This window comes from Mesoflavibacter zeaxanthinifaciens DSM 18436 (genome assembly GCF_000422365.1).
GTDB classification, from domain to species: domain Bacteria; phylum Bacteroidota; class Bacteroidia; order Flavobacteriales; family Flavobacteriaceae; genus Mesoflavibacter; species Mesoflavibacter zeaxanthinifaciens.
The window spans coordinates 115,344-196,536 of sequence record NZ_AULQ01000008.1 but is presented as its reverse complement, the minus strand read 5'-3'; the positions used below and the strand labels follow the sequence as shown (position 1 = coordinate 196,536).

Genomic DNA, 81,193 nt, shown 5'->3' with positions numbered 1-81,193 from the left:
GAGACTTTATTAAAATCACTCTTACAAACTAAAGTAAAGCCAAAAACTAAAATTAAAAAAAGTTTATTCATATGAGTTTTCTAATTGCACACAACACTTATATATACGCAATAATACTAAATATAAAATAAATATTCAATCAATAAGCTGTTTTATTTGTCAACGGTTTAATATTCAATAATTAAAAGAATTTTACTAGTTACGTAATTTGTATATTTTTTGAAAAATAATTTACTGCTTTTGAATATTGTATATATAAATTACGCAATATTTGAATTTAGATAAATATTCTTTTTATATACGAGAAGACAATCATAAAAATGTAATTTGGATTTAGTTTATTAACTGAAAATTATTAAAAGTTAATTTAAAAAAAATGTTAATGTTTTAAGTAAATTAGATACCTTTTAATTTTTAATTCTTTTTTAAACATTAGCTATGAATATTAAAGCATATACATTCGAAAAATCAAGTTGTGTTTATAGATCTATCACATATCCAATCAATCTTTCTAATTCAATAGTATTTTAATTAATTCCATATAGACATATACAGTAGAGTTGTTTTTTATTATTAATAATAATATTACTATTTTTACTCCATATTAAGTATAACTGACGGACATACTTCTGTACACGATTTTACTAAAAAAGACATAAAAGAAGGTGTTTTTGAGTTTAAAATACAACTCATAACCCGAAGGTCACAGGTTCGAGTCCTGTTCCCGCTACTAAGTCTTTAGACTAATAAAATCAACGGTTTGTGTCCTCACAAACCGTTTTTTTATGCTTAATTTTCAGCAGTTAATTGAAAGTGAATACAGAAGTGCATACGATTTGACTATGAAACAACAATATTCTGAACCAAAAATTTACTTAGGAAACAACGACCTATCAAAACGATGGTACGTGTATTTTTCCTACAGAAATCCTGAAACAGGAAAGCTAACTAGACAAACGCCAATATATGGCGATGCAAACACCTATAAAACGAAAGAAGAACGTTTAGCAGTTCTAACTATTTATAGGCGTGTTTTATTAAAACTTTTAAAGCAAGGTTATAGTCCATATGAAGATAATACAGAACTGCATACAAGACTGAATACAACAACCAAAAACGAACCAAAACCGCAACTAGAAAAACCAAATAGGTTAACTAGAGTAGATAAAAATAGTGATGTTGGTTCTAATACTGTAAATGCTGGTGTTTTGGAAGAGGTGAAGCCTGTTGAAAAGGATAATACACAACCAAATTTAACCAAAGCTAACCAAGACGTAACCAAAACTGCTTCGGGTACAGCAACCGAAGGAAACCAGATAAAAGAGGCGTCTAATTCAACACCAAAAAAAGAAGTTGAAGATAATAAAGGCAAAACTTTAATTGACGATGCATTTAACCTAGATGATAGGATAAAACAAAAGTCGTTAAGAGTTACTAGTTATAGAACATATTCAAGTCACATAAAACGATTTAAAGACTGGTTACGTAAAGAACAAAAACATTTAAAGTATATTGAACAGGTAGATAAATCTGTTGTGATTAAATATTTAAACAAGGTGCTTTTAAACTCATCAGCTAGAAATAGAAATAATTATAAAGCAAGTATTAGTAGTTTTTATTCAACGTTAGTCGATAATGATGTTTTAAAGACTAATGAGATTGTTTCGATAAAAAAGCTTAAAACTAATTCAGTAAGAAACAAAACTTACACAGAAGAGCAACAAAAAGAAATTTTTGATTATTTAGAAGAAGCTGATCCAACATTACTTTTATTTATAAAATTTGTGTCGTATAACTTTTTAAGACCTATAGAAGTTTGCCGATTGAAAATTGGAGATATTAATTTAAAGAACAAAACAATTTCTTTTAAAGCAAAAAATAAGCCTTTAAAAACTAAAATTATTCCATCAATACTTATTGATGAATTACCAGATTTAAGTCAATTTAATGAGGATGAATTTCTTTTTAATTATAAAAAATTAGGTGGTTATTGGAATGCATCAGAGGATACTAAAAGAGGTAAATATAGCCTTCGTTTTAAAACAGTGGTAAAAGATAAGTTTAATTTAGGGAAAGAATATGGTTTATATAGTTTTAGACATACATTTATAACTAAATTATACAGAGCATTAAAAGAAAACTCATCACCGCATGAAGCAAAAAGTCAGCTAATGCAAATTACTGGTCATACCTCTATGACTGCATTAGAATCTTATCTTCGTGATATTGATGTTGAATTGCCTAATGATTATTCAGATTTATTAAAAAGCTAATGGAACAGGATTTAAGTAAAATATATCATAAATTAAACTTAGGTTTAATATGTTGTTCAATAGGATATGTACCTCAACGCTTTGTCAATTTTATAAATAAAGAAGGTGATGTTTTTTTTCAGAACTTAGTTAACAAAATCATTATTATTGATAAAAAGGGTTATGACAAAGAACCTACAATGACCGAGCTTTTTATGCTAATGGGTAAATCATCTTTGTTAAGTCAAAATATATTTGATTTAAATAATTTAAAACAACAGCATAACAAAGATAATTTTAAGTACATATTAGAAAAATATACAGATTCTCTAAATGCAGTAATTTATATAGCTGAGTATTATTTTAATAATATTGATAATGATATACCAGAAACAAATAATACAATTAAAGCTTCCTTTAAAAATCAATATCATTATTTAATTAAACATAAAGAGGAATTTGATTCTAAATTTAGTCTTTACAATTTTCCGCCAATTAATATAAATTCTTGGTTAAACCAAAAAAGATTAAATGACTTAAAGGGGACTTTTCCAAATTCAAAAATTCCAGAATTAAAAGTAGAAGACTTTAACAGAAAAGAGCAGGCTTCAATTAAAGAGAAAAGAGAAGAAATTAAAAAGTCAAAGTCGCAACTAAAGAAAGAAAAATTACAAATCATAAAAGAAAAAGCTAATCAAGAAGCTGAAAGTTATATACTAAAACGTGTTTTTAATTTAGATATATAATTGCTGTTGATTATTGTTGATTTTTGTTGATTTTTAAATTGTATTACCTGCTTCAAACTTAATTATATTGATAAGTGTTTGGCAATGTGTATTTTCTGTGGTTTTGTAATATTTTCTTTTTATTTATTTTTTTTGCATAAGCAGAATTTGCATAGTTTTATGCCAACCAAAAGTAGTTTAATCGTTAATTAATCAATATGCAAAACCACAACTTATCACTTAATAGTTGTAGCCTACTCAATAATATATTTGATATATAACATTCTATTTTTTTGAATCCTTACGGAATACCGTAATGATTTACTGTAAATAATTAATAAACTTGTTGAAGCTAATTTTATGATATAGATATCTAACTATCTATTGGTATAAAATGAGTAATATTTAATAAGTTTTAATAAATAAAATAGTCTGAATATGCCGAATGAGACTTTAAAGCGGAGTAAGTAAAATTTGTAATTATTAAATAAAAAACTACTAAAATCATAATAATTTTAATGTTTATCAGAGCTTATTATTTCTTTAATTTAGATCTAGTGATTCCACAGCAATGTTAATATTCATCAATAGTTATAAGCACTAGATTAAACTAAAAGATAATAAATACTTAAATATTGTATTGTTTTGTAGCTAAGAATGATAATTAAAGAAAGAAAAAAATACAATTCATATAAGAAAAACTAATCAAGAAGTTGAAAAATTATATGTTAAAACGTGCTTTGACACTGGGGATTATAATGTTAAATATTGCTTTTTACTGTAAATCATAGAAAAATAGATTTAATTTGATTTTTAACTTTTGAAGATTTTTTTAGCTTTATTATTGATAAAAGTAAACTTAATGAAAATTATAATTTTATAATAGTAAACGATACAATTCAAAATATTATAAGGTTATTTGTATTTAGTGATAGCTTTTAAAATTAATTTTATTAATGAACACAAGAACTATTTCAGTAGGCCAACGCATCACAACTAGAGGTGAAGATTTTTTAATTACAAATATTATCAATAATTCTGATGGCAGTCAATTATTGGATGTCGAAGGCATAAGTGAATTGGTTAAAGGAAAACGTTTCGCTTTCGATACTAAAATAGATAGCGAAATAAAACCTGTTGACCCAAACGATACACAGTTTATTGCCGATACCGAAAGCGGTTATCGTAAAACCAAATTGTACATAGAAACCCATATTCGTAATTCTACCATTTATTCAGATAAAATTGCTATTGCGACGAAGGCAGCCTTTAACGTATCAGAATATCAATTAACACCAACATTAACGGCATTACAATTACCGAGACCTCGTTTATTAATTGCCGATGGTGTAGGATTGGGTAAAACTATAGAAGTGGGAATCTTTATCTCTGAAATGATAAAAAGAGGAAAAGGGAAGCGTATTATGGTTTTAGCTTTAAAATCTATTTTAGGCCAGTTCCAACAGGAATTATGGAACCGTTTTGCTATCCCTTTAGTTCGATTGGATAGCGAGGGTATTGCTAAAATAAAAACACAATTACCGGCAAACAAAAATCCGTTTGATTACTATGATAAGACTATTGTATCTATTGACACACTTAAAAACAATGCTAAATTCAGGCACTATATAGAAAAATCACAATGGGATATTATTGTAATAGATGAATGCCATACCGTAGCCAACAATCAAAGTCAGCGCGGAGATTTAGCACAATTTCTAGCAAAGCAATGTGAGTCTTTGATTCTTACATCAGCCACTCCTCATAATGGAAAAAAGGAAAGCTTTGCAAACCTAATTAATATGATTGAGCCTACGGCTATCCCAAAAAGTGGCAATTACACAAACGATGACGTAAAACCATATTATGTAAGACGTTTTAAAAATGACATTACCGAAGATGCTGTAAGAGCCAATTTTCAAGATCGAGAAATCATTCGTTTAGAAACTGATTTATCATCTGAAGAACTCGCATTTTTACGCTACCAGCAAACCTTAAAAATTCAAGGATTAGGGGCGTTGAGAAAAGGAAAATCCAAAGACGATTTATTGTTTTCTATCATGATTTTCAAATCATTCATGTCATCACCATTTGCTGCTCTTACATCTATAAATAATAGAATTTCTAGAGTCAAAGGCCTAAATCTAAAAACAGATAAATTTGAGGATAGCCTCGAGGTTTTAGAAGAATTAAAAACCTATTTGGAAGACATTCTAAAATCAAAACAAGATAGTAAGTATAAAAAGTTCAAAAAGACCTTGATGGAACTGGGTTGGTCTGGAAAAAAGAAAGATGATAGATACGTGGTTTTTGCCGAACGTATTGCAACACTTGAGTATTTAAAAGAAAAACTAATCAGAGATTTTGGTTTGAAGGAAGAAGCCATTCAATCGTTTAGTGGTTCAGATTCGGATATCGAACAACAACACAAAATTGAAGACTTCGGTAAGGCAGATAGCAAGGTTAGAATTTTGCTTTGTTCCGATGCTGGGTCACAAGGGGTCAATTTACATTACTACTGTAATCGCATGTTTAATTACGATATTCCTTGGTCGTTGATTACCTTGGAACAGCGTAATGGACGCATCGATAGATATGGTCAAAAGAAAACTCCATACATCTATTATCTAGTGGGTAAAACAGATGAAGAAGCCTTAAGAACAGATTTGCATATTATTGATAATCTAACTCGAAAGGAAGAAGAAAAGCATAAAACGTTAGGTGATATTGGTTCCATCATGCAACTCTACAACGCCAATGAAGAAGAGAAAAAGGTTTTTGAGGCTATTGAAAAGCAAGATGAAGACTTTTTAGATGAACTAGAAAATTTCGATTACGGTGCTGCATTTATCAGTGAAGACGATACAACTGCCGCAACCATAACCGATAACCCCTACGAAAAACAACTAACCATTTACAATAACGACTTTAGCTATTACACAGCATTGTTCACACAGTTAAGTGGCGACCAACTCATACAGTCTGGTGATTTCACCTTTCATACAGAAGATGAATATTTAGAGTTAAATAACACTAAAGAACTAAATAAAATTCTGTACGATTTACCACCAGAATCGAAGCCGAAAGTCAACGAGCTGTTTAAACTGACGACCGATAAGGATTTAGTGCAACAAGCTATTGAAAACGCTCGTAAAAAAACAAATGAATGGGCAGAGTTTCAAATGTTGTACGACTTGCATCCCGCTATTAAATATTACATGACCAAGTTAGAAGCCAGTGTCCCTAAAAACGAAGCATTGGCGGCTAAATTAAGCACCAAACTACCTCAAAATAGCGCATGGTATATTTTGCAAGGTCAAGTGTCTAATAATTTGGGACAACCTGTTATTTCAGACTTTTTTGTAGTGGGAGTATCAGAAGGTAAAGTCATCAATTGTTTATCTATTGTGGAGTTTCTAGAAACCTATAAGTTGCATGAAGAATTATATGATGAACAAATCACTACTGAAGAATTAGAAAATCTTCATAAAAGTCTACCTATTGCCATAGACTTTGCGCAGCATAAACACATGAGCAAGCTACAATCACAATTGTCTCAAAAAATGTTTTTAGAATTGGTCGATTTTGAAACCAAATTAGAGAAATGGAAATCGGCCTCTTTAAAACAACTCGAAGTAAAATTTGAAAATACAGCCGATACCAATTTTATGAAAAATAAAAAGGAAAAAGAATTGGACGAAATCAACACCATAGTTGCAGATTCAAGTCAATACATCAAAAACGTATTGGCACTAGACCAAGAAGCATATATTAAAGTAATGGCAGTATTTTTTAATGCATAAGTATGATTAAGTTTATAGATAACATAGGCGATTTTTTCGCTACCAATTATTTCGATGAGGACTTTGTTAAAAAAGTACATGCCAAATCGGGCTATAGTGCCGAAGACCAAAAAGAACTGCAAAAACGCATCAGTCCTTTAAAGGATAAATACTTTAAATACAAGCAATCCATTATTGAAGGGCGTTTACGTACCAAAGATAAAATTTACGAAACCCATCAATTCCATACGCTATTATTAAACGCTTTGGGATATGATGGCAATAACCATCAATACAACGAACCCTTTCATTTTAGCGAAACTGAAGTGTTACCAGTACGTCATAAACTCTATCGTGGTGATAAGTTACACATGATGGTCATGGAAATGCAACCACTCATTAAAGAAGGTGATGAAGAACCGGATGGACTCTTTGAACAGCGTTATAATATTGAAGAGGAAGAACTGCAATCCAAAGAACAACGCTACCACAGAGCGCAATGGAGCAGAATTTTTAAGGTAGATGAAGACCTTAAAATATCACCCGTTATCATCAATAAGGCGATTTCACAACTATGTTTATTAGACCAAAAAGAACGTCCGCAGTACATTTTACTTTTAGCAGGAAATGTGGTGTTTTTAATTGATGTTGAAAAATGGTTTAGAGGCTCATACTTGTATTTCGATATTGAAGAATTCTTTTCAGAAGCGACGGTAACGCGTCCGTATTATTCATTATTCTATTTACTGTTATCCAAAGAGATGCTATCGCCAGAAAGCGACATGGTGCTCATGGACCAATTAGAGGAAGATAGCCATAAAAGCGCCTACGAGGTTACCAAAGATTTAAAAGAAGGGATTATTCATGCGGTAGAAGCCTTGGCTAATGAAGCCTTGTATTATCGCAAAAAAGTACTTTCGCAAGAGTTTGATGAGACAGATGATAACTTCGAAGCCCAAGTAAAAGACGACTGTTTAAGCATTGTCTATCGTTTATTATTTGTGTTTTATGCCGAATCGAGAGCCGATTTAGACATTCTACCTATTTCAGATAGTGTCTACCAAAAAGGCTATTCGCTAGAAATGTTACGCGATTTAGAGCAAACCCAACTCATTACAGACCATAGTTTAAACGGCTATTTCTTTCACGATTCCTTACAGCAATTGTTCCAATTGATGGGTAGTGGCTATCGTGAAAACGAAAACGGCAGCAACAAAAGTTTCAGAATCCGTCATATCGATTCGCCATTATTTGATGATGATAAACTCAACCAATTAAAAGGCGTTAAGTTTAGAAATTATGTGTGGCAAGATGTTATCTGTCAATTATCGCTTTCGCGTAAGCAAAAAGGAAAAGCACGTGGTCGTATTTCCTATGCCAATTTAGGCATCAACCAATTGGGTTCTGTGTATGAAAGCTTACTAGCATTCCGTGGGTTTTATGCAGAACAAGATTATATAGAAGTTCATCCAAAGAATAAACCGAACGAAGGTACTTTGTTGGTACCACGAAAACGTCGTGACGACTTTGACGATGCTGAGGTGTTAAAAGACAAAAACAACAAAGAAGTCGTTATCCCTAAAGGGCAGTTTGTGTATCGTTTAAGTGGTCGCGACCGTCAAAAATCGGCATCCTATTACACACCAGAAGTCTTAACGCAATGCACCGTAAAATACACGCTGAAATCTATTTTAGAAAAAGTAGAAACGGGCGAAATGAAAGCCTTGGAGTTATTAGAACTCAAATTGCTGGAACCTGCTATGGGTGCAGCAGCGTTTCATAATGAACTGATTAACCAATTGGCAGAAGCTTATTTAAGCTACCGCCAAAAGGAACTCAAACAAAAAATATCGCCTGAAAAGTTCCGTGAAGAACTACAAAAAGTAAAAGCCTACATCGCTACCAACAATACCTATGGGGTCGATTTAAATCCAACAGCGATTGAGTTAGGAAAGCTCTCTTTATGGCTAAACGTCATCCATAAAGATATGGAAACCCCATTCTTTGGCTACCGTTTGGGTGTGGGTAATGCCGTAGTGGGTGCTTGGTTAAAAGTCTATAAAAAGAAAGACATTATTGTAGAGTTTCCAAAAACAGGAACCACCAGACAACGTAATACGCCTATTAAAAAAGAATGGTGGGACAAAGCACCAAAGCACCTGCATTTTAAACCTAAAGACGCCCTACAACGTAAGGACGATGAAATTTATCACTTCCTGCTACCCGACAAAAATATGGTGCCGTCTGCTGGAATTAAATTGTTGAAAAACGAGTTTGATGCCGAAGCAACACACATACGCGACTGGAAAAAAGACTTCTGCCAACCCATAGATAGTCAAGAGTTTTTACGCTTACAAAAACTCTCAAAAGCCATAGATTTCTTGCTAGAAGAACACTACCACTTCCAGGCACGTATTAATGCGCAAACCAAGACCAAAGGCGGCTTTTTTGGCGCTTATGAAGATGAAGAACAAGGGCAATTAGGTTTACGCTCTTACGATGAAAAAGAACAACTCGCGGCCCAACGTAACAATACCAATGCACCCTATTACAAGCTAAAACTCATTATGGACTATTGGTGTGCCTTATGGTTTTGGGATATGCGTGACGCCAAAGAGCTGCCAACACGCCAACAATGGTATGATGATATTGAAAAAATTATAAACATAGATTTAAGCTTATTAGAAGATGATGAGCTAGAAGTTGAAGAAGACCTTTTACCAAAACCAAGTTTACGACAAGCCAGCCTGTTTGAAGAACCCAACAAACAATACACCCTAAAAAGCTACCGTAAAGATAAAAGTGTTGCCTTAAAAAAACTAGGCGAAGCCCTACAAAGCAATCCTGACTCATTATTTAAAAACGAGCGCAGCAAGATTGTAAACCAACTGGCAGACCAATACAAGTTTTTTCATAACCAATTGGAGTTTATAGAGGTGTTTAAAGAACGTGGTGGTTTTGATGTGGCTGTGGGGAACCCACCTTGGTTGAAAGTTACGTTTGAAGAAAAAAGCATTATTTCTGAAGTTTATCCTGAAGTATTGATTAGGAAGACCTCTGCGAATAGCGTGAAAAAAATCAGAAATAATTTTATGCAAGATAATTGGTTAAGTAGAATATATTATGAAGAATTAATTGAAACAGAATCTATAGGAAACATAATGAGTAGTCATCAGCTTTTTCCATATTTAAAAGCTCAACAATCTAATCTTTATAAGTGTATTTTATCAAATTCATTAGAGATTATTTCAGAAAATGGTTATCTAGGAATGCTTCATCCAGAAAGTATTTATGATGATCCAAATGGAAATCCAATGAGAAGGTATATTTATCCTAGACTTAATTATCATTTTCAGTTCGTAAATACCTTAAAATTATTTGCTGATATTTTACATTGGGTAACTTATGGTATTAATATTTATGGAGCTAAAAAGGAAAACATTAATTTTTATTCAATAAATAATCTTTATCATCCACTAACGATTGACCCAACTTTTATTGGAGGCAAAAACACTAGATGCGAAGGACTAAAAATAAAAGATACTATTAATGGAGGTTACAAATGGAATATAAGTCCACATCAAGATAGGTTACTGGTAATTAATGAAGAAAGTTTAAAAACTCTTTCATCCTTTAACGGAAATCAATCAGAGTGGAGTTCAGGTAAGCTTTTATCTATTCACTCAATTAAATTATTTTCGACTATCTCAAAATTCGGAAATTTAAAATGTAAGGTTAATGATTTAAACGTCAAAACTAGTATGTGTTTTGATGAAAATCAAGCGCAACAAAATGGCACCATTTCAAGGAAAACAGTTGTAGGTAATATTGATGAATATAAGTTCATTTTGAATGGTCCACATTTTTACACATCTAATTTGTTTTATAAAACCCCAAGAGAAAATTGCATAAAACCATTAGATTATGATACAGTTTTTCCTAGCGATATAAATGAAAACTTTTGTAGTAGAACTAATTATATACCTTCTATAGAAATTGAAAGTTTCAGGTTGCAAAATATGGCATTTGGAGAAGCTTTAATTGATAGCTTTAAAATAGTTTTTAGTCGAAGATTAAGTCTTTCAGGAGAACGCACATTACAATCTAGCATTGCTCCACCAAAGGTATCTCATGTCAATAGTGTTATTTCATTGACATTCAAAAATGAAAATGAAATGCTGTTGTGCTCAAGTTTATTTAGTTCTCTACCCTATGATTTTTACATTAAATCTTTAGGACGGGGTGATTTGTACGATTTTATTTTAAAAGAAATTCCACTTCCTGATAAGTTTAATTCTAACCAACTTATTAATCGTAATCTTATTTTAAATTCTCTAAATAATCATTACGCCTCACTTTGGGAGCGTAATTTTCAAGAAGGTTTTAGACAAGATACTTGGAGTAAAACAGATAATCGTTTAAAACCTTTTAACACCTTAACCAAAGAATGGCAATGGGCAACACCCTTACGCAATTGGTTTGAGCGCAGGCAAGCGTTGGTGGAGATAGATGTAATTACAGCTATGGCATTAGGTTTAACGCTAGAAGAGTTAATACTTATTTACAACGTGCAATTCCCCGTACTACAACAAAACGAAGACGACACTTGGTACGATACCAAAGGTAATATTGTATTTACCTGCTCTAAAGGTTTAACAGGCGTTGGTGTAGATAGACCAGTTTGGAATACCATTAAAGACCTAAAGGCAGGAGATACCTACGAGCATACCATAGAAAAAAGTGAGTTATATAAAGGCAAAAAAGTAACCTACCACGCCCCTTTTGATAAATGCGACCGTGTAGAAGATTATAAGATAGCTTGGGCGCATTTTGAGGAGGTGTTTAAAAATAAAGAATAAAAATTATGGCAGCAGAAATAACTTATGACATTGCAGGACAAAACAATTTTTTAAGACAAGCAGAATATAGAACTCATATTCCTGGTTTTTTAAAAAAATTTGAAGCCCAATTTCAATTAGCAGAAACAGTTGAAATTGTTTTTGAAGATGATATAAATCCAGATCCAAAAAAACTTTCAAATCCTCAACCTATTGTTTCGGAGGGAGGAAAAGAAGTTACAGTAAAGTATAAAACATTTCGTCATTTTGATGGTAAAAATGGTTTAGATAAACCAGATGAAGTTAGTTTCTTTAGAGGGTTTCGTTATTATTTTGAAAACACAGTTATTAAAGAAGATAATGAGAGGTTTGAGAGATTGAATAATAATCAAGAGGAAGAATAATGTTTGATACTTGTTATTCCGAACGACGTAGAAGGAGGAATCTCATCCTGTCAGTTCGAGTGATTTTGAGAAGAGCAACGGAACAAAATTGTATCGAGAACTTTAATTCCTAAAGAGGGTAAATAAATGGGTGAATAAAGACTTGATTGTATATTGAGAAAGTTTCTAAATGAGATAAACAAAGTAATTAAATGAAAAACTATTTATTCAATAAATCAGAAGGAGAGATTGAATCACATTTAAAGCGTCTGTGGCGGTGTGATGTCTTAAAAATGATTGGTACTTATCAACACTCTGCATCACCACGGGAAAAGGAGTTTGGCTATATTACAAATCTCTATATAAACGATAGAACCATCTTTTATCCGAAAAATCAGCATAAAAGAACCGTAGCCATTCGTGTTCAAAAATCAGATAACCTTGTAGAAGGTAATTATTATAGTGTTTCAGCTAAGGTGGCGCCTAAAGAATTAAGGGAGCAACTAAAAAATCCTTATCTACTCTTATGGGACGATTCTCAACCTATTATTCCTAATGAAAATTTTTTAAGTCCACCTGAGTTTATAGAAGATTGGTTTCAAAAAACTGGCTCTAGTCCAAAGGATGCTGCTACAATAGCTTCTCAACTAAAACTCAATTCACTAGAGCTTTATACCCAAACAGAGCGTTTTATATTCGAGCTTATTCAAAATGCCGATGATATGCCAGCGTCAGAAAAGGGTGTTCAAGTAGAACTTCATCTGCTTAATAATTTTCTTCTTTTTAGGCATAATGGAAAGTTTTTTGAAAGAGAAGATGTTAAGGCCATAGCTGATGCTGCTCAAAGTAATAAATCAGAAAATGTTAGACAAACTGGTTATAAAGGAATAGGATTTAAGTCTGTATTTACGGATTCAAGTTGTGTTTATATTCGCTCTGGTAGTTACTCCTTTAAATTTGATAAGAATGCTCACATTTACTCTAACTTTTGGAGTTTATATAGTAGGGAGTTGAGATTATTAGAGAATTCCCCAAGAGAACTCGCCCAATTCAAACTAGATTATGAGCATAACAAACATAAGTACAATAACATAGATAATATACCTTGGCAGATTAAACCAATATGGGTAAAACGTAAAGAAATCCCTGAAGAACTGTTTTTTTCAGAGTTTAGCAAACACGCTGAGGTAAATATTGCACTCGATATAGGTGAGAATACAATTAAAGCCAAAAACTATGCTGTTATGATCGAGAACATCTTGAGTAAGCCAAAATTTATTCTTTTTCTCAGGAATACAACAAAATTTGATTATTACAAATTAAATGAAAATGAGCTAGCTAAACAGCAGACTATTGAGTTAAAAGAGCAAAATAATCTTATTGATATTTTACATAATGAGGAGCATTTTGCTACATTTTCCAAAATTTATTTTGACATAAAAATAAACAATGAGGAGTTTAAAAATGCTGGTTTTGATATTGAGAAATATGAAGAAAAGCCTGGTTTAAATAAATTTAAAGATGAATTTGGTGAGATTAAAAGCATTCCTGAAAAGCTAGGCTCTTTAAGTAGTACAAGAATAACTTTTGCGTCTCAAATAAAAGATGATGACATTGTTAAACTTGAAAAAAGTCAATCAATTCTTTACAATTATCTTCCTACTTCTGACCAAAGGTTTGGTTTTCCTTTTCTTATCAATGCTGATTTTATAACTAACACATCAAGAGAATTTATATTGAAGGAAAACAAATGGAATCATTATTTAATGTTCCATATTGGAAAAAAATGTATCGAATGTATCGCTAAATTAGTTACCGATTCAAATTCAACTAACAAAACTCCAATTAAAAAATATATTAATTCTTACCTCCGTCTGCTTCCAGATAGATTATTAAATGATAAAGATGAGGAGCTAGGAGACATAAATAAGGCTTTCAACCGAGGTATTTATAAATCTTTAGATACTGTTGCTTTTATTGTTACTTATAAAAATTGTCTTGAAATAAGGAGTAATATAATTATTGATGAAAGTGGTCTTTCTGAAATAATTTCATCAGATTTCTTTATTGTCTTTACGAATACTCCAAAAAAACTGCCACATAATGATATTGATAAGACAAATTTAACGAGAGCTTATTTAGAGATAGAGAGATTTAAAGAAAAAGATTTAATCAACATTCTTTCAGATAAAGACAAACAACATGAGTTTTCTAAACAAGTCAAAACACTCAACCCTCAAAGATATGATGCTTTAATTTGTTGGTTGGATAAGTTGATTCATAATAATGATATTGAACAAAGCTGGCTACTTAACTTTCCTTTTATTCGTTCTGGAAACAAGGTTGTTAATTTATCGGAATGTTTAAACAATGCTAACTATATTTTTAGAACAAAAAAGACAAGTGAGGTAGAATCAATTTTAGAAAAAATAGGCTTTGAAATTTCCGAATTTCATATCGATAATGATAATTTTAGGCATATTGAAAAAATATTGTTGAGTACGGAGTCCTATCTACAATCAGACCAAAAGTTGTATGCTCACATCTCTAAAAATGGCAATTTTAAGGCTTTAACATCAATTGAAAAGGCTAAAATAATTCAGTTTTTCAAAGAACTTCATGAGGTTGACAAAGCCCGTTACGGAAACTTGCCACTTTTTAAGTCGCATGATTCAAATAAAGAATTAAAGCCCTTATCTTACTTAATTTCAAACCAGATAAAAAATATTCCAAAATGGTTACAGCATTTAGTGATTGACCCGGAAGAAGAGAAAGAATTATATGAAGTTTTTCAGAAATTGTTGATTAAAACTAATGATTGGTTAGAAAAAATATATTGTAATGAGGTGTTATTTAAATCTGTAGCCGAACAATTAGATCCTGAAGACTTATCAGACTTCTATGCACATTTGGTCTTATTAGAGAAGGAGTTTCCAGAAGATAAAAAACTAACTTTTAATAACATCCCATGGCTTTATTGTGCTAAAGAAAAAATATTTAAACTTCCATCTGAAGTATATGCTCCAGATAATTTTTCAAAATTAAGTATTGAAGATTATCAACATGTTTCCAAGGTAATTATGGAAATTTCCGAAGAAGATTTGACTTGTTATGATGCCCTACAAATTTTAAAGCCCTTTAAACTGGGATGTAAAAAGGATTTAATTAATACTATTTATAAAACAGAAGGGGTCTTTAAGTTGGATGAAATGAAATCATTTTTAAATTGGGTTGAGGAAAAAGATTTTTTTGAAGTTTTCGAAATAGAAAAAGATGGTGAAAAGTATAAATTGAAAAAGTCAAAGGGTACACGAAACTACTATACATCCAAAGATGATTTAAAATCTTTAATAGAAAAATCAGAGCTTACTGAAAAATTAAAACTTTTACCAAGTGAACTATATAATCAAGAAAGAATTAAAATAGGATTATTAGATGGCTAATTTATATACATACCTTATTAAAAATGGTCTGAATACTATTGAGTTGACACCCTATATATATTCTCAGAGTGATAATGATATTAAATTGGAGTATTTAAAGAGTTTAAAGAGAATAGATTTAAAATCAACTCAGCGATACAATCAAGATTCATTTGAATTCAAAAATTTCGATATGCTTCAAAGTCTTAGCAATATTGATCAAAGTGATTCGGAAAATGAAGATAAAATTCACGAAATTTTAAATGACGGAATATATATTGATGACATTCCATTAGCAAAAAAAAATATTTCAGATAATGTGTTTTTTGAATTTAAATCAAAAGATGAATCCGCCAAGGACGAGAAGTACGAATTAAAATTATCTAAAATCCTTCCGAATTATAAAGATCAGACAGAAGCTCTAACAAATGTTATTGAGAATTTTGAGCCATCAATAAAACCATTTTTACAATCAAAAGTTTTTAAAGCTAGGAAGCAACCTCGTAATCAAATTTTAAAAGAGATTCATGAAATAGAGGAAAAAGTCTTAACTCCTTATCAAATTTTCTTTTTATTGCTTCACAAAAAAGCAAACCCTAATGTTAAGGTTTTTAAAGAAAAGTTAAAACTTTCTACTTATTTTGAAAAATTTGGAGAAACAGAAGTTTATAGAAATAACGTAATCGAGTTTATAGAAATTTTGATGCATTATAATTTCTCTAGTGTTAGTCTTTTATTTAATGGAATTAGCATCAAGAATTTTATATATGATGATAATTTCAGTCTAAAATATGAGCAATTACCAAAATTCGTTAATGATTGGATTGAGTGTGACTTAGATAAAAAAGAGGAGAAATTAAATTTTCTTTATAAACTTGGGTTAAACAATTTAGAATCTAATATCATAAAATTAAGAAAAGGGTTAATTGAAAATGACAAAGAGTTGTTTGAAAAGGGAAAGGTTAACCTTGATAATGATACACTTCTAATTAACACAACTGTGTGGATTTCAGAAGTTCAAAAAAATGCAAAGTCTGAAATTGATAAGGAGTTCTTAAAGGATACCTATGAAAAGATAGAAGTAGCATATAAAAATTTGGTTAGCGAATTAGAGAATTATGAAAAAAAGAAATTAATAGCTATAAAAAACCCTTGGTCAAATGCAGAATTTCAAAGGAATAGGATTAGAAATTTAGTTATAGCTCTAGATAAGTGTAAAGATAAAATTCAATATTTACAGGATAAATTATTTATACCAATGTTATTTTCTCTAAATGACACTGGATATCACTTTAAAAAACCAGAATCTTTTAATTTTCATCTCTATAACAAAGAACAGTGGAATAAATTTGAGCAAGATGTCTTTAATTTTATAATTGAAAAAGACGAGTTGGTAATTGATGATGTCTTGCCATTGGGGTTTTCCTCTTTCATAAACATTAAAAACCATACGGTTAAAACAGAGGTAAATTCGAATGAATTGTTCGAAAATTCTAAACGTTTAGATGAAATTTTACCTTTCTTTCAGGATTGGCCTAAAATTGAAGAAGTCACGATTCGAATTTATGATGAAGATACATTACCAGTGTCATTATTGTATAATAATGAGAAAATTAAATCAATAGATAATATTAATGAGATTAAAGAAGGAGATGTATATTACACCTGTTTTAAGGATAAACACTCCATCCTTACGTCTTTAAAAAAGATATTAGATGATGATGACTATAATTCACTTTTTACTTTTTTAAACGATAGCAATTCTAATATTGCAGATGATGAGTCAGATAACAATGTAGAATTTTCAGTGGAAGAATCGGCTGCATTAAAAAGACTATTTGGTAATGACATACCAAAAGTTTTTTTTAAAGATTTAAACTTGGCTGCCTGTGTGTCTGCTTTAGTGCTACTTAACAAAAAAGGATATATTGTTTCAGAAGCTGAAAAAAACTTAAAAGACACTCACCAATATGCACAATTAGAGCCTGTTTATATGGCAGGTAGTAATATTGCGCTCAAAATAATGTGCAGATCTGCAAAAACGGGTTTATTGCATTTGCGTGCAAGTTCTTGGGATAGATTAGATAAGAACGATATTAAATTGTTTGTTAAAACAGGAAAAAATGATAGTCAATTTTACCTATTTGATGACAAGCAGGCAGTGCTAAATATTAGCGAAACCAATTATCAAGTATTTAGAGTAGATGCTGAGTCATTAGTAAGTAATACTGATGCAATCCTTGACGGTAAATTTGAAAAGGAAAGAATATGGTTGATTCTTAAAATGAAAGATAAAGAGGAGTACAAATCTATTTTTGGGGCTATTAGGGATGTTGAAAATGATCCTGATTTTGATAATATAAAAACATAATTGATTAATCGTGATTATTCCAAATAACAAACATATTCAGTTTTACAAGCATCAAATTAAAGCTCAAGAAGATAAATGGAAAGAGTATGCTAATACGGAAATGCATATTTTAATTCAAGAAAAAAAAATATTTTATGGTGAGATTTGGGGAGTTCAAAATAATCAAGGAAATGTAATTCTTCGGTTTAAATCTGGTCAAGTACCTAGAATGAAAGAAATGTATTTTCTAGGTGTTTTTGGAGCTAAAGCTCCAGACAACTTAATGGACATTAAATTAACTTATGAAAAGTTTAGATCATCTAAAGAGCACGGCTATTACACTGGGATTAACACCGAGATTTCAACCGTAAATTATTGGAAAGTTGAAAATGGATGGTCGTATATTATTATTTCTGGTTTTGATTTAGCATTAATTACCAAAATAGATAATGTAGCATTGAAACATAATAAACACCCAAAAATTGTTATTGCAAAAAAAGATCCTCCTATTGATTATTTATTAAACCTTAAAGAGTTTGTCGTTAAGCATCCTAAAAACAGCATTTTAAAACTAAATTTAGAAGTTAATGAAGACCATTGGAATCCTATCAACATTGATAACAGTGCTGAAATAACCAAAAAAATTATTCGTCTTATCGATTCCAACAATGTGACTGTTATTCAAGGTCCTCCTGGAACGGGTAAGTCTTATTTAGCTGCAGAAATATGTGATCATTATAATAAAAATGGAGATTCTGTTTGTGTAACAGCTTTAACAAATAAGGCTTTAATAGAAGTTATATTAAAAGATGGATTAATCAGAGCATTAAAACAAGGAATAGTTTATAAAACAAACTTAACATCCGACGAAAATAAACGGATACCTAATCTTAAAAATGCCGACGAATTATCACCAAAACAGGGCGAGTTATTACTAGCAACCTACTATAAATTATCTCAACATCAAGTTCGTTTGATAAGTGAAAGTAAGCGATTTGATTTATTGATAATTGAAGAGGCATCACAGGCATTTTTAGCAACTATTGCAATGTTCAGTGACATTGCTACTAAAGTTCTAATTATTGGAGATCATAAGCAAATAACTCCCATAGTATTAAATCAAGACCAGGCACTTGAAATTTTTCCAAAAATTGATGGGATTATTAATGGCTTGCTAACCTATTCATTTAACAACAATGACGTGTCTTATCGACTCACAAAAACAAGAAGATTAACTTCATCAGCGGCAAAATTAACAGGATTGTTTTACAATAATAGCTTGAAAAGCATTTCTGATATTGATGGAAAAACAAATTTTAAATCTAAATTCCGAAATCTATTTCATCCGAATGGAGGCATAACAATAGCTAAACTTCCTGACTCAAAAAACGGATTTTCTGATAAAGATATTTATGAATTTATAGCAATTATTACAACTGATATTTTGAAAAATAATAATAAGCAAATAGCTGTTTTATCACCATACATTGATACAGAGTCATCAATTTACGAAGCATACAGCTCCATGAGTCACAACTTTAAAAATATTACAATTAGCACAATTCAAAAGATACAAGGGTTAACCTCAGATTTTACTATTGTATATTTACCATTAAGGGGTCATGATTTACAGGATAACCTATTTAACGTTGCCACAAGTCGAGCAAAACAAGGGACCTTGATTATAACATATAATAACATAACTTTTTCTAAAAGGGCTTCCATTGAAACAATGACATTTATCAATAGTTGTAAAGATGTAAGTAAAGAGTTTTTAATAGAATTAATAAAATAAATGCTACCACTACAACAAGCTTACGAAGTAAAGCAATCCATAATAGAATATTTAAAAGCAACATTTAGCTTTAAAGAAAAAGTTGTGTCTGATGCTTTCTATAACTTTATAGAGCATCCAAAAGAAGGCATTTTCAAAGGGCCTTATGTGTCCTTAAAATTACCTTTTGTTACCTATACAGATGATGAGGAGGTACCACTAGAAATAAAACCAAATTTCCCACCTTATAAACATCAGTTTGAAGCGTTTAAACGATTGCATACCAAAAATGGTCATAAACCAGAACCTACCTTATTAACTACAGGTACAGGTTCGGGTAAAACAGAATCGTTCCTATTTCCAATTTTAGACTATTGCTATAAACACAAAAATGAAAGCGGTATAAAAGTCATTATTTTATACCCAATGAATGCCTTGGCGACAGACCAAGCCAAACGTTTAGCCGAAACCATTTTTAATGATGATAAGCTTAAAGGTAACATAACAGCGGGGTTATTTATTGGTGAAGGAAAAAACAAAAGCAAGTTCCCAACGACCATGGGAGAAACCCATGTTATTGAAAACAGAGACCACATCATTAGTAATCCACCAGATATTTTACTCACCAACTTTAAAATGTTAGATTATGGTTTAATGCGTCATAATTATAACAAGCTATGGTTACATAACTTTAACAACCCAGAACTACTGCGTTTTTTAGTGTTGGATGAACTACATACCTATGACGGAGCACAAGGAACAGATGTAGCAAATTTGATTCGTAGGTTAAAATTAAAGTTGGATATTCCTGAAAATCATTTATGTCCAGTTGGTACCTCTGCCACCATAGGAAAAGGTGAAGATTCGGTTAAATTACTCACACAATATGCATCTGACGTTTTTGGAGAAACCTTTCCACCAGAATCTGTAATTATAGAACATCGCTTGTCCTCTGAAGAATTTTACACACTTCCAGACGATAAATTAGATACCTTTTTACCAAGATTAGTCGGTATTCAACAAAGCAGATTAGGAATAAATGAAGAGTATCATGAGTACATAAAGCGCCAAAAGAAGTTATGGCAGATTCCTGAAACAATTTCGGCGTATCAACTAGCTTCTGAATTAAAGAAATTAAAGATTGTTAAAGAAATAAGTACACTTTGCAGTGAAGGTATTGTATCTATAAATCAACTCATTAATAAGTTAGATGATAGTAACGCTAATTTTAAAAATATCATTGAATACGATGCTGAACATGACTACTATCCAAAAGAAGAAGTCATCACATCCATTTTAGCATTAATCGCAGAAGCAAAAGCAGACGAAAAAGAACGGTTCCCGTTTTTATTCCTTCAGATTCAAATATGGATTCGTGAATTAAGCGGTGTGTTAAGAGTCTTTTCAGAACAACCAAAGTTTACTTGGCGTGATAAGATAGTAGGAAAAAATGAAGCACAAGCATTACCACCGTATTTCTGTCGTGAATGTGGAGCAAGCGGATGGTTAGCAAATAAGCAAGACAACCGCAACCAATTTGAGTTAGACCCATTAGAGGTTTACACGCAATATTTTGATAATCACAAAAACGTTTATTTTGTAAACTATAATACACCAGCACATTATAAAATAGAGGAATATGAACCTACTGCGGCCATAACACCCTATGTACATGAGGTAGATTTAAAATTTCATGATACACCGTCTGATAGAAGAATCAATCTATTAGCTTACAGAAAAGTTAGGGACAATAAAGGCTTACACACCTGTCCAGAGTGTAACGCTAATAACGATATGAGTATAATAGGTACGCGTATCGCAACTTTAAATTCTATTACAACCAGTCAAATACTCGCTTCAAATTTAGATGAGCGTGGCGAAAAATATCGTAAAGTATTAGCATTCACCAATGGTGTTCAGGATGCAGCACACCAAGCAGGATTTATAGAATCTAGAAATTATAGATTTACTTTTAGAGCATCTTTGCAAAAAGTCATTAATGAAATCAATGAACCAACAGACCTAATTACCTTAAAAGAAAAATTTATTGCGTATTGGAAAACCCATTCAGACCCCACAGAGAAAAACCATTTAGAAGCCTATTTCTATCGTTTTTTTCCGGCAGACAGAATTGGAGAAGCTAGAGTTGAAGATTTTAGAAACTTAACCACAAACTCATTTTCCAAAACCTTTGAAAAAGAATTCGATACCCGTGTATTTTGGGAAATAATTTCAGAGTTTGGGTATAATGCAGGCATTGGTAGAACATTAGAAAAAACAAGCTCGTCAGCACCTAGTTTTAATCATGAAAAATTTGAGACCATATTTTCAAAAATGGAATCATGGTTAAATGTTAATATGTTAGAGCGCATGACGAAAGATGATTTTTTAAAATTTATAAATGGTTGCTTACACCGTATGCGTATTCGTGGGGCTGTAAATCATGATTATTTAGTAAAATTTAGAACAAGAGATCTTAAAATATGGGATTTAAATTGGATGCGAGATGGTAGACATTATTTAAGCAGACGTTATCATCCACGAACACGTATACCTAAATTGGTAGTGAATTATCCTGATAATAGAGGGATTATTGATAGCACACATGCTAGAACAACCAATTGGTTTCATGCCTATTTTAAAAAATCCTTTCAATTTGTACCCGACAATACAGCGGTTATTAACGAGTTCTATCAAAAATTATTTGAGCTGTTGTTGGAAGCCGAAATTCTAAATAGTGAAACGGCAAAGGATGGAGAGAATTTTGCCATAAACCCTGAAAAAATTATTATAAGTAACAAAGTAGCCACTTACAGTTGTAATGAGTGCACATCAACCCTAAATGTTGCTAACAATGATGAGTTATTAGAAGGAACTGCTTGCATAAATTATAGATGTCCTGGCAAGTATACCAAATCAAACAACAACACCTTCAATTATTATAACCTAATATATAATAGAGAGCATTCCCCAAGAATTTATGCATCAGAACATACGGGAGTACTGGATAGGAAAGTTAGGGAAAAAACAGAGTACGATTTTAAAGAAAGACCAAACTACAATTCTTTAAACACACTAGTAGCGACTTCAACTTTAGAAATGGGTATTGATGTAGGGTCATTAAATGCAGCAATTAATACAAGTATTCCACCGTTACCATCAAATTTTTTACAACGAATAGGGCGTGCAGGACGTTCTTCAGGCACGGCATTAATTACAAATTTTTCGCAAAACAAGGCGCATGATTTGTTTTACTATGAAGAACCTAATGAAATGATGGAAGGTGATATAAATACACCGGGGTGCTTTTTAAATGCTAAAGACATTTTGTTTAGGCATTTTACAGCGTATTGTTTTGATAGTTGGACCAAGGAAGATCCTGAAAGACATCAAATACCTGCTTTAATTAAACAATTAAACTTACTAGAGGCAGGTAAATTAAGTAGCAAAGGTTTTTTTATAAATCAATTATTAGGATTTGTTTTAGATAATCAAAAACAATTAATTGAAGCCTTTAAAACTGCTTATGATGGTCAAATAGACATGACTATTATGGATGATATTAAAATAGCCATTCAACAAGGTGTTTTTCAGAATAAATTAGTGAGAGTCTTCGAGGATTTAAAAAACGAATGTTTTTTCATCATTCAAAAAGTAGCTGATATTGATGATTATATCAAGGAAAAAGAATTAGGAGAAACCGATGACGAGCATAAAGAATTAACACGTGAAAAAAGGGCACTTTGGCAGTTAAAAAAAGGGATTGAAACCAGACAAGTTATTGAACATCTTACAAATGTGGGGGTGTTACCTAATTACGCATTCCCTGAAACTGGTGTTACCTTAAACGCGCATGTTTATGGTTTTAAACCAGAAGGTGCTGAACAAGAACCTGAAAACAAATCATTTGAAATAGTACGTTCCGCTGCTTCTGCATTGAAAGAGTTTGCGCCTGATAATTATTTCTATAGTCAAGGCAATAGATTAGAAATTTCGGGTTTAAACACCTACGACTGGAGTGGAGAAAAATCGAGTTTAGTCGCAATGCGCTTTTGTTCTAATTGCGACCATCTTGAAGAAGACTTGAAGGCAGAAAAAGGACTATGCCCTAAATGTGGTAATGAATCTTGGAACTCGGCATCTAACAAACATATGTTTGCCAGATTACAGACCGTAAAATCGGTAAATTCTAGAAATAAATCGACACTTAATGATGCTAAAGACGAAAGAGAGCAACAGCACTACACCGTTTCTACGCACTTCAAATTCAACCCCAAAACCATTGAAGGTACCTGGGGAATGGTAAAAATTCCATTTGGTATTGAATATGTTAAAGATGTTCAATTAACAAAGGTAAATTTAGGAACAGGGGTATTAAATTCAAGTCACATAACAATCAATCAATTTGAAAATGTAGCTCGTCATGGCTTTGTAACTTGCAAGCATTGTGGTAAGTCAACCTCAAAACCAAATTTAGTTTTAAACAGTACCGATAAAAAATTTCATTACGGTTTCTGCAAACATAAAGAAGAAGATTATAATGGTGTTCCCAATGATGTTTTCGAAGAAGTCTTTTTATTTAGAAGCATTAAAACAGAGGCTATAAAAATACTCTTACCTGTTCAAGAGTTTTTAAACGAGGCGACACAGCAAATGTTTAAAGCAGGTTTGCAATTGGGGCTAAAAAAATATTATAAAGGTAATCCAGATCACGTAGCATTCGACTTTTATTCAGAGTATAATCAAGCTAATCAAAGGTTTGATAGGTATTTGGTGGCCTATGACACCATCCCTGGAGGAACAGGTTATCTACAAAAATTATTTAACCCAAAAGAATTTACAGATTTATTAAATGAAGCCTATAAGGCAATTAAAGAATGTTCCTGTAAAGACCAAGGTAAAGACGGTTGTTATAGATGTATTTTAACGTATTCAAACCAATATATAAGAGAGGATTTAAGCAGGGAAAGAGCAGAACAGATATTTAAAAATATTGTAGACCAATCCAAGGATTGGGAACCAATTAATCAAGGTATTTCCTCTCTAACAAAAACAGGGATGATTGAAGAAAGTGAATTGGAATCTAAATTTATTTATGCTTTAAAGAATTATACTGTAAAATATTCTGATAAGAACTTTTTGTTTGGTGAGGTCAAAGAAAATGGAATCCAAACCTATCGCTTAAAATTACCCATAGATGGAGGTAATATAACTTATGCTATCAGACCGCAAATAAATTTAGGAGAAAAAGATGGAGTTTCAGTAAGCACCAGAACTGATTTCTTAATAAAGTGTATCCAAATTGAAAGAGATGGTCAGGTAGTTAATGACATCGACACTTTATTAGCTTTTAAAGATGTTGCTATTTATTTAGATGGATACACATATCATGCTTCTGATAAACACATGCGTTTTTATGAAGACATTGTAATTAGAGATTCTATAGCTGAAACACCTAATATAATACCATGGTCGATAAGCTGGACAGATGTGTTATTTTTTGAAAATGAAGATGATAATTCGAGAACAGACAGCTTGTATGTTGATGCGTTACGCTTCAGAAAAACAATTCAAGCATTAAACAATTTTCCAATGGCTCAAAAACTGAATAAAGACTTGTTAAAAGCAAAAAATTCAATAGAACGATTACTTTGGTTTTTGGCTAATAGCAACAGCATGAATCTAAACTCTGAAATAGGTTACTTTATCGCTGCACGTCAAGATGAATTCAATAAATATATTTTTGATGAGTTAACAATTTCAAAACTTCTTGATGTAAATACAATGATTTCAGATGTTGAATTAGCTAAACCGGCGCCAAATGCATACATGAAATCCGATTTAACAGAAGCAAATGAGTTATTTAAGTCTAAGGTTTTTGTTAGGTTTAAGGATTTTCATGTGAGATTTAATTTGGTAGTAGAGGAATTAAATAATGTAAATAAATTAGATTGGGAAAAGTTTTTAAGGCTTTATACTATATTAAAACTTTATTAAGTAGCAAGTGAAATAGCTTATTATCAATCCATCTAAGATGTTATATTTTAATTTTTTACATTATATTCTAAAAATATTAGAAGTCTATTAAGTGTAATAGCTAAGTAAATCAATAATTTAAAACATAACAATTTAAAATAACCAATAATTAAAAAATGAAACAATTACTAATTAACCTACAAATTAAGAGTCTAATTCTATGTTTATTTCTTGCGCTTTTAGTATCGTGTAATAGCTCAACAAATAGCTTAACATTAATACCAGAAGATACTAACGTAATAACAGTTGTTGATGTGTATTCTCTATATAAAAAAGGGAATCTTAAGGATATTGAAGAATTAGAGTTTTTTAAAGTGTTTCAAAGAGAAGTTAGAAACGAAGATAAAAAAGTAGCTCGATTTATTGAAGATATTAAAGAAGATCCAGCATTATCAGGCTTAGATTTAGCAAAAGATATGTTTATGTTTTATATCGATGATGCTTCAGATGAAAAATACTTTTGTTTAGCTTTAGATGTTAAAGATGAAGAAAAATTTACCGAGTTTATAGAAGATATACTAGATAAAGGTGGTGTTAGTTTTGATTTAGAAAAAGAAAAACTATACAAATACATAATAGTAAAAGGCGAAGTAGCATTTGCATGGGATGATAAAAAAATGATAATGTTAGGTGCTCAAAATAGATCAAGTAGAGAAAACTTAGATATTGCGATAGAGTCTTTGTTTGAAATAAAAGAAAATAGACAAATTACTTCAAACAAAGAGTTTATGTCCTTTTATAATGGTAAAAAAGATGTAAACTTTTGGATGTCAACTAATGTGTTTAAATCACAATATGAGTTTAAAAAAATTGAAAGAGAGTTAGGTTTCGATATAGAAGACAACACTATTACAGCTCAAGTAGATTTTCAGGATGATAAAATTAATTTGTTAACTAAAGTCCTACCTAATGATGATTTAAAAAAGTATGTAGAAAAAGACGATATGTTTTCTAGTAGTTTTAATAAAACAATTATAAACTACTTACCAGAGAAAAGTTATGCAAATGCAAGTTTAGCCATAAACCCTGAAGCATATTACAATATGATCAGTGAAGAGATGGATACCAATAAAATGGAAAGAGAATTTGAGAAAAAGATGGGATTTGAGCTAAAAGAGCTTTTTTCAAGTTTAAAAGGATCTATGGTTGTTGACCTTTCTGGTTTTGAAGAATATGAGTATGAAGACTATTATTATGGTAAAAAAACAAAAACAGTACCAGTAATGTCTTTAGTATTTGATCTTAACTCAGATAAATATTTGAAAAAAATTATTGACGAAATTCCTGAACGTAAAATAGAAGCAAGAAACGACTATTATGAAGTAGAAATTGATGGTGATTCATCATTATTTATAGCTTTTAATGATGAGGTTTGTTTACTTACTAATGATAAAAAAAGTATTAAAGCATTTAAAGATGGAGGTGTATCTTCTAAGATTTTAAACAATTCCGACAAAAGAGCTAACTTATCAGATGGAGGTTATTATGCGTATTTTAATATGAATTATGATGATTACCCAAAAGAAGTAAAGAAGATGTTTAAGGATATGCAAAACGATCAAGAAGAAAAGGTTTTTGATATATGGACAAAGTTTGCAAAAGGTATGGAAGTAAAAATGATTGACAGATATACTTTAGAGTTTAATTTAGAAACTCAAAATAAACAAAAAAATAGTCTTCAAGTACTTTTAGAATCTATTGATGAAAGCTTTGAGCAATATTCATCATATTAAAAATGGCGCAAATAAAATTAAATAATATAAAACCAAAATACATGTCAGAAGCAGAAATTTCTACTTCTGACATTTATTTAAAAGAAAATATTGTTTTTGAACAAGGTAAAAACTATTTAATTAAGGCTAACTCAGGTCATGGTAAATCTTCTTTGTTAAACTTTATTTATAAAAGCAATATTAATTATACAGGAGAAATTACTTATCCTTTTAGTGATAATTCAATTACTAACATTAGACAGAACAAAATTAGTTATGTGTTTCAGGACCTAAAACTGTTTCCAAGCCTGACTGTTTTAGAAAATATTCAGTTAAAAAACACAATAACAAACTATAAAACAGACGAGCAAATATTAGGGTTAATTCAAAAACTACAATTATCTCATAAAACTCATAGTTTAGTTGAAACTCTATCTCTTGGTCAGCAGCAACGTGTAGCAATTATAAGAGCGTTATGCCAACCGTTTGAATATATGTTATTAGATGAACCTTTTAGTCATTTGGATAACACAAATATTAAAATAATCACTGAATTATTATTAGATGAGTTACACCAAAGAAAAGCAGGAATGATTATAACTGCTTTAGAAGATCTTACCATGGTTAAATTTGATAAAATAATACACTTATAATATGCTTGTTAAACTTCAAAAGAAAACCATAGTAAAAACTCAGTTACTGGGTTATATAATTACACTTTGCGTTGGAGTTTTTATAGTATTAACATCAATCCAACTGTATTTTGATTTAGAACCTTTGATGACTAATCAAACGGATGTTTTTAATGATAAAACCGCAGTTATTAGCAAAGAGGTTTCTTTGTTTAAAAGTGTTGATAAAGAAAGATTATATTTTTCCGATGAAGAAATTAGCGAATTGCAAGCTCAACCGTTTGTAAAAGACGTATCAACATTTAATAATGCAGATTTTAAGATAAAAGCGTTCTCAAATCAATCAGAAAATGTCCCATTATTTCAAACCGATTTATTTTTTGAAAGTATTCCAGATAATTATATTGATGTAAAATCAGAAGATTGGATATGGAACGAAAGTGATGAAGTAATTCCAATAATAATACCTGAAGACTATTTAAAGCTTTATAATTTTGGTTTTGCAGAAAGTCAAGGTTTACCTGTTTTATCAAAAAATACAATATCTCAAATTACCTTTAATTTAGAAGTTTCTGGAGCATTTCAAAGAGAAGTTTTTAAAAGTAGAATCGTAGGGTTTTCTAATAAAATAAATTCAATTTTAGTTCCAGATAGTTTTTTAAAATACGCAAATTTAAAATTTGGAAGATCAAACGTTTCAAGAATAAGTAGATTACTGGTGACTTTTGTAAATCCAACAGATCAAAGGATTTTAGAGTATTTTAATCAAAATAATTACTCAATAAATAAAGACAAATTAGAGTTTAGTAAACTTTCATTTTTCTTTAATTCAGCACTTTTCTTCGTTATAGTTGTAGCTATAATTATTGTGTTACTTTCAATTGGATTTATAATCCTTAGCTTTAATTTAATAGTTCAAAAAAATAAGACAATGATTTTAAATTTGGGCGCAATAGGATATAGTTATAAGTCTGTTTCTAAGTTTTACCAACTGATTATTACTATTTCGACATTTATCTCAATAGTGTTGGCTATTTTTTTTAGTTTACGTTGTAGAGTATTTTATTCCGAAAAATTAGATAACTTATTTGATTTACCTAAGCTACCGAGTTACATAGTATTATTAGGTTTCGTTTTTTTAATAGTATTATCTATAATATATAATATAGTTGTTAGAAATAAGATAAAACGAATTTTGCTGCCTAAAGATAATTTTAAGTAGACTTAAATTTTCAAATAAAGCCGGTTTATTACTATTTAATAAATCGGCTTTATTATGATGCTTTTTTAGTCTTGTAATTTAAATTTACCAGGAGTAAAACCAAACGTTTTCATAAGTCTTGTCCAAGTATTAATTTGTGATATAGCTAATGTAAGTTTAGCAATTTCAGCTTTATTAAAATGTTCTAGTAAAGGATTAAAAACATTATCAGATATAGGTTGTCTTTCTAATCTGGTGAGTACATCAGTAAACTTTAAAACAGCACATTCTTTTTCACTAAAGTAATTGGTTTCTTCCCATACGCAAAGTGACGAAAGTCTTAAATCGGTTTCATTGTGTTTTTTAAGAATTTTGTGATGCATATCTACACAATACGCGCAACCATTTTTTTGAGCGACTCTCAACCTCACCAGTTCTAATAAATGTAAATCTAGTGTTGAATTATCTAAATAATTTTCAATTGCCATCAGATTTTTGAAGATGTCTTGAGGTACATCTGTATAACTTATTCGTTCCATAAATATTTAAATTTTATTATGGTGTAAAGTTATTTTGAAGCTATATCAATCTACTTAAGATATCTTAAGAAATTAATTTATGCTTTTCTAAGTTCGCTAAGGTATTCAGGTGTAATTTCTAGATAAGATGCAATCATATATTGAGGAACACGTTGTGAAAACTCTGGTAGGCTTTTAATAAAGTTGAGATAGCGATCTTTGCTTTTTAGCTGTAGAAAGACTTCGTATCTACGTTGTATAGCAACTAGCATATGTTCTGTGATAATCCTAAAATAACGCTCTAGCTTTGGATGTTTAATGTATAGATCTTCCAAAGTGTTTTTATCAATTTTAAGAGCTTTAGTTGGTTCGATAGTTTCTATAGAAGTTAGAGATGGCGTCTCATTTACAAAACTTTCAACATTAGTAATCCACCAATTTTCAATAGCAAATTGATTAATTTTTTCGTTGCCCTTATGATCTAAGTGATAAGAACGAACTAAGCCTTCAATTATAAAAAACTTGTGATTACAAACATTACCTTCTCTTAATAAAATCTCTTTTTTATCGAATTCGGCTAAAGTAAAATGAGATAAAATATCATCAATTTCTATTTCGGTAAAATCAATGTATTTATTAAAATGATCTTTTATGGAGTAATTAGATTTCAATATGATTTTAAAATTACAAATAAACAATTATACCTTTTATTATATCATAATAGGGTAGAGCGCCTTGCTCATTATGTTGTAAGTTTTTTACTAGATGATAACGACCTCCTAATTTTTGTATAAGTAAATCTATATCTCCTTTAGTTGCTGGTTTGTTTTTTTCGTTTGTAAAAAGTTTTACAAGTCCTCCAGCAACCATTGATCCAACAGCAGCATTACCAACACCAGCTAACGTCATTTTATCATTTTGTTCTGTAACAGATTTTGTGTTATTTGCTACAGGTAAATTATTTTTCTTGCCTTTTCTTAATTGATATGCAGAAGACCTGCAAGAGTTACTACAGTATTTTTGTACACGACGTCGTTTAGGCACAAAGTCCCGTTGACAATAATTACATATATAGTGTTTTGGTTCTAACATAGATATTTAGCGTAAATTAAACGTATAATTTACGCTAAAATAAGTGTTTGAATTTAATTTTCTTCTGAAGATTTTAAATATAAAGGTTTCTTTAATTTTTAATTTCAGTGGCTAGTTCTATAGGACTATATTCAAAAACACCATTTTTGCTAGGGCAACAATTTGCGTCTTCTTCAGACCATGCATAATATTCACCAATTATAGTTTTTCCAAGTCCCTTATATTTAATATGTATTTTATAAACATTATTAATTTTGATTTTTGCTAATTCAGCTTTTATTCCTTCTTCAATAGTTTGAGTTATGTTTTTATTCGTTAAGAACTGACCATTTTTAGAATAAACTAGCATTCCAAAATCAGAATCGGTACCATTACCACCAACACAATTTTCTGCTGGAAAATAAAAAAGTCCATCTTTGATACCGTCAGAATTAAAATCAGACTCACTAGATTCTATTTCTTGTAAACCAAAATATGTTTTTGGGTTTTCCTTTTGCCATTTTTCCCAGTCATCATCTTCTCTACAAGGGTTTCCAACTTCTCCATTAGAGATAAGTTCTTTTGTCCATTTTTCAATTTCAATTTTAAAATCAAATGTTTTTTCTTGGGCTTTACAACTGCTCGTCGTAAGGCTTATTATTAGAGCTGAGAGTAATATTCTTTTCATAAACTTTTATTTGTTATTTTATTGTATGTGTAATTGGAATTTTATTCAACAGGAACTCTGATTTTTGTTTCCTTAACATTCATTCTGGTTTGATTCAACGTAATATAATCATTGTTTGTTAGATAGATCCTATTCTTTTTGACTTTGATTATTCTTGTTTCCATTATTCATTTGGTCTTTAGATGTATTAGCGATTCTATATAAATTTAAGTTGATAAAAATCGGGGACAATTTTCCGTATTACACTGAAAGGTAAAAAAGTTGCAATGAATTTCCGCAGGAAATTCATTGCAATTGAATTTATACATTGTTACCCATAGGCTTTATTAGTGATTAGTTTCTGAATCCGAAATCAGCTAGTATTTCAAAATAATCGCAGTTATTACAATTATTGGAATTTGTTGTTAATTCTATTTCACCAGCAAGATATTCACTATTAGTAGTGTATAAATTATCAAAAGAGTTTAGTTTTGTAACTAAATTATTGTTGCTATCAAAGAATTCAATTTGGTATGCATTTAAATCATTTACATCACTTCCATCTGTCAGGTTGTAAATTCCGTTTACTATATCAATATTCCAATCAACAACTGAAGGTGCTAACGCACTAATATTTTGCATTGTTGCAGAAGTATAAATTGTTGTTGAACCACTTGTTGAAATTCTATTAATTTGGAAATATAGCGCAGAATAATTTTGCGGAATATCCTTTAAAGTTAGTTTTTTGAATTCTAATCTTGTTGGTTGAGTTGTTGTTATGGATTGTTCTGTTTCAAATTCATTAGAGCTTGTCTTTAGTTTTATAGTATAATCAGCTACTCTATTAGCATTAAATGTCAAATTTTCCGTCGAAAAAGTTTCAGTTCCAAAAGCTGAGCTGACTTCCCAGATATAGTTTCCATTATAATTTGTGGAAGTGTTGGTTGCATTTATTTCAGATGAAGCTAATAGATTAGTGCTTGTGATATTAAAAGATAAATTTGGATTATTTTCGCTATCATCTGATGAACAGCTATTTAATGTAATAATGGCAATCGAAAGTAATAATAGTTTTTTCATTTTTTGTTTTTGATTAAATTTAATTTTTAGCACAATGTTTCTCTAAGCTTATGGGTAACGGTCTCATATAACCGTCAGTTACGAGTTTAAAGTTAATATTTTTCGGTTAAGCACTAACCCTAGCAATGCCGAGTGGATTCGGAAGTAGTCGAAATCGCCGTAATTGCGGTTATACATTGTTTCCTATAGTTTTAATCGGTTTGTAGTCGGCAAAACCATAAATGCACCATCTCTGTCTTGATAAAATGCATTGTCATAACCGTTTATTTCGTCAATATTTACATCAATAGTTCCGTCGATTTCAATCGCGTTATCAATATCTACTGAACCAGAAACATCAGCATCAATATATCCACCTTTTACATATACATTCTGTTTGGTAGAAATTATTCCAGCATTTTGAAGAACAATTGCCCAAATTCCGATTGCTATTACTATAAAAATGATTTTACCTGATTCTGTTGTTGTCATAATTTAAATTTTTATTCTAGTACAATTACGTTGTAAACAATTATTGCCTCGCTATAATAAATATAAAATTGAACGTTGCCATTTTTTAATTTAACGATTTTAAAAACACATTCATTCTCATTTGCTCCTAGACAATTCATTATAAAAACTGTGTCACCATCTTCATCAACTTTTTCTTCACTCGAAATTATATCAAAAGTTCTGTTGGGTTCTCCATAGATAGTTATTCTTTCTAATTCTGTATTGAAGGATACTAATGAATTCGAATCTTCCCACTCACTCCATTCCGCCCATTCTCCATTTTCTTGTAAAAGTTTTATAGCAATTTCAGTTGTCCTAAATTTTAGAACTTGCGCGGATGAATTTAAAGTGAAAAATAAAATTACTGATAACGTCAAAAGATTTTTTAGCATTCTATATGTTTTTCAAATTGTGTATAACTCGTATTATCATTCATATAATCACAAACATCTAATAGTAATAATCAGAAATTATATATTCCCAAAAATAATACAAGCAATAGTTTTTATTTTACGGTAATCCGTAATTGGGTTATTGTTAATAGCTGAGGTAAATATAGAAAAAACAACTTTTAATTATAAGATAAATGCTACAAATTAAACCAAGTAATCAATATAACTAGATACAATATGAATTTTGATGCCAAAACACTAAAACAAAAAAACGGATCATCAATCCGCTTTTTTGTACATTAAGCATTAAAATATTACTCTTTAATAAGTTTTAAAGTTTTGCTTTTTCCTTTAGATTTTATTTAAAATAACGATATTGTATAAGTTAAAACTAAAAAGAACTTAATACCTTATACTTGATTTGTGTATTTGTGACCTCAAAAATTTCAATTCTAAGATCTTTAAAACCAATTATATTACTTTCTGATAAGTCATATTGTAAATCTTGAGAAAATGCTGGTCTGGCATAATCATTTAGATATTCTCTATATATAAATTTTAAACTATTCCCAATACGACCGTTATAAATAAATTCTTGTTTGAAGTATTTTTTATCTTTTACAGGTGATTTCGTTTCAATATATTCTATTTTTTCTTTTGGAGCTATAAATTTTAATTCACCATAAATAAAGTTAAAGTCATTTGAGTAAATCCCATCACCATAAGTTGTGTTAGTATATAAGTAAGCAGTTTTATCGTCTTTGTTTATTGCAATACCAATAGATAAATCATTTGGATTATTAAATAATAAGTATTTCTCTAAATTGTAGTTATTAATAAACACTTCACCAATATCAATTATTTTAGTTTGTTCGTTTAATTGGTGTTTTATTTTTTTTGTCATTTGTATAGCATTCTGCTCATAAGCGTCTTCTTTATATGCAATAGCAACACCAATATTCCTATTGTTTATGATATTTAATTTTGGAGAGAAGTTAATTGAATGCTTAGGAGTTACAATGGTTTTGTTAACACTACAAGAACTAGCTGCAACCAAAAAAAATAAAATCAGTAATTTTTTCATCTGGTTTGTTGTTTTTAGTCCAAACTGATGTTTGTTTTTCTGTTTAAAATAATTGATTAAAATTTTTGCAAAAACAAAGCTAAATATAAAAATAATAGCTTGAGTTTTTCATACCTAATTTTCATAAAAATAAAATCCAGATTTTTTTTGTTTCAAAAGCACTTAAAATCATAACAAAAAAGATCTAAAAAAAAACATTTTTGTGGTTAACTAAACGTAACCAAGGTTAACCAAAACTTAACCAAAAATGCAATTTTGGTTTAATTCGTAAATGCTTGACATTTAGTTGCTTGTGTTTTTGTGATATTCTCTAAAATTTTAACCAAACCTAACCAAGGTTAACCAAAAAAAAGTGTAGATTTGTGTATAAATTTATTGTATAACAGAGGTGCCAAACCGGCAACAAAAAGTGCATACGTTTTTGCATACGGTTTTTTATACGGTACGCTGGGAAGCCTTGTAAATAGGGATGTTAGAGATTTTTTGTTTAAACTCATAACCTGAGGTTTTTAATGATAATTACCTTCAATTTGATTTGCAATATTTAATTCTAAATTATTGGCTTTCTTTTAAAAAAAATCGAATACTTTTAAGTTAAATTTACCTTTTAGATAGCTTTAAATGTTGCTAATAAAAAAGCTACTTTTGTAGTATGATTGATAATTTTGAAAATGAATTTTTTGGTATCGGGATCCTTAACGGAAAAACACCAGAAAACCTTGGTGTATTATGGCGATCTGCCCAAAATTTAGGAGCAAGTTTTATTTTTACAATAGGTAATCGTTACGCCAAACAAGCTTGCGATACGCATAATGCTGTAAAATCTATGCCTTATTTTCATTATGAAAATTTTGAAGAGTTTTATAAAAACTTACCTAAAGGGGCAAGATTAGTTGGTGTAGAATTAACTGAAGAAGCAGAATCTTTAGAGACCTTCCATCACCCAAGACGCTGTGTTTATTTGTTAGGAGCAGAAGATCACGGATTATCAAACGCAGCAATAGAAAAAAGCCATTTTTTAGTTAAATTTAAGTCGCAATTAAGCTTAAATGTATCGGTTGCAGGAAGTATTGTGATGTATGATAGAGGAATAAACAAACCAAGGTCGTAACTTTGCACTTTTAAAATAATAATTACACATGAGTCATAAAGCAGGTTTTGTAAATATAATTGGTAATCCTAATGTAGGTAAATCTACGTTAATGAATGCTTTTGTAGGAGAAAAACTATCCATTATCACCTCTAAAGCGCAAACAACAAGACACCGTATTTTAGGAATTGTAAATGGTGAAAATTTTCAAGTAGTATTAAGTGATACACCAGGAATTATAAAACCAGCTTACGAGCTGCAATCTTCTATGATGGATTTTGTGAAATCTGCTTTTGAAGATGCAGACGTTTTAGTGTACATGGTAGAAATAGGCGAGAAGGAATTAAAAGACGAAGCCTTTTTTAAAAAAATAACCAATTCCAAAATTCCTGTATTATTATTAATCAATAAAATTGATATTTCAAATCAAGACCAATTAGAAGAGCAAGTTAAACTTTGGTCAGAAAAAGTACCAAATGCTTTAATTTATCCAATTTCTGCATTAGAAGGTTTTAACGTAAAAGAAGTTTTTGAGAAAATTATCGAACTGCTTCCAGAAAGTCCAGCATTTTATCCAAAAGATCAATTAACCGATAAGCCAGAACGTTTTTTTGTAAATGAAAACATTCGTGAAAAAATTCTTCTAAACTATAAAAAAGAAATTCCTTACGCAGTAGAAGTTGATACAGAAGAGTTTTTTGAAGAAGAAAACATAATCCGTATGCGATCTGTAATTATGGTAGAGCGCGAAACTCAAAAAGGAATAATAATCGGTCATAAAGGTAGCGCCTTAAAAAAAGTAGGTGTAGAAGCAAGAAAGGACTTAGAGAAATTTTTTGGCAAGCAAGTACATTTAGAACTTTATGTAAAAGTGAACAAAAATTGGAGAAGTGACCAAAGACAACTTAAACGTTTTGGGTATAATCAAAAGTAGATTATTCATCTAAAACATCACTCATAAATGTGTAAAGTTGTGTCATTTCATCTTGATTAGCGTTTTTACTAAAACTACCAGCAAAGTACAGTACAAACCACAAAATAATCATTAAAATCATACCCCAAATTTGTAGGTAGTAATCGGTTTTTAAAGCATAATTAGAATATGCCCATATGGCAAATGCAATAAAAAAACCAGCAACTGCAAAATGAAAAAACATAAACATAGTCCAAACCGTTGGATTGGGTCCAAATAGACCATAAAGTAAGCTTTTATGATCATTAGTTTCGTTAATTTCTAAATGTAATTGTGGCGTCCAAAACCGTTGTTTAGCTTTTGGGAATTTTATAAAAACATGATCATCAACTCTAGAGACTACAAACTCTTTTTGAGATGTTTTTTTAGCTTCAAAAGCATTTAAAACAGAAATATTGTCTTTATTTAATTCAATTTTAAAGCGTGGTCTTAAAATGACTTCGTTTAAATTTTCGTTCATAATTAATTCATAATAAACTAAAATACTGTTTTTTATTGAATAGTAAATAGTTTAAACACTACCTTTGCACTCGCTTGCAGGATATGTAATGCAGATTAAAATATAAAGATATGAGTAATATTGTTGCTATAGTAGGAAGACCAAACGTAGGAAAATCCACTTTTTTTAATAGATTAATTCAACGTCGCGAAGCGATTGTAGACGCAGTAAGTGGTGTAACTAGAGATAGACACTACGGAAAAACAGACTGGAATGGTCGTGAGTTTTCATTAATCGATACAGGCGGATATGTAGTTGGTAGTGATGATATTTTTGAAGCCGAAATCGATAAGCAAGTTGAATTAGCTATTGATGAAGCAGATGCAATTATCTTTATGGTAGATGTAGAATCTGGTGTAACAGGAATGGATGAAGATGTTGCACAACTACTTCGTAAGGTTAAAAAACCAGTGTTTTTAGTTGTTAATAAAGTTGATAACGGAAAACGTGCCGAAGATGCTGTAGAGTTTTATAGCTTAGGACTTGGCGATTATTATACAATTGCCAGTATAAATGGTAGTGGTACAGGTGATTTATTAGATGCTTTAGTCGAAGCGTTACCAGAACCTAAAGAAGACGAAAGAGAAGAAATCTTACCAAGATTTGCAGTTGTTGGTCGTCCAAACGCTGGTAAATCGTCTTTTATAAATGCTTTAATCGGTGAAGATAGATATATCGTTACCAATATTGCAGGAACAACTAGAGATGCAATTGATACAAAATATAATCGTTTTGGTTTCGAATTTAACCTAGTTGATACTGCAGGAATACGTAAAAAATCTAAAGTAAAAGAAGATTTAGAGTTTTACTCTGTAATGCGAAGTGTAAGAGCTATAGAACATTCAGACGTGTGTTTATTAGTGGTAGATGCAAATAGAGGATTTGACGGACAAGTTCAAAATATCTTTTGGTTAGCAGAGCGTAACAGAAAAGGAATTGTAATCCTTGTCAATAAATGGGATTTAGTAGAAAAAGACCATAAGTCAACCGTTCAATTTGAAAAATATATAAAAGAACAAATTGCACCTTTTACAGACGTACCAATTGTATTTATTTCTGCATTAACGAAGCAACGTATATATAAAGCTATAGAAACTGCTGTAGAAGTCTATAATAACCGTGCAAAACGTATAAAAACTAGCGAGCTTAACGAAACGTTACTTCCAATTATAGAAAGTTATCCGCCACCAGCTTACAAAGGTAAATTTGTAAAGATTAAATACATTATGCAATTGCCAACGCCACAGCCACAATTTGCATTTTTCTGTAATTTACCACAATATGTACGTGATCCTTACAAAAGATACTTAGAAAATAAACTAAGAGAAATTTACGATTTTAAAGGTGTACCAGTAAGTGTATACATGCGAAAAAAATAATTTATTTAAATTTTAAGTTTATTTTAAGAGCTTAAATACTACAACAAGTATATTTTCGTTTTTTTTAGAGTTAGCATTCCTAACTAGACATGCTATTATCAATCAAAAACAACCAAATGCGTAAATTACTTTTTGCAGTAACTATTTTATGTAGTTTACTTTCGTTTAGTCAATCTAAAGACTTTAAAATTTCAGGAAAAATTGTAGCCGAAGAAGATAATACACCTTTAGAAGCAGCAACTGTTTATTTAGAAAGAGAAAAAGACAGTAGTCTTGTTTCCTATACTATTTCAGATAAAGAAGGAAGTTTTCAATTAGAAGATAAAACATCAGATCAAAATTTAAACCTTCTAGTTTCTTATGTTGGTTATCAATCTTACAAACAAAAGATAGCTATAAACAAAAGTAATATAGAGTTAGGTGAAATTAAACTAAAAGTTAGCAGTAACGCATTAGAAGAAGTTTTAATTAAAACATCAGCTCCAGTAACCATTAAAAAAGATACTTTAGAGTTTAATGTAAAGTCTTTTAAAACCAAAAAAGACGCAACAGTAGAAGATTTGCTAAAACAATTACCAGGTGTAGAAGTAGATGAAGAAGGAAAAATTACCGTAAACGGAAAAGAAGTAAACCAAATACTAGTAAACGGTAAGCCGTTTTTTGGTAATGACCCGTCAATCACAACAAAAAACTTAACGAAAGAAATTATAGAGAAAATTCAAGTTGTAGATACAAAAACTAAAAGTGAAGCTTTTACAGGAGAAGAAGGTGATGCCGAAAATAAAACCATAAATCTTACTATAAAAGAAGAAAACAATAAGGGTGTCTTTGGTCGTGTTGCAGCAGGAGCAGGAACAGACAAACGCTACGAATTTGCAGGTATGTTTAATCATTTTAATAATGACCAAAGGTTTAGTGCGTTAGTAGGTGGAAACAACATTAACTCTCCAGGATTTAGTTTTGGAGAAATAGAAAAAATGTTTGGAAGTGGCGGTAGTACATCATGGAACAGTAATGGCTCTTTTAGTATTAACGGAAGACAATTTGGAGGCGGACAAGGTATAACGACCTCAAAATTAGCAGGAGCAAATTTTGCAGATAATTATGGCAAAGCATTAGAAGCATCTGCAGATTATTTTTACTCAGGAAGCAGCTCAGAAAATGAATCTAACTCTCAAAGAGAAACTATTCTTTCAGACTCTAGGTTTTTTACAAACTCTAGATCAAGATCTGTAAGCGAATCTAATTCGCATACCGCAAATGCAGATTTTGAAATTGAAATAGACACTACGTTTATGATTAACGTTAGACCTCGTTTTTCTTTCACCAAAACTAACACAGATTACGTAAGTAACGACGAAACTTTAGACGAAGACCAAGTACTGACAAACCAATCATCATTAAACTCCTTTGTAGAAAATCAAGCAAATAATTTTACAAACGAAATTAGTGCAACCAAAAAGTTTGGAAACAAAGGTGCGTTTTTAAGATTAAATTTAGATAATAGTATAAACAATAACGAAAGTGATGACTACATAAACTCAGTTGCTGAAGTTTTTGGAACAAACCCAGAAACTATTGTTAGAGATCAATTTACAGATGGCGATAATAATAGTACAAATTTAAGAGCAGACTTAGAGTATAGATTACCAATAAAAGCAAAAGAAATCTTTGTGAAGTTTGGTTATCAATATCAAAATAATAAAGATGAAAATAAGCAGAGTACATTCGATTTTAATAACGCTACAAATGCTTATGATGATTTTAATCTAGCATTAAGTACAGACTTTGAGTATACAGATACAAGAAACTCACCAGGTATAGAGTTAAGTATTAGAAAAGAAAAATGGTTTGCAAGATTTGGTGCAGATTATGTAGCAAGAACCTTAAAAAATAACGATGGTTTAAGACCGCAGTTTAACGTAGAAAGAGACTTTAAAGCTGTAGAGCTTAACTCTAGCTTTAGATATAGTTTTAGTAAAAACTCGACAGTATATGTTAGTTATAACTTAAGTAACAGACCGCCGGCACTAAGACAACTTCAAGCTTTTGAAGATGTTTCTAATCCTTTAAACACAGTAATAGGTAACCCAAACTTAAGTCCTACAAACTCTCATAGTGTTTACGCTAACTTTAACTCGTTTAATTGGCAAGAAAAAACAGGTTTCTTTTTCTATTCTAATTTTACAATAACTAATGATGCTGTAGTATCAAGAACAACCATTGATCCAGAAACTTTAACAAGAATAACAACTTACGATAATGTAAATGGTAACAAAAACGGATATTTTGGAGGTAGTTTCAGAAAGAAATTCAAAATAGATTCTTTAAGAAGTTTTAGAGCTAGAGTAGGTATGTGGGGAAATTTTTCTGAAAACATAAACTATAATAACAATGTACAATATTCTAGTAAAAGATTGGGCTTTAATCCAAACTTAGGGTTTGATTACATCCATAATAATGTGTTTGAATTTAGACCACGTTACCGTATATCGCTAACAAATAATAAATACGATATTGATGCATTTGAAGACAGAAATTTTACATCTCATAATTTAGATTTAAATACTGCATTTTTCTTACCTAAAGGTTTTGAATGGCGAAACGATATAGCATATAATTACAATCCAAATGTTGCCGAAGGATTTCAAAAAGATGCTTGGTTCTGGAATGCAAGTGTGTCTTATTCTGTTTTAAATGACAAAGGATTGCTAACCTTAAAAGTTTACGATTTATTAAACCAAAACACCAACGCAAGACGTACCGCAACTTTAGATTATATAGAAGACACGCAAAGTACCGTTTTAAGGCAATATTTTATGCTTAACTTTAGTTGGAAGTTTAACAGCCTAGGTCCAAAAGGAGAAAGTGGAGATAGCAGTATGTATTTTATAGATTAATGTCATTTATTTAGCGTTAATAAATGTCATTTCGACAGAGCGAAGAATGAGCGACGAGAAAGCTCTTTAAGAGAATACTCATCTTCATTCTTTGTTATTTTAATTAAAAATGAAAGTGAAGAAATATGATTTTTAAATAAACTATTTAGTTTATCTAATTAATACCATTTAGTCTTAACCGAATCTAACACTTGCCTTACACCATTATAATACAGTGTATTTTTAAAATTCGGTATTAGTGTAGATTCAATTAAATGATAACAAACACTATCGGTTAAAATCAATTCTGTACCATAACCCGTAGCAAAAGCAACTTGTCTATCACTTTTAGCAATTAAAAGTAATAGACCATTGTTTTTATCTGCTTTTCCTATACCTAAGTTTTGAGCAATATTTGTTGCATGTCTAAGTGCTTTTGTATTTGCGGGTAAAGAATCTATGGTCATTACACAAATTTCATTAGTAGTTAATTTTTCATAATTTAAAATGAAATTAGTAAGCGAATCCTCTTCTACTGTAGAAAATACATTAGCATAATCTTGAATAACTGCTTGATTATGTTTTAAGGTTTGCTGAGGTTTTGTTTTACAAGAAATACAAAAAACGAAGGCTAATACAAAAGTGAAATATTTCATCTAAAGAATTTATATTGAAATTTAGAACTAGTTGAAGTTGAATTTGTTGTCTGCTAATGAAACTAAAAATACGATCGCGACTGTAAACCTTACTACCAACCACCAGAAGCGCCACCGCCGCCAAAACCGCCGCCACCAAAACCGCCGCCAAAGCCACCAGAACCAAATCCACCACCAGAAGATCCTCCAAATCCACCACCAAATCCACCAGAGCTACGTCTGTAGCCACCACGACCAGAATTGCTTAAAATAATGGCTTCTAAGATGTCGCGTGTGCTATTTCCGCCACCACCAAAATGATCGCCATCACCACCATTACGTTTGTGTTTTGATATAGAAATAAGGATAATTATAAAGATGATAATCAAAAAGAAAATGACACCAACAGGAAAACCACCACCAGAACTTTTTCTTGTGCCTTGATATTCACCTTTTAAGACTTCAAAAATAGCATCTGCACCACGATTTAAACCGCCATAATAATCATTACGTTTAAAATAAGGGATTATGTCTCGCTCTATAATTCTGCGTGACATTGCATCGGTTAATAAGTGCTCTACGCCGTAACCCGTTGCAATCATTATTTTACGGTCATCTCTGGCTAATAAAATAAATATACCATTATCTTCTTTAGCTTGACCAATTCCCCATTTATGCGCCCATTCTGTCGCTAAATAATTAATATATTCACCTTTTGTAGATGCAATTATTGCAACAACAATTTGTGTAGAAGTACTATCAGAGTATTTAACTAGTTTGTTTTCTAGTGTGTTTTTTTCTGATGCAGATAATAAGTTTACGTAATCGTAAACACTAGTTTGAAAATCTGGTTTTTTAGGGATTTCAAACTGAGCAAATCCAAAACTAAACGATAATAGTGCTAAAATAAATACACTGTTTTTTATAAACTGTTTACTTATTTTCATCCTTTAGAAATCGTATTGGTTAACTCATTTGTGTCATCATCTTCTATAGGAAAATGTGCTTTTAATGCTTCGCCAGCGTGTATAATGCCATCAACAAGACCTTGTTTAAAGTTACCGTTTCTAAAATGCTTTTGAATGATATCTTTTGTCTCGTCCCAGAAGTTATCAGGCACTACTTTGTTAATACCTTGATCACCGTAAATGCTAAATTTATGATCGTCTACAGCAACATAAATTAAGACACCATTTCGGTTTTTGGTGTTGTGCATTTTTAAAACAGAAAACACTTCTAAAGCACGTTCTTCAAGATGTGCATTACAAGTGTTTTCTATATGAACTCGTATTTCTCCAGACGTGTTTTTTTCTGCTAACTTAATAGCATCAACAATGTCTTGTTCTTCACTAGCGGTTAAAAAAGATTCTACGTCTAAAGACATCGCGTTTTATTAAAAATCAAATTCTACATCAGGAGCTTTTTCGCTTCCTTCTTCTGCTTCAAAATAAGCTTTTTTCTCAAAACCAAAAATACCAGCAAGTAGATTGTTAGGGAAAGTTCTTATATGTTTATTATAAGGTTTTACCGTTTCATTAAACCTATCTCTTGCTACATTAATTCTATTTTCGGTACCTTCTAATTGACTTTGAAGTTCTAAAAAATTTTGATTAGCCTTTAAGTCTGGATAACGTTCTACAGTTACTAATAATCTAGATAAAGCACTGCTTAAACCGCTTTGTGCTTGATTGAATTGTTGTAACTGTTCTGGAGTAATATTTGTTGGGTCTATATTTATAGATGTTGCTTTAGCTCTGGCATTAATTACAGACTCTAATGTACTTTTTTCAAAATCTGCTGCGCCTTGCACTGTTTTTACAAGGTTGCCAATTAGGTCGCTACGTCTTTGGTAAGAGCTTTCTACCTTAGACCATGCTTCTTCTACATTTTCTTCTAATCCTATTGTCGAGTTATATACTCTTACTCCAAAAATAACTGCTAGTGCAATTAAGATAATTGGTACAAGCCATTTTTTCATGATATGTTGGTTTTAAAGTTGTTCTTTTAGTTTTATAAGTTGGTTTTTTACACTTTCTAATTTAGCGATTATTTCAAAATTATCTAGTGTTTTTTTCTTTTCTTCTTTTAAATGGATTTTTGCTCCTTCCAAAGTAAACCCGCGTTCTTTTACCAAATGATAAATAAGCTGTAAATTTTTAACGTCTTCTGGTGTGAATTTTCGATTGCCTTTAGCGTTTTTTTTGGGTTTTAAAACTTCAAATTCTTTTTCCCAAAAACGTATTAAAGACGTGTTTACATCAAATGCTTTGGCGACTTCACCAATAGAATAATATCTTTTTTCAGGTAAATCAATTATCATTAGTCTAAAGATTGGTTTTCTAAAGATGCACGTTCTAATAATTTGCTGAACTCTTCAGGAGTTAAACTACCGTAGTAGAAGTTTATTGGGTTAATACGTTGGTCATCTTTAAAGATTTCATAATGTAAATGAGGTGCTTCACTACGACCAGTACTACCTACAAAACCAATTAAATCTCCGCGTTTTACTTTTTGGTTTTTTTGCACATTATACTTGTAAAGATGTGCGTATAAGCTAACATAACCATAACCATGGTCTATTCTAATATGTTTTCCGTAACCAGAACTATTACTGTCTGCTCTTACCACAACACCATCTCCAGAAGCATAAACAGGTGTACCTCTTGGTGCAGTAAAATCCATTCCCCAATGCATTTTACGTTGTTTAGTAAATGGGTCAGAACGCATACCGTAACCAGAAGCCATTCTGGTTAAATCTTTATTATTAACTGGTTGTATTGCCGGTATAGATGTTAATAGTTTTTCTTTTTCTTCTGCTAAAACAGCAATTTCATCTAAAGATTTAGATTGCACTACAATGCGTTTTAAAAGTTTATCAATACGCTTGTTGCTATTTATAATTAATTCAGAATTATCAAAACCTTCTAATTTTTTATAACGGTTAACACCACCAAAACCAGCTTTGCGTTGTTCTTCTGGTATTGGATTGGCCTCAAAATATAATCTGTAAATGGTATTGTCTCGCTCTTCGATGTTTGCTAAAACAGTTTCGGCTTGACTCATTTTTTTATTCAACAATTCGTATTGAAATTCTAAGTTTGCCAACTCGCGTTTTAATGCTTTTTCTTTAGGAGATTCTATGTAATGACCGGCTATAAAAACAAGCAAAAAGCTAAATAAAACACTAGCTAAAAGAAACAATAAGATGAACTTAAATGTACGTCTTTTTTTACGCTCTATTTTTTTATATGAAAGCGTTTCAGAATCATAATAATATTTTACCTTACTCATTCCTTAATTTATACTATTTTTGCTGTTAAAAATATGATTTAAGTTGGGCTTTAATCAAAACAGTAACGAGCAAACTTACAAAAATATTTCAGTTTAAATTTAAGTAAATAAAACTAAAGTCTTTTATTTTGGTTTAAATCGCTTTAAAAAAGACAAGTATTAAAATATAAATATGAATTCTCAAGACATTCGTTCTACTTTTTTAGATTTTTTTAAAAACAAAAAGCATAGCATTGTGCCTTCTGCACCAATGGTTTTAAAAGATGATCCAACCTTAATGTTTGTTAACTCGGGTATGGCACCTTTTAAAGAATATTTTTTAGGTAATGCACAGCCAAAAAATAATCGTATTGCAGATTCTCAAAAATGTTTAAGAGTATCTGGTAAACATAATGATTTAGAAGAAGTTGGTTACGATACCTATCATCATACGTTGTTTGAAATGTTAGGTAACTGGTCGTTTGGCGATTACTTTAAAAAAGAAGCAATTGCTTGGGCTTGGGAATTATTAACCGAAGTTTATAAAATAGATAAAGACATACTTTACGTCACTGTTTTTGAAGGTAGCGATGATGCAGATAACTTAGGTATGGATACCGAAGCTTATGATATTTGGAAAGAATATATAAGCGAAGACCGAATTTTAAAAGGAAATAAAAAAGATAACTTTTGGGAAATGGGCGATCAAGGACCTTGCGGACCTTGTAGCGAAATTCATGTAGATATTCGTTCTGCTGAAGAAAAAGCAAAAGTAGACGGTAAGTCTTTAGTTAACGAAGATCATCCGCAAGTGGTAGAAATCTGGAATCTTGTCTTTATGCAATACAATCGTAAAGCAGATGGAAGCCTAGAAGAATTACCAAACAAACATATCGATACAGGTATGGGATTTGAGCGTTTATGTATGGTATTACAAAACAAAACCTCAAATTACGATACAGATGTATTTACACCGTTAATTAGAGAAATTGAAACCATAACGCACAAAGATTATGGAAAAGAAGATAAGGTAGATGTTGCCATTCGTGTTATTTCTGATCACGTTCGTGCTGTAGCATTTTCTATTGCAGATGGGCAATTACCAAGTAATAATGGTGCAGGTTATGTTATTAGACGCATTTTACGTCGTGCAGTACGTTATGGCTTTACTTTTTTAGATAAAAACGAACCTTTTATTTACCGATTAGTTAATGTTTTAGTTGAAAAAATGGGACAAGCATTCCCGGAACTAAAAGCTCAAAAACAACTAATAGAAAATGTAATTAAAGAAGAAGAAACCTCTTTTTTACGTACGTTAGAGCAAGGTTTAACAATTCTAGATCGTATTATTGAAACTGCTAAAGGAAAAGAAATTTCAGGTTCTAAAGTATTTGAGCTTAAAGATACTTATGGTTTTCCTGAAGATTTAACCGATTTAATTTTACGTGAAAAGGGATTCACTTATAATAAAGAAGACTATAAAAAACGTCTTGAAGAACAACAATCTAGAGGAAGAAAAGCATCAGAATTAAAATCTGACGATTGGACCATTTTAATTGAAGACGAAGAACAAGAGTTTGTTGGTTATGATACTCTAGAAACTAACGTAAAAATTACCAAATATCGTAAAGTTACCTCTAAAAAAGATGGAGAGATGTACCAATTGGTATTTAACTTAACGCCATTTTATGCAGAAGGTGGAGGACAAGTTGGTGATAAAGGGTATTTAGAAGATCAGCATGGCGATGTGGTTTACATTTTAGACACAAAAAAGGAGAATAATGTAGCGATACATTTAACTAAAAATTTACCAGCTAATATTACAGAGAAGTTTAAGGCAACTGTAGACGCTAAACAACGTTACAGAACCGAGTGTAATCATACAGCAACACACTTATTACATCAAGCACTACGCGAAATTTTAGGTGATCATGTAGAGCAAAAAGGAAGTGCAGTGCATAGTAAATACTTACGTTTTGACTTTTCTCATTTTTCTAAAATGACTGTGGAAGAATTACGTGACGTAGAAAACTTTGTAAACGCAAGAATAGAAAGTAAATTACCATTACAAGAACAACGCAATGTACCAATGGAAAAAGCGTTAGAAGAAGGCGCTATGGCGTTATTTGGAGAAAAATATGGTGATGCAGTACGTACTATAAGATTTGGACAGTCTATAGAATTATGTGGTGGAACACACGTAAATAATACAGCAGATATTTGGCATTTTAAAATCGTATCAGAAAGTGCTGTTGCAGCAGGAATAAGACGTATAGAAGCTATAACAAACGATGCTGTAAAAAGCTATTTTCATGATAATAATCGTGCGTTTTTTGAAATGAAAGATTTGCTTAATAATGCTAAAGAACCAGTTAAAGCACTTCAAAATTTACAAGAAGAAAATACAGCCTTAAAAAAACAAATAGAGCAGTTGTTAAAAGATAAAGCTCAAAATATAAAAGGACAGTTAAAATCTGAAATTAAAGAAATTAATGGCGTTAATTTCTTGGCTAAAAAATTAGATTTAGATGCATCTGGTATTAAAGATTTATGTTTTGAATTAGGTAGCCAATTTGATAACCTGTTTTTATTATTTGGAGCAGAAAATAACGGTAAAGCAATCTTATCTTGTTATATCTCTAAAAACCTAGTAGAAAGTAAAGGTTTAAACGCAGGAACCATTGTTAGAGAGTTAGGTAAGCATATCCAAGGTGGCGGTGGCGGACAACCATTTTTTGCTACTGCAGGTGGTAAAAACCCTGATGGTATTAATGCTGCTTTATCTGCTGTAGAAGCTTATTTGGCATAATCTACTTTTATAGGTATATGAACTTACAAACCAACATACCACTTCAGGTTATACCTAATAACCAAATAGATTATAACTCTAAAGTGGTATTGTTAGGGTCTTGTTTTGCAGAAAACATTGCCCAAAAATTTAATTATTATAAGTTTCAGTATACAGTTAACCCATTAGGTATTTTATTTCATCCTTTAGCGATTGAAACTTTAATAAAAAAAGCATTAACCGATCAGATATTTACAGATAAAGATGTAGTATTTAATAACGAACAGTTTCATTGTTTAAATGCACATTCAATTTTTAGTAATCATTCTAAAGAAGAACTTCTTTCTACATTAAATGATACGATAGTTGATGCTAAACTTAAACTTAAATCAGCTTCACACATAATTATTACATTAGGAACTGCTTGGGTATATCGTTTTCTAGAAACTCAACAAGTTGTGGCAAATTGTCATAAAATCCCGCAGAAAAACTTCAAAAAAGAATTACTATCACCTGTTCAAATAGAAAAAAGCCTACAAAGTTTAGTCTCATTAATTAGTCTAGTTAATCCTAAAACTCAATTTATTTTTACAGTATCTCCTGTTAGGCATATTAAAGATGGTTTTATAGAAAATACAAGAAGTAAATCGCATTTAATTACTGCTATTCATGAGTTTTTAAGTAAAAATCATGAATCCAAAAAACATAACTTAAACTATTTTCCTTCTTACGAGATTATGATGGACGAGTTAAGAGATTATAGATTTTACAACCAAGATATGTTACATCCAAGTCCATTAGCAGTAGATTATATTTGGGATAAGTTTTTAAATACTTGGGTTTCTTCTAGTGCAAAATCAACTATGGAAGACGTCGAAGCTATCCAAAAAGGGTTGTCTCACAAGCCTTTTAATACTTCATCAGAAGCGCATCAGCAGTTTTTACTTCAGTTAAAAAAACGTAAAGAAACACTTAAAAAATCTTTCCCTTTTATTGATTTTTAGTAAAATACGCCAAATGACGTATTTACATTTTTGTTGTTTTATTTCAATTTTGAATCATAATTTAAAATCGAAACAAAATGAAAACTTTAAAACAACTAATGTTGCTTTTTTTAATGTGTATAGCAACACAAACCTTTGCTCAAGGACAATTATCATCTCCGGATAATGTAACACCTAAATACTTAGAAACTATTTTTGAGAATGCCTACATGGATGTGTTGGACGTTAAAGACACGTTTATAAAAATAAAAGATAGCCAAACAATGTACTTAGATATTGACCCTAAACAAAGATATATAAGTATTAATAGTGTTTATACTGTAAAAAAAGGCGCTAAAAAAGACGAAATTTTAGAGGTGTTTAATACCGTAAACAAAGAAGTGATAATGATTAAATGTTATTATAACGAATCTGCTCATACGGTATCATTCTACTATTACTTTTGGATAGATAATGGGTTTTCTGACAAAACCTTTGTAAGTGCTGTAAAGTTATTTCAAAGCGGAGTAACGTTGGCTTTACAAAAAGATGTAAATAAGACTGTGTTTTAATTAAAGAAGTTATGAAAGCTATTAATCTACTTTTAATTATTTTTTGTGTTCAATTATCATTGGCACAAAAAGCAGAGCAACCTAACAATTCTTACGATTTAGGCGCAACAATTAACGAAATGACATTAACTGTTGGTGGCATTTTAGTAGTCGCAACAAATGATGGTTTAGTAGGAATAAACCCAGAAACTAGCACACCTACATTTACATTTAATAATTTTGGTAAGTTAACTTCAGAAGAAACTATTTTTGTAGAAGATTCGCCATATATCATAGTATCACAAGGTGCAGGCTCTAAATTAGCAGGTATTACAAAAACTAAAAGAGCAGTTATTAATTACATAACAGGAAAAGTGATTTTTAACTCAGATAATGATAATTGGAATCAAGTTTACACATGTAATATCTTTTTACCAGACAATAAATTAGTAGTTAGTGGTATCCAAAAAACAGGCACAAAAGCTGAAAAAATGACACCTAAAGTTGCAGTTTACGATTTAAGCACACAACAATTAGATTACAGTTTCTTTTTAGATAAACCAGGTAGAGTAGGCGTAGCTAAAGATTTTAGTGTAACAGGATTACCATTATTATTAAAAGATTTTTTAATCATTCCAACAGCTCAAGGTTTAATTGCAAAATCTCATACAGGAGAAGATTTATGGACAAACAAGATTAAAAGAGTAGCTTGGATGGTGTCTGATAAATCTGAAAAAGAAATTTATGGTTTTGAAACCACAACAAACGGAAAAAACACAAGAATACATAAAATTGGAGCAGATGGAAAAGAGCTATGGCAAGACGATAGAAAAGTAAAAGGAATTGTATCTAATTTTGAAATATTACCACAAGGTATAGCTGTTGTTAGTAACAAAAGTGATGGCGGAGATAAAAGTGTATTCTCTCAAAAAAACGAATCTGAAATCGCTTTTTTAAGCGCTAGTACAGGAGAAGATCTTTGGGAAAAAGCACCAAAAACTAAAGGTTATGTGCAGCACTTTTATGTTCAGGATGATGGGATTTTATTCGGAATCCAGCAAGGAGGAATAAATAAGATTTCTTTTGAAGGAGAAACGTTATTTAAAAAACCATTAAAAACAGGAGAAAATATAATGGTTATGGCAAATTCACCTCAAGGATTAATTTATATAACTAGCGAAGATGCAAATATTGTTAACCTAAAAACAGGTGAGCAAGTTTGGGATAAGCCATTAAAATATAAAAATTCAGCTTCTGTAGCGTCAACTTTTGATGCCGATAATAATAGATATTTAATTGCAGCAGATGGTACTATTTTTAGTATTGATGCAAATTCTGGAGATACACAAGATTTTGCAAAAGTAAAGTTTGACGAAAAAGAAGACGCTAACCAAATGGAGATGAGAAACGGAAACATTTACCTAGCCTCATCTCAAAATATGATGGTTTTAGATAAAGATGGTAACGAAGTGTATCATAAATACTATAAATCACCATCAAAAAGCGGTTTTATGAAAGCCTTATCTGGCGTAGTAGCTGTAGCATCTACAGCACTAACTATGGCGCATTCTTATCAAGCAGGTTTAAATAAAACAAGATACGGTAGTGCTAATAATTTAGATAACTACAATGATTATGGAAAAGAAAACAAAAGAGCTGCAGATATGTTTGCCTCTATAGCAGACGAGTCTTTTAAAATCATGTCAAAACGTTTTAAAGCAACTGCAGCTACAGAAAATTCTCAATTCATTTTAACTAAATTAGATGATGGCGTTGGTTTAGTTAAAGTAAATAAAGATAATGGTAATGTAGATAAAGAGATTATTCTTAAAGACAAAAAACCAGAATATCAAGTAGACGAAGTAGCAGGTGTGTTATTTTATAAAGCCAATAAAAGCACCATCTATGCATATAAATTATAGTATGTAAATACTAAAAACGCGCTATTAATCAATCTGTAAACACCAACATTTAAAATAAGTTTTACTTATAAGTTGGTGTTTATTTTTTTAGCTTTTTTTGAAATCTAATATTTATCACTTTACTTTATAAGACTAAAACCAACTTAAATGAATCGCTATTATTTCATTTTCTTTTTTATAGGATTTAATCTCTTCGCTCAAGATCAAAACACATATCTAGATAGTATAAGCAACCAAATTAAAACCCAAAAGACAAAACAAGCTTTAAATACTATTATTGAAATTCCCTACGGAAGTTTTGTCGCAGAGCTAGAAAAGTCAGAACAATTATTTAATAAAGGGATAGAACTTTCTAAAACCATAAACGATAGTATTGCTTTAGGCGAAATTATGTTTAAATACGGTCAACTTAAATCGTATCAAAATAAATTTGATCAAGGGTTAGAGTACACTTTGCAAGCAATAAGAATTTTTGAACATCAAAATAATAATACAAAAGCAGGTATAGCTTACGGTGGTTTAGGCTACAACTTAAAAACTAGAGACTTAGATAAAGGGTTGTATTACATGCAAAAAGGAATAAAACTACTAGAAATTGAAAATGATTTAGAAGGTTTAAATCCAGTATATGACAATTATGGCGTATTGCTAAGTATGGACAAAAAACTTGATAGCGCTTTATATTATCAATATAAATCTTTAGCTATAAAGAAGCAGTTAAAAGATAGTATAGGGCTTGGTTATAGCTATGCAAATATAGCTAATACGTTTGCCGAAAAACAAAACTATGACTTAGCAAAAACTTATGTAGATAGCTCTTCGGTTATACGAAATAAAATTGCAGATAATTATGGAATAACTGTAAACTACGTGCATATAGCAGAAATTTTTCAGCAAGAAGAAAACTATGAAAAAGCAATAGAGAATTATAAAATCTGTGCAGAATTAGCTAATAAATACAAGTACAAGCATTTAGAAAAATACTGTTATCAAAATATTGCAATATGCTATAAAAAACTAAATAAATACAAAGATGCTTTAGACTTTAATGAAAGATTTCAAGCTTTAAAAGATAGTACAGACAATGTAGCAACACAAAATAAGATAGAAGAACTCCAAATACAATTTGAAACCGAAAAAAAAGAAAAACAACTAGCAGAAGCAAAATCTGATATATTAATTAAAGAAGCAAAAATAAAGAGAAAAACCACCTTAACTTATTACGCATTTGGTTTAGCTTTCTTTTTAGGATTAATAGGTTATTTAGTTTATAAACAACAACGCTTAAAAAACAAGCAAATAATTAAAGAAAACGAACTAAAAGAGGCTTTAATAAAAATTGAAAATCAAAATAATTTACAAGAACAACGATTAGCTATTTCTAAAGATTTACACGATAATATCGGTTCTCAGTTAACCTTTATAATTTCTTCTTTAGACAATTTGAAATATTTTGATTTCACCAAAGAAAAACTTTACAATAAGTTTGATTCTATAGGCAACTTTACCCGAAGTACAATTACCGATTTACGCGATACAATTTGGGCAATGAATAAAGAAGAAATCACTTTTGAAGACCTTAAAACAAGAACCACCAATTTTATAGAAGCAGCAAAAACCTCTTTATTAGGTATTGATTTTGAGTTTAATTATCCTAAGGATACAGATAATGTTAAGCTTAATTCACTTCAAGGAATAGACGTATATCGCATCATTCAAGAAGCAATAAATAATGCGGTAAAACACGCAAAAGCAACTAAAATTGTAGTTAATTTTGAGATAGTAAATAACGATTTGAAAATTTCGATTATAGACAATGGTGTTGGGTTTGATCAATCAACTATAGAGGCTGGTAACGGTCTGTTGTCTATGAAGAAAAGAGCAAATGAAATTGATGCCGATTTTGATATGAAATCTTCCAGCCAAGGAACTGAAATTACCATAAAATTTGAAATGTAATCTTTAATAAATAGGGCAATTGCCTTATTTTAAAATCACCACTGTAATAGTAGCTTTGATATTATAGAAATTAATAAACTTTATAAATGAAAAAGCCTGCTACTCTGTTTTTGCTTTTAATAATTTTGATGTGTTTTTCATGTTCAAAATCTTCTGATGATCAAGTAGAGAATAATAACTCATCTATAAATTCTAATGCTAACCAATTACTTTTTGATGGTCAAGCCTATATTAATAGATTAGACGGTTTTAAAGCTAAAAATGAAAACGGAATTTTCATTGCTAAGCAAAACTTAGGAGAAAATTTTGTGACAGTTTCATTTTTAAATTTTCAAACTAATCAACTAAATACAATTCAAATTAATGGAGATATAGATGTTCATCATTATTATTTAGATAAAGCAGGAGATTTATTAATTAGCGGTACTGTTTTTAGTAGCTCTAATGTTAATTCTGGTCGTGTTTTTGCAATAAGACTAAACGATAGTTTAAATGTTGTTTGGCAAAAAAAGTACGATTTTTACTCTTTGCCATATTATGATTCGTACTATTACAACTCAATAAGTAATATAAAAAATAATAAGCTAGTTGTATGTAACATGCAATGGATGTTTATTATTGATGCCACAACAGGACTATTAATTAAGGCAATAGAAAATAATACAACTTATCATTGGTTAAGAAATGTAGCTGTTGCAGATGGATTTTATGCATTTGGAAGATTAGGTAGTGATGCTGTTATAGCAAAATTTGATTGGCAAGGAAATAATATTTTCATGAAAAAAGCATCAGATACTAGACCAGATGCTTTATTAACTTCTTCTGTGCCAATTATTACAAGTACAGATAAAATAATTTGGCCTTATAATACTTTTCAATATAACGCGACTGGACTTGGAGGTTATATGGTTTTTGATTTAAACGGAAATTTGATTGACCATTGGAATCATCAATTTTCAATAGATAATACTCAAGGTGGTACAAATTTTAGTCCTGGTGGTATTTCAATAGAAGAGTTTGGTCTTAATAAATACTATTTAAGAGGATTAATAACTTATTCTATTAATGAAGAAGGTCAATTGCTTTCAAATAAATATCATCAAGGTAGTGTGTTTAGTCAAAGCACAGGTGATTTTTTACAATTTCAGTCACAAGGTAGTGTTGTAACACAATCAGAATATATTGGTGTTTTTAATTACAATCCAAACCAAATTTGCACTAAAATTTCAATAGCAGACTTAAATTTTTTTAATTATAACATAGATTTAATTCCCTATAATTTTACAGATGTATCAGGTTTTTCTGTTTCAGATTTTATGGTTGATGTTACAGATTTAAATATATCAATAGTAACACAACAACTTGTAAATGTAACATATCAGGATAAAGACTATTGTAATGTTGATTTAATTGAATAATTAAACAGATGAAAAATGAAAACACTAATAATTTTATTTACGTTAACTTTAGTATTTATTTTAATCTGGCATTTTCAATTTATAAAAAAAGAAAAACAGCGTCATAATTATATTATAAATAGTTTGAATACTAACTTAAACTTTGAAAATGAGAAAAACACTAAACTTATTTTTGATAAAGATTATAACTATAAGTTGTTAAATTTCAAACTAAATATTATTAAAGAACAGGTTGATTTACTAAAGGAAATTTCAAATTAATTAAAAAAAGTACTAATGAAAATAGCCATTATAGACGATAACAGTTTTTTAATTTCTTCTATAAAAGAGAAGCTTTCTTTTTTTGAAGAAATTCAGGTAAAATATACAGCCAATAATGGTGCAGATTTATTAGAAAAACTTGATAAAGACCATAATTTAGATGCGCTTTTAATGGATATAGAAATGCCTGTCTTAAACGGTATCGAAACAACATTAGCAGTAAAACAAAAGTATCCTCAAATTAAAATTATAATGCTAACAGTTTTTGATAATGACGAGAATATTTTTAACGCCATAAAAGCAGGAGCAGATGGGTATTTATTAAAAGATGTTAATCCACATGAGCTATTTAATGGTATTGTAGATACCTTAAGTGGTGGTGCAGCAATGAATCCTTCCATTGCATTAAAAACATTAAAGTTACTCCGTAATCCAGTAGATTTTAAAGATGTATCAAAAGAAGATATTAATTTAACAAACAGAGAAGTTGAGGTTTTAGAGCAATTGTCAAAAGGATTAAGTTATAAAGTTATAGCAGATAATTTGTTTTTATCACCGTCTACAGTAAGAAAACATATAGAAAATATTTACTCAAAGCTACAAGTGCACTCAAAATTAGAAGCCGTACAAAAAGCAAGGCGTAATAATCTGATTTAGAGGTTTTCAGTATATTTTGTAAGATTAAATCTACAAATAGTATCTTAAACTAAGATATGTTCTTTTGGTCGAAAAAAAAGATACAAACTCAAAGATAGTTCTAATTTTATAAAAGCTATTAATCATATTTCACTATAAGCACCAGATTAATAAATTTATTATAAGTTTATTAAATCTGGTGTTTTTTTATTATCAATTTAGTAACATTTAAATCATTTTGCCTCAACAATATAAATTTATTTTTGCAAGGCTATTAATCTATATATAAAAAAAGCATCATTTGTTTATAGTAAACATTGGTGCTTTTTTATTTACCTTTAAATTATGAGAAAAATAGTAGTAGGAATATGCATAACTTTAATGGTTATATTTATCATAAATAAATGCTCTAATAAAGAAGAAATTCTTATTCAAGAACATTCTGCATTAATAGAAAAGCAAATAAAAAACGTTAGTAAGCTAGTTGTTACCGAAGGTAATTTTAGCGAAGTTTTTAGCTATAAAAATAGCAAAGCAGTATTTGGAGATTTAATAGAGGTTGAAAAAAAAGCACTAGTTGTTGTTAATGCAGAAGTGACGGTTGCTTACGATTTAAGTAAAATTGAATTTAATTTAGACGAAGAAAATAAAACACTAACCATTACAAAAATACCAGAACAAGAAATAAAAATTTTCCCCGAGTTAGAGTATTATGATGTACAAGCAGACTTTTTAAATCCTTTTAAAGCCGAAGACTATAATGCTATCAACAAAAAAGTAAAACAGCAAATAACTAAAAAGATAAATGCATCTAATTTAAAATCAAATGCAGAAAATAGATTAATTAGCGAGTTGTCTAAATTCTATATTTTAACCAATAGTTTAGGTTGGACATTGCAATACAACCAAAAAGTAATAGATAAAGTAGAAGATTTAAAATTATAAGTCTAACTTTTTAGCAAGGTTAAGCCAACCGCCACCATTTATAGTCTCAACACCATTTTGTCGTAAAATAGCAGCAGCACTACCAGATCGCATACCACTAGCACAACATGTAATTACAGGTGTGTTCCATTTTTTAATATCGGCAACTTTACTTTGTATGCTTGGTAATGGTATATGTTTAGAGCCAGGTATAGCTCCAGAATCATATTCGGCTTTAGACCTAACATCTAAAATTATTGCACCTCTATTTTGAAAGTCTTTAATTTTTTCATTTTTATTACCGAAAAGAAAGCTTAAAATTCCCATAATCTAATTGCTGTTTTTAATTGATGTAAAAATACAAAACATAGCATAGTTCTTAGTAACAATTGTTACTTCTGCTTAAAGATATAATTTAAACTCTTAAATTTGTAACTACACAAATTAAAAAATCATTTATGGCTCAGTCTTACGTTAAGCAAACTACCAAAAATAATATAGCATTTATCGAGTTTTTTACTCCAGAACATAATGCAATGCCAAGTCCTATTTTAAAAGAATTAGCGCAAGTAATCTCCAATGCAGGTAACGATGATGAAGTAAAAGTAATTGTTTTAAAAAGTGGTGGCGACCGTACATTTTGTGCAGGAGCAAGCTTTAAAGAGTTAATTGCGATAGATAATTTAGAAGCAGGAGATTTATTTTTCTCTGGTTTTGCTAATGTTATCAATGCCATGCGTACTTGTGGTAATATTATTATTGGTCGTGTACAAGGTAAAGCTGTTGGTGGCGGTGTTGGTTTGGCTAGTGCAACAGATTATTGTTTAGCAACCAAATATGCAGCTATTAAATTAAGCGAAATAAGTATTGGTATTGGACCATTTGTAATCGAGCCAGCAGTGTCTAAGAAAATAGGAGCAACCGCATTTTCGCAAATGACTATTGATGCCGAAAATTTTTACTCGGCAGAATACGCAAAAGACAAAGGACTTTATGCAAATGTTTTTGAAACCATTGAAGAATTAGACCAAGCAGTAATCGAACTTGCAAATAAATTAGCTAGTTATAATCCAGAAGCGTTATCAGAACTTAAAAACGTACTTTGGCAAAACACCGAAAATTGGGACACGTTACTTAAAGAACGCGCTAAAATTAGCGGTAAATTAGTGCTAAGTAGTTTTACAAAAGAAAAGCTAGCTAGTTATAAATAGTTTAACTTAAAACAGCTTCTTCATTTACAATTTTAATGCCGTCATCTATTAAATGACCAATTTTAGGTCGGTTTTGTTTAATAGTTTCTAGATGGTTTAAAATAGAAGTACATAATTCTTTTTCATTGCCTTTAAAAGCTAATTCGTATAACTCGACAGGTAAAAGCCAATCGTTAGGGAATTTATCCTGTAACTGTTCTAAAACTTTAGTTCTAGAAATGGTTTTATTAGTACCTTCTCTGTAATCTCTTACTTGTTTGTAAAGCGAAATAAGTTCAAGCTTCTCTGGCGATTTCTCCTCATGAATGGTATTACTACTAATTTTATGAGAAATCAGATCAAAACTATGTAAATCTGCAGGTCCAGAATATCCAGAAATAACCTCTTTTCCTACAGCCATATCATACTGTCCCCATTCTGGTTTAAATAAAACTGTATCGTTATGTTTTACGGTACAGTTTTTAAAGCTTATTAATATAATTTTTCCTTGAAGGTTTCTTGTTCCGGTAATAATTTCGCCAGTTACGGTAATATTACCCTCAAATTCAAGCGTTACAGTTTCACCTTCATAAATGTCATATGCACGCAAATCTCTTGGCGACATATCTTCAATAGCAAGATTAATACCTTTTAATTTCCCTATTGGAGATCCAAAACCTTCAGGATGCTCTAAAGTACTATGACCTACTAATTCTTTATCACGATTAGCCAATGCAGTTTTACCAGTGGTTTGTATGTAGTGCACTTTTCCGTTAGTTTCAATAACATTAGTAAATACTCCCGAAATTTGTAAACCTGTACTTAATTCTATGGTGCCTAGCGCGTTACTTTCTATTAATTTATTTACTGCGCTTGCGCCACCAGTACGTAATGCCATAGTATTTGCAAATTCTTCTAGAACTAAACTTAAGTGAGCAAAATCTGGAGTGACAAATAATTGTGGTTGTGGTTTTGTAATATCAAAATCCTGAAAAGTAGCTTCTATAGAGTACGGTAGTTTTTTTACTTTATCGGTCATGCACCAAGCACTTTCTCCGATAGAAGATAATAATCCAGCTCCGTAAATTTTAGGCTGTTCAAGTGTGCCAATTAAACCGTATTCTACAGTCCACCAATGTAAATTTCTTATTAAAGCCATTTCGCTTGGTTTACCCATATTTTGTTGTAAATCTTCAACTTTTTTTTCGGCTTTATCAATCTCGTCTTGTGGCGTATTTGGCGCTTCTTTTATTATAGAAAGATGTCTTACAGCATCATATAACTCGTAATCTTTTGCGCTACTAATCGCTTTGCAACCAATTTCACCAAAACGTCTTAAATATTCTGCATATTCTGGATTTGCAATAATAGGAGCATGTCCTGCGCCTTCATGAATAATATCTGGAGCAGGTGTATATTCTATGTGTTCTAATTGTCTAATATCACTAGCAATAACTAAAACATTATAAGCTTGAAACTCCATAAACGCATTAGGAGGAATAAATCCATCTACTGCAACTGCAGCCCAACCAATTTCTTTTAAAATACGATTCATACCGTACATGTTTGGTATAGCATCAATACTAATTCCTGTTTGTTTTAAACCGTCTAAATAAGAATGATGAGCAACTTGGCTTAAGTAATCTACATTTTTTCGCATAGCATAGCGCCAAACGGCTTGATCAATAGCACTGTAATCCTCATAGTTTTGAGGTTTTATAAATTGCGTTAAGTGCTTTGGTAAGCGCTCTAAGATAGGATTAGTTTCGATATTTTTTAAGCTCATTGTAATAGGGTTTGCTATTATGTAAAAATACTAAAATTTACACTAAAAATAGAATGCTGTAAAACAGTATATTAGTCAATAAAAATTTTTAATTTTGTCTTAAAATATTAGACAAATGCTAACTCCTTTAAAATTTCAACCTCTGTTTAAGTATAGAATTTGGGGCGGAAACAAATTAAAAACCGTTCTTAATAAAGATTACGATTCAGAATCTATTGGCGAGTCTTGGGAAATCTCTGATGTACCTAATGATGAAACAGTAGTTGCAGATGGATCATTAAAAGGTTACACTTTAAAACAACTAATGAAAGAGTTTAAAGGCGAATTTTTAGGAGAAAGCGTGTATAAACAGTTTGGTGAAGCTTTTCCGTTGCTAATTAAATTTATAGATGCAAAAACACCGTTATCTATTCAAGTTCATCCAAATAACGAGTATGCAAAAACACACCATAATTCTTTTGGGAAAAACGAAATGTGGTACATCATGCAAGCAGATCAAGACGCTAATATTATTGTAGGTTTTGAAAAAGAAATTGATAAAAAACAATTTAAACAGCATTTAGAAGATAAATCTGTTTTAGATGTAATGCATCATGAAAATGTAAAAAAAGGAGATGCATTTTATATTCCAACGGGACGCATACATGCTATTGGAGCAGGTGTAATGCTTGCAGAAATCCAGCAAACATCAGATGTAACTTATCGTGTTTATGATTATGATCGTGTAGACAAAACAACAGGTAAAACAAGAGAGTTACATACAGAGCAAGCTACAGAAGTGCTTGATTTTAATGTAGAAAGTAGCTACAAGACTGATTATCAAAAAGAATTAAATACATCTAATAAATTAATTCATTCTCCATATTTTAAATCTAATTTTCTACCAATTAAAGGAGAATTAAAAAAAGATTACAGTAATGTAGATTCTTTTGTGATTTACATGTGTGTTTCTGGTCAAGCTGTAATTCAATATCAGCAAAAAGATTATACCATAAACACAGGAGAAACCATTCTTTTACCAGCATCTGTAAATGACGTTATGTTAAAGTCTGATGACGCTCAAATTTTGGAGGTTTATTTTTAAAGACTAAACAAACATCTTAGTATATTTGCAGCATGATATTAGCATCACAAATATTATTTATTAGTACAACCGAAGTGTTTTTCATACTCTTGGTGGTTGTTATGCTGTTCGGAGCTAAAAATATACCAGATATCGCTAAAGGGTTAGGGAAAGGTATGCGTACACTAAAAGACGCTACCAACGATATTAAACATGAGATTACTAAATCTGCAGAAAATAATGGTATAGATACAAGCATTACCAAAGAAGTAAACGAAGAGTTAAACAAAGTAAAAGACGATTTAGAGCAGTTTACAGGTTCAATAAAACGTAACAAATAAAACTTTTTAGGACATTATAATAAGTGTCGCTCCATACTTTTATATCCTTTTTATTTTAGAGGAAAGTAGAAGAGAAAGCTATTTTTAAATCTCAGCTTTTTTAGTGCAATAGTATATTATACTTCAATGGGATTAATCGCTAAAATATATATTAAATTTCACACCAAACTTCTATTTTTTTTAGAGAATTCATAATTTTATAAGTTAATATTTGTTAATTATTTATATATTTAACTGATTAACCGATAAACCAACAATTATGAAAACTTTTCCCTTAAAGCTAGCAATATTTTGTTTAGCAATTGTTTTTATGCAATCTTGTCAAGAAGAAGACGTGCATGAAGATCAATCTTTTTCAGAGCAACAAGTTAAAGATCCTTTAACAGTACAAGAAATTAATAGTAAAATAACCGAAAGTTTAGAGGCTACTGGTGATTTTGATTGGAGCCAAGTAGATGCACATACACTTTGGAGTGCAGTTACACACGGTAATAATATTTTAACAATAGGTTACGGTCAAGAAGGTGAGTTTTTTAGTGAAGTAAAATCTGAAAGACTAAAACAAAACCTAGAAAATATTCTTCAAATTGTAGAAGCTACTGAAGGATATAAACGAAGCGAAAAAACATTGGTAGAGCATGATATTATTAATGTTGTTGATGTTCAGGTTGAAAATTTTGAAACAATAAAACGCTTAAAATCAATCAATGGTGTTAGGTATTTCGAGCCTAATGGATATGACCAATATTATTCTACTAACACAAGTAATCAACGATCTTTGTCAGATTCTGGATGTTCTAAAAATGGAGAAACTATAAATTCTGCACATTATTCTACTGTAGCACCAAATAATGCGCAAGTGTCTTGGCATTTCTATCAACATAATATTCCGCAAGCATGGAACTATTCAACAGGATCAGGTATTACTGTAGGATTAATAGATACAGGTGTATCTCAATCTCAAACATTATTAAATAGTTCTGGATTTAACGACGGATATTCAAACGGTCGTTTTGTTCAAAAGTACGGGACATTTATAGATTCTTCTTGGTGGTGGAGCAGCAATTATGATGGTCCACATGATAAATGTGGTCATGGTACGCAAATGGGATCAACCATTGCTGCACCGCGTAACGATAACGGAATGCCAGTTGGTGTTGCTTATAATGCAAACCTTGTGGCTTACAGAGCTACGGAAGATGTAGTTTTAAATGATTATCACGAGCGTAAAGGTGTAAGTGATGCATTAACTCAATTAGGAAACAGAAGTGATGTTAAAATAATCTCGATGTCAATAGGTTATCCGTGGTCAATTGGTAACATAAAAGATGCAGTTAAATACGCATACAGTAAAGGAAAATTAATTTTTGCTGCTGGAGGAACATCTACAAACTTCACTAACTGGTATGGTGTTATTTTTCCAGCAACTATGAGCGAAACTGTTGCAGTAACTGGTATTACAGATGGTGCTTATTATGAAACTTGCGATGTGTGTCACGAAGGTGATAAAATAGATTTTACTATCGTAATGGAAGGTGATAATAATACTAGTAAACATCCGCCAGTTTTAGGGTTTTATAACGGACAAAGACAATATACAGGCGGATCTTCTGTCGCTACAGCAACAACTGCTGGTATTGCTGCATTAGTTTGGTCTAAATATCCAAGTTGGAGTAGAAGCCAAGTCTTAAATAAGTTAAAGCAATCTGCACATTTATATCCTAATAAACATTCTAGTTTTGGTTACGGAACAATAGATGCTTTGCAAGCTGTACAATAATTAAAATGAAATAAGTCACAAAAAAACCTCTTCAAGTTGAAGAGGTTTTTTTGCTTTTAAAGAGAGTAATTACTCTTAGTTTTAATTGAATTGTTTAGGATTTCTTATATAGCAAGCAAAAATGGTTGAAATCACAATTAATGCTGCAACCTCAAAAGGTTTATCCTTATAGATATGTATAAATACTATAAGAGTCATGTAAAGAGATAGTAAAAAAGTTCCTATAAACATCGTCTTGTTATAAAAAAATAATATCACTGAAACAAGTAAGAAAATCCCAGTAGAAATCATAACACTTGAATTAGAAATCACCTTTTCGTTCTGATTTGAATCAATAATTTTATCTACAGCATTTAATATATAAAAAATAGAGATTGCTACTGTTGGTAACCATTTCAAAATTAATATTATGATATCTCTTAACTTCATAAAACCTATTTTTTTCTACTAATAGTCAGTCCATCACGTATTGGTAGCAATACAGTTTCTATGCGATGGTCGTCTTTTAAAAGTTTATTAAACTCTAAAACAGCTTTTGTAGATGTATCTTTTTCGTTTAAAGGTTCAACTACTTTACCGTGCCATAAGACGTTATCAGATAGAATAATCCCGCCAGGATTTAGCTTTTCAATAATTAAATGAAAGTAATTAACGTAATTAGGTTTATCTGCATCAATAAATACTAAATCAAATGTCATATCTAAAGCAGGAATAATATCTAAAGCACTTCCTGTATGCTGAATGATTTGATCTCCATAAGCTGATTTATCAAAATATTTACGCTGAAAATCATGCAATTCTTCATTAATATCTATAGTATGTATTTGACCATTTTTATCTAAACCTTCAGCTAAACAAAGTGTTGCATAACCTGTAAAAGTACCTAATTCTAAAATAGTTTTAGGACGCACTAATTTAGAAATCATGCTTAACACACGACCTTGATACGATCCAGAAAGCATAATAGGTTGTAAAATTTTTTGGTAGGTTTCTCTGGTTAGTTGTTGTAGTAATTCAGGCTCTTCTTCAGAATGTGCAACAACATAATCGTCTAATTTTTCTGGTAAAAAGTGCATTATCCTAAAATTCGCTTATATAATTTATCCTTTTCAGCTTGATCATTTCCGCAAAGCCAACGTATTACATTGTCTTCCCAAATTGCATCACGTTCGGTTTCATTAATAATATCTCTTTCTATAGCTAGATCTAATATTTTACCCGGATAAGAACTTTGTTTTACGCTTTCCATTTCACCTAAAGGATATGGATCATCTAATCCCATTAAGACTTGTTTAGACGTTTGATTTTTAATCAATAATTGAAGTCCGCCAGTATCGTGTACCAATGTATCAAAGAAAATATTTGGATGCGCTACAGCTTTTCTTGGGTGATGTTTACCTTCAAATAAATCTGGTCTACCATCAAATCCTTGTATGCGTCGTCCTAAATTAATCTGTGCCAATTGTCCGCCATGCGCAAAACAAGTTCGCATGTTTGGATACTTATCTTGATAGCCATTTAAGGTTAAAAAGTGATACGCATCTGCACATTGCGCTAACATCCAAATGAGATGAAATCGCCACGATGTGTTTTCTAATTTGATAAATTTTTCACCATCATAGGGATGAATTTCAACAGCTAAATTATACTTATTGGCCAATTCAAAAATAGGCTCGTTTTCCTCATCAAAAATACAACGCCAAGTCCCAATCGTATCCATGTAATGCGTTGGTAGACACAATAAACGCATACCTAATTCTTCCACACAGCGTTCAATTTCCCAACAAGCACCACGTACAAATCCTGGATGTACTACAAACCCTGTAGTAAATTTGCTTGGGTTTTCATGCTGAATTTTTGCGTTAAAATCATTTTGAAAACGTAAGGCTTGCTTCATTTCTTCAACACGCAAACCATTACCATATAACTGAGATAAGTTTAGCACAACTGCATGGTCTATTTTGTTGCGCTCCATCCATTCTAATTTTTCATTTAAGAAAAAACTTGAGTCAGTAATGGGTCTATTCCAATCTTTTTGAAGCATGTATTTACGGTCTTTATCTACCCAAAAAATACCTTTATCTTTCATAAATTGTGGAATTTCTTCCGGATAAGGCAGTAAATGTGAATGACCGTTAATTCTTAGTTTGCGTTTGCTCATTTGTTTAAGGGATTACCAAATTTTAAATTTTAGTAACTGTTTTTCTGTTGGTTAGATGTAATTGGGTTTATTTTTTAAAAGCACCTTTTTTAACCATATCGTTATAACGGTCAAAAATAGCAGGCATATCAGTTTCTATATTATCAAGCATAAATTCTTCTTCATAAATCAAACTTGTATCCTCATCCGAGTACCATTGTAATTTATCCATAACACCTTCTGGTCTTGGATATTCGATCACCAAACCAACAGTGTTTGCACTACGTTGAGGTGAATGTGGTACTTTTGGCGGTAATACAAAAATTTCACCTTCTCTAATATGAATATCTTTTGGTTTACCATCTTCAATCACTTTTAAGACCATGTCGCCTTCAATTTGATGGAAAAATTCAGGTGTTTCATTATAGTGATAATCTTGTCTATCGTTTGGTCCACCAACAACCATAACAATAACATCGGCATCTTTCCAAACCACTTTGTTACCAACAGGTGGTTTTAATAAATGACGATTTTCTTCAATCCATGCTTTAAAATTAATAGGCGGAAATAATTTGCTCATTGTATACTTTTTTTGGCGTTACCCTATCGGGTCAGGCTTTACGCTATATCTTTTTTACTTGTTTTCGATACATTTTGCTCATGCTTCGCAAAACACTCAAACTGACGTAAAAAAGGATGTCGCTTCAATCCTTAACGCAGATTCATCAATTCAATAAAATTAAGAATAATATTTTTGAAATATCAGGCTTATAAACTTTTTGTTCTACCACCATCAACCGGAAGGTTAATTCCGTTAATGTAACTCGCTTTATCACTTGCTAAAAAAGTAATTGCAGCAGCTAATTCTTCTGGTTTTGCAAAACGTTTTGCTGGCACAGCACTTTTCATAGCGTTAGCAGATTCTTCTTCTGTTTTACCTGTTTTAGCACTTTTGTTTTTAATGATTTCGGTTAAACGTTCTGTGCCAGTTGCGCCAGGTAATACGTTGTTTACGGTGATCCCAAATTGTCCAAGCTCGTTAGCTAATGTTTTGCTCCAGTTGGCTACAGCACCACGAATGGTGTTACTTACACCAAGTCCATCTAAAGGTTGTTTTACAGATGTAGAAATGACATTGATAATTCGTCCATATTCTTCATCTTTCATAAACGGAACAACAGCTTGAGCCAATACATGATTGCACTTTAAATGCTGCGTAAAAGCGCTTTCAAATTCTTCAATTTTTGCATTAAAAACTGGTCCGCCAGCTGGTCCGCCAGAATTGTTTACCAAGACATGAAATCCGTGTTTGTTTTTAATATAGCTTTCAACTTTCTCTTTCAATTCCATCGGATTAGAAAAATCGGCTACGATATAATCGTGGTTTCTATGTTTTGGTAGTTCAGCTAAAACAGCTTTTAGCTTGTCTTCGTTTCTTGCTATTAGTGTGATATTTGCACCTTCTTCAGCTAAAGCTAAAGCAGTTGCTTTACCAATACCTGCTGTGCTACCACAAACTAGTGCGTATTTGTTGTTTAGTTTTAAGTCCATAATAACTTCCTGCGTATACAGGAATCTTTTAGTTTATATTGTTAAATGAGATTCCTGCTTTCGCAGGAATGACATTAATACTTTATACATACATTCTTGGCTTCAGTAAAAAAGCGTAAAGCTTCAAATCCACCTTCGCGACCAACTCCGCTTTCTTTTACACCACCAAAAGGTGTGCGTAAATCGCGCATCATCCACGTGTTTACCCAAACGATACCTGCTTGTAGTTGGTTGCTCATTCGCATCGTTCGTTTTAGGTTATTCGTCCAAAGTGTTGCTGATAATCCGTATTTTACTTTGTTTGCCATTTCTAACACGTTGTCTTCAGTTTTAAATGGCATAATGGTGACTACTGGTCCAAAAATTTCTTCTTGATTCACACGACAATCGTCTGTTTTAACCTCAATAACTGTTGGTTGTAAATAGTAACCGTTTTCGAAGCCATCAACAGTAACTTCTTCTCCGCCACATAAAATAGTTGCGCCTTCTTCTTTAGCTATTTCGATGTAGCTTTTCACTTTTTCAAGATGCAGTTTTGAAACCAAAGCACCAATATTAGTATCTTTTTCAGAAGGATGACCAACTTTCAAGTTTTTTACTTTTTCTACAAAGTCTACTTTGAATTTCTCATAAATAGTTTTCTCTACAAAAATTCGGCTTCCGCATAAACAAATCTGACCTTGATTGGCAAATGACGAACGTACTGTTGTGTTCAGCATATCGTCGTAATCGCAATCGGCAAAGATGATATTTGGGTTTTTTCCGCCTAATTCTAAAGACAATTTTTTAAACATTGGTGCAGCGACTTTGGCAATATGTGCGCCAGTTGCTGTTCCACCAGTAAAACTAATAGCTTTGATATTTGGATGTTCTACTATAGCTTGACCAGTTGTTGTGCCTAAACCATGAACAATATTTAAAACGCCTTTAGGTAAACCAGCTTCGTTACAAATTTCTCCTAACAAATAAGCCGTCATTGGTGTGACTTCGCTTGGTTTGGCAACCACACAATTACCTGCGGCGATTGCTGGTGCGATTTTCCAAGTAAAGAGATATAGTGGTAAATTCCATGGACTTATGCAGCCAACAACACCAATAGGTTGGCGAAGTGTATAATTTACCGCATTTTGTCCCACACTTTCGTGACTTTCGCTTGCAAATTGAGTAATGGCATTTCCGAAAAACCTGAAATTACTAGCTGCTCTTGGTATATCTACCATTTTAGCGAGACTTACTGGTTTTCCGTTGTCCTTACTTTCGGCTTCTGCAAAACGGTCTAAATTAGCTTCTAATAATTCTGAAATCTTAATTAGAATTCTGCTACGTTCTTCTAAAGTAGTTTGGCTCCAACTAGGAAAAGCAGATTTAGCAGCTTTGTAAGCTTGCTCTACATCTTCTTTTGATGAGTTCGGAATTTGTCCATAAACTTCACCGTTTGAAGGATTGTAGTTGTCAATCCAACTGTTAGATGATGGGTTTTCAAATTGACCGTTAATGTAATTTTTTATGTTCATTATTCTGATTAGTCATTTCGAACGAATGTGAGAAATCACATGATGAGATATCTCGACTGCGTTCGACATGACAGTTTTATTGTTTTTTATACGCCATCACCTTAATCTCAACCAATAAGTCAGGATGTGGTAATTGGTGTACAGCAACAGTTGTTCTGGTTGGTCCAGTTTCTTTTTCAAAAAACTCGGCGTAGGCTTTGTTGTAACCTGCAAAATCGTTCATGTTTACTAAAAAGGTAGTTACATCAACTACATCCTTAAGGCTGGCACCAACGGTTTGTAAATTTTTATCGATGTTTTTTAAAACTTCTCTGGTTTGAACTTCGATATCTAATTTTTTGGTGTTCATTTCGTCAATAAGTTCTACACCAGCAATTGTATTGTCTGCGCGTCTTGAACTGGTTCCTGAAACGAAAATGAAATCGCCTACCACTTTTACGTGTGGATATGCGCCTCTTGGTGTTACTTTAGTTCCTTCGTTTGTGTTCATATTGGTTGTCATTCTGAACTTGATTCAGAATCTTTTTTTTGATTATTTTATCTTCCTGAGACTTCTCGACTGCGCTCGAAGAGACAAAATGTTTTAGTGATGCATTGTTTTTGCAACGTTGTCATCACCTATAATATCGTTAGTTTTTTCTTGTACTTTTTGTAAAGCCTTTTCTAATTGCTCATAAGTCATATCTGCTGTTATCGATATTTCGTTATCTGCAATCATGTTTAAAATAGCTTTGTCTTGCGCACGACCTTTAGTCATAGCTTCATGATAGCCAATATTTTCATTGAATGTTACCATCGAATATTTTGAAAAATATTGCTCTGGGAAATGCTTTTCTAATTGCATTTCTAGCTGGCGTTTTTTCTTGAAAATTGGATTAGCAACATGATCTCGCATTTCGTAATAATTCTCTTCTGCTAATTCGCCAATAGCATCTGCATCTGCTTTTCTAACCGATTGATAGGTTTTAAAAATGGTTTCCCAATCGCCTTCATGTTTATCGATAATGCTATTTAAAACCGCAACATCTTCAAAAGATGCATTCATCCCTTGACCGTAAAACGGAACAACAGCATGTGCGGCATCACCTAAAATTAAAGTTTTGCCTTGATAATGCCAAGGTGAACATTTTATAGTGCCTAACGCGCCTGTTGGATTGTTTGCAAATTCTTCAGCAATATTTGGAATTAGCGCTAAAGCATCAGGAAATTGTTCTTGGAAAAAGGCTTTTATGTTATCTTCTGTATCTAAGTCTTTGAAATTATACTCGCCTTCTTCATGGCTTAAAAACAGAGTTACCGTAAAACTTCCGTCTAAATTAGGTAAAGCGATAAGCATATATTCGCCTCTTGGCCAAATGTGCAAATAATCTTTACTGATTTGATGACTTCCGTCTTTGGTTGCAGGAATTTCTAATTCTTTATAACCATGCGTTAAGAAGTTTTGAGAAAAACTAAACAAGAATTTACGCTGCAAAAAGTAGCTTTTTCTTAATTCTGAACCTGCGCCATCAGTACCAAAAATAACGTCTGCAGTGACGTTAAACGCTTCATTTGTATTTCGGTTTACAAAATGAACAGTATTGGTATCTAAATCTACGGTTTCACATTCGGTATTAAAATGAATGGTTAGATTGTCGTATGTATCGGCTTCAGTTAATAACATTCCGTTTAAATCGCCTCTTGAAATTGAGTTGATGTATTCGTTATCACGGCCAGAATAGTTAGAAGCAAAGGTATTACCTTCGGTATCATGCATGAGTCTGCCTTTCATTGGGATACAAATATCACGCGCTTTATCTTCAACATTAGCTAAACGTAAGGCTTTGAATCCGCGATCTGATAAGGCAAGGTTGATAGAACGACCTGCAGAAATGTCTGTTGTACGAAGATCTGGTCTACTTTCATAAACATTAACGTTGTAACCTCTTTGCGCTAAACGAAGCGCTAAAAGTGAACCGCATAAACCTGCGCCAATGATTAATATGTTTTCTTTTTGTTTCATTATGTTAGTGGTCTGGTCGAGCGCAGTCGAGACCTTTTTTGACCTCTCGACTACGCTCGAGGTGACTATTTAATTTAAAATTTCTTTCAACTTTTCAACCATTCTAAATACATCTTCAAAACTGTTGTAAAGTGGTACTGGTGCGCAACGGATTACATCAGGTTCGCGCCAGTCTGTAATAATATTGGCTTTGGTTAATTTGTGATGTAAACTTTTATCTGCATCTTTAACTTGAATCGATAATTGGCAACCACGTTGTTTTGGATCTGTTGGTGTGATTATTTTTATTTTATCGTTGTTTAATTCATTAATTAAAAATTCAAAATAACCAGTTAGTTGTTCTGATTTTTTACGTAACGCTTCCATACCAACCTCATTAAACATATCTAAAGATGCTTTTATGGCAGCCATAGATAAAATTGGTGGGTTACTAAGTTGCCAACCTTCGGCGCCAGGTGTAACATCTAACGGTTGACGCATATTAAAACGCGTGTCTTTATTGTGACTCCACCAACCTGCAAAACGCTTTAAATCTTTATTGTGTGCGTGTTTTTCGTGAACGAAAAGTCCGCCTAAACTACCTGGTCCAGAGTTTAAATATTTGTAAGTACACCAAGCTGCAAAATCTACGCCTGAGTTATGTAATTCTGGTTGAATGTTTCCTACACCATGTGCTAAATCGATACCAACCATACAGTTTTTGGCGTGACCAAGCTCTGCGATACGCTTTATATCTAAATATTGACCTGTGTAATAATTAACGCCACCAATTAGAAGTAAAGCGATTTCATCACCTTGTTGATCTAGGATTGTTTCTAAATCTTCAATATTTAATAATTCTTCGCCTTCTCGAGGTTTCCACTCAATTAAACCTTCATTTGCATCAAAACCATGAAAATCTAATTGTGTTTGTACTGCATATCGATCTGATGGAAATGCATCACTTTCTATAACAATTTTGTATTTGGTTTTGGTTGGTTGGTAAAAACTAACCATTAGCAAGTGTAGGTTTGTGGTTAGCGTGTTCATCACTACAACTTCAATAGGCTTTGCGCCTACGATTTTTGCCATACTTTCAGTCAAGAATTCGTGATATGGCATCCATGGGTTTTTAGCTTCAAAATGACCTTCTACACCAAGGTTTGCCCAATCGTTTAATTCTTGTTGAATGTAATTTTGTGTACTTTTTGGTTGTAATCCTAGCGAGTTTCCTGTAAAGTATAACCAGTCGTTTCCTTCTTTGTCTTTTGGAATATGAAATTGATTGCGGTAATACGCTAATGTGTCGTTTTGGTCTTGTGTTTTTGCGTAATCAAGACCGGTTTTATAGTTGGTCAATTGTATATTTTTTTGCGTTGCTAACAAAAATAACATAAATTTATTAAGTACTTAAAGATTACTAGCGTTGTAATTGTTATAATTACATTAGTAGTTTAATTTTTTTGATTGATTTTTTATGAAACTAACTTTAACGTAAATGGTAAGAGATTTTCTACGTAAATATCAAAGATGGTATATCTCTTATCTAGATATGCAAAATCATAAAAATGAAACAGATCGTCTATCTTATTACAGGGATAAACTTTTTATTTCAATAATAACTTTAACCGTTTTGCTAGGCTCTGTAGCTTATGTGCCAAGTATTACAGCAGCAATAGTTTTAGATAAATTGTTTATTTTATACATAGATACGTTAGCTATAATTTTATTGTTTTTTGCTTTTTTCTATAAGCCACTTAGTTTAAAACATAGAAAACAAATTTTTACTGTTAACTTTTTTGTGCTTTCACTTTGTCTGGTTTTGGATTTAGGATTAGGAGGAAATGGACCAATTTTACTTTATATGGTTAGCATACTTGTAACACTTTATAGTGGTACAAAAGCAGGTGTTTATACGGTTTTACTTACAGCATTATTTTATTTTTTAGTATTAGTTATAAAGTATTTTAAAATTATTGAAATTAATTTTTATGTAGAAGGTCCGTTTGAAGGGTTAATGACTGTGTTTATTAATAATATATTATTCTCTTTACTTACTGTGTTTTGTGTGGCATTTTTAATTAAACAGCTAAATAAAGCATTACTTAAAGAAGCAGAGCTTCAGGATAGATTGATAGAAGAAAATAAATTAACAATTAAAGCTAAAGAAGAAGCAGAGCAATCGGATAGGTTAAAAACAGCATTTTTGGGTAACATGAGTCATGAAATTAATACACCTATGTACAGTGTTTTAGGTAGTGCAGCGTTATTAAAATCGAGTTTAAATATTGATGAAAAAAATAAAGAATACTTCAATATCATAGAAACTAATAGTAATAAAATACTGAAAGTATTTAATGATGTTGTAGAAGTATCTAAAATAGAGTCTGGTTTATATACTATTGATACAGAGTCTATAAATATAGAAAGTCTTTTAGAAAACGTAAAAACAGATCTTTCCCCTTTAGCTAAAGCGCATAAAGTTAAACTAATGATTACTGTAGAAATAAAGCAAGGGTATAGGCTATTGAGTGACCAAGAAAAGCTTTATGAAGCACTTAAACACTTAGTGAAAAATGCTATTACATTTACTAAACCTTATGGAGTAGTAAATGTAATTTGTAATATTTTAAACAATAAAAAAGTAGAGTTTAAAATTCAAGATACGGGTATTGGTATAGCCGACAAAGATCTAGATAAAGTAAGATTGCCTTTTTATAAAGTAGATTTAGATAATGAGTCTGCTTTACATGGTACAGGACTTGGGTTAACCATTGCTAATGCTTATATAAATATCTTAGGAGGAAAAATAAAAATAGAAAGTGCCTTAGGACATGGTACCCAGATCTACTTTACACTAGAAGACTACAAAAAAGCGCCTTGATATAATCAAAGCGCAAATATATATAGACGCCATATGGCGGAAAATGTAAGCTATACGTTTTAAGTTTTAAACCCACGTGAAACTTACATTATATAAGACAAAATTAAGATTAAAAAACCGAAAGGTTTATTCTGTGGTAACTTTTATATCAGTAAAGTTTAAATTCCAATTAACATCTGCTTGTTTATGTTCTAAAGCAATTTTAATACCATTAAAATCTTTGTGGTTTTCAAAAGTTGTAATTAATGAAGCCTCTTTTTTATTTCCTTCTCTATAAACCCATTCGGTAATAAGGTAATTATCATTAAAATAAAAATCATAAGCGTCACCAGGTGTATATCCTCCATTATTAGGATAGGTAATAGTTATTTTATTAGTTTCTAATTTACTTATTGGTGCTTTAGCTTTTACAACTTTTGATATTGTAGCACTTTTATCCCACATTAATTGGAATGGAGTTAACAACCAGAATTTATCATTAATAAAGCCTTGATCTGCTTTTATAGATGTACTATCAATAGATTTTCGGTTGTAGGTAATTGTATCTTTAGCAGTAATTAAAGTTACATCATTACTTTTAGGTTTCCATATCCAAGAGCGTTGGTAATGAGAACTATCTCTATCTACATTAAAAGTAAATGCTATTTCTTTAATGTTTTTAAACTGCTTAAACCCATAGTTGTTAGCAATTATCTCGGCAGTAGTAGTTGGTTTTGATTCTTCTTTTTGGACTTGTTTAGTTTCATTTTTACAACTAAAAAGTAAAATTGAAAGTATAGAAATTGTATAAAGTAATCTCATAAGTTTTTTTGCAAAAATACGTAATAGAAATTCGGAATCAATTTTTTAGTTTAATTTTAGATGAAATTTATCATCATTAATTTACAAAAATGAAAGACCTTAACGACGCCTTTAACACAAACAAAGCCACTTGGAATGAAAAAGTAAAAGCGCACGCCAATAGTGACTTTTACAAATTAGAAGCATTTATAAATGGCGAAAACTCTCTTAATACATACGAGTTAAAAGCTATACCAGATGTAAAAGGTAAGTCGTTATTGCATTTGCAATGTCATTTTGGTCAAGACACCTTAAGTTGGAGTAGGTTAGGCGCAAAGTGTACAGGAATAGATTTAAGTGACGAAGGTGTAAAACTTGCGCAACAATTAAACAATCAACTAAAATTAGATGCCAACTTTATATGTTGTAATATTTTGGATACATCACAACATGTAAAAGAGCAGTTTGATATTGTTTTTACTAGTTATGGTGTAATAGGTTGGTTACCTGATTTAAAACCTTGGGGAAAAATGATTGCAGAGCGTTTAAAAGACGGAGGTACATTTTATATGGTCGAGTTTCATCCAATAGTTTGGATGTTTGATTATTTAGACGGACAACCAAAAATGAAATATGGTTACATGCAAGATGAAGCTATTTATGAAGAATACGAAGGGACTTACGCAGATACTGATTCTAAAATGATAAGTAAAGAATATGGTTGGAACCATGGTTTAAGCGAAGTCATTAACGCATTAACCGAAGCTGGTCTACGTATTGATTATTTAAACGAGTATGATGAAAGTCCTTATAACGTACTTCCAAATTTAGAAAAAACTAAATCTGAAATGTACGTTACTAAAGATAAATTGTATCCTTTAATTTTTGAGATAAAGGCTAAGAAAGTTTAGTGTTTTTCCTTTAAAACTTCAGGCATTTTAGCTTGAAACTTTTTTAAACGAGGTATAGAAACGTTTTGTATATATAGGTTTTCAGGATGTAGCTTCTCATAGTTTTGGTGATAATCTTCTGCTTTCCAAAATTTTTGAAACGGATAGACTTCAGCAGCAATTGTAGCATTTAATTGTTTAGCTAAAGCAGCTTTTTTCTCTTCTATAATTTTCTTTTGTGCATCATTTTGATAAAAAATAATAGAACGGTATTGAGATCCACGATCTGGTCCTTGTCCATTAACTTGTGTTGGATTTTGTGATGCAAAATATACATCTACTAAGGTTGAAAAACTAACAACTTTAGGGTCGTAAATTACCTCTACAGCTTCGGCATGACCCGTTAATCCAGTGTTACTTTTCTCGTAAGTTGGGTTTTGTGTATATCCGCCAGAATAACCACTTATAGCTTCATCTACACCTTTAACACTTTCGTAAACAGCTTCTACACACCAAAAACAGCCACTAGCAAAATATGCTTTAGCTAATCCGTTTTTTAAAGGTACTTCAATAGGTTTAGCGTTTTTTACTGCTTCTTGTTTTGGGTTTGTTTGTGCTTGATTATTACAGCTAAAAAGTAGCGTAAGTAATAGGATAGGTAGTAATCGTTTCATAATAAGTTTCTTTTTCATCTTTAGACGTAAAAGTAACTAAAGCCTTAATTTGTTTTTTATAAAATTGTCTTAAAAAAAAGAGTCTTCAATTTATTGAAGACTCTGATAAAATATTTGTTTTGTTATATAGCTTAAGATGATAACTTAGCAAATAACTTGTTCATTTTTTCTTGCTCTTCGTCTGCTAAAGCTGAATCTACTAAGATACGTCCACTGTGCTCGTCTGTAATAATTTTTTTACGTGATGCAATTTCCATTTGTACTTGTGGCGGAATTGTAAAGTAAGATCCTCCAGATGCACCTCTTTCAATCGGTACAACAGCTAAACCGTTTTTTACGTTTGCTCTTATTCTCTCGTAGGCTTTTACTAAACGATCTTCTATTTTATTTTTAGACTCTTCAGACTTTTCAATTAAAGCTTTTTCTTCTTTTTCAGTTTCTTTTAAAATAGCGTCTAATTCACCTTTTTTGTGTTTAAGGTGTGTTTCACGATCTTTAGTATGCTCTTTAGTTTTAGCAATTACTTCTTTCTTTTGCTCGATTTGAGCTTTAAATTCTCTAATGTGCTTTTCAGCTAATTGAATTTCTAATTCTTGATATTCAATTTCTTTACTTAAAGAGTTAAATTCTCTGTTATTTCTAACATTTTTTTGTTGTTCTGTGTACTTTTTAATTAAAGCTTTAGATTCTTCAATTAAATTTTTTCTATCAGAAATTTCAGTATCAATATTATTAAGACTTTCTTCTAATTTTTCTAGTCTTGTTTTTAATCCCGCAACTTCATCTTCTAAATCGCTAACCTCTAAAGGTAGTTCTCCACGAACGTTTCTTATCTCGTCTATTCTAGAGTCGATTAATTGTAGATCGTATAATGCTCTTAAACGTTCTTCTACTGTTGCTTCTTTCTTCTTTGCCATATTTTAAAAATACTTAACAGGATTGGTATTTGTGTTTGATAAAACGAATGCAAAATTAGGAATTTTTTTTGTAAGTATTGCTACTAAACCGTTTTTTGTGTACTGTTCGCTCTCGTAATGTCCAATATCTGCTAAAAGGATGTTGTTTTCTGCTTGAAAAAAGTCGTGATATTTAAGGTCTGCAGTGACATAAGCGTCTGCGCCTGATGCTTTTGCAGCACCAATAGCAAAGCTACCAGAACCACCTAAAACCGCTACTTTTTTGATTGGTTTTTCTAAAAATTGAGTGTGTCTAATGTTTGAAACCTTCATTTTTTGCTTAAGATGATTTAAAAAATCAACTTCTGTCATAGCGGTTTCAAATTCAGCAATCATTCCCATTCCTATATTTTGATTTGTGTTTTCTAAAGTAGTTACCTCGTAAGCAACTTCTTCATAAGAATGTGATTTAAATAATGTTTCTAAAACTTTGTTTTCTAAGTGTTTAGGAAATGTAATGCCAATTTTTGTTTCGTTTTCGTAATGTGTTTCACCAATATTACCAATAGTAGGATTTGCGTCTTCGTTAGGATTGAATGTGCCAATACCTTCTACGTTAAAACTACAATGGTTATAATTACCGATGCTTCCTGCTCCTGCGCTAAATAGTGCATTACGAAGTTGTTCTACTTCTGCTTTAGGAACAAATGTTGTTAGTTTTTTTATGGTTTGTTTTTGCGGAATTAAAATGCGTTGATTAACCAAGCCTAATCGGTCACAAAGCATAGCGTTTACACCTTTTTTGTAATTGTCTAAAGCGGTATGGATGGCATAAATAGCAATATCGTTTTTTATGGCTTTTAACACAGTGCGCTCTACATAATTTTTGCCTGTTAAGCTTTTTAAACCTTTAAAAATAATAGGATGAAAACTGATTATTAAGTTGCAATTTTTTGCAATAGCTTCTTCTACAACATCTTCAGTTGTGTCTAATGTGATTAAAGCCGAAGTTACTTCGGTATTTTTATTGCCAACCAAAAGACCAACATTGTCAAAATCTTCTGCATAGTGTAATGGTGCATCTTCTTCTAAAGCGTTAATAATGTCTTTTATTAGCATACTTTTTTAGGTTTAATAATTTAAAACAAATATAAAATATTTACTTTCGTTACTGTAATCTGTTAAAATAAAACAGAAATTTTATCTTAAAATGAAGTTTATAAGAATCATACTTTTTCCTTTTGTGCCAATTTATTTTTTAGTGACTTGGTTTAGAAATTTAGCTTACGATAAAGGTTGGTTTAAGTCCACGAGCTATGATTTTCCTATAATCTGTGTTGGTAATTTAAGTGCAGGAGGTACAGGAAAAACACCAATGGTTGAATACTTAATTAGGTTACTAAAAGAAGAAACAAATTTAGCTACTTTAAGTAGAGGTTACGGAAGAAAAACAAAAGGATTTTTATTAGCAGAAGATAATATTACAGCTACGGAATTAGGTGATGAGCCATTTCAATTTTATCATAAATTTAAAGATGAAATTACAGTTGCAGTTGATGAAGATAGGCAACATGGCATATCAACATTAAGAGCTTTAAAAACAAAACCAGAAGTTGTTATTTTGGATGATGCGTTTCAGCATAGAAAAGTAAAAGCAGGTTATAATGTTTTACTAACAACGTATAATAATCTTTATGTAGATGACTTTGTTTTACCAACAGGAAATCTACGCGAACCAAAAAAAGGGGCAAAAAGAGCTAATATAATTGTGGTGACTAAATGTCCTGAATTTTTGAGTCAAAATGATAAAGAAGCTATTGTTTTAAAGTTGAAACCAAAGGTATATCAACATGTGTTTTTTAGTCATATTGGTTATGGTAATTCTGTTTTAAATGAAACAGAAAAGTTTAGTGTAAACAAACTTGAATCTTTTACTTTAGTAACTGGTATTGCAAATGCAAAGCCTTTAGTGAATTATCTAAAATCTCAATACTTAGATTTTAATCATATCGAGTTTAAAGATCATCATAATTTTACTGAAAACGATATTAAAAAGCTTTCAGAATTAGATAAGATTGTGACTACAGAAAAAGATTATATGCGTCTTAAAAATGAAGCTGTTTTAAAAGGTAAATTATACTTTTTACCAATTAAAACAGTTATTGATAATTCAGAACAATTTGATGCTTTAGTTAAAGCGTTTACTCTTGGCTAATTTGAGAACCATCAGACATTAAAGCATTGTAAAGTTTACGCTCAAAATCTTCTTGTTTAAAAGGTTTAGGTATGATGTCTGTAAAACCAGCTTCTTCAAATTCTTGCATTTTATCTTCAATAGTAACTGCTGTTAATGCAAAAATGGTTAATTCTCTATCAAATGCTCTAATCATTCTTGTGGCTTCAATACCGCTTATTCCAGGCATGTGTATATCCATTAAAACAACATCGTAACTGCCTGTTTTAACTTTGTCTACAGCTTCTTCACCATTATCTACAACGTCACAGTATAAATTCATTTTATTTAGAATTTTACGTGTAATCATTTGGTTAATTTTGTTGTCTTCTACAACTAAAATCTTAATGTTACTTAATTCTATTTCGTCTACATCTTTAAAGTAAGTCGTTTTTTCTACTTTAACTTCTTCGTGACTTCTTTTTAAAGGTAATTCAAAATAAAAAGTGGTTCCTTTTCCAAGTTCGCTTTTTAAATAAATCTTTCCTTTTAAAATGTCTATTAATCCTTTTACGATAGAAAGTCCTAGACCAGTACCGCCATATTTACGGTTTATTTGAATAGAGCCTTGAGAGAAACTTTCAAATAAATTTTGTTGCTTCTCTTCACTTATACCAATACCATTATCTTCAATTTCAAATCTAACTTCAAGATTATCTCCAGATACTTTTTGCTGAATAATTCTAATCCAAATATCGCCGTCTTTAGTAAATTTTATAGAGTTACCAATTAGATTAATTAAAATTTGAGATATTTTTAATTGATCGGCATTAAAGTTTTCTGGTAGATTACGGTCGTATTCAAAATGAATGTTAATATTATTATCTAACGCAGAATTGTTTAATGCAGAAATAACGTTCTCTACTTTCTTTTTTAGGTTGAAAACTTCAGGTTCTACATCTACTTTATTAGCTTCAATTTTGTTAATTTGAAGGATGTCATTAATAAAAGTTAGTAGATAATCTCCTGAAAATTTTAAAGATTTTAAATGCTGTATTTGTTCAGGTTTTGGGTCTTCTTCTAATAGCATATTTGTAAGTCCTGTAACGGCATACAATGGTGTTCTTAGCTCATGTGTTACTGTAGATAAGAAGTTTGCTTTAGTTTTTGTTGCAAGCTCTGCTTTTTCCATAGCAACGGTAAGCTCTGCATTTTTTTTATGTAAAATGTTGTTAGATTTTAATCTAATATTATTGTTTTTGTAAAGCGATAATGTTAATAGAGAAAGAATAGTAATTAAAGCAATACTTAATATGGTAGTTAATTTTTCTAACCATGAAGAGTTTGCCTCTTTTTGTAAATCTGCTTCTCTTTCTTTTTGATACTCTATTGGGTTTTCATATAAAAAATCTAGTTTTTTATCTTCTGCTAAATAAGAGCGTTTTACTTGAAGCAAAGAGTCATTTAATTTAAGGTGCTTTTTTAGTAGAGAATTAGATATTTTATAGTCGCCAGCTGCTTCTTTAATGTCGCTTTTTATTTTATAACCAGTGCTTATAATATCTATAAACCCATTTTTTTCTGCAATTTGAAATCCTAAATCAGCAAGTTCTTCAGCCTCTTCAATGTTGTTTAAAGCAGCTTTTGTTAGTCCAGATTTTAAATAGTTTATACTTAATAATTGATTGTGTTGATATCTTTTTGAAAGGCTAATAGCATCTTCATATAACTCATCTGCCATTTCATAGTTTTTTAAAATGTAGTAAGCGTCTGCTTTATACATTTTAGTTTCTGCTTCAAAGGAGTGTAAATCTTCGTTTTCAAAAATCACTTCTGCAGAATTAAAGTAATCTATAGCGTTATTGTATTCCTTTTTTTGATTAAGATATACTAATCCTAGGGTTTTATAGGTTTCTGCAATATTTATATTGTCTTTAGCAAAGCGCTGTTTTTCTATTGCTTTTACAAGGATTTTGGTGGCTTCTTCTGGGTTTTCTTGTATGTAATACAATTTACCCATTTTTGAGTAGATTAAGCCAATACTTTTATTGTCATTAATTTGTTGTGCTAATTCTAGTGCTTGTTCTAAGTCGTCTTGAGCTTTGTAATACTCGTTATTGTCTATGTTTTTTTGAGCAAAATTAATGTCAAAATCTATACTTTCTTGAATTGACTCAATTTCAGTTTGAGTTAACTCTTCTTGAGCAAATAGATTAAGACCAAATAGGCCTATAAATAAGTATAGTAGGTATGTTTTGGTTAGGGTACTCATAGCATTACACATCAAACAAATATAAATATTTATCAGATAAAATTAACTATTTATTCGATAAATAGTTAATTAAGTCAATAATTCTGCTAGAGTAACCAGTTTCGTTATCGTACCAACCTATAATTTTTACCATATTACCTATGACAGAGGTCATTTGAGAATCGAATATACATGAATGTGTATTGCCAACAATGTCAATAGATACTATAGGGTCTTCTGTATATTCTAAAACGCCTTTAAATTGGTTTTTTGAAGCATTTTTAAAAGCTTGATTAACCTCTTCAATTGTTACTGTCTTTTTAACATTAAAAGTAATATCTGTTAAAGATCCGTTAGCAACTGGAACTCTAATACCACAACCACCAATAACATCTGATAATTCAGGAAAAATTTTAGTTAAAGCTTTTGCTGCTCCAGTTGTGGTTGGGACAATGCTTTGTCCAGCAGCTCTGGCACGACGTAAATCTCTGTGAGGTTGGTCGTGTAAACTTTGATCTGTAGTATAAGAGTGTACTGTTGTAATGTAAGCTTGATCTATACCACACAAATCATTAATGATGTTAATCATTGGTGCAGCGTTGTTAGTAGTACAAGAGGCGTTAGATATTATTTTTTCTTCGCCATTAATACTGCTTTCATTAACACCTAAAACAATGGTTTTAATATCATCTTCGGTTGGAGGAACACTTAAAATTACTCG

64 protein-coding genes (1 of these 64 running past the window's edge) are annotated in these 81,193 nt (G+C 31.0%); 32 read left to right on the top strand and 32 right to left on the bottom strand.

All coding sequences use genetic code 11. The features are described from left to right. Positions 1-785 precede the first annotated feature (785 nt). From H574_RS0109320 to H574_RS0109265, 12 genes are all read left to right on the top strand, one after another. Complete coding sequence (locus H574_RS0109320; RefSeq protein WP_027880323.1) at positions 786-2,273, top strand: tyrosine-type recombinase/integrase; 1,488 nt, start codon at positions 786-788, stop codon at positions 2,271-2,273. Continuing rightward, complete coding sequence (locus tag H574_RS0109315) at positions 2,273-2,998, top strand: hypothetical protein (protein ID WP_027880322.1); 726 nt, start codon at positions 2,273-2,275, stop codon at positions 2,996-2,998. Before H574_RS0109320 ends, H574_RS0109315 begins: the two co-directional genes overlap by 1 nt. 935 nt (positions 2,999-3,933) lie before the next feature. Next, positions 3,934-6,780 (top strand): helicase-related protein, encoded by a 2,847-nt coding sequence (locus H574_RS0109310; protein ID WP_036227470.1) that lies wholly within the window; start codon positions 3,934-3,936, stop codon positions 6,778-6,780. A 2-nt stretch (positions 6,781-6,782) separates the two neighbouring features. Next, on the top strand, positions 6,783-11,618 hold the full coding sequence (locus H574_RS0109305) for an Eco57I restriction-modification methylase domain-containing protein (protein WP_027880320.1): 4,836 nt from the start codon (positions 6,783-6,785) through the stop codon (positions 11,616-11,618). 5 nt (positions 11,619-11,623) lie between these two features. Then, on the top strand, positions 11,624-12,001 hold the full coding sequence (locus H574_RS0109300) for a hypothetical protein (RefSeq protein ID WP_027880319.1): 378 nt from the start codon (positions 11,624-11,626) through the stop codon (positions 11,999-12,001). 191 nt (positions 12,002-12,192) lie between these two features. Then, entirely contained in the window at positions 12,193-15,423 is a 3,231-nt protein-coding gene (locus H574_RS0109295; protein ID WP_027880318.1) for a sacsin N-terminal ATP-binding-like domain-containing protein, read from the top strand. Next, on the top strand, positions 15,416-17,773 hold the full coding sequence (locus tag H574_RS0109290) for a hypothetical protein (protein WP_027880317.1): 2,358 nt from the start codon (positions 15,416-15,418) through the stop codon (positions 17,771-17,773). Before H574_RS0109295 ends, H574_RS0109290 begins: the two co-directional genes overlap by 8 nt. Positions 17,774-17,783: 10 nt before the next feature. Beyond that, the gene (locus tag H574_RS0109285) at positions 17,784-19,547 is read left to right on the top strand and encodes an AAA domain-containing protein (protein WP_027880316.1); all 1,764 of its coding nucleotides are present in this window, start codon (positions 17,784-17,786) and stop codon (positions 19,545-19,547) included. After that, positions 19,548-25,523, top strand: coding sequence for a DEAD/DEAH box helicase (locus H574_RS14140; RefSeq protein ID WP_051169869.1), 5,976 nt, complete (start codon positions 19,548-19,550; stop codon positions 25,521-25,523). A 155-nt stretch (positions 25,524-25,678) separates the two neighbouring features. Beyond that, the gene (locus H574_RS0109275) at positions 25,679-27,295 is read left to right on the top strand and encodes a DUF4836 family protein (RefSeq protein WP_027880315.1); all 1,617 of its coding nucleotides are present in this window, start codon (positions 25,679-25,681) and stop codon (positions 27,293-27,295) included. A 2-nt stretch (positions 27,296-27,297) separates the two neighbouring features. Next, positions 27,298-27,927, top strand: a complete 630-nt coding sequence (locus H574_RS0109270; protein ID WP_027880314.1) for an ATP-binding cassette domain-containing protein — start codon at positions 27,298-27,300, stop codon at positions 27,925-27,927. Between the two features lies 1 nt (position 27,928). Beyond that, positions 27,929-29,128, top strand: coding sequence for an ABC transporter permease (locus H574_RS0109265; protein WP_027880313.1), 1,200 nt, complete (start codon positions 27,929-27,931; stop codon positions 29,126-29,128). A gap of 65 nt (positions 29,129-29,193) precedes the next feature. Here H574_RS0109265 and H574_RS0109260 read toward each other — a convergent pair whose 3' ends face one another. From H574_RS0109260 to H574_RS14440, 8 genes are all read right to left on the bottom strand, one after another. Further along, positions 29,194-29,646: a carboxymuconolactone decarboxylase family protein gene (locus H574_RS0109260; RefSeq protein ID WP_027880312.1), complete on the bottom strand. Its 453-nt coding sequence runs from the start codon at positions 29,644-29,646 to the stop codon at positions 29,194-29,196. 77 nt (positions 29,647-29,723) lie between these two features. Continuing rightward, positions 29,724-30,296: a Crp/Fnr family transcriptional regulator gene (locus H574_RS0109255; RefSeq protein WP_036227467.1), complete on the bottom strand. Its 573-nt coding sequence runs from the start codon at positions 30,294-30,296 to the stop codon at positions 29,724-29,726. Positions 30,297-30,309: 13 nt separating this feature from the next. After that, positions 30,310-30,717, bottom strand: coding sequence for a hypothetical protein (locus H574_RS0109250; protein ID WP_027880310.1), 408 nt, complete (start codon positions 30,715-30,717; stop codon positions 30,310-30,312). A 91-nt stretch (positions 30,718-30,808) separates the two neighbouring features. Further along, the gene (locus H574_RS0109245; protein ID WP_027880309.1) at positions 30,809-31,384 is read right to left on the bottom strand and encodes a hypothetical protein; all 576 of its coding nucleotides are present in this window, start codon (positions 31,382-31,384) and stop codon (positions 30,809-30,811) included. Between the two features lie 333 nt (positions 31,385-31,717). Then, positions 31,718-32,443, bottom strand: a complete 726-nt coding sequence (locus H574_RS0109240) for a hypothetical protein (protein WP_027880308.1) — start codon at positions 32,441-32,443, stop codon at positions 31,718-31,720. Between the two features lie 183 nt (positions 32,444-32,626). After that, positions 32,627-32,914 carry a hypothetical protein gene (locus H574_RS0109235; protein WP_027880307.1) on the bottom strand — a complete coding sequence of 96 codons (288 nt, stop codon included), beginning with the start codon at positions 32,912-32,914 and terminating at the stop codon, positions 32,627-32,629. A gap of 11 nt (positions 32,915-32,925) precedes the next feature. Continuing rightward, positions 32,926-33,327 carry a hypothetical protein gene (locus tag H574_RS0109230; RefSeq protein WP_027880306.1) on the bottom strand — a complete coding sequence of 134 codons (402 nt, stop codon included), beginning with the start codon at positions 33,325-33,327 and terminating at the stop codon, positions 32,926-32,928. A gap of 391 nt (positions 33,328-33,718) precedes the next feature. Next, positions 33,719-34,411: a hypothetical protein gene (locus H574_RS14440; protein WP_027880305.1), complete on the bottom strand. Its 693-nt coding sequence runs from the start codon at positions 34,409-34,411 to the stop codon at positions 33,719-33,721. 652 nt (positions 34,412-35,063) lie between these two features. Here H574_RS14440 and H574_RS0109220 point away from each other — a divergent pair. Further along, positions 35,064-35,522, top strand: a complete 459-nt coding sequence (locus H574_RS0109220; RefSeq protein WP_027880304.1) for an RNA methyltransferase — start codon at positions 35,064-35,066, stop codon at positions 35,520-35,522. A gap of 28 nt (positions 35,523-35,550) precedes the next feature. Further along, positions 35,551-36,435, top strand: a complete 885-nt coding sequence (era, locus tag H574_RS0109215) for a GTPase Era (RefSeq protein ID WP_027880303.1) — start codon at positions 35,551-35,553, stop codon at positions 36,433-36,435. Position 36,436: 1 nt separating this feature from the next. Here the strand turns inward: era and H574_RS0109210 are convergent, their stop codons facing one another. Continuing rightward, positions 36,437-36,934: a hypothetical protein gene (locus H574_RS0109210; protein ID WP_027880302.1), complete on the bottom strand. Its 498-nt coding sequence runs from the start codon at positions 36,932-36,934 to the stop codon at positions 36,437-36,439. Between the two features lie 110 nt (positions 36,935-37,044). On the opposite strand from H574_RS0109210, the gene der reads away from it, so the two are divergent. Together der and H574_RS0109200 are read left to right on the top strand one after the other, a co-directional pair. Next, positions 37,045-38,352 carry a ribosome biogenesis GTPase Der gene (gene der, locus H574_RS0109205; RefSeq protein ID WP_027880301.1) on the top strand — a complete coding sequence of 436 codons (1,308 nt, stop codon included), beginning with the start codon at positions 37,045-37,047 and terminating at the stop codon, positions 38,350-38,352. A 116-nt stretch (positions 38,353-38,468) separates the two neighbouring features. Next, positions 38,469-41,252 (top strand): outer membrane beta-barrel protein, encoded by a 2,784-nt coding sequence (locus tag H574_RS0109200; RefSeq protein WP_027880300.1) that lies wholly within the window; start codon positions 38,469-38,471, stop codon positions 41,250-41,252. 158 nt (positions 41,253-41,410) lie between these two features. Here H574_RS0109200 and H574_RS0109195 read toward each other — a convergent pair whose 3' ends face one another. The 6 genes from H574_RS0109195 to H574_RS0109170 form a co-directional block, all read right to left on the bottom strand. Continuing rightward, entirely contained in the window at positions 41,411-41,887 is a 477-nt protein-coding gene (locus H574_RS0109195) for a TPM domain-containing protein (RefSeq protein WP_027880299.1), read from the bottom strand. A gap of 92 nt (positions 41,888-41,979) precedes the next feature. Next, a complete protein-coding gene (locus tag H574_RS0109190) occupies positions 41,980-42,813 on the bottom strand; it encodes a TPM domain-containing protein (RefSeq protein ID WP_027880298.1) in 834 nt (277 codons plus the stop codon). Continuing rightward, positions 42,810-43,250, bottom strand: coding sequence for a TPM domain-containing protein (locus H574_RS0109185; protein ID WP_027880297.1), 441 nt, complete (start codon positions 43,248-43,250; stop codon positions 42,810-42,812). Before H574_RS0109185 ends, H574_RS0109190 begins: the two co-directional genes overlap by 4 nt. Positions 43,251-43,259: 9 nt before the next feature. After that, positions 43,260-43,844: a LemA family protein gene (locus H574_RS0109180; protein WP_027880296.1), complete on the bottom strand. Its 585-nt coding sequence runs from the start codon at positions 43,842-43,844 to the stop codon at positions 43,260-43,262. Positions 43,845-43,856: 12 nt separating this feature from the next. After that, positions 43,857-44,186, bottom strand: coding sequence for a MerR family transcriptional regulator (locus H574_RS0109175; protein ID WP_027880295.1), 330 nt, complete (start codon positions 44,184-44,186; stop codon positions 43,857-43,859). Continuing rightward, positions 44,186-45,157: a M23 family metallopeptidase gene (locus H574_RS0109170; protein ID WP_027880294.1), complete on the bottom strand. Its 972-nt coding sequence runs from the start codon at positions 45,155-45,157 to the stop codon at positions 44,186-44,188. The genes H574_RS0109175 and H574_RS0109170 overlap by 1 nt, the downstream gene beginning before the upstream one ends. 172 nt (positions 45,158-45,329) lie before the next feature. Here H574_RS0109170 and alaS point away from each other — a divergent pair, with 172 nt between their 5' ends. From alaS to H574_RS0109125, 9 genes are all read left to right on the top strand, one after another. Next, positions 45,330-47,945 (top strand): alanine--tRNA ligase, encoded by a 2,616-nt coding sequence (gene alaS, locus H574_RS0109165; protein WP_027880293.1) that lies wholly within the window; start codon positions 45,330-45,332, stop codon positions 47,943-47,945. A 17-nt stretch (positions 47,946-47,962) separates the two neighbouring features. After that, positions 47,963-48,928, top strand: coding sequence for a GSCFA domain-containing protein (locus H574_RS0109160; RefSeq protein ID WP_027880292.1), 966 nt, complete (start codon positions 47,963-47,965; stop codon positions 48,926-48,928). Between the two features lie 77 nt (positions 48,929-49,005). Beyond that, entirely contained in the window at positions 49,006-49,479 is a 474-nt protein-coding gene (locus tag H574_RS0109155) for a YbjN domain-containing protein (protein WP_027880291.1), read from the top strand. An 11-nt stretch (positions 49,480-49,490) separates the two neighbouring features. Beyond that, positions 49,491-51,380, top strand: a complete 1,890-nt coding sequence (locus H574_RS0109150; protein WP_081653199.1) for an outer membrane protein assembly factor BamB family protein — start codon at positions 49,491-49,493, stop codon at positions 51,378-51,380. A gap of 147 nt (positions 51,381-51,527) precedes the next feature. After that, the gene (locus H574_RS14435) at positions 51,528-53,339 is read left to right on the top strand and encodes an ATP-binding protein (RefSeq protein ID WP_051169868.1); all 1,812 of its coding nucleotides are present in this window, start codon (positions 51,528-51,530) and stop codon (positions 53,337-53,339) included. Positions 53,340-53,425: 86 nt separating this feature from the next. Then, a complete protein-coding gene (locus H574_RS0109140; protein WP_155912629.1) occupies positions 53,426-54,757 on the top strand; it encodes a hypothetical protein in 1,332 nt (443 codons plus the stop codon). A gap of 15 nt (positions 54,758-54,772) precedes the next feature. Continuing rightward, the gene (locus H574_RS0109135) at positions 54,773-55,018 is read left to right on the top strand and encodes a hypothetical protein (RefSeq protein WP_027880288.1); all 246 of its coding nucleotides are present in this window, start codon (positions 54,773-54,775) and stop codon (positions 55,016-55,018) included. Between the two features lie 15 nt (positions 55,019-55,033). Further along, positions 55,034-55,675, top strand: a complete 642-nt coding sequence (locus tag H574_RS0109130; RefSeq protein WP_027880287.1) for a response regulator — start codon at positions 55,034-55,036, stop codon at positions 55,673-55,675. 324 nt (positions 55,676-55,999) lie between these two features. Continuing rightward, positions 56,000-56,599, top strand: coding sequence for a DUF4230 domain-containing protein (locus tag H574_RS0109125; RefSeq protein WP_027880286.1), 600 nt, complete (start codon positions 56,000-56,002; stop codon positions 56,597-56,599). Here the strand turns inward: H574_RS0109125 and H574_RS0109120 are convergent. Further along, on the bottom strand, positions 56,594-56,905 hold the full coding sequence (locus tag H574_RS0109120) for a rhodanese-like domain-containing protein (RefSeq protein WP_027880285.1): 312 nt from the start codon (positions 56,903-56,905) through the stop codon (positions 56,594-56,596). The two genes, H574_RS0109125 and H574_RS0109120, sit on opposite strands and share 6 nt — an antisense overlap. 131 nt (positions 56,906-57,036) lie before the next feature. Between H574_RS0109120 and H574_RS0109115 the strand changes: the two genes are divergently transcribed. Next, the gene (locus H574_RS0109115; protein ID WP_027880284.1) at positions 57,037-57,789 is read left to right on the top strand and encodes an enoyl-CoA hydratase/isomerase family protein; all 753 of its coding nucleotides are present in this window, start codon (positions 57,037-57,039) and stop codon (positions 57,787-57,789) included. 1 nt (position 57,790) lies between these two features. Here the strand turns inward: H574_RS0109115 and H574_RS0109110 are convergent, their stop codons facing one another. Then, entirely contained in the window at positions 57,791-59,554 is a 1,764-nt protein-coding gene (locus H574_RS0109110) for an aromatic amino acid hydroxylase (RefSeq protein ID WP_027880283.1), read from the bottom strand. A 115-nt stretch (positions 59,555-59,669) separates the two neighbouring features. Between H574_RS0109110 and H574_RS0109105 the strand changes: the two genes are divergently transcribed. From H574_RS0109105 to H574_RS0109095, 3 genes are all read left to right on the top strand, one after another. Further along, positions 59,670-60,638 (top strand): type I phosphomannose isomerase catalytic subunit, encoded by a 969-nt coding sequence (locus tag H574_RS0109105; RefSeq protein ID WP_036227465.1) that lies wholly within the window; start codon positions 59,670-59,672, stop codon positions 60,636-60,638. 32 nt (positions 60,639-60,670) lie between these two features. After that, positions 60,671-60,958 (top strand): Sec-independent protein translocase subunit TatA/TatB, encoded by a 288-nt coding sequence (locus H574_RS0109100; protein ID WP_036227460.1) that lies wholly within the window; start codon positions 60,671-60,673, stop codon positions 60,956-60,958. A 259-nt stretch (positions 60,959-61,217) separates the two neighbouring features. Beyond that, positions 61,218-62,738 carry a S8 family peptidase gene (locus tag H574_RS0109095; RefSeq protein WP_027880280.1) on the top strand — a complete coding sequence of 507 codons (1,521 nt, stop codon included), beginning with the start codon at positions 61,218-61,220 and terminating at the stop codon, positions 62,736-62,738. Between the two features lie 81 nt (positions 62,739-62,819). On the opposite strand, the gene H574_RS0109090 is transcribed toward H574_RS0109095, so the two are convergent. The 9 genes from H574_RS0109090 to kynU form a co-directional block, all read right to left on the bottom strand. After that, the gene (locus tag H574_RS0109090) at positions 62,820-63,167 is read right to left on the bottom strand and encodes a hypothetical protein (protein WP_027880279.1); all 348 of its coding nucleotides are present in this window, start codon (positions 63,165-63,167) and stop codon (positions 62,820-62,822) included. A 5-nt stretch (positions 63,168-63,172) separates the two neighbouring features. After that, positions 63,173-63,814: an O-methyltransferase gene (locus H574_RS0109085; protein ID WP_027880278.1), complete on the bottom strand. Its 642-nt coding sequence runs from the start codon at positions 63,812-63,814 to the stop codon at positions 63,173-63,175. Beyond that, positions 63,814-64,899 (bottom strand): amidohydrolase family protein, encoded by a 1,086-nt coding sequence (locus tag H574_RS0109080; protein ID WP_027880277.1) that lies wholly within the window; start codon positions 64,897-64,899, stop codon positions 63,814-63,816. The genes H574_RS0109085 and H574_RS0109080 overlap by 1 nt, the downstream gene beginning before the upstream one ends. A 67-nt stretch (positions 64,900-64,966) precedes the next feature. Continuing rightward, positions 64,967-65,458: a 3-hydroxyanthranilate 3,4-dioxygenase gene (locus H574_RS14125; RefSeq protein ID WP_036227447.1), complete on the bottom strand. Its 492-nt coding sequence runs from the start codon at positions 65,456-65,458 to the stop codon at positions 64,967-64,969. A gap of 188 nt (positions 65,459-65,646) precedes the next feature. Then, on the bottom strand, positions 65,647-66,429 hold the full coding sequence (locus H574_RS0109070) for an SDR family oxidoreductase (RefSeq protein ID WP_027880276.1): 783 nt from the start codon (positions 66,427-66,429) through the stop codon (positions 65,647-65,649). A gap of 74 nt (positions 66,430-66,503) precedes the next feature. Further along, positions 66,504-67,943 (bottom strand): aldehyde dehydrogenase, encoded by a 1,440-nt coding sequence (locus tag H574_RS0109065; RefSeq protein WP_027880275.1) that lies wholly within the window; start codon positions 67,941-67,943, stop codon positions 66,504-66,506. Positions 67,944-68,019: 76 nt separating this feature from the next. Further along, positions 68,020-68,445, bottom strand: a complete 426-nt coding sequence (locus H574_RS0109060; RefSeq protein ID WP_027880274.1) for a RidA family protein — start codon at positions 68,443-68,445, stop codon at positions 68,020-68,022. Positions 68,446-68,526: 81 nt separating this feature from the next. Next, positions 68,527-69,945 carry an FAD-dependent oxidoreductase gene (locus H574_RS0109055; RefSeq protein ID WP_027880273.1) on the bottom strand — a complete coding sequence of 473 codons (1,419 nt, stop codon included), beginning with the start codon at positions 69,943-69,945 and terminating at the stop codon, positions 68,527-68,529. A gap of 69 nt (positions 69,946-70,014) precedes the next feature. After that, positions 70,015-71,283, bottom strand: coding sequence for a kynureninase (gene kynU, locus H574_RS0109050; protein WP_027880272.1), 1,269 nt, complete (start codon positions 71,281-71,283; stop codon positions 70,015-70,017). A 139-nt stretch (positions 71,284-71,422) separates the two neighbouring features. Here kynU and H574_RS14430 point away from each other — a divergent pair, with 139 nt between their 5' ends. Next, positions 71,423-72,808 carry a sensor histidine kinase gene (locus tag H574_RS14430; protein WP_027880271.1) on the top strand — a complete coding sequence of 462 codons (1,386 nt, stop codon included), beginning with the start codon at positions 71,423-71,425 and terminating at the stop codon, positions 72,806-72,808. A 126-nt stretch (positions 72,809-72,934) separates the two neighbouring features. Here H574_RS14430 and H574_RS0109040 read toward each other — a convergent pair whose 3' ends face one another. Further along, complete coding sequence (locus H574_RS0109040) at positions 72,935-73,609, bottom strand: hypothetical protein (protein WP_027880270.1); 675 nt, start codon at positions 73,607-73,609, stop codon at positions 72,935-72,937. A gap of 89 nt (positions 73,610-73,698) precedes the next feature. Between H574_RS0109040 and H574_RS0109035 the strand changes: the two genes are divergently transcribed. After that, positions 73,699-74,499 (top strand): class I SAM-dependent methyltransferase, encoded by an 801-nt coding sequence (locus H574_RS0109035; RefSeq protein ID WP_027880269.1) that lies wholly within the window; start codon positions 73,699-73,701, stop codon positions 74,497-74,499. Here the strand turns inward: H574_RS0109035 and msrA are convergent. The 3 genes from msrA to H574_RS0109020 form a co-directional block, all read right to left on the bottom strand. Next, positions 74,496-75,152 (bottom strand): peptide-methionine (S)-S-oxide reductase MsrA, encoded by a 657-nt coding sequence (gene msrA, locus H574_RS0109030; RefSeq protein ID WP_027880268.1) that lies wholly within the window; start codon positions 75,150-75,152, stop codon positions 74,496-74,498. The two genes, H574_RS0109035 and msrA, sit on opposite strands and share 4 nt — an antisense overlap. Before the next feature lie 131 nt (positions 75,153-75,283). Further along, a complete protein-coding gene (locus H574_RS0109025) occupies positions 75,284-76,069 on the bottom strand; it encodes a zinc ribbon domain-containing protein (protein ID WP_027880267.1) in 786 nt (261 codons plus the stop codon). 3 nt (positions 76,070-76,072) lie between these two features. Then, positions 76,073-77,167: a Nif3-like dinuclear metal center hexameric protein gene (locus H574_RS0109020; protein ID WP_027880266.1), complete on the bottom strand. Its 1,095-nt coding sequence runs from the start codon at positions 77,165-77,167 to the stop codon at positions 76,073-76,075. 91 nt (positions 77,168-77,258) lie between these two features. Here H574_RS0109020 and lpxK point away from each other — a divergent pair, with 91 nt between their 5' ends. Further along, positions 77,259-78,263: a tetraacyldisaccharide 4'-kinase gene (gene lpxK, locus H574_RS0109015; RefSeq protein ID WP_027880265.1), complete on the top strand. Its 1,005-nt coding sequence runs from the start codon at positions 77,259-77,261 to the stop codon at positions 78,261-78,263. On the opposite strand, the gene H574_RS0109010 is transcribed toward lpxK, so the two are convergent. Both H574_RS0109010 and gap read right to left on the bottom strand, forming a co-directional pair. Further along, positions 78,250-80,493 (bottom strand): ATP-binding protein, encoded by a 2,244-nt coding sequence (locus H574_RS0109010; protein WP_027880264.1) that lies wholly within the window; start codon positions 80,491-80,493, stop codon positions 78,250-78,252. The two genes, lpxK and H574_RS0109010, sit on opposite strands and share 14 nt — an antisense overlap. A 46-nt stretch (positions 80,494-80,539) precedes the next feature. After that, positions 80,540-81,193: the 3' portion of a type I glyceraldehyde-3-phosphate dehydrogenase gene (gene gap, locus H574_RS0109005; RefSeq protein ID WP_027880263.1), read on the bottom strand. The gene runs 342 nt beyond the window's last position; the window shows 654 of its 996 coding nt (coding positions 343-996); its start codon lies beyond the right edge, outside the window; the stop codon is at positions 80,540-80,542.

Bases quoted from the DNA above. Each gene is read 5' to 3' on its own strand.
- H574_RS0109320 (WP_027880323.1), top strand. From the start codon at position 786: ATGCTTAATTTTCAGCAGTTAATTGAAAGTGAATACAGAAGTGCATAC.
- H574_RS0109315 (WP_027880322.1), top strand. From the start codon at position 2,273: ATGGAACAGGATTTAAGTAAAATATATCATAAATTAAACTTAGGTTTA.
- H574_RS0109310 (WP_036227470.1), top strand. From the start codon at position 3,934: ATGAACACAAGAACTATTTCAGTAGGCCAACGCATCACAACTAGAGGT.
- H574_RS0109305 (WP_027880320.1), top strand. From the start codon at position 6,783: ATGATTAAGTTTATAGATAACATAGGCGATTTTTTCGCTACCAATTAT.
- H574_RS0109300 (WP_027880319.1), top strand. From the start codon at position 11,624: ATGGCAGCAGAAATAACTTATGACATTGCAGGACAAAACAATTTTTTA.
- H574_RS0109295 (WP_027880318.1), top strand. From the start codon at position 12,193: ATGAAAAACTATTTATTCAATAAATCAGAAGGAGAGATTGAATCACAT.
- H574_RS0109290 (WP_027880317.1), top strand. From the start codon at position 15,416: ATGGCTAATTTATATACATACCTTATTAAAAATGGTCTGAATACTATT.
- H574_RS14140 (WP_051169869.1), top strand. From the start codon at position 19,548: ATGCTACCACTACAACAAGCTTACGAAGTAAAGCAATCCATAATAGAA.
- H574_RS0109275 (WP_027880315.1), top strand. From the start codon at position 25,679: ATGAAACAATTACTAATTAACCTACAAATTAAGAGTCTAATTCTATGT.
- H574_RS0109270 (WP_027880314.1), top strand. From the start codon at position 27,298: ATGGCGCAAATAAAATTAAATAATATAAAACCAAAATACATGTCAGAA.
- H574_RS0109265 (WP_027880313.1), top strand. From the start codon at position 27,929: ATGCTTGTTAAACTTCAAAAGAAAACCATAGTAAAAACTCAGTTACTG.
- H574_RS0109260 (WP_027880312.1), bottom strand. From the start codon at position 29,646: ATGGAACGAATAAGTTATACAGATGTACCTCAAGACATCTTCAAAAAT.
- H574_RS0109250 (WP_027880310.1), bottom strand. From the start codon at position 30,717: ATGTTAGAACCAAAACACTATATATGTAATTATTGTCAACGGGACTTT.
- H574_RS0109245 (WP_027880309.1), bottom strand. From the start codon at position 31,384: ATGAAAAGAATATTACTCTCAGCTCTAATAATAAGCCTTACGACGAGC.
- H574_RS0109240 (WP_027880308.1), bottom strand. From the start codon at position 32,443: ATGAAAAAACTATTATTACTTTCGATTGCCATTATTACATTAAATAGC.
- H574_RS0109235 (WP_027880307.1), bottom strand. From the start codon at position 32,914: ATGACAACAACAGAATCAGGTAAAATCATTTTTATAGTAATAGCAATC.
- H574_RS0109230 (WP_027880306.1), bottom strand. From the start codon at position 33,327: ATGCTAAAAAATCTTTTGACGTTATCAGTAATTTTATTTTTCACTTTA.
- H574_RS14440 (WP_027880305.1), bottom strand. From the start codon at position 34,411: ATGAAAAAATTACTGATTTTATTTTTTTTGGTTGCAGCTAGTTCTTGT.
- H574_RS0109220 (WP_027880304.1), top strand. From the start codon at position 35,064: ATGATTGATAATTTTGAAAATGAATTTTTTGGTATCGGGATCCTTAAC.
- era (WP_027880303.1), top strand. From the start codon at position 35,551: ATGAGTCATAAAGCAGGTTTTGTAAATATAATTGGTAATCCTAATGTA.
- H574_RS0109210 (WP_027880302.1), bottom strand. From the start codon at position 36,934: ATGAACGAAAATTTAAACGAAGTCATTTTAAGACCACGCTTTAAAATT.
- der (WP_027880301.1), top strand. From the start codon at position 37,045: ATGAGTAATATTGTTGCTATAGTAGGAAGACCAAACGTAGGAAAATCC.
- H574_RS0109200 (WP_027880300.1), top strand. From the start codon at position 38,469: ATGCGTAAATTACTTTTTGCAGTAACTATTTTATGTAGTTTACTTTCG.
- H574_RS0109195 (WP_027880299.1), bottom strand. From the start codon at position 41,887: ATGAAATATTTCACTTTTGTATTAGCCTTCGTTTTTTGTATTTCTTGT.
- H574_RS0109190 (WP_027880298.1), bottom strand. From the start codon at position 42,813: ATGAAAATAAGTAAACAGTTTATAAAAAACAGTGTATTTATTTTAGCA.
- H574_RS0109185 (WP_027880297.1), bottom strand. From the start codon at position 43,250: ATGTCTTTAGACGTAGAATCTTTTTTAACCGCTAGTGAAGAACAAGAC.
- H574_RS0109180 (WP_027880296.1), bottom strand. From the start codon at position 43,844: ATGAAAAAATGGCTTGTACCAATTATCTTAATTGCACTAGCAGTTATT.
- H574_RS0109175 (WP_027880295.1), bottom strand. From the start codon at position 44,186: ATGATAATTGATTTACCTGAAAAAAGATATTATTCTATTGGTGAAGTC.
- H574_RS0109170 (WP_027880294.1), bottom strand. From the start codon at position 45,157: ATGAGTAAGGTAAAATATTATTATGATTCTGAAACGCTTTCATATAAA.
- alaS (WP_027880293.1), top strand. From the start codon at position 45,330: ATGAATTCTCAAGACATTCGTTCTACTTTTTTAGATTTTTTTAAAAAC.
- H574_RS0109160 (WP_027880292.1), top strand. From the start codon at position 47,963: ATGAACTTACAAACCAACATACCACTTCAGGTTATACCTAATAACCAA.
- H574_RS0109155 (WP_027880291.1), top strand. From the start codon at position 49,006: ATGAAAACTTTAAAACAACTAATGTTGCTTTTTTTAATGTGTATAGCA.
- H574_RS0109150 (WP_081653199.1), top strand. From the start codon at position 49,491: ATGAAAGCTATTAATCTACTTTTAATTATTTTTTGTGTTCAATTATCA.
- H574_RS14435 (WP_051169868.1), top strand. From the start codon at position 51,528: ATGAATCGCTATTATTTCATTTTCTTTTTTATAGGATTTAATCTCTTC.
- H574_RS0109140 (WP_155912629.1), top strand. From the start codon at position 53,426: ATGAAAAAGCCTGCTACTCTGTTTTTGCTTTTAATAATTTTGATGTGT.
- H574_RS0109135 (WP_027880288.1), top strand. From the start codon at position 54,773: ATGAAAACACTAATAATTTTATTTACGTTAACTTTAGTATTTATTTTA.
- H574_RS0109130 (WP_027880287.1), top strand. From the start codon at position 55,034: ATGAAAATAGCCATTATAGACGATAACAGTTTTTTAATTTCTTCTATA.
- H574_RS0109125 (WP_027880286.1), top strand. From the start codon at position 56,000: ATGAGAAAAATAGTAGTAGGAATATGCATAACTTTAATGGTTATATTT.
- H574_RS0109120 (WP_027880285.1), bottom strand. From the start codon at position 56,905: ATGGGAATTTTAAGCTTTCTTTTCGGTAATAAAAATGAAAAAATTAAA.
- H574_RS0109115 (WP_027880284.1), top strand. From the start codon at position 57,037: ATGGCTCAGTCTTACGTTAAGCAAACTACCAAAAATAATATAGCATTT.
- H574_RS0109110 (WP_027880283.1), bottom strand. From the start codon at position 59,554: ATGAGCTTAAAAAATATCGAAACTAATCCTATCTTAGAGCGCTTACCA.
- H574_RS0109105 (WP_036227465.1), top strand. From the start codon at position 59,670: ATGCTAACTCCTTTAAAATTTCAACCTCTGTTTAAGTATAGAATTTGG.
- H574_RS0109100 (WP_036227460.1), top strand. From the start codon at position 60,671: ATGATATTAGCATCACAAATATTATTTATTAGTACAACCGAAGTGTTT.
- H574_RS0109095 (WP_027880280.1), top strand. From the start codon at position 61,218: ATGAAAACTTTTCCCTTAAAGCTAGCAATATTTTGTTTAGCAATTGTT.
- H574_RS0109090 (WP_027880279.1), bottom strand. From the start codon at position 63,167: ATGAAGTTAAGAGATATCATAATATTAATTTTGAAATGGTTACCAACA.
- H574_RS0109085 (WP_027880278.1), bottom strand. From the start codon at position 63,814: ATGCACTTTTTACCAGAAAAATTAGACGATTATGTTGTTGCACATTCT.
- H574_RS0109080 (WP_027880277.1), bottom strand. From the start codon at position 64,899: ATGAGCAAACGCAAACTAAGAATTAACGGTCATTCACATTTACTGCCT.
- H574_RS14125 (WP_036227447.1), bottom strand. From the start codon at position 65,458: ATGAGCAAATTATTTCCGCCTATTAATTTTAAAGCATGGATTGAAGAA.
- H574_RS0109070 (WP_027880276.1), bottom strand. From the start codon at position 66,429: ATGGACTTAAAACTAAACAACAAATACGCACTAGTTTGTGGTAGCACA.
- H574_RS0109065 (WP_027880275.1), bottom strand. From the start codon at position 67,943: ATGAACATAAAAAATTACATTAACGGTCAATTTGAAAACCCATCATCT.
- H574_RS0109060 (WP_027880274.1), bottom strand. From the start codon at position 68,445: ATGACAACCAATATGAACACAAACGAAGGAACTAAAGTAACACCAAGA.
- H574_RS0109055 (WP_027880273.1), bottom strand. From the start codon at position 69,945: ATGAAACAAAAAGAAAACATATTAATCATTGGCGCAGGTTTATGCGGT.
- H574_RS14430 (WP_027880271.1), top strand. From the start codon at position 71,423: ATGGTAAGAGATTTTCTACGTAAATATCAAAGATGGTATATCTCTTAT.
- H574_RS0109040 (WP_027880270.1), bottom strand. From the start codon at position 73,609: ATGAGATTACTTTATACAATTTCTATACTTTCAATTTTACTTTTTAGT.
- H574_RS0109035 (WP_027880269.1), top strand. From the start codon at position 73,699: ATGAAAGACCTTAACGACGCCTTTAACACAAACAAAGCCACTTGGAAT.
- msrA (WP_027880268.1), bottom strand. From the start codon at position 75,152: ATGAAACGATTACTACCTATCCTATTACTTACGCTACTTTTTAGCTGT.
- H574_RS0109025 (WP_027880267.1), bottom strand. From the start codon at position 76,069: ATGGCAAAGAAGAAAGAAGCAACAGTAGAAGAACGTTTAAGAGCATTA.
- H574_RS0109020 (WP_027880266.1), bottom strand. From the start codon at position 77,167: ATGCTAATAAAAGACATTATTAACGCTTTAGAAGAAGATGCACCATTA.
- lpxK (WP_027880265.1), top strand. From the start codon at position 77,259: ATGAAGTTTATAAGAATCATACTTTTTCCTTTTGTGCCAATTTATTTT.
- H574_RS0109010 (WP_027880264.1), bottom strand. From the start codon at position 80,493: ATGAGTACCCTAACCAAAACATACCTACTATACTTATTTATAGGCCTA.